General features: G+C 47.4%; 100 protein-coding genes, 1 tRNA gene, 5 pseudogenes and 1 CRISPR repeat array (1 of these 107 running past the window's edge). Of the genes and pseudogenes, 12 read left to right on the top strand and 94 right to left on the bottom strand.

From position 1 onward, the window contains the following. The 3 genes from ACLU9Q_RS05900 to ACLU9Q_RS05890 all read right to left on the bottom strand — a co-directional run. On the bottom strand, positions 1-635 hold the 5' portion of the coding sequence (locus tag ACLU9Q_RS05900) for a carbohydrate ABC transporter permease (protein WP_296839129.1). It extends 262 nt beyond the left edge of the window; 635 of the gene's 897 nt are visible here — the first part of the coding sequence; its start codon is at positions 633-635; its stop codon lies beyond the left edge, outside the window. A gap of 103 nt (positions 636-738) precedes the next feature. Then, positions 739-2025, bottom strand: coding sequence for an extracellular solute-binding protein (locus ACLU9Q_RS05895; protein WP_296839127.1), 1287 nt, complete (start codon positions 2023-2025; stop codon positions 739-741). Positions 2026-2222: 197 nt separating this feature from the next. After that, complete coding sequence (locus ACLU9Q_RS05890) at positions 2223-4226, bottom strand: right-handed parallel beta-helix repeat-containing protein (RefSeq protein ID WP_296839125.1); 2004 nt, start codon at positions 4224-4226, stop codon at positions 2223-2225. Between the two features lie 132 nt (positions 4227-4358). On the opposite strand from ACLU9Q_RS05890, the gene ACLU9Q_RS05885 reads away from it, so the two are divergent. Both ACLU9Q_RS05885 and ACLU9Q_RS05880 read left to right on the top strand, forming a co-directional pair. Continuing rightward, positions 4359-5141: an AraC family transcriptional regulator gene (locus tag ACLU9Q_RS05885; RefSeq protein ID WP_296839123.1), complete on the top strand. Its 783-nt coding sequence runs from the start codon at positions 4359-4361 to the stop codon at positions 5139-5141. A 469-nt stretch (positions 5142-5610) separates the two neighbouring features. Then, a complete protein-coding gene (locus ACLU9Q_RS05880) occupies positions 5611-6639 on the top strand; it encodes a PD-(D/E)XK nuclease family transposase (protein WP_296839566.1) in 1029 nt (342 codons plus the stop codon). Between the two features lie 77 nt (positions 6640-6716). Here the strand turns inward: ACLU9Q_RS05880 and ACLU9Q_RS05875 are convergent, their stop codons facing one another. The 17 genes from ACLU9Q_RS05875 to ACLU9Q_RS05795 all read right to left on the bottom strand — a co-directional run bounded on the left by ACLU9Q_RS05875 (position 6717) and on the right by ACLU9Q_RS05795 (position 24830). After that, on the bottom strand, positions 6717-7235 hold the full coding sequence (locus ACLU9Q_RS05875; protein ID WP_296839569.1) for a M48 family metallopeptidase: 519 nt from the start codon (positions 7233-7235) through the stop codon (positions 6717-6719). Positions 7236-7353: 118 nt separating this feature from the next. After that, positions 7354-8112 carry an exodeoxyribonuclease III gene (locus tag ACLU9Q_RS05870; RefSeq protein ID WP_296839563.1) on the bottom strand — a complete coding sequence of 253 codons (759 nt, stop codon included), beginning with the start codon at positions 8110-8112 and terminating at the stop codon, positions 7354-7356. A gap of 100 nt (positions 8113-8212) precedes the next feature. Beyond that, complete coding sequence (locus tag ACLU9Q_RS05865; protein WP_296839560.1) at positions 8213-9052, bottom strand: alpha/beta hydrolase; 840 nt, start codon at positions 9050-9052, stop codon at positions 8213-8215. A 25-nt stretch (positions 9053-9077) separates the two neighbouring features. After that, complete coding sequence (locus ACLU9Q_RS05860) at positions 9078-10670, bottom strand: response regulator (protein WP_296839558.1); 1593 nt, start codon at positions 10668-10670, stop codon at positions 9078-9080. Then, positions 10642-12165 (bottom strand): sensor histidine kinase, encoded by a 1524-nt coding sequence (locus ACLU9Q_RS05855; protein ID WP_412624731.1) that lies wholly within the window; start codon positions 12163-12165, stop codon positions 10642-10644. The genes ACLU9Q_RS05860 and ACLU9Q_RS05855 overlap by 29 nt, the downstream gene beginning before the upstream one ends. Positions 12166-12205: 40 nt before the next feature. Next, entirely contained in the window at positions 12206-13726 is a 1521-nt protein-coding gene (locus ACLU9Q_RS05850; RefSeq protein ID WP_296906244.1) for a sugar ABC transporter ATP-binding protein, read from the bottom strand. 5 nt (positions 13727-13731) lie between these two features. Continuing rightward, positions 13732-14700 carry an ABC transporter permease gene (locus tag ACLU9Q_RS05845; protein WP_296906241.1) on the bottom strand — a complete coding sequence of 323 codons (969 nt, stop codon included), beginning with the start codon at positions 14698-14700 and terminating at the stop codon, positions 13732-13734. 61 nt (positions 14701-14761) lie between these two features. Then, positions 14762-15721: a sugar-binding protein gene (locus ACLU9Q_RS05840; RefSeq protein WP_298515012.1), complete on the bottom strand. Its 960-nt coding sequence runs from the start codon at positions 15719-15721 to the stop codon at positions 14762-14764. A 290-nt stretch (positions 15722-16011) separates the two neighbouring features. After that, positions 16012-16084: transfer RNA gene (locus tag ACLU9Q_RS05835), tRNA-Lys, on the bottom strand. Positions 16085-16184: 100 nt separating this feature from the next. Next, positions 16185-17051, bottom strand: a complete 867-nt coding sequence (locus ACLU9Q_RS05830) for a CorA family divalent cation transporter (RefSeq protein WP_302225440.1) — start codon at positions 17049-17051, stop codon at positions 16185-16187. Next, positions 17048-19165 carry a polyphosphate kinase 1 gene (ppk1, locus tag ACLU9Q_RS05825; protein ID WP_298515282.1) on the bottom strand — a complete coding sequence of 706 codons (2118 nt, stop codon included), beginning with the start codon at positions 19163-19165 and terminating at the stop codon, positions 17048-17050. Before ppk1 ends, ACLU9Q_RS05830 begins: the two co-directional genes overlap by 4 nt. 186 nt (positions 19166-19351) lie before the next feature. Further along, a complete protein-coding gene (locus ACLU9Q_RS05820) occupies positions 19352-20152 on the bottom strand; it encodes a histidinol-phosphatase (RefSeq protein WP_296906230.1) in 801 nt (266 codons plus the stop codon). A 19-nt stretch (positions 20153-20171) separates the two neighbouring features. Further along, a complete protein-coding gene (locus tag ACLU9Q_RS05815; RefSeq protein ID WP_296906228.1) occupies positions 20172-20867 on the bottom strand; it encodes an MgtC/SapB family protein in 696 nt (231 codons plus the stop codon). Between the two features lie 36 nt (positions 20868-20903). Next, positions 20904-21632: an MBL fold metallo-hydrolase gene (locus ACLU9Q_RS05810; protein WP_296906225.1), complete on the bottom strand. Its 729-nt coding sequence runs from the start codon at positions 21630-21632 to the stop codon at positions 20904-20906. Positions 21633-21779: 147 nt separating this feature from the next. Continuing rightward, positions 21780-22628, bottom strand: coding sequence for a carbohydrate ABC transporter permease (locus ACLU9Q_RS05805; protein ID WP_296906222.1), 849 nt, complete (start codon positions 22626-22628; stop codon positions 21780-21782). Positions 22629-22631: 3 nt separating this feature from the next. Further along, positions 22632-23525 carry a carbohydrate ABC transporter permease gene (locus ACLU9Q_RS05800; protein WP_296906219.1) on the bottom strand — a complete coding sequence of 298 codons (894 nt, stop codon included), beginning with the start codon at positions 23523-23525 and terminating at the stop codon, positions 22632-22634. Positions 23526-23546: 21 nt separating this feature from the next. After that, positions 23547-24830, bottom strand: a complete 1284-nt coding sequence (locus ACLU9Q_RS05795; RefSeq protein ID WP_412624729.1) for an ABC transporter substrate-binding protein — start codon at positions 24828-24830, stop codon at positions 23547-23549. Between the two features lie 357 nt (positions 24831-25187). On the opposite strand from ACLU9Q_RS05795, the gene ACLU9Q_RS05790 reads away from it, so the two are divergent. Together ACLU9Q_RS05790 and ACLU9Q_RS05785 are read left to right on the top strand one after the other, a co-directional pair. Then, positions 25188-26093 carry an AraC family transcriptional regulator gene (locus ACLU9Q_RS05790; RefSeq protein ID WP_296906216.1) on the top strand — a complete coding sequence of 302 codons (906 nt, stop codon included), beginning with the start codon at positions 25188-25190 and terminating at the stop codon, positions 26091-26093. A 160-nt stretch (positions 26094-26253) separates the two neighbouring features. Next, positions 26254-27678: a deoxyguanosinetriphosphate triphosphohydrolase gene (locus ACLU9Q_RS05785; protein ID WP_296906213.1), complete on the top strand. Its 1425-nt coding sequence runs from the start codon at positions 26254-26256 to the stop codon at positions 27676-27678. A 49-nt stretch (positions 27679-27727) separates the two neighbouring features. On the opposite strand, the gene ACLU9Q_RS05780 is transcribed toward ACLU9Q_RS05785, so the two are convergent. After that, the gene (locus ACLU9Q_RS05780) at positions 27728-28315 is read right to left on the bottom strand and encodes a thymidine kinase (protein ID WP_296835274.1); all 588 of its coding nucleotides are present in this window, start codon (positions 28313-28315) and stop codon (positions 27728-27730) included. A gap of 217 nt (positions 28316-28532) precedes the next feature. Beyond that, on the bottom strand, positions 28533-30209 hold the full coding sequence (locus tag ACLU9Q_RS05775) for a M3 family oligoendopeptidase (protein ID WP_296906210.1): 1677 nt from the start codon (positions 30207-30209) through the stop codon (positions 28533-28535). 234 nt (positions 30210-30443) lie between these two features. On the opposite strand from ACLU9Q_RS05775, the gene ACLU9Q_RS05770 reads away from it, so the two are divergent. Continuing rightward, positions 30444-30944 (top strand): shikimate kinase, encoded by a 501-nt coding sequence (locus tag ACLU9Q_RS05770; protein WP_296835278.1) that lies wholly within the window; start codon positions 30444-30446, stop codon positions 30942-30944. A gap of 370 nt (positions 30945-31314) precedes the next feature. Further along, a complete protein-coding gene (locus ACLU9Q_RS05765; protein WP_296835280.1) occupies positions 31315-31872 on the top strand; it encodes a manganese efflux pump MntP family protein in 558 nt (185 codons plus the stop codon). Positions 31873-32136: 264 nt separating this feature from the next. Here ACLU9Q_RS05765 and ACLU9Q_RS05760 read toward each other — a convergent pair whose 3' ends face one another. From ACLU9Q_RS05760 to ACLU9Q_RS05660, 21 genes and pseudogenes are all read right to left on the bottom strand, one after another. Then, complete coding sequence (locus ACLU9Q_RS05760) at positions 32137-32739, bottom strand: TIGR04100 family radical SAM protein (RefSeq protein ID WP_296835282.1); 603 nt, start codon at positions 32737-32739, stop codon at positions 32137-32139. 94 nt (positions 32740-32833) lie between these two features. After that, complete coding sequence (locus ACLU9Q_RS05755; protein WP_296835284.1) at positions 32834-33664, bottom strand: pyridoxamine kinase; 831 nt, start codon at positions 33662-33664, stop codon at positions 32834-32836. A gap of 115 nt (positions 33665-33779) precedes the next feature. Next, positions 33780-34151, bottom strand: coding sequence for an RloB family protein (locus ACLU9Q_RS05750; RefSeq protein WP_296835286.1), 372 nt, complete (start codon positions 34149-34151; stop codon positions 33780-33782). Between the two features lie 92 nt (positions 34152-34243). After that, a pseudogene (locus ACLU9Q_RS05745) lies at positions 34244-34369 on the bottom strand (RloB domain-containing protein); the annotation flags it as partial. A 130-nt stretch (positions 34370-34499) separates the two neighbouring features. Beyond that, positions 34500-35726 carry an AAA family ATPase gene (locus ACLU9Q_RS05740; protein ID WP_296835288.1) on the bottom strand — a complete coding sequence of 409 codons (1227 nt, stop codon included), beginning with the start codon at positions 35724-35726 and terminating at the stop codon, positions 34500-34502. Positions 35727-36147: 421 nt separating this feature from the next. Further along, positions 36148-36531 (bottom strand): shikimate kinase, encoded by a 384-nt coding sequence (locus tag ACLU9Q_RS05735; RefSeq protein ID WP_296835290.1) that lies wholly within the window; start codon positions 36529-36531, stop codon positions 36148-36150. Positions 36532-36550: 19 nt separating this feature from the next. Continuing rightward, positions 36551-37060 carry a YkgJ family cysteine cluster protein gene (locus ACLU9Q_RS05730; RefSeq protein ID WP_296835292.1) on the bottom strand — a complete coding sequence of 170 codons (510 nt, stop codon included), beginning with the start codon at positions 37058-37060 and terminating at the stop codon, positions 36551-36553. 103 nt (positions 37061-37163) lie between these two features. Next, complete coding sequence (locus ACLU9Q_RS05725; protein WP_296835294.1) at positions 37164-38099, bottom strand: alpha/beta fold hydrolase; 936 nt, start codon at positions 38097-38099, stop codon at positions 37164-37166. A gap of 465 nt (positions 38100-38564) precedes the next feature. Further along, on the bottom strand, positions 38565-39890 hold the full coding sequence (locus ACLU9Q_RS05720; protein WP_296835296.1) for an ATP-binding protein: 1326 nt from the start codon (positions 39888-39890) through the stop codon (positions 38565-38567). After that, positions 39887-40558, bottom strand: a complete 672-nt coding sequence (locus ACLU9Q_RS05715) for a response regulator transcription factor (protein WP_296835298.1) — start codon at positions 40556-40558, stop codon at positions 39887-39889. Before ACLU9Q_RS05715 ends, ACLU9Q_RS05720 begins: the two co-directional genes overlap by 4 nt. An 83-nt stretch (positions 40559-40641) precedes the next feature. Continuing rightward, positions 40642-42405 (bottom strand): Na/Pi cotransporter family protein, encoded by a 1764-nt coding sequence (locus ACLU9Q_RS05710; protein ID WP_296835300.1) that lies wholly within the window; start codon positions 42403-42405, stop codon positions 40642-40644. Between the two features lie 103 nt (positions 42406-42508). Continuing rightward, positions 42509-42808, bottom strand: a complete 300-nt coding sequence (gene trxA, locus ACLU9Q_RS05705) for a thioredoxin (protein ID WP_296835302.1) — start codon at positions 42806-42808, stop codon at positions 42509-42511. A gap of 164 nt (positions 42809-42972) precedes the next feature. Then, positions 42973-43548, bottom strand: a complete 576-nt coding sequence (locus tag ACLU9Q_RS05700) for a PepSY domain-containing protein (protein ID WP_296835304.1) — start codon at positions 43546-43548, stop codon at positions 42973-42975. A gap of 85 nt (positions 43549-43633) precedes the next feature. After that, positions 43634-43834 (bottom strand): annotated as a pseudogene (locus ACLU9Q_RS05695) (nucleoside recognition protein); the annotation flags it as partial. A gap of 191 nt (positions 43835-44025) precedes the next feature. Next, positions 44026-44328 (bottom strand): hypothetical protein, encoded by a 303-nt coding sequence (locus ACLU9Q_RS05690; protein WP_296928017.1) that lies wholly within the window; start codon positions 44326-44328, stop codon positions 44026-44028. Beyond that, a complete protein-coding gene (locus ACLU9Q_RS05685) occupies positions 44318-45556 on the bottom strand; it encodes an IS110 family transposase (protein WP_412624635.1) in 1239 nt (412 codons plus the stop codon). Before ACLU9Q_RS05685 ends, ACLU9Q_RS05690 begins: the two co-directional genes overlap by 11 nt. Before the next feature lie 340 nt (positions 45557-45896). Then, on the bottom strand, positions 45897-47288 hold the full coding sequence (ltrA, locus tag ACLU9Q_RS05680) for a group II intron reverse transcriptase/maturase (protein WP_412624637.1): 1392 nt from the start codon (positions 47286-47288) through the stop codon (positions 45897-45899). Between the two features lie 503 nt (positions 47289-47791). Next, a complete protein-coding gene (locus ACLU9Q_RS05675; protein ID WP_296906206.1) occupies positions 47792-48733 on the bottom strand; it encodes an ABC transporter permease in 942 nt (313 codons plus the stop codon). 16 nt (positions 48734-48749) lie between these two features. Beyond that, positions 48750-50237, bottom strand: a complete 1488-nt coding sequence (locus ACLU9Q_RS05670) for a sugar ABC transporter ATP-binding protein (protein ID WP_296832056.1) — start codon at positions 50235-50237, stop codon at positions 48750-48752. A 43-nt stretch (positions 50238-50280) separates the two neighbouring features. Beyond that, the gene (locus ACLU9Q_RS05665; RefSeq protein WP_296832058.1) at positions 50281-51228 is read right to left on the bottom strand and encodes a sugar ABC transporter substrate-binding protein; all 948 of its coding nucleotides are present in this window, start codon (positions 51226-51228) and stop codon (positions 50281-50283) included. 15 nt (positions 51229-51243) lie between these two features. Next, positions 51244-52041 carry an alpha/beta hydrolase gene (locus ACLU9Q_RS05660; protein WP_296832060.1) on the bottom strand — a complete coding sequence of 266 codons (798 nt, stop codon included), beginning with the start codon at positions 52039-52041 and terminating at the stop codon, positions 51244-51246. Positions 52042-52346: 305 nt separating this feature from the next. Here ACLU9Q_RS05660 and ACLU9Q_RS05655 point away from each other — a divergent pair, with 305 nt between their 5' ends. After that, positions 52347-53465 (top strand): ROK family protein, encoded by a 1119-nt coding sequence (locus tag ACLU9Q_RS05655; RefSeq protein ID WP_296832062.1) that lies wholly within the window; start codon positions 52347-52349, stop codon positions 53463-53465. Between the two features lie 126 nt (positions 53466-53591). Here ACLU9Q_RS05655 and ACLU9Q_RS05650 read toward each other — a convergent pair whose 3' ends face one another. The 13 genes and pseudogenes from ACLU9Q_RS05650 to ACLU9Q_RS05590 form a co-directional block, all read right to left on the bottom strand. Then, positions 53592-54830, bottom strand: coding sequence for a helix-turn-helix domain-containing protein (locus ACLU9Q_RS05650; RefSeq protein WP_296832064.1), 1239 nt, complete (start codon positions 54828-54830; stop codon positions 53592-53594). Positions 54831-55062: 232 nt separating this feature from the next. Continuing rightward, positions 55063-56007, bottom strand: a complete 945-nt coding sequence (locus ACLU9Q_RS05645) for a carbohydrate ABC transporter permease (RefSeq protein ID WP_296832066.1) — start codon at positions 56005-56007, stop codon at positions 55063-55065. Between the two features lie 19 nt (positions 56008-56026). Then, complete coding sequence (locus ACLU9Q_RS05640) at positions 56027-56992, bottom strand: ABC transporter permease (protein WP_412624727.1); 966 nt, start codon at positions 56990-56992, stop codon at positions 56027-56029. Positions 56993-57094: 102 nt separating this feature from the next. Further along, positions 57095-60436 (bottom strand): hypothetical protein, encoded by a 3342-nt coding sequence (locus tag ACLU9Q_RS05635; RefSeq protein WP_296906203.1) that lies wholly within the window; start codon positions 60434-60436, stop codon positions 57095-57097. Positions 60437-60501: 65 nt separating this feature from the next. Then, entirely contained in the window at positions 60502-62514 is a 2013-nt protein-coding gene (locus ACLU9Q_RS05630; RefSeq protein WP_296832071.1) for a hypothetical protein, read from the bottom strand. Between the two features lie 326 nt (positions 62515-62840). After that, positions 62841-63929: direct repeats of the CRISPR family, unit length 32 nt; unit sequence ATTTCAATCCACGCTCCCGCGAGGGGAGCGAC. 177 nt (positions 63930-64106) lie between these two features. Then, positions 64107-64397 carry a CRISPR-associated endonuclease Cas2 gene (gene cas2, locus ACLU9Q_RS05625; protein WP_040781924.1) on the bottom strand — a complete coding sequence of 97 codons (291 nt, stop codon included), beginning with the start codon at positions 64395-64397 and terminating at the stop codon, positions 64107-64109. A gap of 11 nt (positions 64398-64408) precedes the next feature. Next, positions 64409-65440, bottom strand: a complete 1032-nt coding sequence (cas1c, locus tag ACLU9Q_RS05620) for a type I-C CRISPR-associated endonuclease Cas1c (RefSeq protein ID WP_296832076.1) — start codon at positions 65438-65440, stop codon at positions 64409-64411. Then, positions 65437-66099 (bottom strand): CRISPR-associated protein Cas4, encoded by a 663-nt coding sequence (gene cas4, locus ACLU9Q_RS05615; RefSeq protein WP_296832078.1) that lies wholly within the window; start codon positions 66097-66099, stop codon positions 65437-65439. Before cas4 ends, cas1c begins: the two co-directional genes overlap by 4 nt. After that, a complete protein-coding gene (gene cas7c, locus ACLU9Q_RS05610) occupies positions 66099-66989 on the bottom strand; it encodes a type I-C CRISPR-associated protein Cas7/Csd2 (protein ID WP_296832080.1) in 891 nt (296 codons plus the stop codon). The genes cas4 and cas7c overlap by 1 nt, the downstream gene beginning before the upstream one ends. Then, positions 66990-68720: a type I-C CRISPR-associated protein Cas8c/Csd1 gene (gene cas8c, locus ACLU9Q_RS05605; protein ID WP_296832082.1), complete on the bottom strand. Its 1731-nt coding sequence runs from the start codon at positions 68718-68720 to the stop codon at positions 66990-66992. Then, on the bottom strand, positions 68717-69379 hold the full coding sequence (gene cas5c, locus ACLU9Q_RS05600) for a type I-C CRISPR-associated protein Cas5c (RefSeq protein WP_296832084.1): 663 nt from the start codon (positions 69377-69379) through the stop codon (positions 68717-68719). The genes cas8c and cas5c overlap by 4 nt, the downstream gene beginning before the upstream one ends. A 19-nt stretch (positions 69380-69398) precedes the next feature. After that, the gene (locus ACLU9Q_RS05595) at positions 69399-69839 is read right to left on the bottom strand and encodes a hypothetical protein (RefSeq protein ID WP_296832086.1); all 441 of its coding nucleotides are present in this window, start codon (positions 69837-69839) and stop codon (positions 69399-69401) included. Next, positions 69823-70047 (bottom strand): annotated as a pseudogene (locus ACLU9Q_RS05590) (DUF3990 domain-containing protein); the annotation flags it as partial. The pseudogene ACLU9Q_RS05590 and the gene ACLU9Q_RS05595, both read right to left, overlap by 17 nt. Positions 70048-70290: 243 nt before the next feature. On the opposite strand from ACLU9Q_RS05590, the gene ACLU9Q_RS05585 reads away from it, so the two are divergent. The 4 genes from ACLU9Q_RS05585 (at position 70291) to ACLU9Q_RS05570 (ending at position 73752) form a co-directional block, all read left to right on the top strand. Continuing rightward, positions 70291-71529: an IS110 family transposase gene (locus tag ACLU9Q_RS05585; RefSeq protein ID WP_412624635.1), complete on the top strand. Its 1239-nt coding sequence runs from the start codon at positions 70291-70293 to the stop codon at positions 71527-71529. Beyond that, positions 71519-71821: a hypothetical protein gene (locus ACLU9Q_RS05580; protein WP_296928017.1), complete on the top strand. Its 303-nt coding sequence runs from the start codon at positions 71519-71521 to the stop codon at positions 71819-71821. The genes ACLU9Q_RS05585 and ACLU9Q_RS05580 overlap by 11 nt, the downstream gene beginning before the upstream one ends. A 400-nt stretch (positions 71822-72221) precedes the next feature. Then, complete coding sequence (locus ACLU9Q_RS05575; protein ID WP_412624635.1) at positions 72222-73460, top strand: IS110 family transposase; 1239 nt, start codon at positions 72222-72224, stop codon at positions 73458-73460. Then, entirely contained in the window at positions 73450-73752 is a 303-nt protein-coding gene (locus ACLU9Q_RS05570) for a hypothetical protein (RefSeq protein ID WP_296928017.1), read from the top strand. The genes ACLU9Q_RS05575 and ACLU9Q_RS05570 overlap by 11 nt, the downstream gene beginning before the upstream one ends. Positions 73753-73879: 127 nt before the next feature. Here ACLU9Q_RS05570 and ACLU9Q_RS05565 read toward each other — a convergent pair. From ACLU9Q_RS05565 to ACLU9Q_RS05450, 24 genes and pseudogenes are all read right to left on the bottom strand, one after another. Continuing rightward, a pseudogene (locus ACLU9Q_RS05565) lies at positions 73880-74155 on the bottom strand (DUF3990 domain-containing protein); the annotation flags it as partial. A gap of 229 nt (positions 74156-74384) precedes the next feature. After that, positions 74385-76532 carry a CRISPR-associated helicase Cas3' gene (gene cas3 / locus ACLU9Q_RS05560; protein WP_296832090.1) on the bottom strand — a complete coding sequence of 716 codons (2148 nt, stop codon included), beginning with the start codon at positions 76530-76532 and terminating at the stop codon, positions 74385-74387. Then, complete coding sequence (locus tag ACLU9Q_RS05555; RefSeq protein WP_296832092.1) at positions 76529-77233, bottom strand: hypothetical protein; 705 nt, start codon at positions 77231-77233, stop codon at positions 76529-76531. Before ACLU9Q_RS05555 ends, cas3 begins: the two co-directional genes overlap by 4 nt. A gap of 18 nt (positions 77234-77251) precedes the next feature. Further along, positions 77252-77563 (bottom strand): hypothetical protein, encoded by a 312-nt coding sequence (locus tag ACLU9Q_RS05550; protein WP_296832094.1) that lies wholly within the window; start codon positions 77561-77563, stop codon positions 77252-77254. Between the two features lie 144 nt (positions 77564-77707). Beyond that, positions 77708-77920, bottom strand: a pseudogene (locus ACLU9Q_RS05545) (hypothetical protein); the annotation flags it as partial. Between the two features lie 128 nt (positions 77921-78048). After that, positions 78049-78780 carry a hypothetical protein gene (locus tag ACLU9Q_RS05540; RefSeq protein ID WP_296832096.1) on the bottom strand — a complete coding sequence of 244 codons (732 nt, stop codon included), beginning with the start codon at positions 78778-78780 and terminating at the stop codon, positions 78049-78051. Position 78781: 1 nt separating this feature from the next. Continuing rightward, positions 78782-79966, bottom strand: a complete 1185-nt coding sequence (locus ACLU9Q_RS05535) for an ATP-binding protein (protein WP_296832098.1) — start codon at positions 79964-79966, stop codon at positions 78782-78784. 113 nt (positions 79967-80079) lie between these two features. Then, the gene (locus tag ACLU9Q_RS05530) at positions 80080-80829 is read right to left on the bottom strand and encodes a nucleoside recognition protein (protein WP_296832100.1); all 750 of its coding nucleotides are present in this window, start codon (positions 80827-80829) and stop codon (positions 80080-80082) included. Positions 80830-80932: 103 nt separating this feature from the next. Beyond that, complete coding sequence (locus ACLU9Q_RS05525; RefSeq protein ID WP_296832102.1) at positions 80933-82063, bottom strand: acyltransferase family protein; 1131 nt, start codon at positions 82061-82063, stop codon at positions 80933-80935. A gap of 12 nt (positions 82064-82075) precedes the next feature. Further along, positions 82076-82915, bottom strand: a complete 840-nt coding sequence (gene rsmI, locus ACLU9Q_RS05520) for a 16S rRNA (cytidine(1402)-2'-O)-methyltransferase (protein ID WP_296832104.1) — start codon at positions 82913-82915, stop codon at positions 82076-82078. A 10-nt stretch (positions 82916-82925) separates the two neighbouring features. Next, positions 82926-83663, bottom strand: a complete 738-nt coding sequence (locus ACLU9Q_RS05515) for a tRNA1(Val) (adenine(37)-N6)-methyltransferase (RefSeq protein WP_296832106.1) — start codon at positions 83661-83663, stop codon at positions 82926-82928. Beyond that, positions 83653-84612, bottom strand: coding sequence for a stage 0 sporulation family protein (locus ACLU9Q_RS05510; RefSeq protein WP_296832108.1), 960 nt, complete (start codon positions 84610-84612; stop codon positions 83653-83655). The genes ACLU9Q_RS05515 and ACLU9Q_RS05510 overlap by 11 nt, the downstream gene beginning before the upstream one ends. Before the next feature lies 1 nt (position 84613). Further along, the gene (gene holB, locus ACLU9Q_RS05505; RefSeq protein ID WP_296832110.1) at positions 84614-85609 is read right to left on the bottom strand and encodes a DNA polymerase III subunit delta'; all 996 of its coding nucleotides are present in this window, start codon (positions 85607-85609) and stop codon (positions 84614-84616) included. Next, on the bottom strand, positions 85606-86214 hold the full coding sequence (locus ACLU9Q_RS05500) for a guanylate kinase (protein WP_296832112.1): 609 nt from the start codon (positions 86212-86214) through the stop codon (positions 85606-85608). The genes holB and ACLU9Q_RS05500 overlap by 4 nt, the downstream gene beginning before the upstream one ends. A gap of 116 nt (positions 86215-86330) precedes the next feature. Then, complete coding sequence (locus ACLU9Q_RS05495) at positions 86331-87584, bottom strand: saccharopine dehydrogenase family protein (protein ID WP_296832114.1); 1254 nt, start codon at positions 87582-87584, stop codon at positions 86331-86333. Beyond that, positions 87581-87766: a hypothetical protein gene (locus ACLU9Q_RS05490; RefSeq protein ID WP_296832116.1), complete on the bottom strand. Its 186-nt coding sequence runs from the start codon at positions 87764-87766 to the stop codon at positions 87581-87583. Before ACLU9Q_RS05490 ends, ACLU9Q_RS05495 begins: the two co-directional genes overlap by 4 nt. Positions 87767-87777: 11 nt before the next feature. Then, positions 87778-89553 (bottom strand): ABC transporter substrate-binding protein, encoded by a 1776-nt coding sequence (locus tag ACLU9Q_RS05485; protein ID WP_296832119.1) that lies wholly within the window; start codon positions 89551-89553, stop codon positions 87778-87780. 5 nt (positions 89554-89558) lie between these two features. Continuing rightward, positions 89559-90362, bottom strand: coding sequence for an ABC transporter permease (locus ACLU9Q_RS05480; protein WP_330490449.1), 804 nt, complete (start codon positions 90360-90362; stop codon positions 89559-89561). Beyond that, positions 90359-91156 carry an ABC transporter permease gene (locus ACLU9Q_RS05475; RefSeq protein WP_296832124.1) on the bottom strand — a complete coding sequence of 266 codons (798 nt, stop codon included), beginning with the start codon at positions 91154-91156 and terminating at the stop codon, positions 90359-90361. The genes ACLU9Q_RS05480 and ACLU9Q_RS05475 overlap by 4 nt, the downstream gene beginning before the upstream one ends. An 11-nt stretch (positions 91157-91167) precedes the next feature. After that, positions 91168-92607 carry an ABC transporter ATP-binding protein gene (locus ACLU9Q_RS05470; protein WP_296832127.1) on the bottom strand — a complete coding sequence of 480 codons (1440 nt, stop codon included), beginning with the start codon at positions 92605-92607 and terminating at the stop codon, positions 91168-91170. A 42-nt stretch (positions 92608-92649) separates the two neighbouring features. Beyond that, positions 92650-93207, bottom strand: coding sequence for a helix-turn-helix domain-containing protein (locus ACLU9Q_RS05465; protein ID WP_296832130.1), 558 nt, complete (start codon positions 93205-93207; stop codon positions 92650-92652). Between the two features lie 276 nt (positions 93208-93483). Then, positions 93484-94824 carry a glycoside hydrolase family 30 protein gene (locus tag ACLU9Q_RS05460; RefSeq protein WP_296832133.1) on the bottom strand — a complete coding sequence of 447 codons (1341 nt, stop codon included), beginning with the start codon at positions 94822-94824 and terminating at the stop codon, positions 93484-93486. Between the two features lie 11 nt (positions 94825-94835). Next, a complete protein-coding gene (locus ACLU9Q_RS05455) occupies positions 94836-95564 on the bottom strand; it encodes a helix-turn-helix domain-containing protein (RefSeq protein WP_296832135.1) in 729 nt (242 codons plus the stop codon). A 15-nt stretch (positions 95565-95579) separates the two neighbouring features. Then, complete coding sequence (locus ACLU9Q_RS05450) at positions 95580-95822, bottom strand: sensor histidine kinase (protein ID WP_412624723.1); 243 nt, start codon at positions 95820-95822, stop codon at positions 95580-95582. Between the two features lie 209 nt (positions 95823-96031). Between ACLU9Q_RS05450 and ACLU9Q_RS05445 the strand changes: the two genes are divergently transcribed. Continuing rightward, a complete protein-coding gene (locus tag ACLU9Q_RS05445) occupies positions 96032-97342 on the top strand; it encodes an IS4 family transposase (protein WP_412624502.1) in 1311 nt (436 codons plus the stop codon). Between the two features lie 13 nt (positions 97343-97355). Here the strand turns inward: ACLU9Q_RS05445 and ACLU9Q_RS05440 are convergent, their stop codons facing one another. The 14 genes from ACLU9Q_RS05440 to ACLU9Q_RS05375 all read right to left on the bottom strand — a co-directional run. Continuing rightward, complete coding sequence (locus ACLU9Q_RS05440) at positions 97356-99137, bottom strand: sensor histidine kinase (RefSeq protein ID WP_412624722.1); 1782 nt, start codon at positions 99135-99137, stop codon at positions 97356-97358. A gap of 88 nt (positions 99138-99225) precedes the next feature. Continuing rightward, positions 99226-100071, bottom strand: coding sequence for a carbohydrate ABC transporter permease (locus ACLU9Q_RS05435; protein ID WP_296832142.1), 846 nt, complete (start codon positions 100069-100071; stop codon positions 99226-99228). Further along, a complete protein-coding gene (locus ACLU9Q_RS05430) occupies positions 100072-100953 on the bottom strand; it encodes a carbohydrate ABC transporter permease (RefSeq protein WP_296832145.1) in 882 nt (293 codons plus the stop codon). 132 nt (positions 100954-101085) lie between these two features. Then, entirely contained in the window at positions 101086-102369 is a 1284-nt protein-coding gene (locus ACLU9Q_RS05425) for an ABC transporter substrate-binding protein (protein ID WP_298513792.1), read from the bottom strand. Positions 102370-102507: 138 nt separating this feature from the next. Next, entirely contained in the window at positions 102508-104043 is a 1536-nt protein-coding gene (locus ACLU9Q_RS05420) for an aminotransferase class I/II-fold pyridoxal phosphate-dependent enzyme (protein WP_296832151.1), read from the bottom strand. 73 nt (positions 104044-104116) lie between these two features. Continuing rightward, positions 104117-104818: an RloB family protein gene (locus ACLU9Q_RS05415; RefSeq protein WP_296832153.1), complete on the bottom strand. Its 702-nt coding sequence runs from the start codon at positions 104816-104818 to the stop codon at positions 104117-104119. 2 nt (positions 104819-104820) lie between these two features. Beyond that, entirely contained in the window at positions 104821-106176 is a 1356-nt protein-coding gene (locus ACLU9Q_RS05410) for an AAA family ATPase (protein WP_296906194.1), read from the bottom strand. Between the two features lie 159 nt (positions 106177-106335). Beyond that, positions 106336-107196 carry an LPXTG cell wall anchor domain-containing protein gene (locus ACLU9Q_RS05405; protein WP_302227551.1) on the bottom strand — a complete coding sequence of 287 codons (861 nt, stop codon included), beginning with the start codon at positions 107194-107196 and terminating at the stop codon, positions 106336-106338. Next, the gene (locus ACLU9Q_RS05400) at positions 107193-107702 is read right to left on the bottom strand and encodes a hypothetical protein (RefSeq protein ID WP_412624720.1); all 510 of its coding nucleotides are present in this window, start codon (positions 107700-107702) and stop codon (positions 107193-107195) included. The genes ACLU9Q_RS05405 and ACLU9Q_RS05400 overlap by 4 nt, the downstream gene beginning before the upstream one ends. 68 nt (positions 107703-107770) lie before the next feature. Further along, positions 107771-108328: a hypothetical protein gene (locus ACLU9Q_RS05395; RefSeq protein WP_296831785.1), complete on the bottom strand. Its 558-nt coding sequence runs from the start codon at positions 108326-108328 to the stop codon at positions 107771-107773. 112 nt (positions 108329-108440) lie between these two features. Then, on the bottom strand, positions 108441-108977 hold the full coding sequence (locus ACLU9Q_RS05390) for a hypothetical protein (protein WP_412624718.1): 537 nt from the start codon (positions 108975-108977) through the stop codon (positions 108441-108443). A 103-nt stretch (positions 108978-109080) separates the two neighbouring features. After that, entirely contained in the window at positions 109081-109623 is a 543-nt protein-coding gene (locus tag ACLU9Q_RS05385) for a hypothetical protein (RefSeq protein WP_412624658.1), read from the bottom strand. After that, positions 109620-114941 carry a leucine-rich repeat protein gene (locus tag ACLU9Q_RS05380; RefSeq protein ID WP_412624717.1) on the bottom strand — a complete coding sequence of 1774 codons (5322 nt, stop codon included), beginning with the start codon at positions 114939-114941 and terminating at the stop codon, positions 109620-109622. The genes ACLU9Q_RS05385 and ACLU9Q_RS05380 overlap by 4 nt, the downstream gene beginning before the upstream one ends. A gap of 7 nt (positions 114942-114948) precedes the next feature. Beyond that, positions 114949-115343: hypothetical protein (locus ACLU9Q_RS05375; RefSeq protein ID WP_412624716.1), on the bottom strand; the 395-nt coding region annotated here is incomplete at its 5' end.

Here is a 115343-nt window from a genome sequence, read left to right as displayed (position 1 = left end):
GCGATCTTCCAGAAATATTCGCCGCGGGTAGCGCCGTCAATTCTGGCCGCCTCAAACACGTCCGTAGAGATGTTGGTAAAGCCCGCCATGGAATATACCATGTAAAACGGCGTAAACTGCCATGCGATAATTGCGATGATCGTGTACAAAGCCGTATCCGGATTTCCCAGAAGGTCAATATTTCCGCCTCCGAAGAAATTGGAGATCGCGCTCACAATGCCGCCCTTGGTTGCCAGTGCGTAAGTAAAAAGGAAACCGATCGCTACAGAAGAAATCAGCATCGGGATAAACCAGATTACTTTAAAAACATTTGCCTTTTTCCCTACAAAATCCAGGAAGGTTGCCATTGCAAGGCCGAGCGGTATCTGGATACAGATGGAAAGTACCATGATAATAATATTATTTTTAAATGCGTACCAGAAATTTTCATCCCTGATCAGCGTAGCCCAGTTAGATAAACCGATAAAGGTCTGATCCGAAGAAATACCGTTCCATTTATAAAGGCTGGTCTGGAAGGTGTTAATGATCGGATAAAACACATAAACTGCTAAAACGATCAGCACCGGAGCCAGAAAGATCGCCGCTACTTTGTTCGTCTCTCTCTGTCTCTGTGCAAGTAACGAATTTTTGTTCATAAGGAGCCTCCTTCATCGCTGACAAGCTGTGCCAGCTTCTTTAAAAAACAGGATACCCGCTGCCAGATATCCTGTTTTTCGTTAGAGAGTGATAATAGCTTTTTTATTTTTCTGCGTTGTAAGCCTCCATAGCTTCCTGCATCATCGCCTGTGCCTCTGCCGGAGTCTTTGTCAGGCCAAACACTTCCTGCAGACCGTCCAGATGCGCGTTTGCCACTGCGGGCGGCAGGTACTGGTCATACCAGAGCTGGATGGAAGAAGCATTGCTTACCGCTTCCATGATCGCCTGTGTTACCGGCTCTGTCGCATATTCTTCAACGCCGTTTACCGGTTTCATTCTGCCGCGCTCTGCTGCGAATTCTACCATTTCGTCGCCTACAAGAATAGACGCAAATTCGATTGCCGCATCAAGCTTTTCGCCTTCGCAGTTGAAGGAGATGAAGTTATCGCCAACGGTACCAACGATGATAGAATCATCTACATCCGGGGATCCCTCGTATGCCGGGAACTTAAACCAGCCAATGTTTTCGTCAAAGAATTCCTCGCTGTCGGATTTGATGGTCTGTGTATACCAGGAACCGATGCAGGTCATCGCTGCTTCGCCCGTGTACAGGAGCTGTCTTGCCTGTCCGTCGTCCTCGCTCAGTGCGTTTACGCCCTCCGGGAAGTAACCCTTCTGTACCCATTCCTGAATCTTTTCGCCTGCCCAGATAAAGCACTCATCCTCGAAGGAGCCCTCGCCTGCAGCAGCCTTTTCAAACGGCTCCAGTCCGCCGTAGCGTGTTGCAAGGTTCATGAAATACATGGAACCAGTCCACTTTGTAGAGTTTGCCAGCGCAAACGGAACGATACCGTTTTCTACCAGTGTGTCACAGACCGCTTCCAGTTCTCCGATCGTTGTCGGTACTTCCAGGCCAAGATCTGCAAAAATCGTCTTGTTGTAATAAATGCCGGAAATAGAAATATCATTATACGGAACCGCATAAATCTTGTCATTGTAGGTTGCCTGTGCGATGGAGCCCTGCATCAGTCTTTCCGGAAGCTCTGTGCTGTTGAACTGCTCCGTGATATCCTGTGCAAATCCCGATTCGATGTACTCGATCATCGGGCCGCCGGACCAGTGTGAATACATATCCGGGCATTCTCCTGAGCTCATAGCGATAACCAGCTTCTCTTTGTATGCATCGTTCTGCGTCGGTACATTGACAACGGTATAGCCGCTCTCTGTGGTGGAATTGAATTTCTCAACAGCCTCGTTGATAATCTCGAGGTCATATCCTTCTGCCTGTACATTCCAGAAGGTCAGCTCCTCCGCCGATGCGCTCATGCCGCATACTGTTGTCAGTGCAAGCGCCGTCCCAAACAACGCACTGATAAGTCTTTTTTTCATTTACTTATCCCTCCTATTTGTTTTTGATGTAAAAATTCTATCATTACATATGTGCAATTTCTATTGAGAAAACTATCCAAATTATATAAAAAAGTGGGTTTCGACGAATCCAAACCCACTTTATTAGATATTTTGCACATTTTTAAAGATTTTAGCAGTCATTTACCTTGCAGTATGACGAACGCCCTGCCTGTCCTTTAAAAAACCTGCTGCACTGCTTCTCTGCCCTCAAACGGACCTGCCAGCGGATGAAGCCTTCTGTGCGCTCCGTTATAGTCGCTGTCAAAGAAGATCGGCGTGCCGTCCGGGTTTTCGAATTTCTGCTCCGGCTCAAACGCCTCTCCCAGAACCTCCGTGGAGATAAACGGCGTCTCAAACTCCGGCAGGAACTCATAAAGGTTTGTCTCAAACAGTACCTTTCCGTCCTCTTCCGTGAGCTGCCAGCTTACCGTATGCTCACTGTCCTCCCGATAGTTTTCCTCCGTGTCGCAGGGCTGTGCGCCGTTGAAGTATACATTTCCGCCCGTGTAGACCGGCATATGGTCGTAGTAGAAGTCCTTATGTCCGTGGTCCACGATCGACTGCGGCGTAAACTGCGCGCGGTACGCTTCCTCCGTAGGATACCCGTCATACGGCTTTGTCCCGCACACAAAATTGAACTGCTTCTCCTCGCCCGTGCTCTTTGCATAAGCGAGCAGGTCCTCACGCACCGGCTGCTGCACAAAAATATTATTATAGAAGCGCGCGTCGCCATGCAGGATCGTCATAAAGCCCGCCACTTCCGTTCTGTGCGGCACATGGTACGGCGTGTAACGGTTAGACGGCAGTACGCCTGCGCCGTTATCCGTTCCGTCACCCACCCAGGTGAAGGAGCCGGCGATCAGATTATGCACCATCGCCGTCCCCTGCGTGCTGATGCGGCAGGAGCAGTTTGACAGCAGCAGATTGTTGTCCACCAGTGTCGGACCGTGCGAAACCTCAATAAAGATATCCTCCGCCAGGGACAGAGAGTTTGTAATGCGGGTGCCCTTCGGCGGCACATTGTCGTGGAACAGATTCTGCGTCACGCGGGTGCCCTGCGCCTGCCAGTCGAGCCACAGACCGCGTGTGCAGTGGTGAATGTGGTTTCTTCTATAAATAACGTCGATCGCCGCGTGCATCTTAATGCCGCCGATCTCCGCGCCAGCGAGATCCTGCTTATTATTAATATGATGAATGTGGTTGTCCTCGATGATGGAGAACACGCCGCCAAGATGTCCAACAATACCAGTCTGTCCGCAGTCGTGGATGTTGCAGCGGCGCACAATGTGATGACCAATGTTTTCCTTCGTCCAGCCCTCGATCTGCGCCTGGCAGATAGCGTCTCTCTCCGTCTGCGTGCCGTCCTTGTAGTATTTTGTCGTCCATTTATTTTCATTGTTCGGCTGCAGATATTTTCCGAGCGAAATGCCGGAGCATCTGGAATCGGAAATCTCGCAGTCCTCAATGATCCAGCCCTTCGACCAGTGCGGTCCGACCATGCCCTCCTGGTATGCGGTCGGCGGCGCCCACTGCGTAGCCGCCTGCTTTACAACGAAACCGGAAAGCGTGATGTAATTCACGCCGGTCTTGTCCGGGTAGAAGCAGTTTCTGCGCACGTTGATCTCCACATTTTCTTTCGTCGGATCCGCGCCCTGGAAATTTGCATAAATCACCGTATTGTCGCCGTCCTGCTCGGTGTACCAGGTGTAGACCGTTCCCGCCGGATCCCAGGAAGAATTGTCAACGACCGGGTTCAGCACCTCGCCCAGCGTTACTGCCTCGTACATTGCCTTGCCGTTCAAATAAACCTCTCCGGTATGTACCGGCTTGATATCTGTGTTGTACCAGTCGCCGCGCACCAGCACCGTGTACGGATTGTAGCTGCCAAAAATGCCGTTTGGAATGCGCGTCACCCATACGTCGCCCTCATAATTTGCCCAATCCTTCACTTCTTCTGCGCCGGTGATCACTGCTTTTCCGATCTCCTCGGAGCGGTACACGATCGGCGCGCCCTCTTCGCCTGCATTCACCGGATTCACGTACTCACGATATACGCCCGGCGCCACGATCACTTCGTCGCCTGCCACAGCAAGCTTTGCCGCCTGCGTGATGGTCTGAAACGGTTTTTCCATGGAACCGTCGCCATTTCTTGCCGCACTTGCGGAAACATAATATTTCATGTCTGTAAGTCCCCCTTTTCTTCCCATTATCTTCTTTGGTTTGTACTTGCATCTTAACATGCAGCCGCGTATAATGATAGTCAAAACAGCAATATTTTTAGCCAGATATTGCTATCAAAAAAGGAGGCCCCTATGAATCCGTTTTATGAACAGCAGAAGCGGAATCTGCGCACCGCAATCTTAGATACGCTCACTTTTCCGGAGCATCTTCACGCTCACACGGAATTTTTGTATGTGATGGAAGGGCAGACGCGGGTATCGGTCGGCAATACTTCCTATGACATGAAGCAGGGCGACTGCGCGCTTATCTTTCCCGGACTGGTGCACAGCTATCATGCCTCCGAGCCAAACCGCGTGTGGCTGCTGATCTTTGATACCGGCGTCACCGCCTCTTTTCAGTATCTGCTCCAGAAATTTCGTCCCACCTGTCCGTATCTGCCAGCGGACCAGGTCTCCCCGGATATCGCACTCGCCGTCAGCCGCCTGGATGATATGAACATGGAGGAAAATCCGGCGCTCGCCGCCGCATGGATCCAGATCATCCTCGGACATGTACTGCCGCACCTGGAGCTTGCCGAAAAAAAACAGCCAGAAAGTGAGGATCTCACTTACCAGCTGATTCATTATCTCGCAGAGCATTTCCAGGAGGAGCTTTCTCTCGACTCGCTTGCAAAAGCGCTGCATGTAAACAAATACTATCTCTCGCACATCTTCTCCGAAAAGCTTCACATCAGCTTTCCGCAATACCTGGCGCATCTGCGGGTGGACTATGCGTGCAATGCCATGCAGTTCTCCGAAAAATCCCTCACCGCGATCTGGGCGGAGGCAGGCTTTTCCAGCCAGCGGAGCTTCAACCGGATATTCCGGGAAATCAGAGGAATGAGTCCGCTGGCATACCGGAAAACGGTGAAATAGGATTTTTCGGTAATACAACTTACCGCGCGATGCGCATTACGCCGAAGAGCATCACACATCCGGCAGAGAACTCATGACCGGAGCGATCGATATCATGCTCGAAAGCGTCGCAAATCAAAAATAACTCTATTTTATGTCAAAACAAACCGGACCTTTTTACAGGCTCCGGTTTGTTTTTATTCATATTATATGTTGCTTTTATATTTATTATATATTTTATTTTGTAATCTTATTGACATTTAAATGTTTTTATGATACTATTTATTTACATTTCAAGATATCACTTTTTCAAATTAATCATCAGATGCATCTTGTGAACCAACAGAAAGCATATATGCCGGCCACTATAAACAATGCTGCAGCCCCACCCCTGCGGATTGCCTTATCTGCCCCATTGCGGCAGCCATCAATTTGCTGCAATCCTTCACAGAAACCTGGCCTTCATCGTAGATAAAAGGAGAATTTGCATATGAACAACAAATTAGCAATGTATTTTCCCATGCTGAGAACAAGAGAAGAGGCGTTGTCCGAAATAGCAGGCAGAAACGATCTGCAGAATCTCTTCGCATCATGGAAAAACGAACAGCAGGAGGAATTCCTGGACTTTATTACCGGCGCGCGCGGCGCAAAAATTCTGTACGATTTCATGTTCAAAGAAATTATGAATCCGGAAAGCACCCCGGAACGGCTTGAGGATCTTCTCTCCTGTCTTCTGGAACAGAAAATCAAAATCCTGCGCGTACTGCCGAATGATACCACACGCATAGCGGATGAATCATCCCTTCTGGTCACGGATATTGTGGCGGAGCTGGAAGACGGCAGTATCGCCAACATCGAAGTGCAGAAAATCGGCTATGCCTTCCCCGGCGAGCGCAGCGCCTGCTACTCGGCAGATCTGCTGCTGCGCCAGTACAAGCGCGTGCGCAGCCAGAAGCAGAAAACCTTCAGCTACCGGGATATCCGGGATGTTTTCACGATTGTCTTTTTTGAAAAAAGCCCGGCTGAATTTCACCGGTACCCCGATATTTTCCTGCATCGCTTTGCCCAGAGATCCGATACCGGATTAAAGCTCAACCTGCTGCAGCAATACTTGTTTATTCCGCTTGACATCTTCCGGAAAATCCATCAAAATAAAGATATACAAAGCAACCTGGAAGCATGGCTTGTATTTCTGAGCATGGATGATCCCGAAGAAATCAGCAGGCTCCTGGAAACCTGCCCGGAATTTAAGCCGCTGTATGAGCACATCTACGATATGTGCCGGAATATGGAGGATATTATGGGACTTTTTTCTGAAGAGCTTCGCGAGCTTGACCGCAACACCGTGCAGTATATGATCGACGAAATGCAGGAAGACATCGACCGGAAACAGGCGTTGCTTGAGCTGAAAAAAGTACAGCTTGAACAACAAAATCAGCAACTCGAGCAGAGTAAGCAGCAGATCGAAGAAAAAGACCGGCAGATTGCAGAACTTACAAAATTGCTGCAAAGCCAATAGTTTATTCTTTGAAGCACAACACCTCCGTCCATTTTCCAGACGGAGGTGTTTTCTGCGATTATTTTTATAATTATTTCTTATGATGGATTTCTCAGCATTTTCCTTCTCTCACGATAATCGGGCAGCTCCTTTTCCACGATCGCCCAGAACCGCTCAGAGTGATTCATTTCTTTTCGATGCGCAAGCTCATGTACGACAACATAATCCAGCGCTTCCGGCGGCATACGCATCAGTTTCCAGTTGAAATTTAAGTTTCCCTTGCTGCTGCAGCTTCCCCAGCGCGTTTTCTGTTCGCGGATGGTGATCCTCCCGTAGGTAACGTCCATGCGCTGTGCAAAGTATGCTACCCGCTGCGGGATATACCGTCTTGCCGCCTCCATCCCTTCCCGGCGCTCCTGATCCGTGATTACAGGACGCCGGCTGTTTTTCCACGCAAGGTCCTGCTTTTTCAAAATCCAGCTCTCATGCTTCTGCACGAACTCCTGTATCTGCTGTTTCGTCATCCGCAGCGGCGCCCGCACCACGACCTGTCCATCCGCTTTCACCTGGAGGCACATGGTTTTCCGGCGCGAGCGGATGATCGTATATTCTATCATTTTCAACAAACCCTTTCTAAGCAGGCAGTCACCTACAGAACCTGCCACCGGCAGCTTCCTCCGGATGCTTGGCAACTAAAAAACATCCACCGTACATTTTTGTCGTATGCCTGGCAACCTAAAGCTCGATCTGCAGTTCCACCGGGCAATGGTCAGAACCCATAATTTCCGTATGGATTTTGGCGTCGATCAGCTTATCCTTCAGGCACTCAGAAACACAGAAATAGTCGATCCGCCACCCCGCATTCTTCTCCCTCGCGCGGAACCGGTATGACCACCAGGAATAAATCCCCTCCTGTTCCGGATAAAAGTAACGGTAAGTGTCAATAAAGCCGCTCTCCACCACCTTACTGAATTTCTCACGCTCTTCATCCGTAAAGCCCGCATTCTTACGGTTTGTCTTTGGATTTTTCAAATCAATTTCCTTATGCGCTACATTCAGATCACCGCAGAAAATCACCGGCTTACTTTGCTCCAGCCCCTTCAGATACGCAAGAAACGCATCCTCCCACTCCATGCGGTAGGGCAGGCGCGCCAGCTCGTTCTGCGAGTTGGGCGTGTAAACTGTCACAAGATAATAAGTGGCAAACTCCAGCGTGATCACACGTCCCTCCTGGTCGTGCTCTTCGATGCCTATGCCGTATGTCACCGAAAGCGGCTCTTCCTTTGAGAATACCGCCGTGCCGGAATAGCCTTTTTTCTTCGCATAATTCCAGTACTGATGATACCCTTCCAGAGGAAGCTCAATCTGTCCTTCCTGCAGCTTGCTCTCCTGTATGCAGAAAATATCTGCATCTGCCTCTTTAAAATACTCTAAAAAACCCTTCTGCACGCAGGCGCGCAGCCCGTTGACATTCCAGGAAATCATTTTCTTCATATGCATTAACCTCTTCCTATCGTGATAGGTTCATTATACATGCATCACGACTTAAACGCAACGGAAAGCTGCCCGCACAATTTCCGCAGCATATATGCTGTCATTTCCACAAAAAGGCTTTCACTATCTCCATAACCTCCTTCTGGTAAAACAGGTCCGAGCCGTGCGGCGCGTCTTCTATGCGATAAAAGTCCGCCGCATGTCCCGTCTGAATCAGCTTTTCATAAAAGCCTTCACTCTGTTCAATCGGCACCAGGGTATCCGCCGTTCCATGAAAAATCAGAAATTCCGGCAGGGCTTTTCCCTCCTCTACGTAATTTACCGCACTTGCCAGTTTTCCCGTCCTTTCAAAATCCCAGTCCACGAAATCCTCAATAATCCTTGCATTCTCTCCGGTTTTATCTATGGGATCATGCAGCATATCGGTCAGTCCGTAAAAATCCACGACCTTCTGAACGGAACTGCTGTATTCCAGAAAGTCTCCCACCTCATACTCAGCAATCTCCCCGGTGACGCCGACCAGAGCGGAAAGAGTGCCGCCCGCCGACTCGCCCATCACCGCTACGCGCTCCGGATCGATACAGTACTGGTCACTATGAGAACGCAGATAGCGTATTGCCGCCTTGATGTCTGTCAGGGGTCCCGGAAACGGGCATTCATGGCTTGTCCGGTATTCTGCGCTGGCGATCACATATCCTGACATAGCAAGAGCAGTTAGCTGCGGAATCCAGACGTTTCGGTCCATAACGCGGAACGCGCCTCCACACAGCCATACGATCAGCGGCAGCTTTCTGTGCCCCTCCTTATGCTTCGGCAGAAGAATGCTCAGACGCAGCGGCCGCTGTGTCTCTCCATACCAAAACGGAACATGGGTATACGTAATGTCATCAATCAATGCATATGCTTCCTGCTCACATACAACTTTTATCATTTTCTCCATAGTTATCTCCCGGCTTTCGCCTTATTCATCTCTGCTCTTTAAATTCCCCTACGGTTACGCCCGTATATTGCTTAAACACCCGGCAGAAATATCCCACGCTCCGGAATCCGCATTTATCAGACAGAGTTTTCAGCGGATAATCGTATTTGCGGATCATCTCCTTTGCCGCCTCCATCCTTACCCGTGTCAGATAGGTGGAATAATTCTCTCCCATTTTTTCTTTAAACAGCCTGCTCATATAATAAATACTGACATTACAGTGTCTGCTGACGTCATTCAGGGATAAATCCTCCTGATAATTGTCATCAATATATTTTCGCGCCTGTTCGATTACAATACCGGTATGGCTGCCGACATTCATTTCCCGCGACAAATTCTGACAATACTCGGTCAGCCACCGCTTCAGGCTGTCCGTATCGCCTATGTTCATGCACTCCCGGCACAGGCGGCTGATGTGAAAACGGTGATCCTGATTTTCCGAAAAATAGGGATCCACACTATGCAGAATCTGCACCATCATCTCCAGAATATGGCTGCTGCATTCTTCCGGCGGTTTCTTATGCAGCACAAAGAAAATCTGATCAATCATTTTCTTCTGTTTTTCCATGTCCTCATCCCGGATAGCCGCAAGCAGTTGTTTCTGTTCCTTCTGCAAAATATGCCAGTCCTGCTCCTTCCTGTCAAACAGGTCATTATAATGGCGGATTGCCATGTTCGTCTTCGTATCATGCAGGGCGCTGATGCTTTCCCGGTAAGAAAGATGCATCTGTTCCAGCGACTCCTGTACGGATCCGATTCCCGCAATAACTTCCACCGTCTCAGGGAGCTGTATCCGGTCCAGAATAATATGAACAAGATTAATGCTGTCTACACGGTTCTGGTATTCCGCTCCCGGCCGTTCCACAGGAATAAACGCCGTAATTTTGTCCCGCTGAACCTGCGCCAGCGAATGTTCTACCAGCTCCGAAAGCCCGGTGCTCAGTTTTTTCGCCACCGATTTTTTTAATGCAAGCTGGTCCAGGGAATCCTCCGGGCTCATCTGGCCCTTTCTGCGGTCGCGTATGCGGAACGTTACAATATAACCAGTCTCTGTGGATATCTCCAGAGCATTCAGATATACCTTCAGCCTGGCAAAATCACCGCTGCCCGTACAAAAGCTATTAAGCAGCTCCTCATCCATCAGCGGTCGGATCTGCCCGATAATTTTCTTCAGCCTCTCACTGTTTACCGATTTCCTGCGCGCCGCTTCGATATCCTCCACGCACCGCTCTATGGTCGCCATCAGCTTATCCCGCCTTGTCGGCTTCAGAAGATAATCAAACGCATGATAGCGCAGCGACATCTGCGCATAATCAAAATTACTGTAAGCCGTAAAAATGATAACCCGGGTGTTTTCCAGTTCCTTTTGCGCCATCTGAAGCACCTCCAGCCCGGATAGTCCCGGCATCTCAATATCCACGACCGCAATATCGTACCGGTTCTTTTTTAGCATCTGGAGAAGCTGGACTCCATTTTCTGCCTCTCCGGTTACCTCTATAGATGCGATATTATTTTCCAGCATCATTTTCAGCGCGTTGCGCTCAATCGCTTCATCGTCCGCTATCAATACCTGATACATCTTCCATCGCCTCACTTCCCCAAAATGGAATTTCTATCTGAATTTTCGTAAACTGTCCCTGCTCCGAGTCGATATAAATATCTACGTCATTGTTAAAAAACAGGCGAAGACGTTTAAATACGTTCGAAAGCCCAATAGAACCATCATCCTGCTGCTGAGAGGATTCCGCTGCCTTACTTCTCACCTCCTTTAGCGTATCATCCGTCATGCCGATTCCATTATCCAATACCGTCATGCGAACCCGCCCCGTCTCTGTTTTCCTAACATCCACGCTGATGAACGCTCCCGTCGTGTACATACCTACCCCATGAATAATCGCATTCTCCACCAGCGGCTGCAAAATAAGGCATGGTATTTTCGTCCCGGTCACAGCCTGATCCGCAGTAATGCTAAAATCCATGCGGTCCCCAAAACGGATCTTCTGGATCGTCGTGTAATCCCGCACATTCTCCAACTCCTTCTGAATAGTGACAGTTTTTCCGAAATTATCCAGATTATAGCGAAGAAACTCGCCAAAGGATTCCAGCATTTCCGAGGTCTGCTCCGCATCCTCCATATATGCCATTTTCGAGATCAGGTTAATGGAATTAAACAGAAAATGCGGATTGATTCTCGCCTGAAGATTTTTCAGTTGGGCATCCTTCATCCATTTTTCATTTTCAACAGCCTTTAATTTTTCCATCGTAAGCTGTTTTTCCATCTCTGCCTTTTCTAATAATTGCCGGTACTGTTCCCCGATCCTCATTTGCATTCTGTAAATACTGTTATTGAGCAAGTCAATTTCATTTTTTTGTTTTACCGGAGATGTAGTCGGCTCGATCTGTCCCTCCTCCGTCAGGAATAATTCTGTTTTGCTGTACAAATTGTTTATTGGGCGGACGATTACCCTGTTCAGAAGCGCAAGAAGCAGCGCGGCCACAGAAATTATAATAACGGTTGTTGCCGCCTTGATCACGCTGCTGAGCAGCTCATATTTTTCAAGCTGCTCCCGGCTGATTACATAGCTCTCCTGAATATCGCGGTAAACCCAGTTCATTTTCTCCTGACTGAATTCATAGGTCTGCTCGCAGATTTTATAGTTTCTTGTCGTCTCGCTATAATTTCCGGTCTTCAGGGATTCCATCAGAGTCTCGCAGTCCTGTATATAAGTTTCAATCGTGCATTTCAGGTCTATGCTGCTGCGGTTATAGCTGCGCTCATTCATATAACCCGCAAGAATTTCCGAGGAACGGATAAGCCTTTCCCGGGAATCGGCGAATTCTGCTTCATCATCCAGCTTATTCTCCGTCGAAAACTTCACCCATTCTCTGACCTTCTGCATTTCAACGCTGATATCATTAAAGCAGGTGCTGATCGTCATCAGATTCTGATTTTCGCTGTCCGCATGATGGCGCAGCCCGTCCTGCACACAAAAAAGGAACAGAAGCCCCGCAAAAACGCTTCCAACCAGGCATGCCACCTGTCTGAATATAAAAACCCTCTGTCTTTTCCGCATACCTCTGCCCCCATTCTTCCATGCTCCTTTGGCGCCTGTTCTATTCCATGGACGCTGTCGCCAGCTTCATGATCTTCTCCTGCGTACACTCCTCCTGCTTCAGAATCCCACTGACTCTCCCTTCATTCAGTATCATCACGCGATCCGACATGGAAAGCAGCTCGGGAAGCTCTGACGATATCATCACAATGGCAATGCCCTGCCTTGCCAGATCCACCATTATTTTATATATCTCATACTTCGCGCCCACGTCAATACCACGTGTCGGCTCATCCATAATCAGAACCTTTGGTCGTCTCATCAGCCATTTACTCAATACCACCTTCTGCTGATTTCCGCCTGAAAGCTGCTGAAGCTTCGTATCCATATCCGGCGCTTTTATGGAAATCTCTTTAAAATATCTGCCTGCCTGCTCTTTTTCTTCCTTTCCCTTCATAAAACCATTTTTTGATAATTTTTGCAAAGAGGCAAGGGCAATATTTTCCCGGATGCTTAAACATCCCACGATCCCATCGGTTTTCCTGTCCTCGGTCACCAGCGCAATTCCCGCCCGGATGGCGTCTGAACAGGACCGGATCTTCAGCGGCTTTCCTTCCATCAGGATTTCTCCCGTCTCCGGGATAATCTTGCGGAAGATTGCATTTACCAGTTCGCTTCGTCCGGCTCCCACAAGACCGCCGATTCCCAGAATCTCGCCGCCGCGCACGGAAAACGAGACATCCTGAACGATTTTTTTATTCGCTGCATAGGGATGCGGCACCGTCATATGCTTCACTTCCAGAACAACCTTTCCTATTTCCGCCTTTTCCTTCGGATAGTAAGAGTCTATTTTCCGCCCCACCATATCGGTTACGATTTTCTCCTCCGTCGCATCCGCCATCATTGTGGTGGAAATTGTCTTTCCATCCCGCATAACCACAACCCGGTCCGCATTCGCAAATATCTCCGTCAGCTTATGCGTAATTAAAATACACGCAATTCCCTTTTCCTTCAGGCTGTGAAGAATTTTAAACAGCCGTTCCGACTCAGTCAGGGTCAGGGGCGATGTCGGCTCATCCAGTACAAGGATTTTAGGATTCTTGGTAAGCGCCCTGGCAATCGCCACAAGCTGCTGCTGGCTGGTACCCAGATTCCTCAGGTGCTCTTCCGGCGTCACATCCAGCCCTACCATCTCAATGTACCGGACAGCATTTTCATTCATTTTTTTCCAGTCAATAAGGCCCTTCTTTTTCGGCCATCTGCCAAGATAAATATTTTCCGCCACCGTCTCGTCAAGATGCATACTGATTTCCTGATAAATCATGGCGATGCCCGCTTTTTCCGATTTCTCCGTATCTGTAAAATGGCAGAGCTGACCATCCACCAGAATTTTCCCCTCATAGGTTGATTCCGGCCAGGAACCGCTGAGAACCTTCATCAGTGTCGACTTTCCTGCGCCATTCTCACCGCACAGCGCCAGAATCTCACCGGAATATGCCTGAAAACTTACGTCATCCAATGCCAGCACACCCGGGAAACGCTTTGTAATATGCTGCATTTCCAGAATTGCTCTTTTTTCCATGAAAATCACCCCTTATCCGCCGATGCTTTAGAGCGCCGGTAGGTATCGACGCCAACTGCAAAGATAATAATTGCCCCAACTACAATTTTCTGCCAGTAGGCATCTACGCGAAGCATAGTCATCGATACGGTCAGGGTTTCCATAATCGCCACGCCGATCAGGGTCCCCACGATCGAACCGGAGCCTCCATACATACTGGTTCCCCCGATTACTACGGCGGAAATAACCGTCATTTCCCAGCCGTTTCCGGCATTTGCCTGAGCGGACGAAAGACGGGACGCGGTCAGAATACCCGCCATGCCTGCCGTCACGGCAGAAATAATATAGGTAATAACAGTAATCTTATCAATATGGATACCCGAAAGACGCGCTGTCTCCGCATTTCCGCCCACCGCCATAATCGAGCGCCCGAACACGGTATATTTTAAAACCACCGATGCGATTACCATTGCCGCGAACGCTATATAGACAGAATAAGGAATAGAAAATAATGTGCCCTGTCCCAGTTGGTTAAAGCTATCCGGGAATCCGCCAAAGGGCACCCCTTTCGAAATAACGTTAATGGCTCCACGTCCAATATACATGGTACCAAGCGTTACAATCAATGCCGGAATTTTAAATTTGGATATAATTACGCCATTGACCACTCCGATCAGTGCCGCAACCAGCAGCCCCGCCAGAATGGAAACGACCACCGGAAGCTGATAACGATCCATGCACATACCGGTAATCAGGCTGGCAAGACCCATAGTAGAACCGATGGACATTTCCATCTGACCGCTGATCAGCACGAAGGTGACTCCAATAGCGCCCAGCAGCGTAATCGATATGGAACGCAGCAGATTAATTACATTATTCATGCTGAAGAACGCATGATTCACAACCCCTGTTACAATGCAGATGAGAAGCCACGGAATAAAAATACCCATTTCCTTGCTGGAAATGATTTTCCTGAAAATTGATTTCTGTTTCATAAAATCCTCCCTTCAAAAGTGCAACTGCCGCAGCTATTCTGCGGCAGTTATTTTGTCATCGTTATTCCTTGTAGCTGTCTACATTATCTGCTGTTACCATGGTAACGCCCGTATCGATAACCTGCTCTTCCGGTCCGTTTCCTTCGATCGTCTGTACCAACAGCTCGACACCAAGATAGCCCATCTCATACGGCTTCTGAACAGTCGTCGCGTCTACGACGCCCTCGCGGATATAATTCAGAGTATCCTCCATATCATCGAATCCGATAATGCAGTACTGATCTGTGATTCCCATTTCTTCTGCCACCTTGCCTGCCGCCTGTGCATCCGTAGAACTGGTTCCGAAAATAGCAGTCATTTCCGGATAGGTCTGCATCATCGCCTGGGCTTTCTGCGTTCCGATCAGCAGATCCGCGTTCGTATCTTCCGTCACAATTATTTCCATATCCTGATATTCTTCCAGCGCGGCTTTAAATCCTTCCACGCGCGATACCATATTGGATGCATTGATGCCGCCCATAAGAATGCCTACCTTTGCTTTGCCGTCTGTCATCTCCGCCATGGTCTGGCCTGCCTGGAATCCGGCGTCATAATTGGAGGTTCCCGCATAATAGGAACGCGCGGAATCCGGCGCATCCGTATCAATGCAGACAACCGGAATTCCCGCGTCAACGGCTCTCTGAATTGCCGGCCCTAATGCTGTCGGGTCAAGCGCCATTGTTATAATGCCATCTACCTGCGCCGCCACTGCCGCGTCAATCTGCTTTACCATTTCGTCCACGTTAATTTCTGTCGGTCCCACGGTCTGCGTATCCGTCCCATATTTCGCATCTGCAGCCGCCATGCCTTCTTCTGCAATAGACCAGTATTCCAATCCAACAATGGGGTTAACCCAGGTGAAGCGATAGCCTCTGGCTTCTTCCGTTTCCGCTTCCTCTGCAAATGCGCTCGTACATGTGCCCGCTGCAAGCCCTGCTGTCATTCCAAGAACCAGCATAGCATTTATTATCTTCTTATTCATACTGTACCTCCCGTCCTAAATAATATTTTATCGTACCCTGTAAAATCCTGTCGTTCATTCTGCGTTCAAAAGCTTTTGATATTTGTATTATACCACCACTGTCCCGCTCTTTTATATTAGAAGATTTTACTGTCCATTATAATATCTTGCCCTGGTTTTACATCTGTTTGACCGGTAAGCATAGCAAAAATTTGACGAAGTCATTACCATCCACAGCCGATATCCTGTCGTTTACACACAAAAAAAGCACCGCCCCCGCAGCTCCAAGTCTGCAAAAGCGATACTTTCAGTGCGCGATCAGGGGCTCGAACCCTGGACACCCTGATTAAGAGTCAGGTGCTCTACCAACTGAGCTAATCGCGCTTTTATTATTTTCTTCGGTACCCCACCGAACGAAAAGTATTATATTATATTTTTCTTGCAAATGCAAGCACTTTTTTATATTTTTTTAAGATTTTTTTATTTAAAAAATTTTCTTTATCTTAAAAATAATAATGCAGGCTATTACCACTATGACACTTAATATAATGACACCATGATATCCGTTTTCCAGCTCCGGCATGTTCTGGAAGTTCATTCCGTACCAGCCCGTAATCAGGGTAAGCGGGAAAAAAACGGTTGAAATAACGGTCAGAAACTGCATGTTGCTGTTCTGCCGGGCGTCCACCTTTGATTGATAGGCATCGTTCACCTGTCCCGCGTATTCCAGCAGATGAAAGGTTTTATTCATCAGCCGCTCCGCCCGGTCCGATATCGTGCCAAAATATTTTAGCTGCTTTTTGGCAAAATAGCGGTTTTCATTTTCCTCCAGCGCCTTTCCGACATCCATGATTTCATCATAATAGCCTCTTAATATAAGAAGCTCGCGGCGCAGCTTCATGATACCGGACTGAAAGTTTTCCGCGCGGTCCCGCTGGACAGCCTCCTCCAGCTCCATCAGCCTCTTTTCAAACAAAGCAAGCTGCTCCTGGTCCCGGTTCAGAAATTCCGCCATGAAATGAAACAGAAACATTTCCTTTGTCATGTTTTCGCTGCCTTTTCTCTGCCGGATTCTTTCTGTCATCCTCTCCGAAAAACCCTCATCATCCACCAGAACGATTTTATCCCGCGTGATAAAGAACAGAATGCAGTATCTGGCTCCCTGCACATCGAGAAACCGTGGAATGCAGAAGGAACCCGTCAGACAATTCTGCTGCGCCTCCAGCTTGCAAAAACCGATTTTCTTTAAATCTATCTCGCCCTCATACAGAATCCCGCTTTTTTCCAGCTCCCTGGGCGCGCCTGCGGAATCCGTAATGACCGGCTCAAACGACACATCCTTTTCTATCACTTTTTGATTTCCTTCTCCGTCTTTTCCGCATTGCTGTAAGCCATTGCATAAAACAGCTCCTGGGAATCCAGCTTCACATCGCCCAGGTTCCGGTTCACATAGATTCCTTTTGATGTGAGACATTTTCCCTTTTCATCGTCATGCATCATGGTCTCAAACATCCATCCGAGGTGGTCCTTCAGCTTCTCATCGAGCACCGGCGCGGCAACCTCCACCCTGCGGACAGTGTTGCGCGTCATAAAATCAGCGGAGGCAATATACACCTTCTCCCGTTCCTTTGTCCCGAACCGGTAAATTCTGGAGTGCTCCAGATAACGCCCTACAATGCTTACCACCTTTATGTTTTCCGTGTAGCCCTTCACGCCCGGTATCAGACAGCAGATTCCTCTGACTATCATTTCAATTTTTACACCCGCCTGGGACGCCTCCACCAATTTGTCAATAATCACCTTGTCTGTCAGAGAGTTGATTTTTATTCCGATGTAGCCGTCCTCCCCGTTTTTCACATGCGCGATTTCTTCCTCTATCATATCGAGCACCCTGTTCTGCAGGCACTTCGGCGCCACCAGAAGAAGCCGGGTCTCCTCCACCGTCTCTCCTCTCAGCAGAGCCGCGAAAACCTCCGCGGATTCCTTTCCTATATCCTGATTTCCCGTAATCAGCGAGAGGTCCGTATACAGCGCCGATGTTTTCTCGTTGTAGTTTCCAGTTCCCACCTGCGTGATGTAGGATACGCCCTCCTCTGTTTTTCTGGAAATCAGGCAGAGCTTGGAGTGCACCTTGTAGCCGTTCAATCCGTAAATCACCCGGCAGCCGGCCTCCTCCAGCCTTCTGGAATATTCAATATTGCTTTCTTCGTCAAACCGCGCCCTGAGCTCCACCAGAACGACCACTTCTTTGCCGTTTTCCGCAGCTTCCACCAGCGCGTCCACAACCTGGCTCTTGTCCGCCAGACGATATAACGTCATCTTTACAGATACCACAGTTTCATCCTTCGCCGCCTCATAAAGCAGCTTAATAAACGGTCTGATGCTTTCAAACGGATAGGATAACAACACATCCTTTTCCATAATCTGCGGAATCAGCGGCTCCTTGTCATCCAGCTGCTGCGTCATTCTCGGAGTGCGTCTCTGATAGAAGATATCCTCCTGCCCGGTATTTTTCAGATAGCTCTGAATCGCCGACACAAACGACATATCCAGCGGAACCTCCGATAAAAATACGTGCTCTTTGTCCACATGGATATCCCTGCATAAGGAGCTGATCATTTTTTTATTGAGCTCCCTGGAAAGCTCCATCCGCACCGGATTCATCCGCTTTCTCTGCTTGATGAGGTTTTCCATCGCCTTCCGGTATTCCATATCCTCGTCGTAAACGGTCTCCGTGTCGATATCTGCATTTCTGGTAACGCGGATCAATGATTTTTCTTTCACTTCATAATTTTTAAACAGCTTGGGCAGGAAATGAAGAATCAGCTCCTCCGAAAGCATAAAGGTCCCTTTTCTGGTCGGGATATCTATCAGACGCTTAAAAACGTTGTTGCTGCAGGGGATAATTGCCGTTCTTGACTTTCCTCCCTTCGTTACCAGCAGCGCCGCCGCATAAATATCTTTATTTTTTAAAAAGGGGAACGGCTGCTGCTTGCTTACGATATTCGCGGACAGATACGGCGCAATTTCATTGTCAAAATAAGCTTCCAGAAGCCTGCCCTCCTCCGCCGACAATTTATTAAAGTTTATCAGACGCACACCCTTTGGCTCCAGCTCTCCCATCAGCTGCTCGTAAATCACCGCTTTTTTGCGGTCCAGCTCTCTGGTGACTTTCAAAATTGCCTTCACCTGCTCCTCGCTGGTCATATTGGTCTTGTTTTCCCGCACGACCTCCGAGGATTCCATCTGGTCCATAAGCGTGCCAACTCTTACCCCATAAAATTCATCCAGATTTGACTGATAAATGGCTGCAAAGGTCAGACGTTCCGCCAGCGGCACCTCCGGATTTCCGGCTTCGTTCAATACTCTTTCATTAAATTTCAGCCACGATAATTCCCGGTTCATCATGTATGGTATGTTTGCCGTTTTTGCCTCTTTTTCCGTTTTTTTGTCTGTTTTCTTCATCTGAATTTTCCTCTCCTTATAAGCTTTTTCCGCTGTAGAACAGATTGCTTATAAGAATCATACTCATTTTATGTCAAATCCAGGAGAACTCTGTCTTAAATCTGTGTAAAAAATGATGGTATGTCAAAATATGCCCTACTCCTTCATCTGAACGGACAGGAGCCTTTTTTCACAGCCCCTTTATTTTTACATATAATCAGCGCGGTGGCAGGATTTTCTTCCCGGTCTGCGCAATGTCATTGTATCTGCCAGCTTCAGTCTATGCTCCGCTACCATTTTTTCCGCAACATCCAGAGCCTCCGGATTCCAGACTTTTTCCGGCTGATGCGCATCTGCGCCAAATATAACAGTATTACCCACTTCTCCGGCGATTTTCCAAAATTTAACGTTCGGATAATGACGTTTTTCCCAGATACCAAGAAAATTAATCTCGAGAGGGATCTCCAGCGCTTTCGCATGAATGCACAAATCACGTATGTATTTTTCGTACATTTCATTTTCGCCTGTAAAATTCAAAAAGTCCGGATGAGCAAAACAGGAAAAGTATCCCGTGTTCAATGCTTCTTTCGCCTGCGCGCAATAACGCTGCAGGCGCTGTGGATCCTTTGTAGGTTCTCCGCTGAATACATCATCAATCTCATTTCCAAGATAATGCTGAGCCAGCAAAAAATATTCAATAGGATACTGTCCTGTAATATTCAGCAGCTTTTCAAAATAGCGGGGATAATACTCTACCTCAAGCCCTAAATGAATTTCAATATCTTTTTTATATTCTTCTTTCAGCTGCAGAACCGTATCTACGTAATCCTCTAACTGATCCACATCCATTTTCACAGCACTGACATACCCGCCTTCATAAGGCATGGGTGTGTGATCAGAAAACCCCAGTATTCTCATCCCCCCTTTAATGGCATTCTCTATATAGTCGCGTTCAAGTCCCACAGCGTGCTTACACCGCCATGTATGGGTATGGTAATTAGCAATCATATTCTCCTCCTGCCGTTCCTTACAATTCTTCCACAAACCGCAGCCCTTCAATCTGCCGTATTTCAGCCAAAACGGTTCTGTGGCAATCTTTTTTCGGAAATCTAATAGCAATCATCGCACATACATCGTTTACATACCACTTATTTTCTGCTTTTCGCATTAAGTTCACTACACGGATCCCGCGAAAATTAAAATATTCCATTAATCGCAGCATAAATTCTTCATTTTCTCCATCCACATATATTGTCATGCTTCTGGAACGCTCCATAATTTTCCGGTCAACATAATTAAAAACAAAAGCAGTAATATGGATCACACACAGGCCCGCAAAAGCTCCAAAATAAAATCCTGTACCAATGGATAGACCAAGAGCTGCTGTTACCCACAAAGCCGCGGCTGTAGTCAATCCTCTCACCTGATTGTATCCAGTGACCATAATAGAACCTGCCCCCAGAAATCCGATTCCACTGACAACCTGCGCTGCCATTCTCGCCGGATCTCCGGTTCCATGCGTTAGGAATTGACAGATAAAATCATTCGTGATCATCACAAGCGTGGAGCCAAGACATACAAACGAAAATGTCTTCAATCCAGCCGGACAGCCTTTCTTCTCCCGTTCGAGTCCAATAGAGGCTCCACATGCAAAGGCAAGGATAATTTTCAGCAGGGCACCGCTCTCAAATTCTGTAAAATTCAATTTTAACAAAAAAACCATCAACGTCTCCATCTGATTGCCCCTTTCCCAGATGCGTTAAAACTCCACATCCATCCCGTCATACGCTGCCAAAAAACCCTTTTCTGCAAAAATCGGCGTGATCCGCTCATGAAGAGGATTAAATCGATGTACAAAATGAGTCAGGACAAATTTCGTCTCCTCTGTTGCCATTCCCTCTGCCAGCATCCGGTCCCGTACCCGGATATTGTCCGGCAACCCCATATGCCCGGCATAAACCCCCGTTTCTTCCACCATCGTACAGTCCAGGACAACACAATCGAACCGGTAATCTTTCAACTTCTGCCACGTTTCTCTGCAAAACATACTGCTATCATGCCCATAGAGAAGTGTTTTTTCCTGATCCCGGATTATATAGATCATGCAGTTTTCCTTTTTGTCATGGTTGGCCGGTAATGGCATCACATAATATTTTCCAAGAGAAAATCCCTGATAGTAACGCAGTTGGTGAAGTTTTAGATATTCCTCCGTCTTTCCGTGATCCTCCCCCAGATTTTCTATAGCCTCCACAACCTTCTGTATAATTTTTTCATTTCCGTATACGTCCAAAGACCGTTTTCTGTCATAAAATGCCCAGGGCGGCAGAATAGACGTCAGCGTAGCAGGAAAAAAATGGTCCTCATGAGAATGAGTTACAAGCAAATGCGAAATAACCGATAAATCCAGATTCCGAAATAAAGTCTGTGCATAGGTATCCATAGAAAAATCTATCAGCACATCCTCGTCCAGCTGTACACATGTCCGCATACGCAGATTTTTTCCTCCTGCCTTTCTTATTTTCTGACAATACCTGCATTCACAGAATGCGGCCGGAACACCTTCTGAAGCCGCAGTTCCATAAAAATGTAATTTCATTTTGTTCTCTCCATCTTATCTTTCTGTTCGGTTTGCAAGTTATCCTTTTACGCCTGATACGACGACACCCTGGATAAAATATTTCTGGAAAAACACAAAAATAATCAATATAGGAAGCGCTACCATAACGGCCCCTGCAAATACCAGATTCCATTCCGTTGCATTCATTCCGCTGAAAAAAGTCAAACCTACTGAAATAGTCTGCTTTGAATTGGAATTAATAAAAATAAGCGGTTCCAGATAATTGTTCCACTGATCCTGCATGGCCATGATAATCACCGCAAAGACAGTCGGTTTTACCTGCGGAAGAATAATATGCGTAAACCTTTGCCATACAGTACAGCCATCCACAATAGCTGACTCATCCATTTCAACAGGAATCCCCATCATACTCTGCCGAAGCATAAAAGTATAGAAAGGTTTTGCAAAAAAGAACGGCGCAATAACCGGAAACCAGGTATTAAGCAGCCCCAGCTTACTATAAATCAGATACAGTGGCGTCAGTACGATCTCCGTAGGAATAATCATGGTCAGAATCACCAGAACAAAAACCTGGTCCCTCCCTCTCCAGCGGATTCTTGAAAATCCAAAGGCCACCACGGAAGAAGATAAAACAGCGCCAATCACCGAAGTAATTGTAATAATTGCTGAATTTTTCATCATCTGTCCAAAATCAAAAGCCGGATACTTATAGGCCTCCAGATAATTGGCAAACCTGAAAGGCCATACCCAGAATTTGGGTGGATATTGAAACAGCTGTTCATAGCTTTTGAAGGAATTTAAGAAAAACCAATACAGTGGAAACACAAAGATCACAGCCAGGATTAATAGCGCTGCGTAACAACCAATTTTTCCGGCAGTCCTTCCATAGATACTTTTTCTATTCATACTTTATTCACTCCCATAATGAACCCATTTATTCGACGTCCGGAATACAAAAACAGTCAATATTCCCACAATTACAAAGAGCAGGATCGACATGGCATTAGCATATCCAAGCTTATAATTGGTAAATGCCGTCTTATAAATGTATAGCATATATACCAGACTGGCATTGTCAGGTCCTCCATCCGTCAAAATCTTGATCTGTGTAAAAGTCTTAAAAGCGCCTATTAAACCAATAAGAAGATTCATAAAGATTGTCGGGCTCATCAGCGGTAAAGTGATATAAAACGCCTGACGCCACCTTGTGCATCCGTCCAGATCCGCCGCCTCATAATAAACGGTAGGAATTGCCTGAAGTCCTGCCAAATTTATAATAATCATCTTTCCGGACTGCCACAAACTGATAAACACTACGCTGGCAATAATTGTTCCCGTCTGCCCAAGCCAGGATACTTTATCAATTCCGATCAGCCCCAGAAGGTAATTAATAATACCGAATTCCGTTTCCAGCATCTGTTTCCAGAGCAGAGTGGATGATACTACCGCCACAAGGCATGGCGCATAAAAGAGTGTCCGGAAAACCAAAATCCCTCTCAATTTCTGGTTCAGCAGATTCGCCAGGAGAAAGCCAAAGGCTAACTGAAGAGGCACGGAAATAACAGCATATAATAAAGTGATTCCAAGAGATTTCCAAATCAATGGATCCTTCGTAAACATGGTAATATAATTCTCCAGACCGACAAATTTGGGTTCTGTCAGAAAATTATAATCTGTCAGACTGATTCCAAAAGCCAGAAGCAGGGGGATAAGCGTAAAGCCTATCACCCCTATCAACCACGGAGAAATAAACAGTAAGCCCTGACAAATCGCTCTCTTCTCTTTTACTGTATATTTTTTCATGACATACTCCTTTTTGTGCAATTAACCCGCCTTGTTCTCCTCCACTACTGCTGTAATAGAAGCATCCAGATCCTGCAGTGCCTCTGCCATAGTCTTCTCACCTGTAATTCCCTGCTTCAGACCGTCTGCATATAACTGCGAAAACTGCTGATACGGAATGTACTGGGACAGCACGTTAGGGTGCACATAATCAAGAGCATCTTCAAATGCTTCAATCCTGTCTGCAACCTCTGTATCAAAATATCCTTCTCTTACCTCTTCCAATGCCGGAATCGCACTGTTAGAATCGGCATACAGCTTCTGGCTTTCCGGCTGTACCAGCTGCTCCATCAGGGCAACTGCCGCATCGAGATTTTCTGTTTTGGGATTTATGATAAGTCCACAGACATTGCTGGAACAATAACGTTCTCCCGTCTCCGGATTTACCGGGAGCTCCACAGAATCCCATTCAAAGCCTGTGATCCTGGAATATGTCGGCACCTTCCACACACCTGCCGCGATCATGGCAATTTTTCCGCTCATAAACATATCGTCACCGGAAGAAATGGTAGTAACATCGATAGAAGGAGACACACCGGACTGATACATGTCCGCCAGCGGCTGCAGCGCTTCTGCGATGCCAGGATCATCCAGCAGGCAATTTTCTCCTGTCTCATCAAAAATATCATATCCGGAAGTCCAGATAATCTCCCAGCTCGGAAGACGATCCGCCGGCACATAAAATCCGTACTGTGTAGTTTCTCCTTTTTCATCCTTTACAGTCAGCTGTTCCGCGATTTCCTGCAGATCAGCCCATGTCCAGGTATCTTCTATTGCTTCTAAATCAATACCTGCTGCTTCCATAATAGTCTTATTGTATACAATAGCGGAACATTCAATGGTCAGAGGTATCCCCATCTGTTTTCCTTCGAACTGATACGTTTCCACCAATACCGGATCCAGGCTGTCCAGATATTCCTGAAGCAGCGGTGAATTCACAATCACCTCCGTCAAATCCATCGCATTTCCTGCCGCTGCATAAGATTCAAAATCCGGTCTCGTCATTTGATAAACATCCGGTCCCGTACCTGCTGCAATCGCTACCGGAAGCTTCACCCAATAATCTGCGCTTGACGTCAGCTCCAGTTCTACATCAAGGTCTGCGTTTGCTTCTGCATATTCCGCCTGAGCATTCAGCGCTGTGGTTGCCTCGGTACTCCATGACCACCATGTTACAGTTTCCTTTGCATTTACGCTGCCCACCATTAATCCGGCAACCATAGTCCCACACATCAAAACACTACATCCCTTTTTCATTTTACGCATCTGATTCACCAATCCTTTCCTTCTTCTTGCATCTGCATAAAAGCGATTTAATTTTTGTAAAAATGTTGTCTCATTTGTTTCTTTTCGTCTACGCGTAGATTTTAAATTAATTTGTGAAATTTTCCCATTTTTTCACTCAATTTCTATTTCTTTCTAATATCTGTATAATATACTATCATGAAAAATGATAGCATTCTTCAATCTGATGTTGTTAATTTTTCTAATTATGTTGTATTTTTCTCTATGTAATGTTATAATTTCTTATCTTCATCATGAATGAAGTCCCTCCGGCAAATAGCTTTGCCTTTATCTGACAGCATACCATTTCGTTTGCAGACAGAAAGGAATCGTCATTTTATGAGCAAAAAAAAGCGCAATACCTACCTGTATGAAAATCTTTCCACCAGAAAAGCCATTGCACACATGCAGTTAAATGATTTTACCACCTCGCCGCCCACTAACACCAATATGGTAGTTTATGAAAGCGGACACAAGGCTCACTGTGAACCCGGCTGGTACACCTTTCTGCGGGTCTATGACCATTATCTCATTCATTATATTCTCAGCGGAAAAGGGACCTACTACACCCCGTATGGAACATATCAGATCCAAGAAGGCGATCTCTTCCTGATCCGGCCGGACGAAGCTATTTATTATATTGCGGACATGGAAAATCCCTGGACCTACTACTGGTTCGGTTTCAATGGCAATGATGCTTTCAAAATCATGCGCCTATGCGGTTTCACAGAAAACAATCCCGTTCTTTATCACGGAGAAGATGAAAAACTAAAAGAATTGCTGCACAAACTGGTCTATCCCCAGTTTTCTGATCTTTCCAGAGAATATGAACTGTTGGGATATCTGTATGAAGTATTCGCCCTGATCATCCAGCGCCAGCCTCATCCTGCCGTAAGCAATGCTGAGCAATATCTTGCCAGCGCTATTTCCTATATTGAACAGCACTTTATCCAAAGTGATCTGCGAGTCAGTGATATTGCTGTTTATGTTGGTATCGACAGAACGTATCTATATCGGATCTTCTCAGATTTACTCCATGTATCAGTTCAGGATTTTATCCAGCAGTTCCGCCTGGACAAAGCCAAAGGCCTTTTAAAATTTTCTAATACTCCTATTAACCAGATTGCATCTACGTGCGGTTTTGAGAGTCAGGCATATTTTTCAACGGTATTTAAAAAATATTACCAGATGACACCACTACAGTATCGCAAAAAAGAGGCTGCTGAAAAAGAAAATTCCATATAGTAAAACTACAATATTGAAAAATTCTCCGGTCAAAAAGAACCGGAGATTTCACTTCTAAGATTAATCCCAAAATCACCGTAGCTAATTATCTTTATCTATGTTAAACTATTTCCAAAACATTCAGAAAGGCTCTGCGGCATTCCCGCAGCGGGATCTTACTATGAACTGGAATACTCTGCTTTGTCCGGACCGTATCCGCAGCTATATGAGCGCTGCGACCTCAACGGACTTAAGAAGTGAATTTGAAAAGGATTACCACCGCATTATCGGCAGCGCGTCGTTCCGGCGCCTGCAGGATAAGACGCAGGTTTTTCCGCTGGATAAGAGCGATTTTATCCGCACCAGGCTGACACACTCGCTGGAAGTGTCCTCTATCGCGCGCTCGCTCGGACAGAACATTTCGCAATATATCATCCGCAATCAGCGGGATGGACATTTTGACCTCCAGATGCAGTCTGATGTGTGCAGCATCGTACAGTGCGCCGGGCTGATCCACGACATCGGAAATCCGCCGTTCGGACATTTCGGCGAGACGACGATCCGGGACTGGTTTCGGGAAAACCTGCCGCGGCTGACCTTCGAGGGCAAACCGCTTTCCGAAGTGCTCTCCCCGCAGATGCTCGCTGATTTCTATAATTTTGAAGGCAACGCCCAGGCTCTGCGCCTGGTGACGAAGCTTCATTTTCTGGTGGATGAAAACGGCATGAATCTCACCTATGCCCTGCTGAACACGATTATCAAATATCCGGTTTCTTCGCTTGAAATCAATACAAAGAGCGGAAACATCAAGGATAAAAAGCTGGGCTATTTTTACGCCGACCGCGATGTTTTTGGAAAGATCCAGGCTGCTACCGGCACGAACGGCTGCCGTCATCCGCTGTGCTATATTCTGGAGGCGGCGGACGACATCGCCTATCTGACCGCCGACATTGAGGACGCCTACCGGAAGGGTTTTATCAGCTACCGGCTGCTTCTGGAAGAGCTTCGCTCGGAGGATGTGCTGACGCGTATGCTGCCCCAGGAGCAGAACACCTATCTGGAGATGGTGAATCGTCTGGAACGAAAATACGACAGCGGCATAAAGCGCGGCGTTGCCGATCCCGAAGGCTACGCCGTGTCCAACTGGATCGTCAATGTGCAGGGCTTTCTGATCGCCTGCGCCACCTATGGCTTTACGAAAAACTACCGCGCTATCATGGAAGGAAGCTTTCCAACCGACCTGTTCAGCCGCAGCCACGGCAGTGCGCTGCATGACCGTCTCGGCGACATCGCCTACCGCTACGTGTTCGTGTCGCGTCCGATCTTCAAGACAGAGCTTGCGGCCGCCACTGTGCTGCAGTACCTGCTGGATAAATTCGTGTCGGCGGTGATCAACTACGACACCGGCCACCGACTGACGGACGTGCAGGAAAAGCTGATGACGCTGGTCTCCGAAAACTACAAATCCGTCTACCGCAGGCAGGCGGAGGGCAAATCTGCCCAGGAAAAGCTTTACCTGCGGCTGATGCTGATCACCGATCACATCTGCGGCATGACCGACAGCTATGCGAAGCGGCTTTATCAGGAATTAAACGGGATCGATTAGCGCTAAACGTTGCCGGTTCATTACGTGCAGGATAGCTGCACGTGCCGGCTTACGGGCGTACCTGTACGCGCTTATGCGGTCCGAGGTTTCCTTCTTTGTAGTGCTTACGGCAGAGCGCTGTGTAGCTGTCATTGCCTCCCATCACGACCTGCTCTCCGCTGCGGATGATCTTCCCGTCCTCATCAAAGCGGGTATTGCAGGTCGCGCCCTGGCCGCACCAGCAGACCGTTTTCAGCTCCTCGATCACATCCGCCCATGCCAGCAGCCACATACTGCCTTCAAACAGCTCGCGGCGAAAATCTGTCCGCAATCCATAGCAGATTACCGGAATGTTCAATTCATCTACGATATGCACGAAAAATTCAATATCCGATTTTTGGCAGAATTGCGCCTCATCCACGATCACACAGTCGTATCGGCTGATTTCCTCATCACTCATCGCAAGCAGATCTTCCACGTAAATACACTTCTGCTCCAGCCCCATGCGGCTGCGGACCACGCCGATATCTCTGGTGTCGATCTTAGGTTTCACCAGCAGCGCCTCTTTTCCACGCTCATAATAATTGTATGCTACCATCAACGCGTTTGCCGTCTTTGAGCTTCCCATCGCCCCGTGACGGAAATATAATTTTGCCATTGTCTTTCTCCCTTTATATTCGCAAGTTATCCCTTGGCTCACCTTCACCATATTGGGGTTGCCCCGCACACCTTCCACGCATCATCCCCCAACCGGCGAACAGGCACGCATATTTACGCCTCTGCATTCCTGATGTTTCCTCTGTATTCCTGGGATTTCCTCCGCCGTCCGCCTTCTGCTTCTTCGCGGCCCGCAAAATTTCACTGCAGGCTCCCTTCTACACCTCAAGCAGGACTTCCAGCTTCTCTGCCATCCGCTGGATGCAGCCTTCCTCATACGGCACTTCCAGTCCCACTTCTTTGAGCATCTCGTCATAAAATCTGCTTGCAGAAAGACGACAGAGCTTCAGGTAGCTCTCCCAGGCTGCCTCGCGGTTTTCGCTCATCCAGATCTTATACATGTACGCACAGGTCTGCGCCAGCACATAATCAATATAATAGAACGGATAGTTGAAAATGTGCTGCTGCTTCTGCCAGAAGCCGCCATTTCCGAAATATTTATTATCACCGTAATCAAGATGCGGCTTGTACACCTTTTCCAGTCTGCTCCATGCCTCTTTGCGCTCCTGCGGCGTCATATCCGGGTTCTCATAAACAATATGCTGAAATTCATCCACCATACAGCCGTACGGAATAAAGATCACACCGTCCTCCCCGTGCATTGTGCGATAGTCCTCCGCGCGATCCTGGAAAAACAGCTCCATCCATTTATCCGCAAAAAATTCCATCGACATAGAGTGGATCTCAGCCGTCTCCATTGTGATATCACGGTGCTCCTGGATCGGATCCTTACCGGAAATATACCCCTGAAAAGCATGTCCGCATTCATGTGTGATCACATCAAGGTCGCCGCTGGTCCCGTTGAAGTTTGCGAAAATAAACGGCGCATTGTAATCCGGCAGATACGTCATATAACCGCCCGCGCGCTTCGTCTTGCGTCCGAGCACATCAAACAGCTCGTTCTCCATCATGAAATCAAAAAATTCTTTCGTCTCCTTTGACATTTCCGCGTACATCTGCTGTCCTGCCTTTAAGATACCCTCCGGATCCATGTTCGGCGCCGGATTTCCGTCCGCAAAATAAACCTGCTCGTCAATATAGGAAAGCTTCTCCAGTCCCAGTCTCTGTCTGCGCCTGTCGTGCAGCTTCTCCGCCAGCGGCACAAAATATTTCTTGATCTGAGAGCGGAATTTTTCCACCTCCTCCTGGCCATAAGAGTTGCGCGTCATACGGTAATAGCCGAGTTCCACATAGTTTTTGTAACCCATCTGCCTTGCCTGCTCCGTGCGGTTTTTCACAAGCTGATCGTAGATGGTATCAAGCTGGTCCTCTACGCTCTCAAAATAAGCGCTGTATTTTTCCCAGGCTTTTTTACGCACCTCACGGTCAGCGTGAGAAAGATACGGGCGCATCAGAGAGAGGTTCAGCTCCTCACCCTCCCACTCAATCTTTGCCGTGGCAATCAATTTGTTGTATTTTGTTTTCAGCTCATTCTCTTCCTGCATCAGCGGAATCAGCTTTTCATCAAAAGCCTTCATGGACAGCTCCATATTTTTGAAAGCGACCTTGCCGATCTTCTCCTCCAGATAAGCGCGGTAGGGAGAACTGTACAGAAGCTTCTGATACTCCTGTGTCAGATTCTGCATTTCCGGTTCGATCTTATCATAATATTCGTGCTCCGCCGCATAGAATTCATCCGTCAGATCCACATCAAAGCGGATGTGCGCCAGCGTCATCTGCGTGGATACGCGGTTGCTCAGCGCGTAATATTTTTTATGCACCTCGAACTGCTCCTCGCCGCTTTTCGCCCGCTTCATCTCATCCATAAGCTGCTGATATTCTCGGCGTACTTCGTCCATTTCCACCCGTTTGTAGGGCATATCCTTAAATTTCATGCTTCATTTTAGCTCCTTTCTTTTCCATTGCGTCTATTATATCTCAAATCCGGTGTTTACGCATCAGTTTTTTATGTGGCATCTCAATCTGGCATATCAATATCCGCGACATTTTATTACTACACATTTGTCTTGTATTTTTTATTATCTTCTTTTATACTGAATGCATTCCACAAATGCACCACGCAACATATTTTTTCGTTGAATTATTTAAATCACATAAAGGAGAAACATATGGAAAATATCACATTAATCGGAATGCCCGGTGCCGGAAAAAGCACGGTCGGCATCGTCCTTGCCAAGGTGCTCGGCTATGATTTTATAGATTCCGATCTTCTGATCCAGAAGGAAGAAGGAAAGCTGCTCTGGCAGATCATGCGCGACGAAGGGATCGACGGCTTCAATGCGATCGAAGAACGCGTCAACAGCCAGATAGATGTCACACATTCTGTCATTGCTACCGGAGGAAGCGTGATCTATGGTCCGAAGGCAATGGAACATCTGCGCAGCATCAGCACCGTTGTTTATCTGAAGGTAAGCTATCGAACGCTCCAAAAGCGCCTCGGAGATTTAAACAAACGCGGCGTCGTCCTAAAATCCGGACAGACTCTGCTCGACCTTTACAAGGAGCGTGTGCCGCTCTATGAACAGTATGCCCACCGCACTGTCTATGTGGGCAGCCGAACCGTCCAGCAGGCGGTAGAGGAAATTGTAAATGCACTGAAAGAGCTCTGAAAAAGATCTGAAAAAAAGCTGAAAAAAAGCCTGAAAAAAAGCCTAAACTAACCGGAAAATAATGCTTGCCAAAGGTCTTTCCACATGATATACTTTGAGATAATCTCCACGAGGGAGTAGTCGGCATAGAGAATATGTGATAATCATCGACAGAATGGTGCTAAGCGCCCGGTGTTATCTTAAATGACGAGACTCATGGACAGCGTCTGCTGTCCGTGAGTCTTTTTTTATCGACAGCCGCTGCGCGCAAGCTATACTGTCACCCGGTCCGCTAAGTCCGGGCATCCTTCATCGCATGGCCCTCTTTGCAGCCCCAGTGCCTTTTCTGCTCGACTCGCGGAGTCATACACATTACCAGGGAGGAAATTTTATGAGTTTTGCAGAAATCTTTTTATTAGCGTTGGGACTTTCCATGGATGCATTCGCAGTCTCTATCTGTAAGGGTCTTAGTCTGAAAAATGTAACGCCGAAGCATATGTGTATCGCCGGAGCATGGTTCGGCGGATTCCAGGCATTGATGCCGCTGATCGGCTATTTTCTCGGCAGATCCTTCGCCGATATGATCACACAGTTTGACCACTGGATCGCTTTCGTCCTGCTGCTCTTTATTGGCGGAAAAATGATACGGGAAGCGTTCGGCGAGGAAGAAAGCATGGACTGCTCGATGGATGTAAAATCCATGTTTATACTGGCAATCGCTACCAGCATCGACGCACTTGCAGTCGGAGTAACCTTTGCGTTTCTCGAAGTTTCCATCCTTCCTGCGGTCTGTCTGATCGGCGCCACCACCTTCGTCTGTTCGGGTGCCGGTGTCAAAATCGGCAGCGTCTTCGGCGCAAAATACAAATCAAAAGCAGAAATTGCCGGCGGCGTCATTCTGGTGCTGATCGGTCTGAAAATATTGCTGGAGGGCGTGGGGATCTTATAGATCCTCACGTTTTTAGTCAAATACCCCGCAGCAAGCTTGCAGGGAAGCAGAGTTGCGGGGTATCTGGTCTACGCTTCGCTACGGTCGGCGCTAAACGTGTGCCACCGGCACACAGCGCTCCTCGCGGCAGGTCTGCGTTTCACTTCGGTCGGTGCTAAACGTGTGCCACCGGCACACAGCACCGCCAAATGCGTGTGCGAGCACCCGTGCTTGGCTCATTGCTCGCGGGAATGAATCTGATCATGCGGGCAAACAGGCTGCCTTTTAACCCTCCCAGGGACGGATGCGGTAAGTTGCACCGATTTCTTTACAGATTTGGGCACACTGCCGCTCTTCCTCTGGCGTCAGAGTGGTGGTGACGGTGGTCATTACAACATGCGGAACATATTTTGTACAGTCCCGTGCAAAATCCAGCATTGCCTGGTAGGAGATATCGCCGAATTTACTGCGCACAAGCTCATGATAGCGCTGCGGATTCGGTGTATTCAGGCTGATGGAAACAGTATCGATCAGCCCTTGCAGAAGCTGCGCGGTTTTTTCTCCATGAATCAGATCTGATAGCCCATTCGTGTTGATCCTCGTCGGAATCTGATATTTCTTTTTCGCGTATTCCGCTACCTTCAGTATCACATCAAGACGCTCTGTCGGCTCCCCGAAGCCGCAGAACACCAGCTCCCTGAAATCCTCCATCGGAAAATTATCAAAATCCGCGATAATTTCTTCGTAAGTCGGCTCCCGTTCCAGCCAGAGAGAACCGGATTCTCCCATCTGGTCGCGCGTCTGCCGCAGACAGAAGGTACACGCACACGGACAATTATTGGTTAAATTCACATATAGATTCTGATACACCTTATATAAAATCGTCATACTCCGTTCCGCCTTTCCTGTCTCCCCTTATTTATGTTACTTTCCATTTTCCTATCATTTCAGGCTTCTGCATAGCTCATCCCGTAAAAAATGTCTACCTCAACTTATCCAGTATCTCCTCAAACGCCACGCCGTCCGTCACCGGAATCTCCAGTTCCATTGATTTTTCAATACATTTCTTGACAAAATTGGATGCCTTTTTAACAGATACGGCAAAATCCACTCCGTTTACTGCATCCGCTGCGATAATGGATGCAAAAAGGTCGCCCGTTCCGCACCGCTGTGTGCCTACACGGATGGTTCGCAGAAAATGCTCACATTTTTTTTCATCACATACGTAATTTGCGATGTAGCTGCCCTGTACAATACCAGTGATGACAACCTTCGACGGTCCCATCTCCATCAGCTTTACCGCCAGCTCGCGGATTTCTTTTTTTCTCCATTTTTCTTTATAGGGCGTATCCGTTAAGATGCATGCCTCTGTGAGATTAGGTGTCAGAATGTCTGCATACTGCACCAGCCTTTTCATGCTTTTGCAAAGCGTGGGCGTAAATGTCGCATAAGCTTTTCCGTAATCTCCCATCACGGGATCAATAATGACAAGTGTCTGCTCTGTGCGAAAGTCCCTGATAAAGTTTTCCACAATATCAATCTGCGCATCCGAACCGAGAAACCCGGAATAAATTCCGGAAAATTCCAATCCCAGAAGCTTCCAGTTTCTGATATATTCGGGCATTTTTTCCGTATAGTCATCAAAAAAATAATGCTCATACCCTGTATGATTGGAGAAAATTGCCGTCGGAACCGGGCAGCACTGCACCTTCAGCTTTGAAATAACAGGAAGAGAGACTGCTATTGAGCATCTCCCATATCCAGACATATCATTAATTACAGCTATTTTTTTCTGTATCCCCTTCGAAACCATATCCCGCCTCCATCCAATTATGTATAGTATACCACTATCTGATATGGTTTAAAGAGCCAGTTTCCGCAAAATTAGCCAGTCCAATTTTTGCTGAACCCATCAGTTTGTAATTTTTTTACCTATCCAATAATACCCTTCCAAATGAATCTATAAAGTGCTTTTTCGTTGCTTCTGGCAAATATTTCACCAGTTCCTCCACCAACTCATACACCTTCGTTCCAGGAGCAATCTCTGTTGGTGTCCTACCTTGTCCATCTTTTATAATCCGTTTTGCATATCGTATCGCCAGCTTCGGATTGCCCTTATTCATCAGAATATCAAAAATATCCTTCATATTTTTCTGATACTTGCCAAGCCCCAATTCTCTGAACTTATCGCCCAAGAAAGATATATACTCTGTCCGATGATTATTGGATGTGTAGTATGCAAAATGGAGTAAGAACCAAAATTCGATACATTCATTACTCCATGCTGCATGGTACTGCAATTCCGGATTTTCTTTATTAACTGTTCTGCCCGCTGTGCCACACCATTAAAATCGTTAGGTGGAAAGCTGTCCTTATCATAAACGCACCAAATTTGTCCCTTCCTAATTTTGTTCCTTTTTACATATCTTTCCGCCATACCAATAACACGCATTGTTTCCGCCTGACATGGCTCAATCTCTATCAGCACCATATCCCGGTATACAGGGTTATCCTCAATCAGTCTTTTGAATCCTTCAAAATAAAGCGGTTCTGTCTGCTAACCTTCACAGAAGATATAATAGCGATATTCTTTCATCTCCAAATATTCTTGGCGACGCTTTTTCTTCCATGATTCCATTCCGGCTTTTTTAGGCATTAATCTTCCCCCAATCTATAATTTTTCTGAGGTATGGATCAGCGCCATACTTGCCTTCCAGATACTGTTTATCAAACTTTGCATCTTTACGGACAGATTCACCTTTATCATTTTTAAATTCTACCAGAGAATACAGTTTTGAATTCTGCCTGTTTCCCTTTGCCACAAACCAGATTTCATCTCTCCGGAAAACTTCGCTGTTCATGGTAGACAAGTCATGTGACGTAAAAATTAACTGCGCCCCCTTTTTATTGACCTCCATATTGTTAAACATCATAATAATGTAGCGAAGCAGCACCGGATGTATCTTTGCGTCTAATTCATCAATCACCAAAGATGTTCCTTCTAATAAACTTTTCGCAATAAATGGAAGTAAACCAAATAATTTCTTTGTTCCACTGGATTCATCAAATAAATTCAACTCTGTTTCATAATCATCAACGATATGTTTTGTAAATACTTCAATCCGCTCATGCTCTTTTTCTTCCACTCGGAAGTCTACTATGTCCAAATCCATCTCTTGAATCATTTCAAGCATAAGCTTTTTCACATCTTCGGAATTAGCCACTGCCATACGCAGTTCCTCTATCGGATTTCCATAATTCAAGAAATCAACTCCATTTTCAAACCAGCCCAATACATCCCTCACTACTTCATTTTTTCTATAAGTGATGCCAAGATAAGAAAGCAACGGCAATGTATCTGATAACTCATCACTGGTTTTTAACCTTGCAAAAGCCCCCTTTAATACTATTCCAACTTCATCCCTTTCAAAAAGTGCCGACCGGCGTCCGGTTTCTAACTTAACCCGGTCCAACCGCTCATACTCAATCACATCTTTTTTAATTGTCAATTCATAGCGATACTCCGCCAGCGAAGTTCTGAAAAACACTTCAAACTCTGTTGGCGTATCTACTGTTTCCTCAGAAAATGCAAATGGCTCTATCACTAACTTTTTCATTCGGATCGCAGCTTCTTCATTATCGCTGGTTGCATATAAAGGGCGCAGCACTTTCAATACTAAACTATGCAATGCTTCCAAAACATTAGATTTTCCTCCGCCATTTGGTCCGTAAACGGCAGATACCGGCAAATATAATTCTCCATCTTTATCTCTAATAACCCTATCTTCATGCTCAGAAATGGCGGCAGCCTGCATATCAAATGTTACCTCATCTCGTATGCTTTTAAAGTTCTTTACTGTAAATTGGCATAACATTTCATTTACCTCCGCTTACTATCTGTTCCGTTCTTTATTCTAGTATTTCACTTTCTATTATATCCGCTTTTAGTTTTTTTACAAGCAATATTTGAGATTTTATCTCATATTTTTATTTAAAAAATTCAAAAAGGACGTCCCGCGCTTTTCACGCAGGACACCCTTCGTCACGTTCCGGTTCATCAGGAAGTTACTCTGTCGCTGTATTAGATTTCCTCGCAATGCTATTTATCTTTTTGCAGGGCTTTCCCATTCTAAAATCCCGCTTTCCTCAACTCATCCATCATTGCAGATCTTCTGCGATAAATTAGTTTCCATTCTTCTACGATCTGATTTGCTATTTTCCTTCCGCCCGAATATTTTATAATCTTTTTCATATTCTGTGATTATCCTGTCCACCACTTTTTCCGGCGGATCGTTATTAACAAATAATCGATTGCGTATCCCAAGTTTGGCATAAACCATCCCATACCAATCCAAATCTGCCCGGATATCTTGTATAATACAATTCAATTAGCAGGACATCATCACCGATAATGCGTGTTTTGAAGTTTTCAGCAAAAGAGATCGGGGTAACCGCCAAAACCATATCGTCTTCCGTTTTAAGAACCTTCTTGATAATACACCCTCTTTTTTGATCTCTCCACCGTAAGTCTGCAGTATATACAAACTCTTCCAGAGACATTTCCAAATGTTTCTTTATTTCTTCATCCAGATCAGCGAAACCAAATCCAAGCCTTTCGGCTGGCAATCTCCCAACGGTTGATTTTCCAACATTTGAAACACCAAATAACAGTATCTTCATACTTAAATTTTCCCCATACTTAGTGTCTATATCTCCACCCGTATTCCTTTTTCAGCCTCTCATATATCTCAAACGCAACCGGACAGACCTCGATTACATCCAGCACGCCGTAAAGGCTTGACCATCTGTCCGGTTGATCCGTATACGGATATTTCTTACAATTTTCCGGTCGACAATCGCCTAACTGACAATTTCCATCTGGTTTCAGAAAATCACAGGGTATATTTTTTGTCTGATAGCCGTTTTCTCCGTCGTCTTCCCCCAGATATTTTTCAAGAAACTGCTCTTTCGTAAGCCCCATATACTCCGCGTCCCGGGAAAGGTCCGTTTCCGGGATACTTCCACGGTACATCTTGCAGCAGTTCCTGCATCTGCTGCAGTCATATCCGGCAAACAACTCTTTGTGCAGCCTGTGGAACCGTTCGTCCAATTCTTTTTCATCCGCATTCCCTTTCAGGTAAATGCGAAATTCATAGTTCTCATTTCTTTTTTTCTTCGCTTCAAATTTTATTTTTCTCGGTGCAATCATTTTTGTTTCCCTTTACATATACGGTTGAATCATAAACTTCGTCTACTCCCCCACTCTTTCACTTACCAGTTCAAAAAGATTCTCCTTTGTGGCAAACAGAATCTTAGGATTTCTCCCCTTTCTCCAAAACCCACTTCACCAGGATATCTTCCGTTTTCTTCGCCCCACCACTTTTTTCTTCGTGGAACAAATCGTGGCGGGCATTGGGGATGAGGTGGAACTCCACATCTTTAAGGCCGGCCCGGTCCATGCTGTTTTTTACTCTCTGTATCCCTTTTCCAAAGTCCCCTACCGGGTCCCTGTCTCCGGAGAGAAGCAGAATCGGGAGGGTTTTATCCCACTTTTCGTAGGCGTCCTTTTTTCCGGTCCTTCTCATGGCGTCCAGCAGCTGATAAAACAGGCCTGACGAAATATGCTCCCGGCACAGGGAATCCCCGCAGTATGCGGCGCGCTGTTCTTCGTCGGCACATAACCAGTCACATCTGGTCATATTCGGCAAAAATTTCCGGTTATAGCTTTCAAAGGACAGTTTATCTACCAGCGGTGTGGCGCTGTCAAATCCGTGTACCCGGATCTCCCGCTTCACAAGCTGCATCAATACTGTGAGGACGCCTCCGGGCTGGTGGCCGGTTCCGAGGATGGCGGCTCCGGCTATCTTATCCTCATAGCAGCTTAGGTAGTCCCTCAGCAAAAAGGAACTTAGGGAAAATCCCATCATAAAATGGGGAATTTCCGGAAAACAACGTTCCATTTCCCGGTAAAAAAGGTGCATATCCCGGATACTGGCTTTCCAGCCGCCTTTTCCGAAGGATGCGCACTTCGGATCACCGCCGTTTTGTCCATGTCCTCTTAAATCAAATCCGGCGACGGCAACACCCCTGGCTGTCATCGCCTCCGCCAGTTTTTCATACCGTCCGATGTGTTCTGTCATGCCATGGGAAATCTGCAGCAGCCTCTTAGGCGTTTCCTTTGGCATCCAGATTTTTCCCGTCAACGATACGCCGCCATCTCCCAAAAAAGTTATCTCCTCTGTCTTCATTCCAGCTCTCCTCTTCAAAGCAGTATTTTCCCTTCACAATGTCGTGACTGTTGTTTCTTTCAGTATAGCCCTTTTCCCGGAAAAGGACAATCCGCTTTTCCAAAACATGACTATCACTTTTCTTTCCCCAAAAAACTCTTTTTCCTGTAATAAAATGGTACTATTATGACTCTATCTGGAAATTTTCAGGGAAGTTCCCAGCATACGATGGAAAAAAGAAATTTGACTGGAAATATTTTCTGTTGCCTCCCACCGATGATCGGGTACGGCATCGCAGGAATAGGCCTTAAAGCCGACGGACCATATTGCCATACCTACAGGACCTGCCACCGGCAACTTCCTTCGGATGCATGGCAACAAAAAACAGGCAGTATACATACAATGTACACTACCTGTCTTTCTCATTCAAAATACAAAACAGACCTTTGTGGATACGTCTCCGACCAGTTTTCTAAAATACATCATTTACACATTTTCCGGGAACACCACCCGCATCCGCGTGCCCACTCCGGTTTTGCTCCACAGTCCGATCTCCGCGCCGTGCTTTGCCACGACATGTTTTACGATCGCAAGTCCCAGACCGGTGCCGCCCGTGGATTTGGAACGGCTTTTATCCACGCGGTAAAAGCGCTCGAAAATGCGCTTCTGATCCTCCTCCGGGATGCCGATGCCGGTGTCCTCCACCGTCAGTACGGCATGATTTCCCTCCATGCCGACGTGCATCACAACACTTCCATCCGGTACATTATAGCGAACCGCGTTACTGCAGAGATTATACATAACCTCCTCGATCATCTCCCGGTTTGCCTGGACGATGCAGGACTCCCCGGTAAGCGTCAATGTCACATGATGTTTTTCCGCATTTACCTGCATCATGTCCACGCATTTTTCTGCAAGCTCGTACAAATCTACCGTTTCTTTCACCAGCACGTCCTCGGAGCTGTCCAGCTCAGAAAGGCGCAGAATGTCGTTAATCAGCATCAGCAGGCGATTAGAGCTTTTATGAATTTCCGCAGAAAAGCGCACCGTATCCTCTTTTGTGGCGATTCCGCTCTCGATCAGCTCTGAGTAGCCGGAGATCGCCGTCAGCGGCGTCTTTAATTCATGTGAGACATTTGCAGTAAATTCCTGCCGCATCTGCGAGCTTTTTACAATATCAGAATGTTGCTTTTGAATGGTATCCAGAAACGGTTTCATTTCCTTGTAGGCGATCTCATAGTTTTCATCATCCATATGCAGCGCCATGTCCTCGATCGGCGCAATGATACTCTTTGTAAGAAAATGCGCCAGTACAAGGCAAATGAGAAACAGAGCCGCTCCCATAAAAAGAAGTACCGGGATCAGCGGCAGCAAAAAACTCCAGACGCTGCCCGCTTCCTTTGCAACACGCAGAACTCTGCCGTCGTCAAGCCGTATCGCATAATAATATGTGTTCTTATCAAGCGTATCAGACCTGCGGACGATCTCCGCCTCGCCGCTCTCCAGCGCGTTCTGGATCTCCGGACGATCACTGTGATTATCCATCTGCCCGATATCCGCGTTACTGTCGAAAGCTACCGTGCCATCCGTATTGATCAGCGTAATGCGCAGATCCTCCACCGATTCCACTTCGGACAATTCCTTCTGCCCATCGAAAATGCCGGCGCTTTTGATGACATGCGCATAGGTTTTCAGGCTGCCCACAACCTCCTCCTGGAACAGATTGTAGCAGACAAACACCGAGAGAAACACCGTCAGAAAAATCGCAACCGCCGTAATCAGCAGAAACTGCGCGTTAATCTTTTTTCTCATTCGATCCGGTACCCCACATTCCGCACAGTCTTAATATATTTTCCGGCACTTCCCAGCTTCTGACGCAGCGTTTTAATATGCATATCCAGCGTGCGCGATTCCCCCTCGAAATCCACGCCCCAGACGCGCTCCATAATGCTCTCGCGCGCCATCACAATACCCGCATTCTGCAGAAACAGCTTCAGCAGCTCAAACTCCTTGTAGGTCAGCTCACAGGGAACATCCGACACATAAACCATACGTTTCTCATTGTCCATGAAAATCTCATGCAGACGCATCAGCTTTTCCTCTTCCATTTGATTCACGCGGCGCAGCACCGCCTTCACCCTGGAGATCAGCTCCATGACACCAAATGGTTTTGTGATGTAATCATCCGCTCCGTTATCAAGCCCTTTTACCTTGTCAATCTCCGTGGATTTTGCCGTCACCATCACCACCGGAACCTTTTTTGTCTCCGGATTGCGGCGCAGCTTCTTTAAAACCTCCACGCCGTCGCTGTCAGGCAGCATAATATCCAGGAGCACCAGATCCGGCTTTCGCTCAGAAACCTTGTTCCAAAAAGGCTTCGCGTATTCAAACTCTTCTACTGAATATCCGCTGTTTTTGAGAGAATAGCTCTCAATTTCCCGTATATTTTTATCGTCCTCCAATATATAGATCAAGCTCATGCCTCCCACACCCTTTCTTGTAACTGTTTGAGACCTTATTCCCGCACAATTACCTTCCTTTTTAGTTTATCACATTTCTCTTTTTACGGCAAAACATATTTTCTGCGATATTTGTCACATTCCTGCTGAAATTCCTTATTATCCTCGCGGCGCAATACATCCGCATAGGCGTGCGGGTCATATTCGCTCTCGTGACGCTGGATCAGATACACTGCGATGTTCGAACAGTGATCCGCCACACGTTCAAAGTTCGTGCAGATATCGGAGAGGATAAAGCCCATCTCGATCGTACAGTTGCCCTTCTGTAAACGCTCCACGTGACGTTTCTTCACCTGCGAATTGATGTAATCCATCACTTCCTCCAGAGGCTCCACCTCCTGTGCAGTCGTCAGATCGTCGTTCACAAAGCTGTCAAAAGCAAGTCCGACAATCTCCATCACAGCTTTTTTGAAAACCTCCAGCTCCTGCTGCCCCATCTCAGAAAAATGGATTTTTTTCGTGTGCAGCTCCTCTGCCGCCGCCATCACACTGACAGAGTGGTCGGAAATCCGCTCAAAGTCTCCGATGCAGTGCAGCATCATGGAAAGTGCGCGGCTGTCTGAGTCCGAAAGATTGCGGCTGCTCAGCTTTACAAGATAGCTGCTCACACTGTCCTCGTACTTATCCACAATATCCTCCAGCTCCCGGATACGCGCCACTTTTTTCTCATCAAAATTATCAAACAGGGAAACCGACATAGAAAATCCCTCCCTTGTCAGTTCCGCCATCTGTTTGGTCGCCTCCATCGCCTGCTCGCAGGCAAAAGCCGGGCGTTCCAGGAAGCGCTCATCCAGCACCGGCACCTCCAGCTCCTGCAGCTCGCCGGATTTTTTGTGATTTCCGACAGTCGCATGCGCCAGCTTCACAAGCTGATCGCCAAACGGCAGCAAAAGCAACGTAGTGAATACGTTAAATATGCTGTGGATAACCGCAATATTGGCCGGTCCGACAGCCTCCGTCAGAAAATCAAAGTGTACAAACGCATTAACGCCATAGAACAGTGCCAGACAGACCACTGTACCAATCAGATTAAAATACAGATGGATTGCCGCCGCGCGTTTCGCGTTTTTATTTGCCCCCACAGACGACATGATCGCCGTGATACAGGTACCGATATTCTGTCCCATAATAATCGGGATCGCTAAACCATATGTGACACTCCCTGTCGTGCAGAGCGCCTGCAGAATACCGACAGACGCGGAAGAACTCTGGATAATTGCCGTAATCAGCGTACCCGCAAGCACTCCCATCAACGGATTTGAGAACGCCATCAATATGTTGCCAAACTCCGGCACATCCGCCAGCGGCTTCACTGCAGCGCTCATATTGTCCATCCCGTACATCAGAATCGCAAAGCCCACCATGATCGTGCCGATATTTTTCCGTTTTTCTTTTTTTGAAAAAAGAATAAATGCGGCGCCGATCAGCGCCAGTATCGGTGAAAATGAGGTCGGCTTTAAAAGCTTTAAAAAGAGATTATCTCCCTGGATACCGGTTAAGCTCAGAATCCACGATGTCGCCGTGGTACCGATATTAGCGCCCATGATCAGCCCGACCGCCTGGTTAAGCTTCATAATACCGGAATTTACAAATCCGACTACCATAACCGTCGTCGCGGAGGAAGACTGGATAACTGCCGTGACGCCCGCGCCAAGAAGCACCGCTTTCCAGCGACTGCTTGTAAGCTGCTCCAGAATGCGCTCCATCTTACCGCCGGATGCTCTGGAAAGTCCGTCTCCCATAAGTGACATTCCGTAAAGGAAAAATGCAAGACCTCCTAAAAACGCTAATACCGAAAAAATATCCATAAAAATACTCCTTTATCCTACATGTATGTTCTCCTTACGCTAACATACGTATGTAAAATACAGGAGTATTTAATGTAAAATCTGTGTAAATTGTTATGAATCTTTACAGCAGACTCATCACCTTTTCCTTTGTCACACACCCAACCGATGTCTCTTTTAATTGGCCGTCCTGAAACACCAGAAGCGTCGGAATGCCGCTCACGCGGTAGCTCTGCGCAAGCTCAAACTCCTTGTCAACATCCACTTTCACAAGCTTTACGTCCGGACGATCCGCCACAACCGCATCCAGGACCGGCGCAAACATTTTACAGGGTCCGCACCAATCTGCCCAGAAATCTACCAGCACGGTTCCTTTTGCATCCAATACCTCACTCTGAAACGTATCTTTTGTTGCATTTATCATATTATTTTCCACCTTTCTCTTGCCTTTGCATACCGCAGATGCCGGAAAAACTATACTGACAGCACCTGTCGCATAGTATGCTGCCAGTCTCTCACTGCAATATCTATATCATAGTCTATCGCAAAAATCTTTTTTTATGTAACATATAGCTCAAAACGTTCCGTTCAATCCCGCTCCATCTCGCGGATCTCACCGCTGTAGGCATCAATCTTGTAATCCATTTCCTGGCGCGCATAATAAAATTCTATCTCGTAAACCACCTGTCGGCTGTCTCTCTCAAATTTTATCTGTGAAAAGCTTGCCTCCGCCGAATCCACTCCCGCATCCGTAAGCGCAATCTCTTTTGCGCGCTCCATCCCGATCACAGTATCCTCATCGTCCTCTTCTATCTGCAGGCTCACTTCTGCCGTCGCCTCGCCGAGATCTCTTCCATTCAGCTCCCACTCCAGAATCACGCCGTCTGCTTCCCTGATAAGATATTCGTACTCCACGCCATCCGCAAAAAAGGACACCTCGTAAACCGGTTCTCCGTCCTCCCACTCTGCCTTTGTATGCAGGCGTTCCGCCATGTCGGACGTAATATCTGCATCCGCAAAAGCAATTTCTTCTGCCTGCGTTGCGTCTATTGAAACCGCCGCGCCGACATCTGCAGCCATCGCACTCTGCCCGCCAAAAATCATCATCATGCCAAGCACACCTGCTGCCGCCCGGCGTTTCGTATCCATGTTGCACTTTTTCATGTCGTTTTCCTCCTGCCCTTTTCTTTTATTATACACGATTCCGGAAATCTGTCGAGTATAAAAATATGCTACTGGAAGAATAAAATTATTTGTGATCCATCACCTTACAAAACATCACCGCCACACCCGAGCTCACCGCCGTTGTCAGTATTCCCGGCCCGACGATCGCCGTGGGATTCACACTTCCATACTGGCTCCGATAGGCTATAATATTCACTGGAATGAGCTGCAATGATGAGATATTCAGTATCAGAAACGTACACATTTCATTACTGGCAACTCCTGGCGGCATCCCTCCTCCGAAGAGAGCAGTGAATATATTCAGAATCTTATTTAGACGTAATCGAGTCTGCAAATAAAAAGTCAAGCAGAAATTGATGAACTTTGAAAATTTTATACAGGTTGAAATTAGGGCATAAACGTTAAGCCACCGGTTTACGCTGGCTTAAGAAAAAAGGAAGCCATATATTGTGCCACCTATAAGGGATGTTCACATTTTAATTTTTGAACATAGCCTACAGAACATCGGAATTCCCGGGCAATACGACGCATGGGAATTCCTTGTGCGATACATTCTCTGATAGCATCTTTCTCGCGGTCAGAGAATTTCGGTATCCTTCCGGCATTGCGTGGATTTTCGTTCGCTTTTATGACGGTTCCTCCAATGGACAGGGCATAATCCGCCGCGTCTTTCTCGGAGAAAAAACCAGCCACAACAGGCACGCCTTTGAGGACGAGATATCTGAAATTTACCTCGCAGGGATATGTTTTATATTCCATCCTTCTCCGCCTCCGTGTCGGATGTCTGGGGCAGTGAGGCAAGATATTCCTTTACCCGCCCGTAATAAATACGGAGAAATTTGTTCGCACCAGCGGTCATGTAGACGTAATAAGGTTTGCCCTGCGCCCGTTTTTTATCCATAAAGGCGTAAACGGGATCGTCAGCAGGGGAACGTTTGATGAGCCCGTCCATGATCTGGAACAGGGTTTTGCGCAGATACGGCGAGCCTTTCTTTGTGGTAGGCACACTTTTACGGATGCGCTGCCCGGAATCATCCTTTCCGGGGTCAACGCCGGCAAAAGCAGTCAGAGCCCCGCGGTGTGTAAACCGTGTCACATCCCCGATCTCAGACATGAGCTGGGGACCGAGGGTAGGCCCGACACCATCCATAGCCAGAACAACCGGATATTCCGGCAGCGCGGAAGCAGCCTTATCCATTTCCAGACGGAGGGATTCTACTGTCCGGGAAGCAGTATTAAGCATTGCCACAGCCTGCCAGATGAGCATTTTTGTGTTGTCATCTTTTGGAAATACGGCGATCAGGTCAGAAGAGGCATGGTAGATATTTTCCGCTTTCTGTGCGCTGAAATTATAACCTTTGCGTTTGCACCAGTTCTGGTAATGCTTTTTGAAGGCTTCCGGCGACCTGGAGCGGACACAGTCCACATGCCAGTAGGTATGGACAAAATCCACCCATTTCTGGCTGCCATCGCTGCGCGCAGGGCTGTCAAAGAAGTCATTAGCACCCGGATAAGTCTGGTCAAGCAGGGCAATAAGATTGTTTTTCATGGCAGTTTTCTGTGCCATATAGAAGCCGAACTGTCGGTTCATGGTTTTTAATTGGTTGCGTGTTTTATCCATGATTCCATATTGCTTCAGTTTTGCCCAGCGGTCAAGAGTATAGCGTGCGATTTTTTTGGAATCCGCTTTGTCGGTCTTTGGAGTGCGCAGGGAATCATCCCCGAAGTTCCTGATGAGAATGGGGTTTACGGCGCTAACAAAGATACCGGCGTCAGAAAGCCACATGGCGACCGGCTCGTAGTACCTTCCGGTGTGCTCCATGCAGACCTTCGTCTCCCCGTCAAGCTCCTTTATCTGCCCGATCAGTCCGTTGATAGCGGACTGTGTATGGGGAATGTCGCGGGGAGGCATCAGGACAACGTCGCCAGGCCTGCGGATGGTAACAGTGCTCTTGCCTTTGGAAACATCAATACCAACAGCGTTCATAATGGATACTCCTTTACAATGAATCAGCAATGGTCAATACCAGATTTACTCATTGCCTGTTCAATCTACTGGGTATCACACGAACGCCTGTGGGTTCAACCTGCGTAAAACGAATGCTGCGAATGAGGGCTGGTTGGCTGACTAAATTACGGACGTAAAGTCCTAGTAGAAGGTGGCCAGACCTATTGCCTTACTCATTCTAACAGCTTAAGCAACAAGATGGGTAATTCCTTACTGGCTGTAAGGGGTATTAACCATAAATACATTGTAGTAGTAGGAGGGAGTGATTAGCTCCCGTCCTCTCACAGCACCGGACATACGGTTCACGTATCCGGCGCATTCAATAGTTGACGTGCACAGACTGATAGGCTGTGGCTAAATCATAAAAGCCACTGCTTATCAGTCTTTCTTTTGTCATTGCCATATTTACGGCTACTGTATGTGTTGTGAACCAATAGCCCCGGCGGCTGTTTCCCGCCTTCCTCGCCAAATCTTCTGGTACTCCCATCTTTATTAGGTTTCGCACCTTTGTTTTCGGCTTTTTCCATTGTTTCCATATACACATTCGTATCCTGTGATAGAGCCATCCATTGATGTCATCTATGTTGTTCTTCATGCTTGCTATTCCGTAATAGTTCAGCCAACCTCTTGCATACACTTTGATTTTCTCAAGGCTTGGTTTGATACTCTGTACCGACCTACGGGAAGATAGGTCTTTCAGTTTTGACTTAAACTTTTTCCATGACTTTGGATGAACTCGGACATAAATTCCACTTCCGTTCCTTCCCAATGCAAAGCCAAGGAACTTAAAATTTCGGATTGCAAACACGCTGACCATACGGCTTTTCTCTCGGTTTACTGTTAATTTCAGCTTTTCCTCAAGATATTTCGTACTACTTTCCAGCAACCGCTCTGATGCACGCTTACTCTTTGCGAGAAGCACGATATCATCTGCGTATCTGATGCACGGAACACCTCTCTTTATGAATTCTTGGTCGAACTCATTGAGGTAGATATTCGCAAGCAATGGCGACAGATTTCCGCCTTGCGGCGAGCCTTCTTCTGTTTCTATGACCACTCCGTTTTCCATTACACCGCTTTTCAGACAACGCTTAATCAGCTGCACTACACGTTCATCCTTTACATTCCGTCTCAGCAGATTTATGAGAATCTCGTGATTTAAGGTATCAAAATACTTTGACAAATCAAGGGCTACCGCAAATGTGTAGCCTTGTTCCGCATACTCCTTAATCTTTATGATTGCATCCTTTGCGCTCCTGTTCGGACGGTATCCAAAACTGTTTTCTGCAAACAATGGTTCATAGATTGGCACTAACTTCTGCGTTATTGCCTGTTGGATTGTTCGGTCTATCACTGTTGGTATGCCAAGCTTTCGCACACCACCGTCTGATTTTGGAATCTCAACCCTTCTCACTGGTGATGGAGTATATTTTCCTCTAAGTATTCGGTTAATTAACTCCTGTTGATGTTCCTTTAGATATGGCAGGGCTTCTTCGATGCTCATTCCATCAATGCCTGCCGCCCCTTTGTTTGCTTTCACTCTTTTGTACGCTCTGTTAAGATTATCTTTGTACAGAATCATTTCCAAGAGCTTCGGCTGTGCACTGTCTCTTTCTTTCCATATCCGCTTGAACGACCTTGACGCTTTCGCATACCCTTCATGTTCCGCACTATCTCTTTGCGAACAGCCACTGTTTGTGTTTTCTGTCATGGGCGGTCATTCCTCCTTTCCCGGTCATACTTAAGACTCCTACTGATTCGGTCCTTCGCCTCCCGGCTACTATGACCTCTGCTGACTTCTGTGTGTTCAGCAACACTTTTCAGTGTTGGTTACTCTTTTCGGAGCGTATCACACAGACCTCCCCGGGTACCACACGTTTCCTTCTCTCCATCCATCTGCCACATTTATCATGCATGATTCCGTGTAGTTATTGGGCTTCGACTTGCATAGCAGCCTTACCCTCATGCATAACCTCATATGTGATTTCTGTTCGTCAGACCAGAGATTTGCCCGTGGGTTAGTATGTTCCCCACATCCAGCTTCCTTCAGATTCCACCTCTCGATGGACACCCTTGCCTTCGGCTATATCCTTCCCACTACCGGGCGGATTCAGGACTTGCACCTGTTGGAAACGTGCGCCGCCAGGCGCACTATGCAAAGAGATGTGAGCCCCAAAGCCCGCATCTCTTTTTCAAACACATTTGTTTCGTTTATTATTTACTTTTCTGCTTCTGCACTACCTTATCCAGTGTGACTGCCAGAATCAGTACCAGACCCTTTACTACCTTCTGCCAGTATTCGGAAACATTCATCAGAACCATGCCGTTTGACAGCGTTCCCATCAGCAGTACGCCCACAATAACGCCCATGATTCTTCCTTCGCCTCCGCTGATGCTGATTCCACCAAGCACGCATCCGGTTATTACATCCATTTCGTATCCTTCACCGGAATTTGCCTGCCCCGAATTCACACGGGCCATCAGCATCATGCCGGCCAGCGCATACAATGCTCCCGCCAATGTATATACCTTATAAAGAACCAGCTTTACATTTGTACCGGACAGGCGGGCTGCCTCCTGGTTGCTTCCGATGCCATAAACAAATCGCCCGAAAGGAAACTTATTCAGCAAAATATAACCGACGGCAAAAGCACCTGCCATAATGATAACCGGAACCGGCACTACCCCGACGTATCCCTGTCCAATTACGAGAAATCTCTTGTCGATTCCGTAAACAGGAAAGCCGCCGCACAACAAAAATGCCACACCCCGCAGAGCCGTCATGGTTCCCAGCGTCATAATAATGGGTGCAATACCAATTTCATTAATAAAAAACGCATTAAATAAGCCCGCAGCAGCACCCAGCAATAAAATCAGAATAATAACAATGGGAATCGGCCATCCCCTCGACAGAAGCTGTGCACCCGCCACTGCCGAAACCCCGATCACCGATCCTACCGACAGATCCATGCCGCCTGTCAGAATGACAAACGTCATTCCCACCGAGCACACGCCCACAATGGATACCTGCCTCAGTATATTGAATATATTTGATGTTTTTAAAAACGAAGGTTCACATATGGCAAAGATCAGCACAAGCACAATCCAGGCAAACACAATGCCGTATCTGGATAAATCAATTTTTTTCGCTTTCATAATATGTCCTCCCTGATTATTGCTGAATTCCTGCAGCCAATGCCATAATTTTTTCCTGCGAATATTCCGGTCTTTCCAGGCTGCCGCTGATTTTCCCTTCATGCAGAACCACAATCCGGTCAGCCATGCCGATCAGCTCCGGCAGCTCTGAACTGATCATGATTACAACCTTCCCCTGCTCCACCAGCTCCAGCATAAGCTTATATATTTCCTGCTTTGCCCCAACATCGATTCCCCTTGTCGGTTCATCAAAAATCAGAACCCTGCTATCTGTAAACAGCCACTTTGCCAGCACTACTTTCTGCTGATTGCCGCCGCTCAGATTACCTGCGAGCTGCCCGTCAGACGGTGTTTTTATCTCCAGCGCTTTAATATACTTCTCTGCCACATCATGATCCGTCTTCTCACTGATCATACCGCCCTTTAAGATTCCTTTCAGACGCGCAAAAGAAATATTATGACGGACGCTGTCTTTCAGAAAAATACCCTGCTGCTTTCTGTCTTCGGGGATCAGCCCTATTCCGGCTTTAATCGCATCCATCGGCTTTTTTATTTGCAGTTGCCTGCCTTCCAGCATAATTTTACCACTGACTATTTTATCTGCTCCAAATACAGCTCTTGCCACTTCTGTTCTGCCGGCTCCTACCAGCCCGGCAAGTCCGAGGATTTCTCCCTTATACGCCTCCAGATTAATATCTTTTAAAAGCTCCGTGTTTAATCCCCGGACCTCCAGGACCTTTTCTCCCTTTTTATAGTGCTTTTCCGGGTACTGTTCTCCAAGCTCCCGGTTCACCATCAGACGGATAATTTCCTCCGCGTTTGTCTCACCCGTCTCCATCGTCTGAATATAATGTCCATCCCGAAAAACGGATACCCGGTCACAAACCGCAAATATTTCCTCCAGCCGGTGTGAAATGTAAATAATGGTGATGCCTTTTTTCTTTAAGGTGTCTATGATGCGGAACAGATACGCTACTTCATTTTCTGTCAGCGGCGCTGATGGTTCGTCCATAATAATAAGCTTTGCATTGCAGGACACTGCTTTTGCAATCTCAACGATCTGCTGGTAGCCAACGCTTAAATCTCTTACCATTGCATCACCGGGAATCGAAATTCCAAGCTGAGCCATAATGTCCTGCGTCATCTCATGGAGCCGTTTATAATCCAGCATTTTGTTTTTCATCGGATATCTGCCATAGTAGATATTTTCCGCAACAGAAAGTGATGGAAACAGGTTAAATTCCTGATAAATTGCCGCAATGCCTAATTTCATTGATACGATCGGAGAATTATCCCTCACTTCCTGCCCATTGAAAAACATTTGTCCCCTGTCCGGTCTGACAGCGCCCGTGATAACTTTTATAAAAGTAGATTTACCGGCACCGTTTTCACCTGCGATCGCATGCACTTCTCCTGTTTTGAAAGACAATGTCACATCATCCAGAGCGCGCACACCGGGAAATTCCTTTGTTATGTTCTTCAACTCTAATATGTATTTACTCATACACGCCACTCCACTTCACGTTTCCCGCAAATGACAAGATTCTTTACTTTATAAAATCAGCAACGTTCTCGATCGTAACCGGCTTAAAGCTTACATAAATCGGATCTTCAACAGTGCCTTCCTTCAGCACCTGCTCTACCGCCTGACAAAGCAGCTCTCCCTGATCATACGAACCGATGTCCACCGTTCCGCGTAAAATGGTATCTTCTGAAATGTACTCCAGATTTTTCGCGTCTGCATCCTGCCCTGTGATGCAGATGTTGTCTTCGCCTTTACCTGCCGCAATCATCGCCTCATATGCGCCCAGTGCAACGGAATCGTTGGAGCATACGATAACATTCAGATCCGGGTATTTCGCCAGTGTTGTTTCGACTGCCTCCATACCTGCCTCTGTCGTGTTGCCCGACTGAATAGCTACCGTCTCTGCATCCGGCGCCAGAGATGCAACTCCATCCTTCATACCGTTTCCGCGCTCGATCAGCTGCTCGCTCTCCTGCACGTAAACATACATTACCTTGGCGTCTTCCTGGCTGTCCAGATTGTCTAAAATCCACTGACCTGCTATTTTCCCGTTTTCAAAGCCATAGTCATAATTATTTACGGCAACCCAGGCATTAGAGCCTTCAATATGCTCGGACCATGAAATAACCGGTATTCCTGCCGCCTGCGCTTCTGCGACAGCTGTTTCCGGTGCGACGGTATCTACCGGACAAATTACAATGCAGTCAACTCCCTGCGTAATCAGATTCTCGATTGCCGTTACCTGTGTTGTCGCGTCAGAATGTCCGTCAATCACCTGCACTTCCATATTATAATTATCCTGGAAATCCTCCACGCCCTGTACCACGCTGAGGAAATAGTTAATTGTCAGATCCTGTACGATAAATCCAACCTTTGTCTTCTCCTCTGCCGCTGCGCTCATGCCCGCCACTGAGGCGATTAATGCTGATGCCGTTCCGAAACATAAAACCTTCTTTAAATTCTTGTTCATAATAATCCTCCTTTTTTAATTATCCGTTCTTCCTTCTCCAAGATACAATTTCAACATTCTTTCGATTGCCTTATCCCATACATTCCATTCATGGATTCCCGGCCATTCTTCATAATAGAAGTCCTTTATTTTCTTTTCACACACGCTTCTTAAATTTGTAGTCTGATGATACAGGAAATCCTCTGTTCCGCATACCATGTAAACTTTTGGCAGATCACTTCCGTTCACGATGCAGCGCTGCAATATTTCCGGAATGGAAGCTTCTTTGGGAACCCTGTCCTTTCCTCCTGTGATCGGAGCGATCTCATTCTCAATGTCCTTCAGCAGTACCGGTGCATCTTTTTCCTTTGAGATTCTGACAATATCATTAAGGTCATACGCACCGGAAAAAGCTCCGCAGTATCCATAAATTCCCGGCGCCTCCAGCGCACAGCGCAGCGCACCATAGCCTCCCATTGACAATCCCGCGATCAGCATGTTCTCCCGTTCTACTGACAGGCAGAACAACTCCTCTGCTATTCTGGGCAGTTCCTCTGTTATGTACGAAAATGCTGATATTCCATTTACCATATCAAAATACCAGCTTCTTTGTACTTCCGGCATCAATACTGCCAGATTATAGCGCTCCGCGTATCGTTCTATCGCCGTTCGCCTGACCCAGGTTGCCGCGTTATCTGACAGACCATGAAGCAGGACCAGGGTCTTCGGCTTCTCCTGCCAGATATACCTCCGGCCATCCTGGGGCAGAATAACATGGAGCTGCGTATCCTGTTTCATATTTTCCGAATATATATTTCCAACAAAATATGCCACCTTTTCACCCCCTTCCTTTTTACCTCTTTTGTCCTTCGCCCATTCCACTTTTATATTTCAGATATATATTACAAAAATATAGTATCATCTAAGAAAATGTCTGTCAATGGTAAAAAGTACTAATTAAGAGCCTCTGTTTTATTGCATATTAGCCAAACATTTCTCCTTTTATCAATGCTTGACATCGTTTTACATAATAACTATAATAAAAATAAAGTGGTATATAAGGTGCCGTTATCTTTATCACTTTTAAATGAACCTTATATATTTCTAAAATTAAAGATACCACTCTGGAGGTCGCCCTCATGGCTAACAACATTGATTTAAAAAAAGAAAATCAGAATAAAGTGTACCGTTATATTTATTCCAGCAGTGAACCTGTATCCAAATATGACTTAATGGATAGTTTAAATCTCAGTCTTCCTACCGTAAATCTGATTATTAAATATTTGTGCGAAAACGGCTATATTTACGACTGCGGCACGCTTTCTTCCCGCGGCGGGCGCCCACCGAAGACATATCAGATTGTGCCCACGCTTTATTATTCTATCGGGCTGGATATCACCGGTCACCATATCCATGCTGTTATTATCGATTTACAGGGAAATATTATCGAACGCACGCGGGACAAAATCTGCTTTTCTCCCAGCGAAGAATACTATCAGACTCTTGCCGGCTTAGTGGAACAGATGCTTTCCCGTTCCGGTATAGACAGGAAGCATATTTTAGGCGTTGGGATTGCTTTTCCCGTCATGGTGGATATGCAGAAACAAAGCCTTCTCCATGTCGAGCTTACTTCTGTAAAAAACGTGGATATAGAAGCGATTTCAAGACATCTTGGATTTCCCTGCAGGATCTGCAACGATGCCAAGGCTGGCGGTCTTGCTGAGAGCTGGAATGTAAAGGATATGCAGAATTCCTTCTATCTTTCTCTGAACAATACAGTAGGAGGAGCTATTTTTCATAACAGGACCCTCTATTTTGGTGAAACTTACGAGAGCGGCGAAGTGGGGCATATGACACTTGTCAATAACGGCAGACTCTGTTATTGCGGAAAAAACGGCTGTGTGGATGCCTATATTTCCGCACTGAATCTGTCGAACAGTGCAAACGGTTCACTGGAGCAGTTTTTCCAGTATGTCGAAGAAGGAAGCAGTTATCATCTGAATATATGGAATGAATATCTTGAGAGCCTGGTTATTACTGTCAATAATCTGAAAATGCTTTTTGACTGTTCTATCATTGTGGGCGGATACGTAGGCTCCTATCTGGAAGCCTACTATGATACGATAAAAGAAATGTTAATTGAACGAAATACATACCATGAAAACGCAGATTATTTTAAAATCTGCAAATTTAAACGCTTTTCCACCGCAGTCGGTGCGGGGCTGATCAACGTTAACGAATTTCTCAAGACGGTCTGATGTCCTGCACCAGAGGGATCCCGGCGGCATCTGAAAAAGTTCTGGTACACTATATCGGCAAATCGGCAGAACCCGCATATTTTCTGGACTTCTGCCGATTTCACTTCCAAACCTGAGAGACCGCAATCACGGCTTCATACGCACCATACTGCGGTACTGCTTGGCAGTCTGCCCCTGGAATTTTTTAAAAAGACGGGCATAATAGTTTTCATCGTAAATTCCGACCTGCGCCGCCACCTCATGGATGGGCAGATCGGTCGTCGCCAGCAGGATGAGGGAGGACTGGATGCGCTTTTCGTTCATATAATGCGTCAGCGTCTTGCCCGTCTCCTTTTTAAACTGCGCGGACAGATAATTGAGACTGATATTGACCTCCTCCGCGATGGACTTCAGGGACAGCGGCTCCCTGATATGGAAGTCTATATAGTTCACGGCGTCGCGGATGACGCTGGAATAGCCGCGCATGGAATGATTTCTGACCAGCAGGCAGTATTTGCGCATCATAACATGGCTTAAATCCGCCAGCTCCGTGACGCGGGCGGCGTTCTCAATCTGCTTTGCAAAGGCTTCCGAGATCCGGTCTATATATACGGGATGCACCTCCGCCTGCTGCACCGCTTTCCTAAAAAGCGTATTCCACACCACCATCATGTTTTTTACATCGCGCAGGTTGTCATCGTTTCTCGGCTTCAGGCGGTAGTGCTTAAAGCCCTGCGTGACCTCCATGATTTTCTCCATATCCCCTATCTGGATGGCTTCCATCATCTGGTCTTCGTAGCGGTACCGCTCCTCCACTGCGGCTATCCGCAGCGATTCTTCCTCTCCCTGCTCTTCTCTGTGCGGTTTTTCATTAAATTCATTATAATTTTCCACCCGCGTGATGGATAGCCCTTCCCGGTCGCGGCAGAGATATCCAAGCTGCGTCAGGACAACGCCCTGCAACGCGTCCGAATCCGCCAGAATCGGAACACTGTAGTAATACTCCTTCAGCTCTTCCGAAAGATAAGGCGCAAGCCCCAGGCGTTCTATCACCCGCTCCACAATCTCCTCCGGATTGCTCATGATGTACGGTCCTATCTGGATAAACTCCTGCCTGCCATCGCTGCAATGCTCCTCTGGTATCCGGAAGCTCATGTAATGCTCCTCGAAAGAATCCCGGACCAGGTACAGTATCTTTTCTTTATAATGCTTCTCCATCATACGGAACCCGCGTTCGATCTCATAGGGATACCCCAGAAATCGCCTGAGCCCCTGGTCAAATTCCATAAGTGCTGTCTCTTCCGTCATCCGGTTGTCCATGCGCATCAGCTTCACCCCGAACGCTCTGACCAGTTCCTCTAATTGTCTGATAACATCTATTTCCATATTTTATCTCCATGTCCTATGATGCAGTGGGCAAAAATCCCTAATTTACATTTTATTATTGTATATTATAAATAAAATACCGTTTTCTGTAAAGAGCATAAAAAGACGGAACGCTGTGCCTGTGCACAGCATCCCGCCCCTTTTTTGTCTTCTGTCATATTTTCTGTCAGATAAATTTCCGCTCTGTCACAACCGCATCTACAGCCCGGTCCAGAGTCACATACTTTCGCGCTTATCCTTTTACGGCTCCGGCAACTGTATTTTTCTCCAGCACCCGGTAAAAGAACGGGAATGCGAAGAGAATCGGAACCGTCGATACGACGATTGCCGCAAACTGCACGAGATATTTCACAAGCTGCAGCTCGCCGCCGGATACCATCATGTAATTCTGGTTGCTCGTCTCCACGATTTCACGTATCCAGAGCTGCATCGGCCAGAGGTCCTTGCTGTTCGGCACGTAAATCGACGCCTGGAACCAGGAATTCCAGTGGAGAATCGCCGTATTGATCATGATTACCACAATCAGTCCCCGCGCCTGCGGAAGCATGACCTTAAACATGGTAGTCAGATGACCAGCCCCATCAATTTTCGCCGACTCGACGGTTTCCTCCGGCACCGACAGAAACGCATTCATCGCCAGCACCATAAACATACCGTTCGTGCAGGACGGAACCACCAGCGACCAGACCGTGCCGGTCAGACCGAGGTTGCGCAGCACGATATAGGTGGGAATCGTCCCGGCGGAAAATACCAGGGAAAGCATACAAAACAGCTTCATAAAGTTCTGCAGCTTTGTTTTCCTGCTCAGGCAGTACCCTGCGATCACGTTTAAGACCAGACCGAACACGACGTTGACCACCATATACAGAATGGTGTTAAACATTCCGCGCAGCACATTTCCGTCCGCAAAGCTTCCGCCCGTTTCCTGGAAGAGAATCCGGTACGCCTCCAGATTCACAGAATTTCCGAACCACCACGTAATTCCCTCGTTGGAAATCAACTGCTGCGGGTCGCTGTAGATGGAGCTCATCAGCACGTGCCACATCGGCACGATGCATATCAGGACTACCAGGCACAGAATCGCGATGATAACGATATCCACAATCGTTCCGCTCACGCTTTTTCCGTGCACCATTCCCTCCTTTGGCTTCTTTCTTGATAAATGCTTATTATCCATCTTCTCAATCTCCCTTCTGCTATGCGGCGTTCTTCTTCTGCAGTCCTGCCTGCAGATAATTCGAAATCAGCATCAGCACCGTGGCAATCACAGACTGGAACAGACCGGCTGCTGTCGACAGCGCGTAGTCCGGCTTCGCTCCGGTAAAGGAATACCGGTAGGTGAAGGTCTGCATACAGTCGGCAACGCTGTAGATATCGGAATTATACAGCAGAAGGATCTTATCAAAGCCCTGCATGAAAATCAGTCCGACGTTCAGGGTAAGCATGGTCAGCACAAAGGGCATAATAGCGGGCAGCTTGATTTTCACCAGCCGGTCCCAGCGGTTTGCCCCGTCAATTGCCGCCGCTTCCATAATAGAATTGTCGATGTTGGAAAGCACCGCGACAAACATAATCGAGCTGTAACCCGTTTTCTGCCACACTTCAATAAAGGAATTTATCAGCCAAAACACCGGGATATCTCCGTTTGTCAGAAGATTCTGCGGCGTTATGTGGAAAATCGATACCAGCAGCTCCGTGATGATGCCGTCCTTATCCAGGAACAGCTTAAACATCATACACACAACGACTGTGGAAATAAAATACGGCAGGAAGGAAATCGTCTGGACGCCGCGTCTGAACCATTTCACCCGCACCTCTGACAGCAGCAGCGCCAGCACCAGCGGGAAGAAAAAGCCGAATACCAGATTAATCAACGCCATGCACACGGTGTTCCGAAATGCTAGCCAGAACTGGTCCAGCGAAAACAGACGGGCAAAATTCGCAAATCCTACCCAATCGCTTCCCAGAATTCCCTTCCGGAAGCTGAAGTCCTCAAATGCCATCGCAAGCCATGCCATAGGCATATAGTTAAAAACGAACAGGAAGGTAAATGGCAGAAGGAACATGACGTATACGATCCAGTTTTTCCTCAGGTCCTCTTTCCATGTCTTTTTGTTGATTCCCGGTGACCGGGCTCCTTTTTTTGCAATCACTTTACTCATAATCCAGCTCCTGTTTTATATGACAAAAGAGACTGCCGCCTGTCTGCAGGTCCCTTTGGGGACCTGCTGCATAAATAGCGGACAGCCTCTTTCACCTGTTTACTACTTTGTTTCCTTTGTTTCCTTTGTTTCCTTTGTTTCCTTTGTTTCTTCTGTTTCTTTTTCGGCAGGCGCTTTTTCCGGCTCTGCTTTTGCCGCTTCTGTCACGGCTTCTGTTGCCGGCGCCTCAGTTGCCTTTACTTCTGCTTTTGTCTCAGCTTCTGTTGCCGGCGCTTCTGTTGCTGGTGCCTCAGTTGCCTTTACTTCTGCTTTTGTCTCAGCTTCTGTTGCCGGTGCCTCTGTTGTCTGTGCCTGTTCTGCCTCAGATACTGCCGTCTCAACCTTTGCTGCTTCTGTCACAGCCTCCGTTGCCTCAGCCTTTGCTGCTTCCGTCACAGCTTCTGTTGCTTCTGCTTTTGTCTCTGCTTCCGTCACGGTTTCTGTGGCTTTCGCTTCTGTGGCTTTTTCTGTTTCTGCTTTCTTTGCATCCGCCGCTTTCTTAGCATTTGATGCTTTCTTCGCAGCCGCCTGCTTCGTCACAGCAGTTGTTGCTGCTCCCGCCGTACCTTTTTTAAGGTCAACGCCCATATCTGCATTCTTAATGCAAACCGTGCCGTTTTCCTCTGTAATCGTCAGAGTAAGCTGACCATCCATCAGAGATACCTTATTTTCGCTCCAGCTTCCCGCAAAGTTCTGGGTTCCGCCGTAATTCGCCGGCATATTTACCGTATACTGCGCCGCTCCATTTTCAGAGAGCACCAGCGTTGCATCAAAATAGCCGCCATGTTTTCCGGTGTAGGTTCCTGCATAGCTTACCGGCGCTTCGCTTTCCGATTCGGTCTGTTTTTCTGATTCTGTCTCTGATTCTGTTTCAGATTCTGTCTCCGGCTCCGTTTCCGGTTCTGTTACCGGTTCCGACTCCGACGGCTTTTCTGATTCATCTGTCGAACCGCTGTCTTCTTTCGTCAGGCTGACGCCCATATCCACATTCGTTACGGTAACCGTACCGTCTGCTTCTGCAATCGTCAGAACAAGCTGACCATCCATCATTGATACCGTATTGCCGCTCCAGCTTCCCGTAAAGTTCTGGGTTCCGCCGTAATTCTCCGGCATATTTACTGTATACTGCGCTGTTCCGTCTTCAGAAAGTACAAGTGTTGCATCAAAATAGCCGCCGTGTTTTCCGGTGTAGGTTCCCGCATAGCTTACTGCCGGCTTTTCTGTCACCGGTTCTGTCTCTGTCTGCGGTTCTGATTCTGTCTCAGGTTCGCTGTCCGGCTGTTTCTCTGTCTCCTTCTCTGTTTCTGTCGGCGGGGTTTCCGGGGTTTCCGGTTTTTCCGGTTTTTCCGGTTTTGTCGGTTTTTCCGGTTTCGTTGTGCCGCCCTTATTTTCGTATGTAACTGTTCCCGGCTGTGTATACAGCGCCGGAGAGCTGGGGATTCCTACGGAAATCGATTTTACTGTCTTTCCGTCCGAAGCATAGGTAACGCTCATTTTCATCTTCGTTCCTGCCGGGAAGATAATGTTGTTCATCACATCCGTGCCGGACTTTGTCATCGTCAGAACTGCTCCGTTTGCAATACCGGTATAGGTACCTCTCTGTGCTTCGATTACCATAGTGCTGTAGGTAAGCTTCAGGATATATGTCTTGTCGCTGTACAGTGTCAGCTCGCAGGGCAGGTCCACCTGGGCATAAGAGCCGTTTACAACACCGTATCCCTTTACACTGCCGTTTAACACGTATGTTCCGTCGTCTGCTGTGTTCTGATTGTTATTGTTATCGGAGCTGCCGCCCTGATTGCCCTGATTGCCGTTTGTGCCGCTGCCCGGCTTATTGGAATTATTGTTGTCCGGATTCTTGTCAGATCCATTGTCCGGCTTTTTATCGCCATTATCCGAGCTGCTTCCGTCTGCAGGAGGCGCGCTGCTTCCGGTGAAGGTCGCGTCATTCCATACAAAGTAATAGTTTCCTTCGCTTCCGGAAATTGTCGCCGACAATCCCTGAATCGTAAGTGTCCTTCCGGACCAGCTTCCCGTAAAGTATGCGTTCTCCTGATGTCCGTGCATATCGCACTTGAAGGTTGCTGTTCCGCCGGGCAGAAGCTCGATAATTGCCTCAAAATAGCCCGCAATCTTTCCATAATATACATAGGAGGTAGAACCGCTCGCCGCTACCGCAACACCAGAGCTCGGCTTTCTGCCTGTGCCGTTATCCTCTGTGCCCTCTTCATTCTCGCCTGCGGAATCCGCTTTCGCCAGAGCACTTTCAGAAGCCTCGTTGTCCGTGGACATCAGCACACCGTCCAGTGTTATTTCAAAGCTCTCGCCGCTGCCTGTGATGTACGCAGTCTCGTTCATATCCGCAATGGTAACAGACCTTGGCGTGCCATCCGCGTTCTTCTCCCAGGTGCCCTCGCACTGTGCGCCGCTGAGTACGATGGAGCAGCTCATATCGTCATACAGAATCACGACATTTTCACCGGTCTCATCCGCGAATACATACACTTCGTTTCTCACGCGCGGTCCCAGCTCCATCGCACTGCCGCCCTCCGGCGTAAACACTGCTTTTGTCGCATCGTCCTTGTCGATTACCAGGGTGCCGCCTGTAGCGCCTTCGCCCGCCGTCAGTATGTAGGTATCGCCGTCCAGCTCCCAGGTACCCGTAACTTCACCCGTACCGGTCAGCATGTTGTCCAGGTAGGTTCCGTCATGATAGATGGTGATGGAAGCATTTCTGCCATCCTCCAGCCTGTAGTAGAAGGTATAAAGCTCTACGCCCCGCTCCTGCGGATCTTCGTCCACATGCAGGAAGCAGTAGTTTGTATACCATGAGGTTGCGCCGATTTCATTTTCCGTCGGGATTCCCAGAATCTTGTTTTCTTCGGTATCCCAGCCGCTGCGGAAATACTCTGTCTCTCCGTCCAGCGAATAGAACACGATCGTCTTATCCGCCGTCATCTCTTCCCAGTTTCCTTCGCCGCGCAGCTCTGCAGAAGGCGCGGTGTTCATCGTAATCTCCTCGTCCAGAACCTCATAGGTACCCAGAAGCGGGTCGATTACAGCAATCCACTGTTCGCCGCTGCCGGACATCGCCTGGAAGTAAAAGGTCTGCTTGTCTTCGATAATCTCTCCTTTTTCGTGGAAGCTTATGAAGCAGTCCTGCTCGAACGTGGTTCCGCCCGATGCACCGGAGTATCTTCCTTCGTAATACCCCTCTGTCGGAAGCTCCGTATCCTCTTCCCCGCTTTCCGCCGCGTCAGCCGCTTCTGTTTCTGCTTCGGCTGCCACTTCGGTCGCCACTTCGGTCGCTGCCTCTTCCGCCGCCATTCCGGTAACGGCTGTCGCCGCCAGGCCCGCGCTAAGCGCCGCGGTAAGGACCGTTTTCAGTAACCATTTTCTTTTCATATATCTTTTCCTCCCTTCAAAAAATACACCAGTATTTCAAAACCGCATTGTCTCCTAAAATTCTCTTACTCCGCAGCAGCGCTGTACAAATCGTATGCCGCCTGCGCATATTCCTGCAGAATGTCGCCCGCATCGCCAATTGCGTTTACCCAGTCCTCCCAGGCGTAGCCGAAGGTCGTCTCATCCGGAGCCTTGATCGGAGAAGCCAGACGGCTCTGCATCGCTTCTGTCATCTTGGCATAAGCGGTATTATAGGTATCGTCCGCTTCTATCTTTCCGGCGATATCTGTCAGGATGTCACCGGTGTTCGGATAGCGGTTCCAGTTGTCGATTGCCTGCTGTTCTACCGCTGAGTAACCGTGGTCCATTGCACCCATGTAGTGATAGCCCAGTGAGAGGCGGTTCAGTCTTGCCGCGCCGTTGAGGTCCTGGCTCTCCGGATTATTATCCGCCCACCGGTAGGTTTTTCCGGTCTCGGCGTTTTCCTCCTTCACGTATGCGCCCTCTGTCAGTCCGTATTCCGTATAGAAAGCATCCTGCGTTTCCTCATACTGCTCTTTGCTGAATCCGAAGCTTGCCAGCACTCCGCCCTCTTCGGTATAGAGGTAGTCGATGAGGCTCAGCAGGGCCGGAAGGTTTTTATCCTCCGCCGCCGTCGTAATCATGCTGCTTCCCGCCACTCTGCCCATCATGTAAATCGTATCCGGCTCTTTAAAGCGGTATTCATTCTCGCCAATCACATCGTTGATCGGAAGCGGAGCTCCTACTACCATGATACCTTTTGTCAGAGCGATCGAGCCGTTGTCCAGCACGCTGCCAAGCTGCGAGGTCTTATGTCCCAGATACACCGGAACCGCTCCTGAAAGCTGTCCCGCCGCGTCTATCTTATAGAAGATATCCGATGTTCTGGTCGTGAAGTCCCGGTCGATCCAGCCCTTCTGATACCATTCGTTCATATACTGCAGATAAAGTCTGGTGCTCTCTGAGGTCAGCCCCGATACAATCTTTCCGCTGTCCGCATCGTAGTAAATGGTCGGTGCGCCGCCGCCGAATGCGCTTGAGAAATCTCCTCTTGTCGAGGTTCCCCAGTAGTAAAGACTCATCATGTAGGTATTATCGCTGCTCAGCATCGCTCCGCTGTCATCCGTGTAATCCGGATTGTTCCAAACCTTTTCCTCATAGGTCTGCAGCATCCATTCCCAGTCGGAAAGGAATACCGGGTCCTGTGTGCCGCTGGGGAATACAAGATTGTCGGTGTAGGTGTTCATGGAATCATCGCCGTAGCTGCATGTAATTCCGTTTCCGCGCGTACCGCCGACGCCTACCTCCCAGGTATCTTCGGAATCCGCTGTGTAAAGAGGATTTTTCTGCCAGCCGCCTGCCGTCCAGGCACTTTCATCGGTTCCATAAGCTTCCTGCGCCTCATAATAATTGGTAATCTCCGGCGCAGCCCCCTGGCGTTCTTCCCATTCCATTTGCAGAATCTCATCCGCATTGACCGCCCATACGTATTCCGGCATTTCACCAAAGCGCACCAGCCAGTCTCTGCGGTACATCAATCCCTGATACTGGTCCTGCCCCATATCGTTAATGCACAGGATCTTCAGTATTTTCTGCTCGCCGTCCACAATCGACACCGCTTCCCGGTAAAGAGCCGGATCGGACCGGATCAGCTCCATGTAATTCGGCATGTATTCCTCTGCGAGTTCCGTTAAATCCATCGCAATTCCTTCGTCGTAAAGCTGTGTGACGGAGCTCTGCGAGTAGTTGAGGTCCATAACGTCCTGGAAATCGCCTCCGTAAATGAGTGTGGTAAAGGAATCCGCCGGATTCGTGGATGACGCCGCGTCAAATTCCAGCGTCAGCGTCGCCGCATTATCCCCTTCTCCCCACTCCTGCGCCATCAGATACTGGATGATCGGATTTTCTGCATAATCCATGTAGAATTCATCCTTTTCCCCGTTCGCCAGCCAGAAAGTGAATGTGTTTTCATCATTTTTTGCACCGGCTGTCAGCGACGGCACAAGCGCCGCAAGCGCAGCGCAAAAAAGAATTCTGCCTGCTCTTTTCCTTTTCATAGAGTTCCTCCTGTTCTTATTTAAGTTTTCCTTTCTGAATTACTGATGCTTCGTATTACTATTATAATGCCGGGAATCTTTTTTCTTTAGAATAATTTTAATTAGAATTAGCACAAAATACCCGTCTGTATCCTCCCATACCACTGTCAATAGTATCAGGATTTCACATTCTGCTGCTTATTTTTTCGACATCTATTATAATGAAGCAAAAGCAACGCCGCCTGAGTTTGGAAGTTTATAATTCATAAATGCTCCAGATTTCTGGTACACTATATAGGAAAATCGGCAGGGCCCGCATATATACCGGGCTTCTGCCGATTTCACTTATTTCAATCCATGCTCCCACGAGGGGAGCGGCTACAATCTCCGGGTACTCTAAACCGGTATTACAATTTCAATCCACGCTCCCGCGAGGGGAGCGACGGAAATAACATTGAGGCCCCGGAAAGTCTGATAAGATTTCAATCCACGCTCCCGCAAGGGGAGCGACTGAAAATGAATCATTAATTACTTTACTTTATATATTTCAATCCACGCTCCCGCGAGAGGAGCGACGGCAAGCGGTGCCGTATATGTTCTGTCTATCGGTAATTTCAATCCACGCTCCCGCGAGGGGAGCGACACGGTACGATCGACCTGACCTTTACGATCTCAGATTTCAATCCACGCTCCCGCGAGGGGAGCGACACGTAAGCGATTGAGCACACTCCATATCAAAGGATTTCAATCCACGCTCCCGCGAGGGGAGCGACCCGCGTCCGTCTGATAGCTAACGGAACCAGTACAGGATTTCAATCCACGCTCCCGCGAGGGGAGCGACGGTTGACTTCTCCTGTTCATACCCCTTTTACGATATATTTCAATCCACGCTCCCGCGAGGGGAGCGACTTTTCAGCAGCTAACATGTACGTTTGTAAACGCATTTCAATCCACGCTCCCGCGAGGGGAGCGACACGGCAGCGGGACAGAGCGCGGAAGCAGCAGCCGATTTCAATCCACGCTCCCGCGAGGGGAGCGACGGGAATTACACATTCAGCGTGGAGCGGGTTACTGATTTCAATCCACGCTCCCGCGAGGGGAGCGACTGGCTCCGAAAAACACGCCAACCGCGAACCCGATCAATTTCAATCCACGCTCCCGCGAGGGGAGCGACCGTCCGGCCAGCTGACGTTCATCGATTCCAAGCGATTTCAATCCACGCTCCCGCGAGGGGAGCGACGATCATGAACATGCCATATCTAACAGAAACAGGAATTTCAATCCACGCTCCCGCGAGGGGAGCGACAAACCTCCGCCGCCTCTCCTTCTCTGGTTATCAATTTCAATCCACGCTCCCGCGAGGGGAGCGACCGTACTGGCTCCGATAGGCTATAATATTCACTGATTTCAATCCACGCTCCCGCGAGGGGAGCGACAGCAAATTCGCACAATTTTTAATTATATCTTTAATATAATTTTAGCGAATTTGTCCATTTTTCTAAAATTAAATTTTATTCATGATGTATTCCAATACCAATCTACAGTTTTTATACTATTTTACAAGTGCGAATCTCCCTGCATTCTTGTGTGTGCTTCGCATTCGCACAAGCAGGTCATAGAATCAATGTTTCATCCACTTTTATTCCCCGCTCAACGCCAATGCTCTCTATTTTTGTCTTATACTGATTTCCAAGATAGTAAAATCTAAGGCTATCCACTTCTTTGTCAATAATGTCCTCAAGAGTTGCTTTCAGCATCAAACATTGCGCATTGTCAAGAATGCATTCAAATACTGAATTTTGCACACGCCTTCCATAATTCACACATTGTTTCGCTACTTTTCTCAGTCGTGCTTTTCCATCTGACGTTTCTGTATTTACGTCATATGTGATTAATACCAGCACAAATCCCCACCTCACTTCCAGAAAAACGGCGGGTATCCATCCAAGTCGCCTCTCAGATATCTGGCAAGCAGCATCGCCTGGACATATGGAACTATTCCCCATTCCACTTTTTCATTCAAAAAGGGATGCATAAGAGTTTCCTTTTTCTTATTTTGCCATTCAGTCAGCAATATTTTTCTTGTTTCGTCGTCCATTAAAACTGCGCCGTTTTCTTTAGCCTTAAAACCTTTTCCAGTGACCATCCTTTTATTTATCAATGATACAACAAATCGGTCTGCCAGGACAGGTCTCAACTCTTCCACCAGATCCAATGCCAGTGACACTCTACCCGGACGTTCCGTATGCAAACACCCTACATAAGGGTCTAATCCAACTGTTTCCAATGCAGAAGTAACCATATTTGTCAGCAGCGTATATACGAATGACAGCAATGCATTCACATTATCCATAGGCGGGCGCCTGCTCCGGCCATGAAATGAGAAATCCTTTTTCTGCTGAAGAATCAATTCATCAAACACACCGAAATAAACTTTTGCCGCTTCTCCTTCAAATCCCCGTAATTGCTCAGTCGACTGACAGTCACGCACCAGACTTAACGAATTTTTTAAATTCTCCGATGCTGCTTTCAATTTTTCAACATCCACCTGCATACTGTGATCTCTGGTTGCCCGCTCCAGCACCCATCTGGCATTATAAATTTTTCCTGTAATACAGTTTTTCGCAACCTCCAGGCTTTTCTTTTCATCCAGAAAGCTTCTGTACTGCTGTTCTCTCAGAATCACATTACCCTTTATTTTTCCGCTTACTCTCGCCAGAAACTTCCCCTGCGGCGTCAGATAACACAGCGAAATATTTCGCTCTGCACAGGCTCCCATCAGCGCAGGACTTGTCCCTCGATATCCGAACGAGACAATTCCTTCCAGATTATGCAATGGAAGCCTGCCTATCTCACGTTCCTTATCCAATACAACAACATTCTCTCCATCCAAAGACAGATAACTATCTTCTGATGTCACATATAATGTATTCATCAATTTTTTCATTCCATGTCTCCCAATGCCTGCATAAGATATTTCTCAACAGAAACCGCCTTTCCCATTCCAGGCATACATATATCTTTTAAAGAACATGCGCTGCAGCGTTTATTATATTTCACCTGCGGAGTATATTTTCTGTCATAATATTGATGCATCTCCGTCGTTATATCTGCCACCTGTTTCCTTAGTTCTGCCGTTATCTTAACCGGTTCACGCCTCTTCGTTTCTCCGTAAAAAAGCGCACCTTCTGGAATATCAGCAGAAAACATTTCCTCCAGGCACATGGCCTGTGCTGTCAGTTGCAAAACATCTTCTTCCGACTGCTTTGGTTTTCCTTTTTTATATTCTATCGGATAAATCTCATAAAAGCCTCTGTGTCCATGCAGCTTCACGCCATCACTGCTTTTATGGAATTCTATCACATCACATTCCCCGCTGATTCCAAGCGTCCGCGAAGCAACCGGAAGCGCCCTGGTAATCAATACATCCCTTCGCTTTTCTGCCAGATACGGGTCATGCACCTTCTTATGCATCAGTTCTCCTGCAACAGTATGTACATTTTCCGCCCATTGCTGTTCAATATGAATCAATGCCCACTGACGTCTGCAAAACTGAAAATGCTGGATTCCGGAAAGCATCAGATATTCGTCTTCCTTATATTCCATTATATTTTCCTTTGCATTTCAACGGTATCCGGTATCATTTCTTCATTGATATCCACCACATAATCCTGGTATTTTCTCGGATATACCACCTCATCTTTTCTTCTTACTTCAATCGCATCAAATAACCGGTATGCAGGGCAATCCCCTAATTCTTTGCTGTGCTTAAATACAATCAGCTCCCGTACAGCCATCTTTCCTCTTGCTGCCGAATGGTCATGTTCAAACATATTAATAATCGCTTCCCACAACAGCTCCAGGTCATCCTCCGAAAATCCAGTGACCTTTCTCGCCAGATTTGCCGAAACATAGCCTTCCGCCCGGTACAGCGCATACGGAACAATATTTTTCCGTCCCATCTCCGTACTCTTATTTTCTGCATCTTTCTCCGTGGTAATCGCAACTCTGGTGATTGTCACCTCCTGGCTGATAATCGGGTCAATACTTCTGGCAAAGCCCAACTGCACCGGTCCTCTCACCTGCCCGCAATTTAAGGAAGCTTTCACAAAAGTAGTCATAACAGCTCCAAAGGTCCGGATATCATAAAAATTCCGGCACATAAAATCTCTGATTTTTATATCTGCTTCCGGGTCCTTCTTTTTCAGCTCCTTCACCGTCTTGTCGTCGACGCCAAGATATTCATATGCCTTATTATCACTTCTGTTAAGCGGAACATCTTCTCTGATATAAATGCCATATCCCGCTTCATCTTCTTTTACCGTTTCCACATAATTTCTGATTTTACGCTTCAGGCATACGTCCGTAACCAGTCCAAAACCAGTCTCTGGATCAATTCTTGGCATGTTGCCCGCATCCGGATCTCCATTCGGATTTCCGTTCTCCACATCAAATAAAACTACAAACTCATATCTGTTTTTAATTACTTCTCTCATTTATGCTTCCTCCTTTTTTTCGTACCTTTTCTGAACCTGATGATAATATCCAAGGATAAAATGTCCCTGCTCCTCCAGCGTAAGCCTCTTGGGAAAATCTTCTATTTTCCCCATCAACTGTGTCAACAGGTTTTCCAGGTACACTTTTTTTCCAATTTTCTGTCTTTCAATTTTCCGGATATGACTGTTTTTCAGCTTCATCAGAATTGGAAATACCGCCCCCGGAGTTGCGCAGGCAGAATTAAAGTACCGGTCTCTTATTGTAGCATTAACTCCCGGATTCGCCTCCTCCTGCACTGCTTCAAGCACCGCAAACAGCCTTCCCAGCACATACGCCGTGTCGTTTGTTTCCTCATTTAATCCCACAAATTTTTCCCCCTTCTCCAGTTGATGATTTTTTATCAGATACGCCTTAATGATAGCCGCTCTTCCCCATGTAATCTTTCCCTGCTCCGCACGAATCCGTATCAAAGTGCTGCTGTACAGATTTTCCGGATACCTGCTGTCAGATAAAATCGCTCTGAGCAACGCTCCCGGCAGATTCGGAACCGTTTTTTTGTCCTTCGATTTCTGATTAACAGTCTCATAAAGCATTGCCCCGGTTCCCAGATACTCCCGTTCTTCCCAGGAGGGCTTCACCAGCTCCATTCTCTGATAATGTTTCTGCATATTTTCCAGAAGATTTCCAAAACTGTCTTCGTAATAGAATCGGACAGACAGTCTCGCAGCATTCGGCGCCAGCCCCAGTATATAAAACCTCTGATTTTTATTCAGCTCTATTCCTTCAATATTAATCGCTTTCTGCAATCTGAGGTTTTTAAAAATATTCTTTATTTCTTCCTGATTATCCTTCGGCGGTTCCAGCGACCACCCGAAAACCTCCTGGTAAGCCTCCTCTCCGTCCTCCGCCCAGAATACAACGGTCGTATCTCCAAAACGGAACACGTAATCTCTCTGTGCCAGCAGATAATTCAAAGCTGTCGTATAAGCAAAAGCTGCATACTTCCCCACCGGCGCGTTGTAGCTCTGCTCCTTTCCGTAGGATTCAAATGCCGGACCGTTAAAAGATACCAGCGCCGCACCGCTTGACTGCGCTCCCTGCACCCCTTTAATCGTAGAATGAATCCGGGCAATCTCTGTCTTTTTTCCAGTTACCATACAGATTCCTTCCCGTCCACTGCTTTCACTGTCAAGAAATTCCTTCCACGCCCGGCGTATTTCTTCATCATCCTGCGCATCTTCGTCGTCCATCACAAAAATAAGATTGCCTCCTCCGGTAATCTCTTCCCACATTTCCTGCAAGGCAGGATACTCCTTTGCACGCTGCGGCTCCCACGTCGAAAAGAAGGCTTTTACAGCCGACGCAAATTTCCCCTCCGCCGACTTTAAAATTTCCAGGTGCCTGTTTTTCGCTGCCTCAAAACATTCCAGGACTCTTTTTCCAGTTCCCTGCGCATCTATTCCAAGCAGATATTTCGAATTATCACATAAAAAATTAGCCGATATACCTGAGGACCTCGTTACCATTTCGGGTACCATCTTAACCGCTGGAAGCACTACTTTTTTCTTTCCCACAGTATTTTCTGTTTTCAGAGAGATAATTCCCTTCAGTCTACCCTCTGCATCCAGATTCAGTGCAAAGGAAACCTTAGCCTGACACCAGCCCTGCTGCGCTATTTTTCCCGCGTTTTGCAATGTCTCATAATAATTTACCAAAGCCTGTAAAATCATCGAACCACCTCGCAATTTTGTACATCAATGATTCCCTTTTTCATAATTGCCCGGAAAAACATCGGCTGAATATTGTTCCTGTCAGAATAATCCATATCATATAACATAAAACCCAGGTCCCGCTCATCTTCATTCTCATAGGCGGTCAAAACCTCTTCTTCTTCGCACAGGCAGAACTTTACCGGAAATTCCCGGCACCCAAAATATGGCGTATGAAAGCATTCCCCTTTTCTAAGCCTTCGCATAATGATGTCCTTAAATTTCCCTGGATTATCGCTTTCATTTGCCTTTTCTGTCATTTCAAAATGCGCTTCTATGACATATTCCACATTTCTGAGCAGCAGAGAAGCTCTCTGTACAATTTCTGCTTTACTGCTGATGCAGAGCTGGTCTTGCTTGCCATTGTACACTGGAAGTATATTACTTGCCAGAATTTTACTCTTTACTTCATTTCTGCGCACACTGGTAAACTGGATCGGCTTTTTTACATAAATCCGGTCTATGACCCACCGCATCCCCGGATGCCAGTAGATTGCTTCCAGAATCCCCCGCGCCGCAGACGGCGTGATAACATCGTAGGAACACCTCTCCACCTTCATCTCCGGTCTGGTAAATAGCGCGTAATCTCCCCAGACCCTAACCTTAACTCCCTTTGCCATACTTCACCTTCTCCCTGTCTTATAATACAACGCCCTCTTTATAACATGCCGCTATATAATCCCGCGGCTGAAAATAAAAATCTGTATTGTAATCGGAAATACTGTCGTCAATCCACGAATGGTAAACTTCCCACATTCCTTTTACGACGTCATTATCAGAATAGCTGTCTTCAATCAGCCTTTCATATACTTCTCCTATCGTCCAGTAGTCCGGAACACGATACCGGCACTCCCTCTCGTTATCAAATGTCCCTTCTCCAATCTGTGCTTCTTCAATAAATTCCGCCGCAACCTTTTCTATCGGCTCGCAATGAAAAACATCTGCATATTCGTAAATACGCTCCAGTGTATCCCTTCCAAGAAGGTCTGCCACTTCTTTTCTTCTTCTCTTTGTTTTTCTCCCGATAAATTCAATCAAGCTGCAGGCGAAAAATAATTTATTATTATTTTTGCTTCCCATATACTTCCTCACTTCCTTCAAATACTAATGTATTTAGCGCTGAAATTGTGTGAAAACTAATCTGATGCGTAGGGTGGTTAAACTTTGCCAGCTCCCAAAAAGCGGCTCTCGAAATTTTTTTATCTATAAAGTTCTGTACATAATTAAATATTGCATCATCCGCCATAGGACCTTCTACTACTACAATGTATTTATGGTTAATACCCCTTACAGCCAGTAAGGAATTACCCATCTTGTTGCTTAAGCTGTTAGAATGAGTAAGGCAATAGGTCTGGCCACCTTCTACTAGGACTTTACGTCCGTAATTTAGTCAGCCAACCAGCCCTCATTCGCAGCATTCGTTTTACGCAGGTTGAACCCACAGGCGTTCGTGTGATACCCAGTAGATTGAACAGGCAATGAGTAAATCTGGTATTGACCATTGCTGATTCATTGTAAAGGAGTATCCATTATGAACGCTGTTGGTATTGATGTTTCCAAAGGCAAGAGCACTGTTACCATCCGCAGGCCTGGCGACGTTGTCCTGATGCCTCCCCGCGACATTCCCCATACACAGTCCGCTATCAACGGACTGATCGGGCAGATAAAGGAGCTTGACGGGGAGACGAAGGTCTGCATGGAGCACACCGGAAGGTACTACGAGCCGGTCGCCATGTGGCTTTCTGACGCCGGTATCTTTGTTAGCGCCGTAAACCCCATTCTCATCAGGAACTTCGGGGATGATTCCCTGCGCACTCCAAAGACCGACAAAGCGGATTCCAAAAAAATCGCACGCTATACTCTTGACCGCTGGGCAAAACTGAAGCAATATGGAATCATGGATAAAACACGCAACCAATTAAAAACCATGAACCGACAGTTCGGCTTCTATATGGCACAGAAAACTGCCATGAAAAACAATCTTATTGCCCTGCTTGACCAGACTTATCCGGGTGCTAATGACTTCTTTGACAGCCCTGCGCGCAGCGATGGCAGCCAGAAATGGGTGGATTTTGTCCATACCTACTGGCATGTGGACTGTGTCCGCTCCAGGTCGCCGGAAGCCTTCAAAAAGCATTACCAGAACTGGTGCAAACGCAAAGGTTATAATTTCAGCGCACAGAAAGCGGAAAATATCTACCATGCCTCTTCTGACCTGATCGCCGTATTTCCAAAAGATGACAACACAAAAATGCTCATCTGGCAGGCTGTGGCAATGCTTAATACTGCTTCCCGGACAGTAGAATCCCTCCGTCTGGAAATGGATAAGGCTGCTTCCGCGCTGCCGGAATATCCGGTTGTTCTGGCTATGGATGGTGTCGGGCCTACCCTCGGTCCCCAGCTCATGTCTGAGATCGGGGATGTGACACGGTTTACACACCGCGGGGCTCTGACTGCTTTTGCCGGCGTTGACCCCGGAAAGGATGATTCCGGGCAGCGCATCCGTAAAAGTGTGCCTACCACAAAGAAAGGCTCGCCGTATCTGCGCAAAACCCTGTTCCAGATCATGGACGGGCTCATCAAACGTTCCCCTGCTGACGATCCCGTTTACGCCTTTATGGATAAAAAACGGGCGCAGGGCAAACCTTATTACGTCTACATGACCGCTGGTGCGAACAAATTTCTCCGTATTTATTACGGGCGGGTAAAGGAATATCTTGCCTCACTGCCCCAGACATCCGACACGGAGGCGGAGAAGGATGGAATATAAAACATATCCCTGCGAGGTAAATTTCAGATATCTCGTCCTCAAAGGCGTGCCTGTTGTGGCTGGTTTTTTCTCCGAGAAAGACGCGGCGGATTATGCCCTGTCCATTGGAGGAACCGTCATAAAAGCGAACGAAAATCCACGCAATGCCGGAAGGATACCGAAATTCTCTGACCGCGAGAAAGATGCTATCAGAGAATGTATCGCACAAGGAATTCCCATGCGTCGTATTGCCCGGGAATTCCGATGTTCTGTAGGCTATGTTCAAAAATTAAAATGTGAACATCCCTTATAGGTGGCACAATATATGGCTTCCTTTTTTCTTAAGCCAGCGTAAACCGGTGGCTTAACGTTTATGCCCTAATTTCAACCTGTATAAAATTTTCAAAGTTCATCAATTTCTGCTTGACTTTTTATTTGCAGACTACAATGTATTTATGGTTAATACCCCTTACAGCCAGTAAGGAATTACCCATCTTGTTGCTTAAGCTGTTAGAATGAGTAAGGCAATAGGTCTGGCCACCTTCTACTAGGACTTTACGTCCGTAATTTAGTCAGCCAACCAGCCCTCATTCGCAGCATTCGTTTTACGCAGGTTGAACCCACAGGCGTTCGTGTGATACCCAGTAGATTGAACAGGCAATGAGTAAATCTGGTATTGACCATTGCTGATTCATTGTAAAGGAGTATCCATTATGAACGCTGTTGGTATTGATGTTTCCAAAGGCAAGAGCACTGTTACCATCCGCAGGCCTGGCGACGTTGTCCTGATGCCTCCCCGCGACATTCCCCATACACAGTCCGCTATCAACGGACTGATCGGGCAGATAAAGGAGCTTGACGGGGAGACGAAGGTCTGCATGGAGCACACCGGAAGGTACTACGAGCCGGTCGCCATGTGGCTTTCTGACGCCGGTATCTTTGTTAGCGCCGTAAACCCCATTCTCATCAGGAACTTCGGGGATGATTCCCTGCGCACTCCAAAGACCGACAAAGCGGATTCCAAAAAAATCGCACGCTATACTCTTGACCGCTGGGCAAAACTGAAGCAATATGGAATCATGGATAAAACACGCAACCAATTAAAAACCATGAACCGACAGTTCGGCTTCTATATGGCACAGAAAACTGCCATGAAAAACAATCTTATTGCCCTGCTTGACCAGACTTATCCGGGTGCTAATGACTTCTTTGACAGCCCTGCGCGCAGCGATGGCAGCCAGAAATGGGTGGATTTTGTCCATACCTACTGGCATGTGGACTGTGTCCGCTCCAGGTCGCCGGAAGCCTTCAAAAAGCATTACCAGAACTGGTGCAAACGCAAAGGTTATAATTTCAGCGCACAGAAAGCGGAAAATATCTACCATGCCTCTTCTGACCTGATCGCCGTATTTCCAAAAGATGACAACACAAAAATGCTCATCTGGCAGGCTGTGGCAATGCTTAATACTGCTTCCCGGACAGTAGAATCCCTCCGTCTGGAAATGGATAAGGCTGCTTCCGCGCTGCCGGAATATCCGGTTGTTCTGGCTATGGATGGTGTCGGGCCTACCCTCGGTCCCCAGCTCATGTCTGAGATCGGGGATGTGACACGGTTTACACACCGCGGGGCTCTGACTGCTTTTGCCGGCGTTGACCCCGGAAAGGATGATTCCGGGCAGCGCATCCGTAAAAGTGTGCCTACCACAAAGAAAGGCTCGCCGTATCTGCGCAAAACCCTGTTCCAGATCATGGACGGGCTCATCAAACGTTCCCCTGCTGACGATCCCGTTTACGCCTTTATGGATAAAAAACGGGCGCAGGGCAAACCTTATTACGTCTACATGACCGCTGGTGCGAACAAATTTCTCCGTATTTATTACGGGCGGGTAAAGGAATATCTTGCCTCACTGCCCCAGACATCCGACACGGAGGCGGAGAAGGATGGAATATAAAACATATCCCTGCGAGGTAAATTTCAGATATCTCGTCCTCAAAGGCGTGCCTGTTGTGGCTGGTTTTTTCTCCGAGAAAGACGCGGCGGATTATGCCCTGTCCATTGGAGGAACCGTCATAAAAGCGAACGAAAATCCACGCAATGCCGGAAGGATACCGAAATTCTCTGACCGCGAGAAAGATGCTATCAGAGAATGTATCGCACAAGGAATTCCCATGCGTCGTATTGCCCGGGAATTCCGATGTTCTGTAGGCTATGTTCAAAAATTAAAATGTGAACATCCCTTATAGGTGGCACAATATATGGCTTCCTTTTTTCTTAAGCCAGCGTAAACCGGTGGCTTAACGTTTATGCCCTAATTTCAACCTGTATAAAATTTTCAAAGTTCATCAATTTCTGCTTGACTTTTTATTTGCAGACTATATCGAATGTATGAGGTTGTCCTAATCTGCATGCCACAACAAAATCCAGCCATTCTTCCGTCATTTCTTCAAATTTCAAGTATTTCAGACTTTCATCCGGCGTATATTCATAACTATTAATATACCCCTTTTTTCCATATCTGGTCGCCCAGCGCTCTGCCTGTGTTTTATACTGTGTACAATAAAATCCAAAATAGAAGTCTTTATTAAACTTTGCTTTTCGTATTTCCGGATATTCTACGATCTGTCTGCTTCCATGATATAATATCATAATTTCTCCTTCAAATTATTTTTCATTTACGGTTATTATAAATACATCATAGCATCTATCATAAAAATGTCAATTAGAACTTTTACTTTTTTCAAACTTTATGGTATAGTGAAAACGTCTTTTGGCTATTTTTTTCACAAAATAGTCACTTGCGGATTGAAATATTTACGGTTATTATGTTATGTCAATGCGAGAGGGGATGCACACACCATGCATCCCCTCTCCTGTTTTACCATATTACAGCCTGTCCATATTCCACACCCAGAGTCAGCCCCATATCCTCCGTATAGGCTTCATTATCTCTTAGTACAAAATAGTCCTGCTTCATATCTTCTGATATTTCTTCCAAAATCCCTGCCGCATACATTTTCTGAAAATCATTTTCATGCAGGTTCACGCAATATTGCCCCATCTTTCTCACCAAGCCTTTCGTAAACCCTTTCTGTCTTAATTCTTCGTAAACCTCCGCCGCCTCTCCTTCTCTGGTTATCAGAATCGTTTTTGTATTTTCTTCAATAATGGTAAATTCTTTGCTCACTGTAGCAAATTGAAAATTACTCTTTTTGAATTTATCCATAATTCTCTTTTTGTCGAGATTATCTCCTTTAAAATGATACAGCATTTTAAAGTATCGGTTAATTGTATCCAGACTGTCCGGATTCCTTTTATCATAAAGAAGACTTTCTGTTATTTCCGTCTGCTGTCTCTGTCCCGGTACATCCTCACGCCCTTCCAGACTGAAAATATATGTGAAGCATGTATCCGCATTCCGTTTTCCTTCCCGATTGCATCTTCCTGCTGCCTGGATAATGGAATCCACTCCCGCCATCTGCCGGTAAACAGTCTGAAAATCCAGGTCCACTCCGGCTTCAACAAGACTGGTAGATACCACAATGCATCTTTCCTGTTTCTTTAAACGCTCCCTTATTTTATCAAGTATAGCTTTTCTGTGGACAGGATACATCGTTGTGGAAAGGTGATACACGCCTTCCCCTTTTACCTGTTGATAAATCTTCTGCGCACGCTTTCTGGTATTTAAAATACACAGTGCCTGATGCTCCGTCTCAAGCCTATGCACCAGCTCGTCTTCCGAAATCCGCTCCAGATTATGGATGGATACGCGTTTGAAAAAACGGAACTGTTCTTCCATCCGCGGGCATAATTCTACCGATGCGATATCGATATTCTCTGATAATATATTTTTCAGTGCCGGCTGCGTTGCCGTGCACAACACAATACTGCTGCGATAATAACGCAGTAATTGCTCCATCGCCGCTATACAGGGTTTCAGATAATCGTTCGGAAGCATCTGTGCCTCATCAAAAATAATCACACTGTTCGCCATATTATGCAGCTTTCTGCATCTGGATGACTTGTTTGAAAAGAGCGATTCAAAAAACTGCACATTGGTTGTAACAATAACCGGCTTATCCCAATTCTCAGCCGCAAGCTGCATAGGTCTTAATTCTTCATCCGATTCATAATCTATATTGCAATGATTTTCCAGTACATTTTCACTTCCCAGGATTTCAGTAAATACCTTTGCATTCTGCTCGATAATACTTGTATATGGGATCACATAAATGACCCGGTCCATATGATGCTTTTCTGCGTGCTTCAGAGCAAATGCAAGGGACGCAATCGTTTTTCCTCCCCCGGTAGGAACCGTTAATCTGAAAAGCCCCTTATTTGCTTCCCCCATTTTCATACAATGCTTCAGAATTTCTGTTCTTCTTCCATTGACAGTGCTTAAATCTTCCTGTTTAAGCCAGTCCGAAATATGCTTCTCAAGCCTGTCACACAATACTGCAATCGTCTCTCCCTGCTCTCTGACACGCTCTTTGCGATTCATAAAGGATTCGGTATCAAGATAATCTGCATCGACAAGACACGAATACAGCATCCGGATAAACATACTGAAGAAAAAATCTATATTCTCTGATTTAACCGGCTGAAACGGAGGATTTCCCAGCATTGGTATCTTAATTTCTTCTGCATACGCTTCAAAATCTTCCAGCTTTTTCCTCATTCTGCCTGTCATTGTCCCGTCTGTACTGATATCTCCGGAACCTCCGGTATCCGGCAGACCGGCATGATGTCCAGCTATGCAGTAGCTTAAAAACTGGTACATTCCCTTCTTCTCCCAGCAGACTTTTGCTCCCGCTGTTGCATGGTCTACCCTTTGTTCACTTCCACGAATTCTTTGCTGAAACTTCAGCGAATACTTTCCAATATCATGCAGAAGCCCACAGCAGTACCCGGCATCATAAGCGCCAAAGCTCTCCGCGAATTTCCCGCAAAGGACTGCCGTATTTTCCAGATGTTCTTTTACCGTCTGCTCATCGCCATATTTATTAATGTGAGCCAGATATCTCATATGTTTTCACCCGGACCTTTCTCATCTGCCGCAGCATTTTCCTCTGTTTCCCCAGTCATTTTGTTTTTCCTTTTCTCATAGGATTTTATCAAACCCTCCCGCGGTCTGATTTTTTTACTGATTCCATATTCATATACTTTTATCCACAGCTCTTCTTCCTCCATCCAGTCCATTAGCTGCAGCGCACAGTACAATGTAATCTCCCTGTTTGAATTCTGCGCATGCTTAAAGTAAAATTTTATTCCTTCCTCCGGCTCCGCCAGCTCAACAGAAATCATCAGAATTACTGCGCAAAGCTCGTTTATTTCCTCCTCCAGCTCATACCACCGGTTATTATTTTTACTCGTTTCCTTCCATTTTTTCTCCCGGTCGTCTGTCAGCTTTTTTGCTTCTTCTATCGCTATCTGCTTTACATCGCTCGTCTTTAATTCTGAAAGCAGAACCATTTCCTGCATAGTATACAGAGCTTCCCGGCTGAGACCTCCCGAAACGGCAAGTGAAATCAGACTGGAAATGTTTTCTCTGGTATAGCCCGCCGCAAACGTCTTTTTTACCAGAAGTGCAAATAAATCCGGCTGTCTCCATCCAATAGAGCGGAATGCATCATCCGTCGAAAACAGATAATAATTGCATGCTTCGCAAATCAGCTTGTACAGCTCCGTGAGAAGCTTCACCGCTCTGTCGTAATTTTCACTTTCCACCGGAATCTTTTCCAGCTCTTATATAAAGTTTTTTACCATAAAGCGCCATTTGGGACGCTGGCTTTTCGGAATCACGCGATTCGGCGCAAAATAATTCTGTGCATAGGCATTCTCAAAAAAGATCTCCATCTCCCGTTCCAATTCTTCAAAGCTGACTGCACTTCCTTTTTTCTTTTTTTCCGCTTCTCTTCCTTCCAGGATGTCAATAATAACCGGATCTATTTCTTCCTTCTGGCTTTTCGTCAGCTGCTTATAGCTTTCTGCAAATGCCTTTTCTACATAGCTTCTGTCTGCTTTTTCCAGCAGGCTGCGCAATTCCTGTACTTTCATTCTCTGTTTTCCTCTCCTCCTGCGCGTCTTATTGTTCCTGTTCCCGTCATCTATAACGCAGTTTTTCGCGTACAGTCCTTATTTATATTAAATATGCCGTCCTTTTCTTTGTTTCGTAAGCACGCCTTTCAACTACTATTTTTATTATATTCTTTCAGAATCTATTTGTACACGATAATATTGTAATTTATTGCCCGCCACACCCGTACTCACCGCCGTTGCCAATATCCCCGGCCCAACGATCGTGGGACTCACGCTTCCGTACTGGCTCCGATAGGCTATAATATTCACTGGAATAAGCTGCAGCGACGAGATATTCAATATCAGAAACGTACACATCTCATTGCTGACAACTCCTGGCGGCATCCCTCCTCTTTCCCACCTGTGGCGGACACTCATCGTTCTGTAGAAACTTGCGAAGCCTACAGGCAAAGGAGGGCTTGTGAGTCCCTCCTTTTAAATTTTTGAATCGTTAATCATTTGAATTACATGATTTTAGGCTGATGAATAATAATGTGTACTTTCTTGTCCTTTATTTTCTCCTCATAGCATTTCTTAAAAACCATCGGATTTTCTATAATTTTTTCTTTATCATATAAAAAGAAATAAATATTTCCAGCGCTGTAATGTATCATATCCGCTTCTATTTCTTCGGTCAGTTTCTTTAATTTCATATTTTCTCTGGTACACTTTACTTCTATCACATGGTCGGCATCAAGAAAAATGTCTGTCCTGACCGTGCCATATCCAGTGTCTTCACTAACCTCAGCCCTTGCCATAGGATACAGTAGCTTGATACATGCATATAATAAATGCTGCACATCATATTCATTTTTTATTTTCAAAGCATCCAGTTGCTCCTGCTGAATTCCTCCACGTTTATGCGGCTTTCGTTCTATTAAATTTTCCAGAAACAGATAAAAATTATTTAAAATCTCGAGAATCTGTCCGTCTTTTTCATTATCGCATAACATATCTTCAATATACGAAATCACCCTGTGCTTTGCAACTTCCATATTTTCTTTTGTCTCTCTGTCAGAATATATATTTTGAGGATAATACGCGATTCTTTCCAATACAAGAAGTTCCTGCGCCCCTACCCCAAGTCTTTTCATATATTCTCGCAAAGCCTCTACCGCATTTTGAAATGTCTGAGAATCATTGGCAGCCTGTATACGCTCCTTTGCCTTTCCCAAACTTCTGATACCATTCATCATATTATTTATTACCGCCTCCCCACCGCAAATAGAATAAAAACAACGGATCTAAAATATATAAAACGCCTTCCTTCCAGTCGAGTACCTTAAAAATGTCCTCTCTTCCATGTAATAATTCCTGCAATTTAGCAAGACTTTCTTTAATAGCCTGTGGGGTTGGTTTTTTACAATCATCTGAAATCATACCGTATATTCGTTTTTTTACATCCTCAAACTCTAATTTCATTATTGGCGGATTTTCCGCGATTGATCTTACAATCAATTCATAAAGGTCACAGGGCTGCCCGCTTTTTACCAGAAAAGTATTCCTGCTTTTTCCCCGTGTATTCGGGCCTTTCTTCATCAATGATACGACATCGCCATATTCAAAATTTGCTGTTGTATAACGATATGCTGTTTCTAAAATTTCCTGACCAATCTGAACATCCTGATCCCCCGACATTTCCAGTATTGTACAAATGTTGAGACAAATATACTGCATTAACTGCGGAGAGGACAAACTTTCCACTGCAATCTGTTCTGCAATTTCATCTTCCATTTTTATCTCTAATCTGGAAAAACCCAGTTTTGCAATTTCCTTTAAGTCTGCCACTTCCCATGGTTCCATGTTAATCAAACTTAACCTTCCGGATAAGTCTGCATTCTGTCGAATCGCTTCATCTGCCCGATGCGGAAGCGATACAACGATTGCTTTAAAACCTCTGCGTATTGCATCCTTTAACTGCTGTGCAACCTGCATCCTCTTATCTTTCGGTGCATAGTGAAAGTCGTCTATTACTAGCACAAGATTTTTCTTTTTATAATACTCAATAATTTTATCTTTCGTCAAAGAAAATGTTTCTTTCTTTGTATACTTGTCACTAGTTTCGGCAATTTTCTTTTCTGACGCAAACTGCCCTTCATAAGCAAGTCCCGCCTTTGCCGCAACCAGCTTCCAAAAATCTGTATTTTCCTCAAAATCCGCTCCTGAAATTTCTACTATATTTTCAAAGCCAATTACTTTTTCGCAGAGAATTGTTTTCCCCATCTTAGAAGGTCCAACCAGCGAAGTTAAAAATCCGGAAACCTTAATTGCCTGCATCAGGCGAAATTCATATGATAAATCAGAAATTGAGGATTTTCTTGATATATAAGTATATTCCGGAAATGCCCCCGGTCGAAATACATCTTCTGCACGTAACTTCATATATTTTCCTCCATTCCTTTTTTATTTATTATAACACATTTTAAATATATTTAAACCATTTTTATTCGTTTTAATTCGTTTTATTAATTTTAGTAGCAATAAAAACAGAGGGTCTACGCCCTCTGCCTCCTATTATCCATCACCTTACAAAAAACCACCGCCACACCCGTACTTACTGCCGTTGCCAATATCCCCGGCCCGACAATCGCCGTGGGGTTCACGCTCCCATACTGCGCCCGATAAGCTATAATATTCACCGGAATGAGCTGCAGCGATGAAATATTCAGTATCAGAAACGTACACATCTCATTGCTGGCAACTCCTGGCGGCATCCCTCCTCTTTCCCACCTGTGGCGACCATTCTTTTTATGTGCTGCACTGCCTTGTGCCACTCCACTTTGTACCACACTGCTTTGTGCCATATCAGCCGACTTTTTCTCCCATCCGTTATGTATTATATCCGCCTCTGTCTTTCCGGCAACGTCCCTCCTTCTCTCCTCCTCCAGTTCCGCCAGACTCTCCATCGCCTTCAATCCCGCCGGCGTCGCCGCCCAGCCAAGCCCCAGCACATTCGCAATGATGTTCATGCTGATATGCTGATTCGCCGGGTGCTCCTTTGGAATTTGTGGAAACATAAAGCGGATAAAAGGGAAGAGCGCCCGGGTAAGACCCGCTACCATCCCGCTTTCCTCCGCTATTTTCATAAGTCCCACCCAGAGCGACATCACACCTGCCATCGTAATGCAGAGCGTTACCGCTTCCTTTGACGAGACCAGCGCCGCATCCGCCACCTCCTGCATAGTGCCGTTTACCGCACCATATAAAATGCCAATAACGATCATTCCACCCCATAAAAAATTCATGGTATTCCCCGCACGTCCACACTTTTGTATATTTTATGCGCTTGCGCAGAATATAGAAGCGCGGATCACACTTAGCCCATCATATTATCCCTGTAATTTGCTTTTATGCTTTTCCTAATCTCACAACCCGGTTAAATGCCGCCGTGACAAAGCGCAGTGACAACAGCGCCGCAAGCCCCGCGCTCACAGCCAAAATAAATATCACGCATACCCACGTCGGCAGCAATGCCTGCATTTTTTCTACAACAGGAACTATTTTCAGCGGATAGAGGAAAATATAATGCAGAAAGTACACCTGCAAAGTCCGCGAGCCAAATACAGAGGTCGGCAGCTTTTTCCTTGGAATGACTGCAAGCAGACAGTAGATCATAAATGCTGCCGCCGCATAATACGCCAGGCGCCAGAATGCGCCAAATGCCGGATCGACAAAGTGTGCGAATATGCCGGTAAAATTTTCCGCCGCCAGAGCGTAGGCATTTCCCCTTCCATTCAGGATCGGGCGCAGCGCATACAAAAAATCCGGCTGCAAAACTGCCGTCAGCAAAAGCAGCAGAAGCCCTGCCATGCCCACAATCCTGTGAACCGGTTTCTGAACGCCCGCGATCAGCTTTTTCGCATCCAGACAATAGCCTGCCAGAAAAAACGGATAAAACACGACCATCTTGGAAAGGCAGAGAAAATCGCCGACAATATTTGTATAGCCAAGTATACACGCCAAAGCAACATTCCCCGCAAACAGGATTCCTGTATTGCGCTTCTTTATCTGCGGAGGATTTTGCACTGTCTGCGCCCCCGCATAATTCTCTGTCCGCAGATCATCCGAAAGAATAAACCTCTTTAAAATCCATGTCGCCAGAAACCACCACGCCATACAGAGCATAAACCACGGGATCCCGCTTTCTGAAAACAAATTAAAATCCAAAGTGCGGCGCAAAATCATGGACGGAAGCCCCAGAAATACTTTGCACAAAACATACAAAAGCAGAAATTCACCGACCTTTTTCAGCGCACGCGACCTGTCCGACAAAGCACTTTTCGCAAACAAACCGCTCACAAACACAAACGCCGGCATAACAAAAATGCAGATCGCTCCGTACATTCCGCGCGCAGCAGCTGTAAGCTCCAAAAAACCGTCACCCTCCAGTCCTGTGTAAAAATCTGAAAAATGCGCGGCAATCACAAAAATAATCAATAAAAATTTTAAATTATCGTATGCATACTCACGCTGTTTCACACAGCCACCTCCTCACTGCAGCAGCTCCTGGTAAATGTCTCTCTTTGAAACGCCGCGGTCTTTTGCAACCAGCTTCATCGCCTCTTTTTTCTCAATTCCCTGTGAAAGATAATGTTCCATGTGCTCCTCCACGGACAGCTCTTCCCATCGCTGCTGCTCCTTTGCCCGAATAGCATCGCGGCTTTTTCCCTCGATCACCAGCACACACTCGCCCTTCGGTGCATTCTCCCGGTAATACTCCAAAGCCTCGGCCACAGTCGCCTGAAACACCGTTTCATGCTTTTTTGTCAGCTCACGGCAGACAGAAATTCTGCGCTCTCCCAAAAATTCCGCCAGCTCTTCCAGCGTGCGCACCAGGCGATGCGGCGCCTCGTAGAGAATGATCGTCCGCGTCTCCTCCTCCAGCTCCTTCAAAATTTCCCGGCGCTCCTTTTTTTCCGTCGGCAAAAACGCTTCAAAACAAAATCTGCGCGTGGGCAGCCCGGAAAGCGTCAGCGCCGTCACGCAGGCGCACGCACCCGGAAGGGACGTCACCTCCACGCCGGCATCATAGCACATGCGCACCAGCTCCTCACCGGGATCGGAAATGCCCGGTGTCCCCGCATCCGTAATCAGGGCGACATTCTTTCCCTCCTGCATCTGACGGATCAGATCCTTCGCCTTCTCAATTTTATTGTATTCATGATAGCTCGTCATCGGTGTCTTAATCTCAAAATGGTTCAGCAGCTTAATGCTGTTGCGTGTGTCTTCCGCCGCGATCAGATCCACCTCCTGCAGGGTATGCAGCACGCGCAGCGTCATATCCTCCAGATTCCCTATCGGCGTCGCACACAAATATAATTTCCCCGCCATGTCATCCTCCTCAATACCCATACACATCATAAATCTCGTCGGTATACACACCCGGTTCTTTATATACGATCAGCGGTTTTTCCACCGTAATGCGGCTTTTTCCGCCCTTCAGCCCCTCGATCAGGACCATGTTCGGTTCCTTATCAATATAGGGGTAAACCAGCTTCATCCGTTTTGGCTCCAGATGATATTTCACCATCATCGTCATGATCTCCGCCAGCCGGAACGGACGATGCACCATATAGAACCTGCCGTTCTCACGCAAAAGTCCGGACGCCTGTCCGATCACATCCTCCAGCGTGCAGAGAACTTCATGACGCGCGATCGCTTTCGGCAGCTCCGGATTTACAAGTCCATGGTTCCCTGTCATGTACGGGGGATTGGATGTCACCACATCAAAAGAGGCTCTTCCAAACATGGACACAGCCTCTTTAATATCTCCTTCTACTATGGAAATCCTGTCCGACAATTCGTTCAGCTCCACGCTCCGCCGCGCCATATCCGCACTTTTTTTCTGAATCTCCAGCCCGGTAAAATGCTCCCCAGGCGTCTTCGCCTCAAGCAGGATCGGGATGATTCCCGTACCAGTGCCGAGATCCAGAACATGCTCGCGCTCCCGCACCCTGGCAAAACCAGAGAGAAGTACCGCATCCATCCCAAAGCAAAACCCGTCTCTGCTCTGGATAATGCGGTAGCCATTGCGCTGCAGATCGTCTATCCTCTCGCCCTCATAAAGCTCAATCTTCATTTAGCCTGGATTTTCCTTCCCTTTTTTCCTTCTTTTCCATCGCTTCCAGCTCGGCAAGCTCCCAATCTTTTTCCTGCCGATTATCTTTCTCCCGATCCTTGTCCTGTCGGTTATCTTTCCTGCGTTCCTTCTTTCTGCGCGGCTTAAATTTCAGCTCCTGTACCGGATATTCGCGCAGTTCCTTTTCATCGTCCGCATCTACCAGTACCTTCACTGTCTGGCGCAGCACATTAACGCTCTGCACCTCGCCCTTCAGTCCGTCCACAGTCGTCACATAATCGCCGTTGTTCGGCAGGCGGCTGTTCAGATATTCATACGTCTCTTCTTCATTTTTCAGACAGCACATCAGTCTGCCGCAGACGCCCGAAATTTTTGTCGGATTTAAAGAAAGGTTCTGCTCCTTTGCCATCTTGATAGAGACCGGCGCAAACTCCGACAGATACGAATGACAGCAGAGCGGCCGCCCGCAGGAGCCGACGCCGCCCAGAATTTTCGTCTCATCGCGCACGCCAATCTGGCGAAGTTCAATTCTCGTCTTAAAAACAGACGCCAGATCCTTCACCAGCTCACGGAAATCAATACGTCCGTCCGCTGTAAAGTAGAATAACACTTTATTGTTATCAAAAGTGTATTCCGCATCAATCAGTTTCATTTCCAGCTTATGCTTGCGGATTTTTTCCTGACATATTTTATATGCTTCCTTTTCTTTTATGTGATTTCTGCGCACCCGCTCGTCGTCCTCCGCCGTAGAGATGCGCAGAACCGGCTTGAGCGGCTGGACCACGGTATTCTCCGGCACATCGCGCGTTCCGGTGACCACCCGCCCGTACTCAATTCCGCGCGCAGTCTCAACGATCACATGCTCGCCGCGTTTTATCATCATATTCTTCGGATCAAAATAATAAATTTTTCCGGCGGTGCGAAATCTGACTCCAACTATCTTTGTCATGCTATTCTCCATTCTCTTTTATCAAAAGGAACAACAGTTCCATCGTCAATTCAAAATTTACATTTGCCGTCAAACGTGTCCTGGCTTTCTGAATGCCCTCCAGGATCCGCTCGATCCCCTCATAAGAGATGCACCGCGTCTGTTCCTGGATAGCGCGCAGATTTTCGCGGAAAATAATACCATTCGCATCGTTTGTCGCCTTAAAATACAGCACGTCACGGTACCAGACCGCAAGGATATCCAGATAATCGCGGACATCCACCTTAAACTCAGATACCGCCTTCACCGCCGCCGTGATCTCCCCGATATCCATGTCCTTCAGATGTGTCAGCAGATGGATAGCCGCTCCCTTAATCTCATTAAAATTTTCCGACGTCGCAAGCTGCACGGCTTTTCCAATATTTCCCTGCGCAAATGCAACACAAATATCCGCCTGATAATCCGGAACCTTCACATGTTCCATAAGATATGTGCGTACCTGAGAATCCGGTACCGGCTTGGTATTCAGCATCACGCAGCGCGACAAAATCGTCGGCAGGAGCGACGCTGCATTTGTGGTAAGAAGCAGCACCACCACATAAGAGGGCGGCTCCTCAATCGTTTTTAAGAGTGCATTCTGCGCCTGCATCGTCATCTTTTCCGCATCGCTCACAATATATACCTTATATGGGCTGCTGTACGGGCGGACCTGCACATCTTCCACGATCTGCTCACGGATATCATCCACACTGATGCTGTTCGGTTTTTCATGTGTGACCTCCATGATATCCGGGTGATTTCCGCTGTTCGCCTGGCGGCATGAGTGACATGTATCACATGGTTTTTCTTCATCACTCTCACAGTTCAGCGCTTTTGCAAACACGCGTGCGATCGTCTTTTTTCCGGAACCCTTTTCCCCGTTTAAAATATAGGCATGAGATACCTTATTTGTCGCAATCGCATTCTGCAGATGCCCGATCACATCCTTATGCCCGATAATCTGACGAAATCCTTTCATGCCCTGCTCCCTTCTTTCTGGCACTGACGAATATAATCCGCAATCTCCTGCATACATTCCTCACGCTCGTTATCATTGCAGAAGCGTTTTGTAATCCCCGCCTTCTGTAAATTCTCCTCAGAAAAATCTTCTGCATCCGCCAGAAATCTTCTGCACATTTCCTCAAATTTGCGATTCTGCGGTTTGCGCTCCCGCTTCAGCGCGCGCTCCAGGCGATTGCCGTCGTCTACCTCTATATAAATGGGAATGACCTTCCCATCACCATAATATTCCTTTAATTTCACATACGATTCCAGCGTCCCGATCGCAATATAATCGTAATGCTCCAGGTCCGTATGCTCATCGTCCACAGTAAAATATTTCCAGATACCATGAACCGTATGATACGCGCGCAGCTCTATGATTTTTCCCTGGCGCTGCAGCTCATCCGCTTCATCCTCCGTGACAAAATGATACTCCACGCCGTCGGTTTCCTTCTCACGAATGGGTCTGGTCGTATACATCACAAGATTTCTGAGACCAAGCTCTTCTCTTTCTGATACGTCTTTAAAAATAGTATCTTTTCCGGTAGAGCTTTTCCCCATGATATAAAATAATTTCCCCATTTCGGCCCTCTTTACTGCTATGTTCTCGCATCTTTAATCATACTATAAAAAGGTTATCCGTGTCAAATAATATCGGGATTTCGTTCTCCTCACCGTTTCCGTTTAATATATTGTATTTACAACATTTCCTTTATTTCATAGCGATATCCGCTTTCTTCCATCAGCTTCAGATACGGCTTCGGATCAAAGTATTCCGGTGAGAATACCCCGGCGTCCTTCCAGATACCACGCCCGATCAGCTCCAACGCCAGCGCCGCCCCAAAACCGGTCTGAGCCGTCACCGCCTGGCTGCCCCAGCGTTTCATAGATTCCTGGTTATCGAAGGGCTGATACAGGAAGTATTCCTTCCTCTTCCCGTCCTTCTTTCCAATACAATGAACACCTACCAGCATCATACCGGTCATCTCATCGCCAATATCCTTCGGCTGCGGCGCGCACGCCGCCACCACGTCGCGCGGTACGACCTGCACATCTCCCACCTGCACCGGATGGATGCCGCGCAGCCCCAGCTTATCCAGCACCTTTAAGGCTGTGATAAGATTTTCGTCGAGACTGATCTTGAAGGTTGCTTTCTTCAGACCGTACTGCTTCAGATAGCGCGGCAATGTCACAACCTCCTCATGCTCCACCTTCACCAGTGTGTTGCATCCGACGCCCTCCGGCATCTCAAAGGTCTCCTGCCCGGCAAACGCTTTTTCCACAAGAAATCCGCCTTTATCCTCATCATATTCCACATTTGGGTTCATCACCTCATCCAGCACAGTCCACACATTAAAACCAAACATGATGTCGTCAGGATCTGCTCCGGGGACAGACAGATTGCCTCCATCCTTCACATGCGCCTCATAAATTTCATCCAGCAGCTCTGTGGCTGCATATTTTGCAAATACATTTACAACACCCGGATCGATCCCAAGACAGATCACCGCCATCTGCCCCTTCGCGTGCCATGCCTCATGACGGTCAAAATTGTATTTCGTCATTGGCTCCAGATAGCTGTTTTCGATGCCCAGGCCGTAAGCCGGCTCATCCATCGGCACCGACCAGGTGCCCATGCTGGCATAATTGCAGCCTGTCTCAAATGCCGCGTCAAATATCATGTTGCTTGCAAAGGGAGGCGCTGCATCCATCACAAAATCAATATGATGTGTGCGGATGAGCTGCTTCATTTCCTCCCGATCTGTCGCATTCACCTTCGACACTGCAAAGCGCGTATCATCTCCAAGCATCGCCGCCACTTCCCGCGCTCTTTTCGCATCATAATCGCAGATCAGCACATAGGGAAGCCATGTGCCTTCCGGATCCCTCCACTGCATGATCTTCAGAATGCTCTCCCCGACAGCACCCGCTCCTACCAGCATCATCCTCATGATAACGTTTCCTCTCTTTCACTCTCTTCCAAAGCGGCACAGACGCGTCCCGGATCCCATCGATCCCTGCGCTCATCGCTCCCTGACTCATCGATCCCTGCGCTCATTGATCCCTGGTTCATCGATCCCTGGCTCATTGATTCCTGGCTCATCGATCCCTGGTTCATCGATCCTTGACTCATCAATTCCTGGCTCATCGTCTGCGTCTTTTCACTGCCAGCGCTGTAACTCCCGCGACAACTGCCAGCGCGATCAGCACCCACGCCCACACTGGCATATCGTTGATATTAAAGCAGCGCACACTGATCCACATTTTGTTAATCGCTTCATTTTGCGCATCATCAAAATAGATCATGATCGACGACCTTGCAATCGCATCCTGCGACGGATACTGCGCAGAAAGCTGTCGTCCCACCTGGTCCGCCGGAGCCGTGATCACATAATCCTCACTGTTTTCATCCTCTGTAAAGAAATAGCTGATATCATAATCAACAACCTCTTCCTCATCCTCTTCGGCGCCATAGCACCAGTCGGCATACTCAAAAATCCGCTCATCCTCTCCGCCGGAAATCACAGAGGTGTAACCGATATAATACATATTGCGGATAACATTATCCGCTCTGGAGTTAAAATTAATGAACGCCTCGGCAGCGTGCTGCTTTGCTGCGTCGCCTCTGATACCGTTTTTCAGCATCACCCAGCCGTCAAAATAAATATTGGTGGATTCCTTCGGCACCGCAAACGCCAGCGTAAACTCATCCTCATCCGCCTGATCCATGGTATACACTGCATCGCCGGACCACTGGTAGTTTGCCGCCACCTTTCCCGTCACCATATCTGCTTTTCCGGAATCTGTCTCAAAAGAATATGCGTTATTTTTCACATCCTGTAAATAATCCTGCACCAATGCGATCGTCTCGGAAGATGTATCGTTCATCTCCTCTTCGAGGTTTTTCTGATAATCCGCATCCTGCAGAAATTCCTCAGACGTAAGTAAATCTGATTTCAGTGCGCCCACTGCCGCAAAATAAGAATCACGCACATTGTCCTTGATCGTCACCTGCCGGTAATACGCCGGATCGTCTAAAATCTTCCAGCTCGATGCATCCTCCTCCGACACAAGATCGGGATTGTACACGATCCCGGTGATGCCCCACATATAGCCTGCTGCGTACTTCGCCCATGCCTCTCCGTTAATCTCTTTTGTCTCAAAAATCGAACGGATATAGGGAGATACTCCATTTATATAATAATTATTTTCATCCGATGTGTCAAAAAATTCCTCCGACAGCGGCACAAGCTGCCCCTGCGCCATCAGCTTCATGATCATGTACTCGGAAGGGCAGACGAGGTCGTATTCATCACCCAAAGTCAGCATATTGTAGAGATCCTCGTTTGTTCCAAAGGTAGAATACTCCACATTTACCTTAATCCCATAGGTTTCCAGATACCACTCCTCGAAATCCTCCACCATGGAATTTATGCCGATAACGTCCCCGCTCTCCAGATCGATCGTCTCTTCCTCATCCCAGTCGCCAAGGTCAATATATTCCTCCCAGTTGCACACCCGCAGCGTAACCTCCGGGATGTTTCCCGGCTGTTCCGCCTGCATATCTCCTGTTGTTTCCGTTGCATCTGCCTGCGCGTCTCCTGTTGTTTCCGTTGCATCCGCCTGTGCGTCTCCTGCTGCCTGTGTTGCATCTGCCTGCGCGTCTCCTGCTGTTTCCGTTGTATCCGCCTGTGCGTCTCCTGCCACCTGTGTTGCATCCGCCTGCGCATCTCCTGCTGTCTGTGTTGTATTTTCCTGCGCGTCACTGGCTGCAAATGTGATCACAGGCATCGCATCACACAGTAAGACGCTGCAGAGAACCGCCGCAGCAATTCTTTTTTTCCATTCGCTCCCCGTACCTCCCGGAAGTATCGCGCGGGCGAACGGACGGCGTTCGAAAAAATGCTTTTTCTTTTTCATCCTTATCACACCTCCGCCCTTTCCGATGGCTCTTTCTGAGCCCGCAGGTTCATCAGAACAACGATCAGAATAACGACCGCAAAGATTACCGTAGACAATGCCCACAGCGCCGTTTTGATCGTTGTCTGAGAACCTTTCGTTGCATTTACCACGTAGGTACTGATGGTGTCAAAGGTAGCCGGCTTTGTATAAGTTGCAACAAAATAATCGTCCAGAGACAGTGTAACCGCCAGCGCAAAGCCGGACACGATTCCCGGAAGGATCTGCGGAATCACGACCTTCCAGAGCGCTTCCGCCGGCGTTGCCCCCAGATCCAGCGCTGCCTCATAAATGCTCGGATCCATCTGCTTCAGCTTCGGGACAACCGACAGGAAAACAAACGGTGCGCATAATGTCACGTGGCCTGCGAGCAGCGGCACAAAGGTATCCTTGCTCACCCCCAGAACCACTACAAGCAGGATGCAGATAGAAAATCCGGTCACAACATCCGCATTCACGACCGGCACCTGGTTCACTGTGGAAAGTGCAGATGATACGCGCTTTCCGCTGTAAAAAGAACCAATTGCCCCCATCGTACCGAGCAGCGTTGCAATCGCTGCCGCCGAAAATGCCAGTGCGATCGTTCCAACGATCATATCCCGCAGCTCAGGCGTCGTAAATAATGTCACATAATTTTTCAGAGAAAATCCACGGATCGCGCCAATCTGTGTGGCATCCGTAAAGCTGTACACTGCCAGAACAAGAATCGGCAGATATAAAAACAACAGGACAAATGCAATTATCACGCCTTTCCAGACTTTCTTCATCATAGCAGTGCACCCCCTCTCGGATTTTCTTCCTCTTCCATACCCTTCGTCAGCAGCGTAAACAGACAGATAATCGCCAGAAGGATCAGTGCGATCATCGAACCGCCGTTCCAGTTATAAGCCGCAAAATAACTGCTGATCAGACTTCCCATAATGTATGTGCTGTTATACAGCATATCCAGCACCACATAGTTTGTCATTGCCGGCAGAAATACCATAGCAATACCGCTTACGATTCCCGGCACCGAGAGCGGCAATGTCACTTTTAAAAATGCTTCGCGGTCATTCGCCCCCAGATCCCGCGCCGCCTCCAGCAGCGATTCATCCAGCTTCACGATCGTATTGTAGATCGGCAGGATCATAAACGGAAGAAAATCATAGGTCATGCCAATTACCGCGTTAAGAAACGGATAATATGCCAGGTTATTTTCAATTAATGTAAGAATTTCCTTCAGCGCCGTAATGCGCAGAGAAAAATTTATCCACATCGGCATAATAAAAATCATCACGATCACCGACTTTGCTTTCAGTTTACTCTTTGCAAGAATATACGCCGTTGGGTATGCAAGCAGCAGACAGACTGCTGTCGTCGTGAGCGAGATTGCAAAGCTGTAGCAAAGCGTTCCCAGCGTGTTCGGGTTCGTGAAAAACCCGGTCAGATTTGACAGCGTAAACTGCCCCTGCCCGTTTGTGAACGCGTAATAGATCAGCACCAGAAGCGGCGCAACCACAAAAAGCGCCAGAAAAAGCGCATAGGGGATTCCCAGACTTTTTCTGGAAAATGATATTTTTCCCATCGCTCCCCCTCCTATCTTTTCACCGAAAATTTCATTTTTTCTACCGGCATGATCAGCCCCACCTGGTCGTCCATATTCCACAGATACTCATCATTCACTACAAAATCCTGCCCCATATCCGTGTGTATGACATAGCTGTAGTGGTCGCCCTTGTAGATTAAGTTGCTGATGTAGCCCTGCACAAGCCCTTCATCCTGATGATCCGTCATTTTTATATCATTCGGACCGATCGCCGCCATCACGCGGATCTTGCGCGGATCGATCTCTTCACCCGATGCATCCAGAAGCGTCCCGTCCTCCGCGCGCTTACTTCCCTTGATGATTTTTGTCAGACTGGTATCCAGAACCTCGCCGTTATACTCCAGCCTGTGATTCTTATTAATTTCCACTGCAAAAATATTTGTGTGATCTTCTGCGATCATAATATGAATATTATCCGGTTCTACGCGCATTCCCACCGGATCCCCCGGTTTCGCGGATTTCACCGACTGGATCACCATCTCATTTTTACCGGATGCCACCGTGATCTCATAATGCATCCCTTTAAATATCACAGAGGTTACCACGCCGCGGATCGTGCCGTCCTGCGGAGCCGTCAATATCACATCCTCCGGACGAACAACCGCTGTGATATGCGTACCCTCTTCCACATCATCCACACATTCAAACTCACCGCCGCAGAAACGTGCCCGCAGGTGCCCTGTCATAATGCCGTTGAAAATATTACTGTCTCCAATAAAGTCCGCAACAAAAGCATTTTTCGGTTCATTATAAATATCCTCCGGCGTACCGATCTGCTGCGTCTTTCCCTCGGACATTACCACGATCTTATCCGACATGGTAAGCGCCTCTTCCTGATCGTGCGTCACATAAATAAATGTGATGCCAAGCTCCTTGTGCATCGCCTTCAGCTCCAGCTGCATCTCCTTGCGCATCTTCAGATCCAACGCGCCCAGCGGCTCATCCAAAAGCAGGATTTCCGGTTCATTTACTACCGCGCGCGCGATTGCAACACGCTGCTGCTGCCCGCCGGAAAGCGTGGAAACGCGGCGATTCTCAAAGCCCTCCAGATCCACCAGCTCCAGAACCTTTTTGACCTTCTTTTCGATCACGTTGTTCGGCGTCTTTTTCTGCTTCAGACCAAATGCGATATTGTCAAAAATATTCATATGCGGAAACAGAGCGTAGCGCTGAAACACCGTGTTGATCGGACGCTTATGCGGCGGCAGATTCGTGATCGGCTTTCCGTTCAGCAGAATTTCCCCCTCCGTCGGAATATCAAAGCCTGCGATCATGCGCAGCGTTGTCGTCTTTCCGCACCCGGATGGTCCCAAAAATGTCACAAATTCTCCACGCTTCACCTCCAGGTTGAAATCTTCTACAGCGTGAAAACCGTCCTCAAATGTTTTTGTGATATGTTTTAATTCAATAATATTTTCTCTCTGCTCCATCGCAACTCCCTCATAATTTCTGTATATTTTTTATTGCCCGCCTTAAAACATCGGCGGCGTGCTTACCCAGATAAATTTTGCCGGCCGGTTGCCGGGGTTTTCTATCCTATGCTTACGCTTGGCGGGATAATAAAAGCTTTCTCCCGACTTTACATGATAAACCTGATCTCCCAGATAAAGATTTAGCTTCCCGGAAATCACATATCCAAATTCCTCTCCGTCGTGCGGTTTATCCTCATCCAGGCTCTGATGCGGCTGCATCACCACCAGAAGCGGCTCCATCTGATACTTCTGCGCCGTCGGCACGATCCACTGAATACTGTTTCCGCCCTCGTCTACCTTTTCAAAAAAGCCTTCCTCCGTGAACACGATCTGTTCCTCCACCGCTTCCTTGAAAAAATCGGACGCTGTCGTTCCAAGGCACTCGATCAGATCCAGCAGCGTCACGATGGACGGCGATACCTGCCCGCGCTCAAGCTGCGAAATAAATCCCTTCGTCAGCTCCGCCCGGTCTGCAAGATCCTGCTGTGTCAACCCGTTGCGATTGCGCAGATCTCTTATCTTTTTGCCGATCTGGGCATTCACATAGTCCTGTTCCATTTGCCCTCGCTCTCCTTTTTCTGTCCTTGCCGTTCTAAACTAAAAATCACTTTTTACTAAACTTTTCGCCCTGAATTCGATTATACTATTAATAAACTTTTCGTCAACTATTAATGCTATTTCGAATTGTATTTTTTTATATACAATCAGCGTACACACCTACAGGACCTTCCACCGGCAGCTTCCTTCGGATACATGGCAGCTAAAAACATCCACCGGACATTTTTGTCGTATGCATGGCAACAAAAAAGGGGACCAACGGTCCCCCATACTGTTTTAAATGGTTACTGTCGTGATAGATTCCGCCGGAAGGCAGATCTTCGCGACCATACCTTCTATACGCAGCTTCACGTTTTTTTCTTCTTTTTCACGGTTAAGAAGCACTGCCTGGATCACCCCGTCCGGTTTTTCAAATGCCGTCGCATCAATTTCATCCGTGTACCGGCTTGTGCCGATCCAAGTTGCTCCCGGCTGGATAAAATGACTGAAATGACGGATATAGGAAAGCGTGTTGCGTTCCAGAAGCTTTTTCTCTTTTGTATCATAAAGATACGGTGCATCACAGAAATTCCCCACATGATTGGGGCCTCCTGTCTCGTCCAAAAGAAGATTCCAGTCATAAAAAGCTGTCATGCCCTGGTTCAGATTGCCGATGATATCATGGGCATACTTCTGTGCATTTGCCAGATAATCATCCGCGCTGTATTTGCTGTACTCAATACATGCCTCTGACAGAATAAGCTTTTTGCCGGGGAACCGGTCTCTTACATAAGAAAGCGCTTCAAAATGATCTCCGCTGTACCAGTGGAAAGCAAGCCCTGTTATCATATGATCGGTCGTCTCATCAATGATCTTGCAGGCACGCTCAAATACCCGTTCCTTATTGTGGTCCCAGATAAAAATTTCAATATCATCAAGTCCATGCTCCTGCAGAGCCGGATACAGGAAATCCCGCAGAAATTCTTTTTCCTGTTCTGCAGTATAAACACAGGAATCCCAGGTCTGCACCGCCGCCGGTTCGTTCTGCAGAGACATTCTTGTGATGCGGCAGCCTGCCTCGCGAAGCTTCCGGATGTACCGGCATATATACTGCGCCCACCATCCGCGGTATTCTTCCTTCAGTGAGCCTCCGTGAACCCGCTCCCCATTTGTTTTCATGAATGCAGGCGGAGACCACGGTGAGATCATCAGCTCCACCTTCCGCCCGGAAACAGCTTCCACATCTCTGAGCAGCGGCATCACATACTGAAAGGCGCGTTCCAGAGAAAAGCTCTCCATCTCTTTATCTTCCGGGTCACTCATTGCCTCATACTGTTCCATGGAAAAATCGCAGCTATCCAGATGGATCCTGCCAAGGCGGTAATTCATTTCATCCGTATCAAAATAAGTATGGATCAGCTTCCTGCGGTCCTCATCATCCATCTGGGCGTATACATATCCGGCAGAATCTGTAAAAGCTCCGCCGAATCCCTCAAATTTTTGTCCCCTTACAGACGGATAAATATTTATCACATTATTTTCCACATCCACATCCGGTACAAACAAAACCTCTCCCTTACTTACACACTTCTGATCTCGCTTAAATACCGTTGTCTCATAAAATAATCGTTCTCTCATAAGCTGTCCTCTCAATGATTTTTCTTATACTCGCTGGGTGTCATTCCGGTTACCTTTTTAAACACCCGCGTAAAATACTTCTCATCGTGGAATCCCACTTTATATGCGATCTCATACGTTTTAAAATAATTTTGTTTCAGATAAGCACATGCATGTTCTATTCTCACACGATTAAGATAATCAACGAATCCGACACCAAGGAACTGGGAAAACAGGGTCGAGAGATACCCAGGGGAAATTCCCACCACTTCCGCTACCTTCTGCAGAGTCAGGTCTTTGCAGTAATATTCCTCCATATACTCTCTTGCCCGCTCTACAAGCCCGGAATTATTGCCTTCTTCCACCGTTTCCTTCCTGTCCGGACCCTCTATATCATCTGCAATCTTCAGGATCTGCGCGAGGATATCCGAGGAACGGCTGGGCTTCAGCATATAATTTTTTGCGCCGTAATTCAGCGCCTGCTGCGCATACCGGAATTCCTCGAATCCGCTGAGTATAATCGTCGCCGGCAGAATATCCGCCCCCTTTGCCTCCTTCATAACCTCGATCCCATCCTTCAGCGGCATCTGTACGTCCAGAAGCATAATATCCGGCCGGCTTTGAAAAATAATGTCCAGTGCCTCCTGCCCGTTTTGGGCTGTATAAATCTGAGCGAACCGATCCGTATGAAGCCGGATATACTTCTCAATTCCATTGCGGATCATGTCCTCATCTTCTGCTATTAATAATCTTAGTGTCATTTCATCCCTCTCTGCTTACTGCTGAACCATATCCTCTTTCTGCCCGGCCGTATCCTCTTCTGACTGCAAAGCAGGAATGCGGATCGTTATCAGCGTGCCCTCGCCCACACGGCTCTCAATATTCAAATAAGCTTTCTCTCCATACTCCAATTCCAGACGTTCTTTTACATTACGGATGCCATAACGTCCTATTTTCTGTCCGGTAAATGCTTTTTCATAATCTTTTTCCCAGATATTCCGAAGCTGGGTTTCGTTCATCCCCACTCCCAATGTCATTTAGTTAAGGCAATTGAAAAAGATCAATCTGAAGGTCTAACTTAAATTTTTTAATAAATTTAAGAAAAAGGGTTGACACAGAATCCAAAATGTGCGGCCGCTCTCGCTACTGATTATATTTTAAGAAGTAGCGAGAGCGGCCCTTGAAATTGAAGCTAAAATTATCATTTCAATTTCAAGGAGGTACCCGTATGTCATTCCCGCAAAAAGTTAAATCTACCCTCTGGGCAATCGTCAACTCCATGACCAGCAGCATGGACAAATTTGTCAAAAATCCCGAAAAGGATTTTACTCGTGACCGGAAACTGGGCTTTCTACAACTGGTCCGTTTCTTCCTTTGCATGGAAAGTGGATGCATCAGCCATGAGTTGCTGAAATATTTCTATTTTCTGCCCGATGAAGTTCCGACGGCTTCCGCTTTCATCCAGCAGCGCGCAAAGCTCCGCCCTGATACCTTCCTGCACATCCTCAGACAGCTTAACCTCCGCTTTCCTACACAAAAGCTTTGGGGAAAGTATTCCCTTATTGCCGCAGACGGCTGTGAATTTAACATTGCGCGGAATCCGCAGGACCCTTCCACCTTCCATCCCACAAGCGGCAGGTCAAAGAAGGGGTTCAACTCCATCCATACCATTTCCCTGTATGACCTGCTTTCCAAGCGGTATCTGGATGCCATCATACAGCCGGGCAGACGCAAAAACGAATTTGCTGCCCTCTGCCAGCTTATAGACCGCTATATTTATGGCGGCTCCCCTGTCTTCGTTGCAGACAGGGGCTTTGCCAGCTATAACGTCTTCGCACATGCGCTTGAGAAAGGCTGTTTCTTTGCCATCCGCGCCAAGGATGTCAATATAAAGCGTCTCCTTGCGATTGGCAGCCTCCCCAGCCAGATGGACCGGTGGGCAGAGGTGATACTTACCCGGTCAATGGCCAAAAAGAAAAGGCAGCATCCCGAATTGGAAAGCCTTTACCGCTATATATGCAAGACGGTTTCCTTTGACTTTATCACAGAAAGCAGTCCCGAATACCGCATGCGTCTGCGCGTAGTCCGTTTCCAGATAGCGGAAGGGGTTTATGAAAATGTCATCACGAACCTTCCGGAAGATGAATTCTCATCAGAACAGATCAGGCACATTTATCATCTCCGGTGGAACCAGGAAACTTCCTTCCGTGACTTAAAACATACGATCGGAACCGCAAACTTCCACGCCAAATCCCAGGAATACATTGAGTTTGAGATTCTCTGCCGGATGACGCTGTATAATTTTTGTACCATCATAATCATGGATACCGCTATAAAAAAGGAAACGGGGAAATGGGCGTATCAGGTCAATCTGTCTATGGCGATAAAAATATGTTTTGCATTCCTTTCAGACCATATGGGTCCCGGAAATATAAATGACCTGATCAGCCGTTATATACTGCCGATCAGGCCAGACCGAACCTATGCCCGCCAGCTAAGGTTCCAGGTACCGGCCAGTTTCGCTTACCGTTTCGTGTAAAGCGGAACTGCCATTAGCAGTATACCATTTTTAAGGCAGATATGCAATCTGTCTGTTTGCCATACCCAAAAACTTCCCATTGTACTACATATCCGGTTATAGAGCTTCGTACAGCTGGTAAAATCCCCATATCATTCCAATATAGGGCTGTTTTATGGCAGGGATTCTCTAACATGTCTTGTTTAACTAAATGACATTGCCCCACTCCTGTATCCTGTATGAGAAACTCAAGATACTCACCATCCGTTTTTGCCGTTACTGTCAGTATAAACTCTGCCGTACTGCTCTGCATTCCATGGATCACAGAATTCTCTACAAAAGGCTCCAGGATCAGCTTCGGGATCATTTCATGCCGGACCGCCGGTTCCATATTTATGTGATATTCCAACTGTTTCTGAAAACGCAGCTTCTGAATCTCCAGATACCGCTCCAGCAGCGCCATCTCCATCTCTACCGTCACCCGGCGCTTTCCCTGCCCCAGCACCAGGCGGAAAAGCTGTGCCAGCTCGTAAATACTCTCAGCCGTTGCCTCATCGCCCTCGCCTGTTGCCTGCCAGTAAATACTGTCCAGGGCATTATACAAAAAATGCGGATTGATCTGAGCCTGCAGGATCGCCAGCTCACTCTCCCGCTCCTTCAGGACCAGGATGTAATTCTTATTGATCAGCTCCCGGATATCCGTTACCATCTGATTGAAGCAGGCAGCCACCTGCCCCACTTCATCATTCGTCTGAATCTCTACCTGCTGTTCAAAATCCCCCTGCCGGAACTGCACCATAGCTTCACAGACCGTCTGCAGGGGTTGGCTGATCCGTTTGGACAGTGCATGTACGATCGGCCACATGGCAAATACCATGCCGAGCAAAAGCAGAAGCGGTATATAAACTACCTCCCGCAAAAGATCGAAAAGTCCCTGTTTCGGCATAATTTTGCAGACATGCCATCCGGCATCCGAAATAGGACCGGTATAAATCTCCCATTTCCCCTTTGTGCCATGATACTCTGCAGCAGTTGTCAGCCGTTCCTCCTGCAGATACTGCCTCATTTCATCCTCTACATACCCATAGCTGATGATCTCATTGCCGCCTTTATCTAACAGAATAATTCCGTCCTCGTCAGATCCCAGAACGCTGCGGCACAATTTTTCCACCGTTTCCTGCGAGATTCCGATCGTCAGATAGCCAAGAAGTCTGCTGCGGGACTGGTTAAAAATTGCCCGGCACAAAACCAGCTTTTCCGAACGATTTGCCTGATAGATCTCTCCGCTGCCCTTCGCCGCGCTCACCCACAGGCCTTTTCCCTGCAGCTCCACAGCTTTCCGGTACGCGTGCGTCGCCTTCAGCTCATCTAAATCTGAAATATAAGAGCTGCTTGAATCAATACAGCGCAGATAAGGAAAAACGCCATTTTCCGGATAGATAGACAGTGTTTTGATATATCCCTTCAGCGCCATGGTATCTTCTATCGTCTGTACCGGCGTCCGGTGCTGCCAGAGCTGCGCATCGTTATTCAGTGTCTGTGCATTCTCCGAGGTCAGTACATCCTGTATCTCCTGGTTGATCGCCAGATTCAGCGACAGATACCGGACATCCTCCTCGACAATATTGAGAGAAAGCGCCAGATTATTCATTCCCGCTTTCTGTTGAACCAGATATTCCTGCTGATTTATGTAATACCGGTATCCGGTCACCGCAATGCAGATCAGAACCAAGATAGGTATAATTACAATATACGTATAAAAAATAATTTTCTTCCCGATCGACAGATTCCGGATGTCTTCCTTAATCCTTCTCATCGCGATTCCTCCTGCGTTTACTGTATAATCATATTTTATCACACATCACAGGAGCTGTCAGATATTTTCAGGATTCTGTCCGTCGGCATCAGCCTTTTACAGCACCCATCGCCACACCTTTGGTAATGTGTTTATTCAGCGCCATATAGACGATAACCGCCGGTGCTGCTGTCAGCGCCATGACCGCGAACTGCACCGCATAGTTGGAAGAATACTGGCCGGTAAATTCCAGCACGGAAAATGGCAGCGTCTTCCACGTAGGTGTGCTCAGATAGGTACTCGCCATCATAAATTCATTCCAGTTATTCAAAAACGTCATAATGGAAACTGTTGCAATAGATGCCTTCAGCATCGGTGTTATGATCTGGAAAATAATGCGGTAGATTCCACATCCGTCCATGACAGCCGCCTCTTCCAGCTCCACAGGCACAGACTCCATAAAGCTGGTCATCAAAAACAGCCCCTGCGGAAGTGAAAATGCCACATAAGGGATCAGCAGCGCCCAGATCGTGTCCGTCATATGCAACATACTGTAAATCTTATAGTTCGGAAGCAGCGTGGCATGGATCGGTATCATCATCCCCATGAGAAGCAGCGTTTTCACAAATCCGCTTAATTTCCACTGCATTCTGCGGCAGGCAAATGCCGACATGATAGAAATGAGAATGACCAGCACGACTGCAAGACCATTGATCAGTACACTGTTGCGCAGATAATGAAGAAAATTACCATCTACAAATGCCTTTACATAGTTGCCCCACTGAATTTTCTCCGGAATAATCAAAAGACCGCTTGTAAACATTTCCGTACTGCTCGCCAGAGAAAAGTCAAGCAGCCAGATCAGAGGAAAGATCTGAATCACAGCCACGCAGATCAGGATCACCCACAAGATCACATTTCCTACCGTAAGCTTTTTCTTACCTGCTGTATTCATTTACCGCACCTCCTTTGGCTGACGTTCTTCAAACACCTTATTTAAAATAACAGTTGCAAGAAGACAGATAATAACAAACACTACGCTGATCGCATTACCATATCCATATTTGAAAGATTTAAATGCCTGCTGATAAAGGTAGGTTGCCGTGAATTGTGTGGCATTGCCCGGTCCGCCGTTCGTCAGCAGATATACGGTCTCCATCTGCTTCAGCGCAGAGATCACTGCCATCGTCACATTTACCTGAATAACCGGCTTCATCAGAGGAAGCGTCACGCGCAGAAAGGTCTGCGTCTGCGTCGCACCGTCAATGGCTGCCGCCTCATACAGCGTCGGGTCTATATTTTTGATGCCGGAATAATAGATCAGCATTCCCCAGCCAAATCCGTGCCAGATCAGCACCACAAGCACGGACCAGATAGCGTTCTCCGCACTAAGCCAGTTGACAGGCTTCTGACCAAAGATCTTCAGGATGTTATTCAACAGGCCAAAATTGGGATCGTAGATAAATTTCCACAGGTAAGCGATGACCGCTACCGAAATTACATTGGGGATAAAGTACACGCAGCGGAAAAATCCTTCTCCCCTTCCGCCCTTTTTATCAAGCACCGCTGCCGTAATAATCGCAAGCGGATGCTGGATGCAGATAAATCCGATCGCAAGCAAAAGTGAATTGCGAAGTGCCGTGAAAAATGCGGTATCCTTCATCAATGCCGCATAATTGTCCAGCCCTATAAAGTCATAGGAACCCATGCCGGAATAATTCGTAACAGAATAGTAAACACTCAGGCAGATCGGCGCCAGAATCGCAAATACAAAAAGCACAACTCCCGGAATGACCAGCGTCGCGATCACCAGCTTATTGCTGTACATTTTTTTCATAATATCCAATTCCTTTCTACTGTTCATACAGAAAACGCGTCATCGGTGCATTTCCTTACAAACGATGGTATAGAAAGCGGCTGCCCAAAGGACAACCGCTTTGCCATTTACCCTCTTGCAATCAATACCAGCTTATTTGCAGGCTGTTCCAATGTTTGCCAGGAAAGTATCAATATCTGTTGTTCCGTTAGAAACGCTCTGGATCTCGCTCTCAATACTTGTCTTGAATGCGGACGGACCACAGTCATTAACCGGTGTTCCGGATACGCTTGTTGCAGCAGACACGATATCAACGATCTGTTTCATCAGCTCTGTCTCTTCTCCGGTCATGTACTCTGACTGATCCTGTGCTGACATACCAACGCCATTCTCCCATCCATACTTGGAAAGCTTATCCGGCTGATACATGAAGTTCAGGAACTTCACTGCTTCATCTTTTACTTCGGAGGATGCAGAAACTGCATATCCGCCGCCGTTCCATGCTTCAATATCTGTTGCTGTTGCTGCTCCGCCCTCTACTGTCGGCATTGTGAACACGCGGATATTCGTGCGGATCTCCTCCGGAATATCTTCGTTCGTTGCCATCGAGGTTTCCCAGCTTCCCATGTAGAACATAGCAGCCTGTCCGTTTGTAAACAGGTTCATAGCTGTTCCGTAATCCTGGGAATCATAACCTACCTGGAACAGACCTGCATCTGCAGCATCCTTCAGAAGCTGTGTTGCCTGTGTGAATGCCGGATCAGAGAAATCGCCGTTTGCGATAGCGCCGGATACCGTCTCTCTGTAATCACCGGTAATCTTGTAAAGCAGATCTGAGAGATATACTGCCATCGGCCAGCCGTCTCCTCCGTCCATTGCTACCGGAATGATACCTGCTTCTGTAATCGTAGAAGCCAGTCCTAAAAGCTCATCATATGTTTCCGGAACGCTCCATCCGTTGTCCTCGAACATTTTCTGATTGTAGTAGAAAACAGCTACGTCTGTGTTTCTCGGAAGCCCGTACAGCTTGCCGTCTTTCTTGAAGCCCTCAAGAGATCCTTCAATAAATTTGTAGTCTGCGTAATCTGCTTCATTCAGCTCTGCCAGAACGCCGGCATCCAGTACTTCATCCAGGAAGGAAGGCTGTCCCCAGATATTTACAACATCCGGCATACCTTCCATTGCGTATGCTTTGAATTTTGTCTTGTAAGCTTCCTCATCCAATGCTTCCACTTCGATCTTTACGTTCGGATTTGCCTCCATGTACTCATCGATCAGCATCTGCTCCACAAGTCCCTGTCCGTTCTTTCTGTCCGGCAGATTGGAGAACACTCTCAGTGTAATCTCCTCCTCTGCGCTTACGGTCAGTGCAGATCCGGCTGCCATACTTACCACCATTGCTGCTGTCAGTGCGATTGAACACCATCTCTTTTTCATTTTGTTACCCTCCTTAAAAATTTGGTATCTCGTTGCTGTTGCAAAAAGTATAGCATTCAAAACAGGCAAAATACAGACAGCATTCTTTCAAAATAGTGGATTATTTTCATATCATATATTCTACTTTTTTCACCTTTTTTATCTCTCACCGAATATAACAGAAATCGTTTTTCCGGAATAGTCACGCAGCCCCTGCAGCGATAAGCCTGCATCCCGGCAGTCTGACAAGTATCGTATCAATTCCCGGCTGATTTCCTCTCCCGGCACGATCAAAGGGATTCCCGGCGGATATAAATAAATATACTCTGCGCTGATCCTGCCTGCGGCATCCTCAAGCAGTATCCTCTGCTGCGGCCGCTCATCCGTTTCTGCTATTGTAAGTATCTGCTCATTTTGTAAAAACGCATTGCCGTATCGCCCGGCAGGAGCCGGAAAAATATCTTTCTTTTCCAGTTCTTCATCCAGTTCCTTTAATGCTGCCGCCAGCCGGTCAAAGCCCTCCTGCGTATCCGCAATGGATGTGAGCGCTATTGCATAGCTGCCTGCTTCCATCTCCAGTTCCAGATGAAACCGCTCACGCAGCCGGTCGCTTAACCACTTTCCGCTCTTTCCTTCCGCCCAAAGTACCAGCTTGGACGGATCCATCGCAAAAACACCTTCCGCCTGCGAAATTCCATGCCCTGTCAGAAAATTGCCGCTCCCCTCTGTTTTATACATATGAATATGCTTTAACCGGCAGAGCTCCTGCGCAAATCCCTCCAGCCTTTTGGCGAAATCCTCAAATAATGTGTGAGAATATGTTTCCAAAAGCCCGACACATGCATCCATAGATGCCATAAAGACATACGACGGGCTGCTCGTCTGGTACATTCCCAGATACTTCCGTATTCTTTCACTTTTTACGAGCGCTCCGTTTCGATGCAGAAGCGCCGTCTGCGTCATGGAAGGCAGTGTTTTATGCAGGCTATGTATTACAATATCGGCGCCCTTTTTTACAGAGCTTTCCGGGAAATACGGATGAAAGCCAAAATGTGCTCCGTGCGCCTCATCGACGATCAGCGGAATACCAAAAGAATGTGTGATCTCTGCGATACGGCCTACGTCCGAGACAATTCCTTCATACGTTGGAGATGTGATAAATACCGCCTGGATCCCACGATCTTCTCTCAGTGCTGCCTGAATATCCTCCGGGCGGATACTGCCGCCGATCATCGGCTGCCTCTGCAGAGTCTCATAAACATTATCTGACCTGTCTGCATCGTCCGCATCCTCTGCCGACGGATTTTTTGTAACACTGGCACATTGCGGATATACATAAACCGTATGTAACCCGCGAAGCTCTGCGGCATGATAGGCTGCCTTATGGCAGTTTCGCGCCATCAGAAGTCTCCCGCCATATGATGTACAGGCGGAGATCGCCGCCAGAATACCGGCCGTGCTCCCGTTGACCAGATAAAATGTCTCCTCACTCCCATACAGTTTTGCCGCGCGCTCCTGCGCATCCTTCAAGATCCCTTCGGCGTGATGAAGATTGTCAAATCCGTCTATCTCTGTTATATCAATATCCAGGCACTCTCCCGGTACACCCAGTCTGCGCTTATGCCCCGGCATATGAAACGGATAGGCATCCGATCCTCCGTATTCTTTCAACTTCTCGTAAAGCTTCTGTGACATATATTCTCCCATTCTATTTCCAGAATTTTATCCAGGTCTGCAAAAATACCAAAATCAGTTATTACGTTATTTGTTATTCTCCATCATCATTACGGATAGTTTCAATTACTTTTCCAATATTACAAGTAATCTTCCCTTTGCAATCATGAATATCCTCATTAAGTTTTTTCTCCTGTATAATTGCTGTCTCAACTCTCCTTGCCAGTTCGCCAATCTGAGGATTCTTCTTGGAATTAACTCTCGTCTTACCTAACAATAACTGATAGATAAATGTTTGATTTCCGTCCTTTTCATTCCTGATGATTGCTTTCTCATTTGGAAAAATATCACTTTCATACGCACCATCAAAATGAAGAAGCAGAAACAATTCGAATGACGGATTACTTACTGCAAGGATATTGTTTTTCTCTCCTAACGCAATTACTTCATCATAATCCTGTACTTTGTTTTCGAAAATGTCCGCATCAAATACGATAATCATTTTGTCCCGTTCCTTATCAAAAGATATTTCCGGATTGTCTTTTTGCGATTCCGCAAAGCGAATCAGCCTTCTCGGATAGCTAATATCTCTGTCATCTTCCGTTTTCTCCAGTAATCTTATATCAATAAGGGGATGAATATTTAAGGATTTTCTAATGTCAATCAATTTCCTAAAATACCATGTCTCTGTATTTGCCCCCTCGCAGATAAAAAAATATTTCCGGTAAGGTTCTCGCTGCATCTCCTGATCTGTTGCTCTGCTATTCCAATTTGTATAACTTCTGACAGGCGCCATGTTTACTCCTCCTCTCTGAAATGAAAAGATGAAAACACTGGAATAGCACCATATCTGCCTTCCAGATATGCCTTACTCAACACCTTATCATAGCGTTCTTTAAAACGGTCTAATGAATAAAGCGTACTCGCATTTTCCGCATCACGCTCCACAAACCAAATCTCATCCCTTCGGAAAATAGACTGATCCATAATCGCAGACTCATGTGTTGTAAACAATAGCTGCATCCTATCCTCTTTATGAAGTTCCATAAACAATTCCAAAAATCTTGCTGTTAGTTTTGGATGCAGGCTTCTTTCCAGTTCATCCACAACATAAAGCACATCATCCCGCTTATTTAACAGCATATCCATTAAATCAAACAAGCGTCTCGTACCATCAGATTCTTCTTCAAATCCAAAATCGAAAAATGATCTGCTATGATGCAAACGGATCGTTGTCACTTTTGGCTCATTATGCCCTTCCACCTGAATGTTGAAAAAGCTTTCATTTGACCGCATAGTCATACGGAAAAACGGTTCATCCTGTTCAGAAAGTTTTCCTTTTACATGACTCATTACCCTGTCAAAAACAGGTTTCGGCAAAGCATTTTCCAACTCATCCAATGTAATTTCTTCAATCTTAACCTGATTGATTCCGGTATCAAATGTTTCAATCAACTGATTAATCAACTTCAAAGAATCATCATCATAGTAATATTCTAAATCGATCAACGGTATATTTGGTGTGATGACGGAAATATGATTCTGTATCCAATCAAATACATCTCTAAAAAACATAAGTTTTGTACGACTGGTATATTTCTTACCTCTGTTCATTTCTGTTAAGAACAAGGAATTTTCATTACCCTCGAAATCATCTGCGTAAATCTCAAACTTATTTCTTTCCGTATTGGTAAGTGTAATGGATGGATCTAATATCGGACGTTTATTTCCTTCTCTTTCAAACAGGCAACGTGCCGTTCCATTTTGATATAACTCATAAAGCCATTCTTCGGTAATCTTCCTTTTACTTAAAATTGCGGAAAACCCATATGCGTAAAACTTATCACCTACGGTCATCTGAATTTCAAAGCTACTTTTCCTGTCCTTATTTTCTTCACGATTCTTGCAAAACATCTGAACCGCGTCCATAGGTATCCCAGTCCGCACACACTCTTTAAAAAAGCGAAAAAATTCTGTCAGATTTGTTTTTCCTGACGCATTAGCGCCATAAACAACGCCATATTTCAATAACTGTGTACTCTTAATCTTTAAGCGATGTCCTGCATTTGTGCGTATTTTATTAGACGAAATCATTGTCAATTCCGTTGCCTGATCAAACGATTTGAAATTTTCTATATTAATTTTTATTAACATGGCAATGCACCTCCATGTATATTATATAGAATATCCGCCATAACGTCAACCAAAGCTTCTTTATTTGGAGATTTTTTCTCCAATACCTGATGTCAAATACCCCGCAGCAAGCTGCGGGGTATGATCTGGCTTATTCTTTCCGCCCCAAGTGGCGGGTATTCAGGCTCTCCGTTTGCGCCTTGTCAGTATTACGGCGATGCCAGCGCCGGAAATACACATTAGGGCGATCCACATCCATATATCGGAGTCGTCGCCGGTCTTTGGGCTGGCCTTCCCTGTGCTGCCATTCTTTCCGGGACGGGTGCTATTGCCTGCCGCCGGGCCGGATGTCCGCTCCGTTTCGCTGCCGGGTGTTTCGGTTTCCTCCGTCTCGCTGGCTGGCGTTTCGGTTTCCTCCGTTTCGCTGGCTGGCGTTTCCGTTTCCTCCGTTTCGCTGCCGGTAGTCTCCGTTTCCTCCGTCTCACTGCCGGGCTCCTCTTTCTTCTCCGCCAGCACATAATAACTGTTATGGTCCGTCCGGAATGTGATCCGTTTTCCGTCCACGCTGCTGTCCATCACAGTCACATTGCCTTCCGTGGAAAGGTGGCAGATGACCGGGGACGCATACGTTTCCAGCGTCTCCACTGTGACCGTGACTGTCCGGCTGACCTCCACACGGTTCCCATCCTGATCGACGAAATAAATATCCATCGGATAAATATTGGTCCCATAGGCTGCCATGCAGCTTTCAAACCAGCTCCATCCCTGCGCGTCCGTTTTCGGGATGGGGTATACCACCAGCCAAAGCCCGTTTCCCGTGACGCCGCTGACCGCCACGCTGCTTCCATCAGCCAGCGCCGCCGCTGCCTCCCCGTTTTCCACAGGGGCAGTATACCTGTCTGACTCCTGGATATACCGCGCACGTACCTCGATCCTGGTCTCCCGGCTTTCCGTCGGTGCTGCCGCAGAACAGGGGAACGCCATAAGCAGGCACAAAAGCAGGGCGACGCCCAAAGCCCCGGTCCGTTTCCTCTTCATCATTTCCCACCTCCCATCATGACTGTCGTTTTCAGGGATACGCTTCCCCCTGAGTAATAGGTCTCCGGCTCATATGCCATCAGCTTCAGTGTGACGGCGTCTCCGTCCTCTGGCAGCGCATCAAGGGTGACGGACTGCACATATTCTCCGGGTCTTATCAGCCCGGTCTCTCCGAGCGTATCTCCCTGCGCATCCAGCACCCGCAGCTTTAACCAGACCGTATTTTCCGCCGGGTTCGTCAGCCAGATATCCGCCGTGTCCCCGTCCAGGATGACAGCACCGCAGACGGAGACCTGAAAAGCCTGCGCATCCAGTTCCTCCCATCCCAGACCATCCGGTACATCAGGCGTCCCCTGAACAGCAGAAGGGTCAAAAGGAGGAGGGGTAAACTCTGTCTGTCCGGTCCCTTTGCCGGCGCCGAAGGCAAGGACTGCGGTCATCACCGCCAGGGCAGCCGCACAAAGGACTGCCGCCAGCAGCAACAGATTTTTCTGTTTTTTCTGATTCAAGACGTTCTGCCCCTCCTCTCATGTTTCTTTCGGCCACTATTTTTAGAGCCGTCCTGTCAGTTCGCTGCCTATTCGGACGCTGAGATCGTAACCGTGATCGTGCCGATGGTATCCCCATTCGTATTTTCCGGGAGCGTACCGGTTGGTGTGACGGTCAGGGTCCCTCCTGTCTCCTTCCCTGCGCCATTCTCACCGTTCCCGTTGTCAGCGGTGCCAAGCTGCAGGGAAATCCCCGTAAATGCCATCCCGGCACTCTCATAACCTGTTTTCGCCTCATAAGCGGGCGTTGCCGTGATCCCGGCATTGGAATGGTTGGTAACGGTAATGGTTCCTGACTGGCTGCCCCAGCCGCCCTCTGTAGCTCCGTTGTAAGTATGAGTGTCCGGATCCCACGTGCCTTCGGAGCCGGACGTATAAGTAAAGCTCAGGTCCGTCCATGCGATATCTACCTTATATCTTGCAGCGCCGGACTGTCCTTCTTTATAAGTACCCGTGACATTCGCCACAGCGCTGCCGCCGATCTGGTCAACTGTCTTGGGGCTTTCATCCGCTGCAAAAGCGGTGATGTTCACGCTGCAGGCCAGCGCAAGGGAAAGAAACAATGCTGCTGTCTTCTTATTTCTCATAGTAATAAATCATCCTCTCTTTCTTCAAAAAATATCTTTCGCGTCTCTGCGGTCCGGGAATGCTTCCGGAAGGTCAGAAACAGTCCCGTGCCATTCTGCGCAAAACGGCTGTTTACTGTGCGGCGGAGACCGTCACAGTGATCGTACCGACCGTCACGCCCTCAGCGCTGACCGACGCGTTCGGCGTACCGCTGATGGTAAATGTAGACTTTTTGCTGTCTGCGGAAGCATAGCCGTTTTCTGTGCCGGCGTTCAGGGTATATGCCGGTTCATCCAGCGCGCCGCTTATGCCGTTCCCGGTAACCGGAATGTATTCCAGGGCAACGGCAACCTCCGCATTGGAATGGTTCGTCACGGTAACGCCTGCCGTGGTCTTATCCCATCCGGCGGAGGTGTTATCCGTGTAGGTGTGGTCGGACGGGTTCCATGTACGGGTACCGCTCTCGTGATAGGTAAAAGTCATATCGTCCCATACGATATCCACGCTGTAGACCGTATCCGTGGCGGTGCCTCCCGTATACTTTGCCGTGACGTCAATGGGCTGGCTCCCATTCTCCCCGACAGTCCCGCTGCCTCCCGCTGCCAGAGCGGCGGTTCCCATGCCTGCCATCAAAGACAGTGCCAAAAACGCTGTGATCATTTTTTTCATGATATATTCCTCCATTCAGTTTTGATCGTCCGGGCATTTTAAGGGCGCCCGTTTCCCTGTTTATCTACACCTCCAGCTGATGCTTTGAGGCTGTAAACCACTTTCATTCGCTGACGGTGATGGTGACAGGTATTTCTGTGTTCACCACTGCCTTCTCCCCGGTGTCCGGGTCATAGTACAGCACTGCAAATTTCCCTTCGTAGCCTCCCGCCGACAGCTTCCCCGCCGCGCCGTCCAGCAGCTCCAGCGCTGTCACCTGGTTTCCGGGCTTCAGCAGGCCGGACTGGACGATGATCTCATCCTGTACCACGATCTGCAGCACCATGTCCTGCGTGGATTTCGTCGGGTTGGCGAAGAAAAGCTTTGCCGTCCCCGCTGACAGGGAGATATCTACTTCGTTGGAATAGCTTAAAGATACGGCTCCGCCGCCCTCCTCTGCTTCCAGCTTTTCATCATCCTCATCCCCAATAGGTTCTGCGTTCGTTTCTTCCTGCTGGGGCGCATAGTCCGGCGTAAGTGCCGGAGCCGTATCCCGGAAGAACAGCGCCCATATGGTCACACCGACAGCGATGACCGTGATGAGCAGGAGAAGCAGGATCAGAATCTTGCTCCTGTTCCCGTTTTCCCGGTTTGCATTCTGCATCATTCCTCACCTCCTATCGTGACTGTGACCGTGCCGAGCATCCCGGCCGTAAAATCAGAAGACGGTCTGCCCGCCAGCGCCAGGTACGCTTTCTTTTCTTCTCCCCTGGGCAGAGCTACAGGCGCATCGATAAAGTTCCCGTCATCGCCGGAAAATCTGCCGGATACCGTCGTAACAGACGGGCTGTACAGATAAGAAACCGTGGTATCCACGCTGCCTGTGTTTTTGACTGTGATGGAGTCTCCTCCATTGTCCGCCGTCCACTTACCTTCCTCATGGGTGTAGGTGTCCGGATTCCATGCGCCGTCTGTATAGGTGTATTCCAGCGCATCCCAGGAAACCTCCACGGAGATGACCTCCTCCACCGGCCTTATCTTAAAAGTGACAGTCTGGGAGCCCTCGTAACTGCCGTTCTCCACTGCCGTGATGGTCACAGAGGCAGTGCCGACATCCACATTATTCTCATAAGTCACGGTATAATCCGTGTCCTTTTCAAGCGTTCTCCCGTTCTTGACCACGGTAACGCCGGGAGTCCTGGCGGTACCGTCGTAGGTGAAACTGGTTTGCTCCAGCGTCACGGTGGCGGTGGACAGATCGGACTTGGTGATCTCAAACGTAGTAGAACCGCTGACCTCATAGTTGCCGCCTTCCTCGTCTGTGATGGTCACAATAGCAGTACCGACATCCGTGTTATTGGCATAGGTAACGGTGTACTCCTTGGCGTCAATTATCATATCGCCGTACATGACTGTGACTTCGGGTTTCTTCTCCGTGCCATCGTATTCATAGCTGTCCTTCTCCAACGTGATGGTGGGATCGTACACAGTTCTAGTCAATATATATACTTGTATGCTATTCGTGGCTTCCGCTGTGTTATCTGTTTCTGCAATCGTAGCAATTATAGTATAGGTTCCTGCATCAACGGGAGCAGAATCAAGAAGGTTACCCGCAGAATCCTTCCATGAGAAATCAATATCTTCAATCGACGCACCATCCACGGTTATGCGGTCTTTAAACTGATAGTTCAATGCTTCGCCCGAATAGGTTTTCGTAATGGAAGAATCCCAGAAAGTAATAACGGGGGTAGCCTTCGTGATTGTTCCATCTATGGTGACAGAACCCTCCGGCAGCTTATAGTTACTAGCATCGTCCCCGCTCAGGGTCACACCATTGGCAGTGATAGTTTTCGCTTCCTTCACATTGGCGCTGTTATAGGTGTAAGACTCCGCCGCTACAGTCACATCATCCCCGGAAACAATGTTCCTAATTTCAATAGAAAGACCTGCCGGAGCATTCGTCGTTTCGTCATAGGTTTTTGTAGTTTCTCCGATGATGGCCAACTCCAGTTCTCTCTGCTCCACTTTTACCGTGGTTGCTGTGCTAGTAAGGAAATACCCGTCTACAGTGGCGGTGCATGTGTATGTGTATGCGTACTCGCCTGCATCCAGCTTATCAGGAGTGTAGGTCTCCCCTGTTGCCTCGTCAATCTTCACCCCATCAAGATACCACTGATAAGTAACGTCATTGGTGCTGTCATCCGGCTGTGTTACAGTAGCTGTCAGGGTGGGTGCCATATCACCGTAGGTCATCGTAGTCGTGGTCGGTGAAATGCTCACGCTCTGGATTGGGGCTTTTTCTACGGTGACAGTACCGGTCAGTTCGGTAACTGTTGTGTCATTTACCCATGTGCCACCTTGTTTATAAGCATAGCCATTCGCCAGATAATTTCCAACTGAACCGCTGCCTCCCACAGCGTAATTACCTCCATTACCTCCGATATAGGTTCCGCCGCTTAGTGTGACAGTCACCGGAGCATCCTTATACACCATCAACCCATAACCAATGCCAGCGTTGATGATTCCTCCATCAATCGTTACCGATCCAGCCTCTGCAACCAACGCCCAATAAGTACCGACGATGGAGCCGTCTTTCATGATAAAACTGCCTCCATTGACAGCAATCACCCCCTGGTAATACAACATGTCGCTGGAAAGCGTATGAACAGCACCATCCGCGCTTTTGCCTGTAAAAATAATCTCCTCGTTATCCTCCACAGTTAGCGAACTTGTAACCACTGCATCTGCCAACAGGGTAACAGTCGCTGTCCCAGTCATATTTTTCGCCGCCTTCCATGCCTCTTCGATGGTGAGATAATATGCCGGTTCCCCATCATTCACAGTTACGCTGGCTTCCGCCTGTGCAGTACAGCCTTCTGCTTTACAGCTTCCGTCTGTATCCCAGTCATGGGGTTTTGTTTCTTCATGCCCACATACCACGCATGTTCCGATGTGGTTTTCTCCATCTTCTTTATCTGTCCAGGTTTTGTAACTGTGTCCGCATTTTTCTACAGTCAGCGGACCAGTCAGTGCTTTACCGTCCAGACCTTCCGTAACCAGCACCCCATTGGAATAATAAGCATACTTCAGGTCCCCGCCTACATTTAAAAGCTCTTTCAGCGTAATAGAGTTTCCGCTATCAATCAGGATGCCATATGCACCGCTGTAACTTCCTCCGGAAAGGAGCGCACTACCAGAACTCTGGATTCTGAGTGCCGCGCCGTCTGCACCGTTTTCCCCTTTTGTATTGGAAGCGCTGATGCTGCCTCCTGTGATCGTGATCTTTGCCCCGGAACCGCTGACATACACGCCGCTTGCCCTGCCGCTGATATTTCCGTCCGAAATAGTGATGGTACTTCCATCGGAAGCCGCCGCCACGCCGATATCCCCGCTGACGTTCCCCGTCTGGATCTGTGCCGTCCCGCTGTTGTACACGCAGACGCCGGAATGTCCGTCCGCCGTTGCCGCAGCAGTTCCGCCCTTCAGGACAAAGTGCCCGCCATTTACTGCAATGGCATTGTTTCCGCCCGCTCCATTTTCAACGGTTCCGCTCTCCAGCGTAAGGGTTCCCCCGGAAGCAATATTGATCAATCCGCTTGATGCATTAAAGACATTTCCGGAGATGGTATAGTTGCTATCCTTTTCGCTCTTTAAGGTAATATTACTGCCAGACGTTACTGTAAGCGTTTCACTGACTTCCACATCTGCCAGCAGTGTTACCTCAGCCGTCTTTCCCTGCGCCGCTTTCCATGCGTCCTCAAAAGTAGGATACTTCTTTGTACTCCCATCCGCCGTTACGCTTGCTTCTGCCTCCGCACTGATCTGGAATGTAGTTTCCATTGTTCCCACATAACCGCCTCCGGCAATTCCCGTTATGGTTACCGTTACTGTTTTTGCAAGGGAACCGGTATCTGTTTCCACCCAGTCTGTGGAACCTGTCATTTTCTGTGTGTAATGCGTCCCCTCTGTCAGTATTTCCCCTGTTTCCTTATCTTTCACCACCAGCGTATAGGAATCCCCGGATTCTCCCGCTGCCTCTGCCTCCACCGTCGTATCATCAAATGCCTTCGCATAATAGAAGGTCGGTGTATTCTGGAAGCTGGTTCCTGATGTAACTTTTTCATAGGTATCGCCGTTTTTCACATACCAGGCGGTATTCCCCTCACCGGAAGAGTAATAGCAAGAAGCGTCATATTTCGTACCTGCATATCGGCTTCCCGCTACACAGTCTGCAGGGAGCACGCGCTGCTCACTGGATTTCCCGTTCTCCACAAGCGTGATCTTGTCACAGTTCACCTTCTTAGAAATATTGCTGCCGGTTACGGCACAGTCAGACAGGTTATAAACCGCCTTTGCCTTAGAAAAAGCATCGTTTCCGATTGTCTGGACGCCCTCCGGAACGATAATAGTCAGATTGGAGTCATGATAGAATGCATCCTCTCCAATGCTTATCAGTGTATCCGGCAAAATTACGCTCTGTAAGGAATCGCACTCGCAAAATGTTCTATAATCTATCGTTTCCACACCTTCCGGTATTTCAATCTCCACCAGCCCGCAACAGTAAAATGCATACTCCCCGATATTTTTTAACGTATCCGGAAGCGTAATAGATTTCAGACTGCTGCAGTTTCCAAAAGAATTTTCTCCTATTTCGGTGAGACCGTAAGGAATGACCAATGTATCCAAACTTGTACAACTATAGAAAGCACTGGTTCCAATCTTCCCCAGCGTGGAGGGAAGTGCTGCCTCTTCCAGATTGGAACAAGATCTAAATGCGGAATTCCCTAAAGCTGTTATCCCTTCTTCTACAACTACTTTTTTTATGTTTTTCCAGTAGTCGTTCCAGGGTCTATCTGCCAAAGAAGAGTAATCCGGCATCGCTCCGGTTCCCCCGATTACCAGCAGGTCTTCTGTACTATCCCCGTCTGTATCGTACAGCGTCCATGTACAGTCTCCGGTTGTACCTTCATAAATCACTGTTCCATATCCGTCTGTTTTTTCTGCAACCGTAACCGTAATCTTCGGCAGTTGTACGCTTTCTCCAAGCTCCAGCGTGTAATCTATATCATCTATCGTTACCGTTCCTGGCAGTTCCGGAACATAAACGTATTCAGCCGCCTTTTCGGACTGGAAGGTTCCACTGCTGCTCTGGTTTTCATCTATCTTCCATGTAATGCCTGTCAAAGTAACCGTCTGGCTGTTCTGCTGCTCCGCCGCATGAACAGTCATGGACGGGAATACCGCATCCAGCAAAGACATCAGGATACCGTCCTCTTCTTCCGCCTGTGTGTTTTCCGTTTCCTGGGTTTTCTCTTCCGGCACAGTTTGCGGCGCCGTCGCATCCGGCATGTTGCCTGCCGACTGTTCCTGTATTGCCTCTTCCGGCTCCGAAATAACTTCCGGATATGTTTCCGGCTGGTTCTGCACTTCGGCGGCCGGCTCTTTGCTTTGGCTCTCTCCCTGTGTCTCCACCTGTTCCGGCACTGTCTCCGGCGGTATTTCTTCTGTCGTATCAGCCTGCACAGATTCCTGCGTTTCCGTCACTGTAACGCCGGTATCCGTCTGTTCCTCTCCCCCTACTTCATCCGGGGTCTGATTCGTCGGCTGCCCATTGCTCTGCGGCTCTGTCTGTTCCGGTTCCGGCTCTGTTTGTTCCGACTGTGTCTCTGGCTCTGTTTTCTGCTGCGTCTCCGGCTCTGCGGCGTTGGTATCCGTTTCGTCCTCTCCTCCAGAGTTTCCTGCATCCGGAAGCTCCACCGTAACCCCAAGCTCATCCGGCAGACGGATTTCCGATTCTGCCGCCCCTGTTTTTAACGTCTGCTCTTTTACATCCTCCGAAAGTTCAGAAAATGAAAGAATTGCAGCATTATTTTCACTGGCTGCCGCCGCTTCCGCCGACAGGAAGCCGTCAAAGCTGCTCCCCAGCAGGGCTGCAGCAAGCACCCACGCAGATAATTTCTGTAATTTCTGTTTTATCGTTCTCATCCCTGTATCACTCCTGTTCCAGAAGGGGTCTGCGCCCCGATTTCCATTCCCACTGCATCGCCGCGTTCCTCACCGTCTCCAAAAACCTTTCCTCCGAAAGCGGTCGGGGAATAAAGTCAAAGATGTGGCGGCGGATCGCCATTCTTGCAAAATATTCATCGTCTGTCACCCACACAATCATTGCCTGCGGATAGCGGCTGCTGCACTCCAGTACGGTTTCCATCCCCCGTGCACCGTCCAGTGCAACCACGATCATATCACTGTCCCAAAAGTGGAAATACCCATCCTGTTCCATATAATAAAGCTCTGCATCCGGTATCTCCTCCAGCAGCTTTCCCGACAGCATCTGGTATTCTTCCATGGATTCCGTGTAAAACACTGCCCGCATATGTGCGCTCCTCC

This window comes from Marvinbryantia sp., from assembly GCF_047017445.1.
GTDB lineage: Bacteria > Bacillota > Clostridia > Lachnospirales > Lachnospiraceae > Marvinbryantia.
Note: the sequence above shows the minus strand (reverse complement) of the source record. Positions and strands in the feature narration are given on the sequence as shown.

Coding starts and splice junctions, on each gene's coding strand:
- ACLU9Q_RS05895 (WP_296839127.1), bottom strand. CDS start 2,025: ATGAAAAAAAGACTTATCAGTGCGTTGTTTGGGACGGCGCTTGCACTG.
- ACLU9Q_RS05890 (WP_296839125.1), bottom strand. CDS start 4,226: ATGAAATATTATGTTTCCGCAAGTGCGGCAAGAAATGGCGACGGTTCC.
- ACLU9Q_RS05885 (WP_296839123.1), top strand. CDS start 4,359: ATGAATCCGTTTTATGAACAGCAGAAGCGGAATCTGCGCACCGCAATC.
- ACLU9Q_RS05880 (WP_296839566.1), top strand. CDS start 5,611: ATGAACAACAAATTAGCAATGTATTTTCCCATGCTGAGAACAAGAGAA.
- ACLU9Q_RS05875 (WP_296839569.1), bottom strand. CDS start 7,235: ATGATAGAATATACGATCATCCGCTCGCGCCGGAAAACCATGTGCCTC.
- ACLU9Q_RS05870 (WP_296839563.1), bottom strand. CDS start 8,112: ATGAAGAAAATGATTTCCTGGAATGTCAACGGGCTGCGCGCCTGCGTG.
- ACLU9Q_RS05865 (WP_296839560.1), bottom strand. CDS start 9,052: ATGGAGAAAATGATAAAAGTTGTATGTGAGCAGGAAGCATATGCATTG.
- ACLU9Q_RS05860 (WP_296839558.1), bottom strand. CDS start 10,670: ATGTATCAGGTATTGATAGCGGACGATGAAGCGATTGAGCGCAACGCG.
- ACLU9Q_RS05855 (WP_412624731.1), bottom strand. CDS start 12,165: ATGCGGAAAAGACAGAGGGTTTTTATATTCAGACAGGTGGCATGCCTG.
- ACLU9Q_RS05850 (WP_296906244.1), bottom strand. CDS start 13,726: ATGGAAAAAAGAGCAATTCTGGAAATGCAGCATATTACAAAGCGTTTC.
- ACLU9Q_RS05845 (WP_296906241.1), bottom strand. CDS start 14,700: ATGAAACAGAAATCAATTTTCAGGAAAATCATTTCCAGCAAGGAAATG.
- ACLU9Q_RS05840 (WP_298515012.1), bottom strand. CDS start 15,721: ATGAATAAGAAGATAATAAATGCTATGCTGGTTCTTGGAATGACAGCA.
- ppk1 (WP_298515282.1), bottom strand. CDS start 19,165: ATGAAGAAAACAGACAAAAAAACGGAAAAAGAGGCAAAAACGGCAAAC.
- ACLU9Q_RS05820 (WP_296906230.1), bottom strand. CDS start 20,152: ATGATTGCTAATTACCATACCCATACATGGCGGTGTAAGCACGCTGTG.
- ACLU9Q_RS05815 (WP_296906228.1), bottom strand. CDS start 20,867: ATGGTTTTTTTGTTAAAATTGAATTTTACAGAATTTGAGAGCGGTGCC.
- ACLU9Q_RS05810 (WP_296906225.1), bottom strand. CDS start 21,632: ATGCGGACATGTGTACAGCTGGACGAGGATGTGCTGATAGATTTTTCT.
- ACLU9Q_RS05805 (WP_296906222.1), bottom strand. CDS start 22,628: ATGAATAGAAAAAGTATCTATGGAAGGACTGCCGGAAAAATTGGTTGT.
- ACLU9Q_RS05800 (WP_296906219.1), bottom strand. CDS start 23,525: ATGAAAAAATATACAGTAAAAGAGAAGAGAGCGATTTGTCAGGGCTTA.
- ACLU9Q_RS05795 (WP_412624729.1), bottom strand. CDS start 24,830: ATGCGTAAAATGAAAAAGGGATGTAGTGTTTTGATGTGTGGGACTATG.
- ACLU9Q_RS05790 (WP_296906216.1), top strand. CDS start 25,188: ATGAGCAAAAAAAAGCGCAATACCTACCTGTATGAAAATCTTTCCACC.
- ACLU9Q_RS05785 (WP_296906213.1), top strand. CDS start 26,254: ATGAACTGGAATACTCTGCTTTGTCCGGACCGTATCCGCAGCTATATG.
- ACLU9Q_RS05780 (WP_296835274.1), bottom strand. CDS start 28,315: ATGGCAAAATTATATTTCCGTCACGGGGCGATGGGAAGCTCAAAGACG.
- ACLU9Q_RS05775 (WP_296906210.1), bottom strand. CDS start 30,209: ATGAAATTTAAGGATATGCCCTACAAACGGGTGGAAATGGACGAAGTA.
- ACLU9Q_RS05770 (WP_296835278.1), top strand. CDS start 30,444: ATGGAAAATATCACATTAATCGGAATGCCCGGTGCCGGAAAAAGCACG.
- ACLU9Q_RS05765 (WP_296835280.1), top strand. CDS start 31,315: ATGAGTTTTGCAGAAATCTTTTTATTAGCGTTGGGACTTTCCATGGAT.
- ACLU9Q_RS05760 (WP_296835282.1), bottom strand. CDS start 32,739: ATGACGATTTTATATAAGGTGTATCAGAATCTATATGTGAATTTAACC.
- ACLU9Q_RS05755 (WP_296835284.1), bottom strand. CDS start 33,664: ATGGTTTCGAAGGGGATACAGAAAAAAATAGCTGTAATTAATGATATG.
- ACLU9Q_RS05740 (WP_296835288.1), bottom strand. CDS start 35,726: ATGTTATGCCAATTTACAGTAAAGAACTTTAAAAGCATACGAGATGAG.
- ACLU9Q_RS05735 (WP_296835290.1), bottom strand. CDS start 36,531: ATGAAGATACTGTTATTTGGTGTTTCAAATGTTGGAAAATCAACCGTT.
- ACLU9Q_RS05730 (WP_296835292.1), bottom strand. CDS start 37,060: ATGATTGCACCGAGAAAAATAAAATTTGAAGCGAAGAAAAAAAGAAAT.
- ACLU9Q_RS05725 (WP_296835294.1), bottom strand. CDS start 38,099: ATGAAGACAGAGGAGATAACTTTTTTGGGAGATGGCGGCGTATCGTTG.
- ACLU9Q_RS05720 (WP_296835296.1), bottom strand. CDS start 39,890: ATGAGAAAAAAGATTAACGCGCAGTTTCTGCTGATTACGGCGGTTGCG.
- ACLU9Q_RS05715 (WP_296835298.1), bottom strand. CDS start 40,558: ATGAGCTTGATCTATATATTGGAGGACGATAAAAATATACGGGAAATT.
- ACLU9Q_RS05710 (WP_296835300.1), bottom strand. CDS start 42,405: ATGGATATTTTTTCGGTATTAGCGTTTTTAGGAGGTCTTGCATTTTTC.
- trxA (WP_296835302.1), bottom strand. CDS start 42,808: ATGATAAATGCAACAAAAGATACGTTTCAGAGTGAGGTATTGGATGCA.
- ACLU9Q_RS05700 (WP_296835304.1), bottom strand. CDS start 43,548: ATGAAAAAGTGCAACATGGATACGAAACGCCGGGCGGCAGCAGGTGTG.
- ACLU9Q_RS05690 (WP_296928017.1), bottom strand. CDS start 44,328: ATGGAATATAAAACATATCCCTGCGAGGTAAATTTCAGATATCTCGTC.
- ACLU9Q_RS05685 (WP_412624635.1), bottom strand. CDS start 45,556: ATGAACGCTGTTGGTATTGATGTTTCCAAAGGCAAGAGCACTGTTACC.
- ltrA (WP_412624637.1), bottom strand. CDS start 47,288: ATGACAGAAAACACAAACAGTGGCTGTTCGCAAAGAGATAGTGCGGAA.
- ACLU9Q_RS05675 (WP_296906206.1), bottom strand. CDS start 48,733: ATGAAAGCGAAAAAAATTGATTTATCCAGATACGGCATTGTGTTTGCC.
- ACLU9Q_RS05670 (WP_296832056.1), bottom strand. CDS start 50,237: ATGAGTAAATACATATTAGAGTTGAAGAACATAACAAAGGAATTTCCC.
- ACLU9Q_RS05665 (WP_296832058.1), bottom strand. CDS start 51,228: ATGAACAAGAATTTAAAGAAGGTTTTATGTTTCGGAACGGCATCAGCA.
- ACLU9Q_RS05655 (WP_296832062.1), top strand. CDS start 52,347: ATGGCTAACAACATTGATTTAAAAAAAGAAAATCAGAATAAAGTGTAC.
- ACLU9Q_RS05650 (WP_296832064.1), bottom strand. CDS start 54,830: ATGGAAATAGATGTTATCAGACAATTAGAGGAACTGGTCAGAGCGTTC.
- ACLU9Q_RS05645 (WP_296832066.1), bottom strand. CDS start 56,007: ATGGATAATAAGCATTTATCAAGAAAGAAGCCAAAGGAGGGAATGGTG.
- ACLU9Q_RS05640 (WP_412624727.1), bottom strand. CDS start 56,992: ATGAGTAAAGTGATTGCAAAAAAAGGAGCCCGGTCACCGGGAATCAAC.
- ACLU9Q_RS05635 (WP_296906203.1), bottom strand. CDS start 60,436: ATGAAAAGAAAATGGTTACTGAAAACGGTCCTTACCGCGGCGCTTAGC.
- ACLU9Q_RS05630 (WP_296832071.1), bottom strand. CDS start 62,514: ATGAAAAGGAAAAGAGCAGGCAGAATTCTTTTTTGCGCTGCGCTTGCG.
- cas1c (WP_296832076.1), bottom strand. CDS start 65,440: ATGAAAAAATTGATGAATACATTATATGTGACATCAGAAGATAGTTAT.
- cas4 (WP_296832078.1), bottom strand. CDS start 66,099: ATGGAATATAAGGAAGACGAATATCTGATGCTTTCCGGAATCCAGCAT.
- cas7c (WP_296832080.1), bottom strand. CDS start 66,989: ATGAGAGAAGTAATTAAAAACAGATATGAGTTTGTAGTTTTATTTGAT.
- cas8c (WP_296832082.1), bottom strand. CDS start 68,720: ATGATTTTACAGGCTTTGGTAAATTATTATGAGACATTGCAAAACGCG.
- cas5c (WP_296832084.1), bottom strand. CDS start 69,379: ATGGCAAAGGGAGTTAAGGTTAGGGTCTGGGGAGATTACGCGCTATTT.
- ACLU9Q_RS05595 (WP_296832086.1), bottom strand. CDS start 69,839: ATGGGAAGCAAAAATAATAATAAATTATTTTTCGCCTGCAGCTTGATT.
- ACLU9Q_RS05585 (WP_412624635.1), top strand. CDS start 70,291: ATGAACGCTGTTGGTATTGATGTTTCCAAAGGCAAGAGCACTGTTACC.
- ACLU9Q_RS05580 (WP_296928017.1), top strand. CDS start 71,519: ATGGAATATAAAACATATCCCTGCGAGGTAAATTTCAGATATCTCGTC.
- ACLU9Q_RS05575 (WP_412624635.1), top strand. CDS start 72,222: ATGAACGCTGTTGGTATTGATGTTTCCAAAGGCAAGAGCACTGTTACC.
- ACLU9Q_RS05570 (WP_296928017.1), top strand. CDS start 73,450: ATGGAATATAAAACATATCCCTGCGAGGTAAATTTCAGATATCTCGTC.
- cas3 (WP_296832090.1), bottom strand. CDS start 76,532: ATGAGATATCTGGCTCACATTAATAAATATGGCGATGAGCAGACGGTA.
- ACLU9Q_RS05550 (WP_296832094.1), bottom strand. CDS start 77,563: ATGAAAGTACAGGAATTGCGCAGCCTGCTGGAAAAAGCAGACAGAAGC.
- ACLU9Q_RS05540 (WP_296832096.1), bottom strand. CDS start 78,780: ATGATGAATGGTATCAGAAGTTTGGGAAAGGCAAAGGAGCGTATACAG.
- ACLU9Q_RS05535 (WP_296832098.1), bottom strand. CDS start 79,966: ATGAAGTTACGTGCAGAAGATGTATTTCGACCGGGGGCATTTCCGGAA.
- ACLU9Q_RS05530 (WP_296832100.1), bottom strand. CDS start 80,829: ATGAATTTTTTATGGGGTGGAATGATCGTTATTGGCATTTTATATGGT.
- rsmI (WP_296832104.1), bottom strand. CDS start 82,915: ATGGCGGGGAAATTATATTTGTGTGCGACGCCGATAGGGAATCTGGAG.
- ACLU9Q_RS05515 (WP_296832106.1), bottom strand. CDS start 83,663: ATGAAGATTGAGCTTTATGAGGGCGAGAGGATAGACGATCTGCAGCGC.
- ACLU9Q_RS05510 (WP_296832108.1), bottom strand. CDS start 84,612: ATGACAAAGATAGTTGGAGTCAGATTTCGCACCGCCGGAAAAATTTAT.
- holB (WP_296832110.1), bottom strand. CDS start 85,609: ATGAAAGGATTTCGTCAGATTATCGGGCATAAGGATGTGATCGGGCAT.
- ACLU9Q_RS05500 (WP_296832112.1), bottom strand. CDS start 86,214: ATGGGGAAATTATTTTATATCATGGGGAAAAGCTCTACCGGAAAAGAT.
- ACLU9Q_RS05495 (WP_296832114.1), bottom strand. CDS start 87,584: ATGAGGATGATGCTGGTAGGAGCGGGTGCTGTCGGGGAGAGCATTCTG.
- ACLU9Q_RS05490 (WP_296832116.1), bottom strand. CDS start 87,766: ATGAGTCAAGGATCGATGAACCAGGGATCGATGAGCCAGGAATCAATG.
- ACLU9Q_RS05485 (WP_296832119.1), bottom strand. CDS start 89,553: ATGAAAAAGAAAAAGCATTTTTTCGAACGCCGTCCGTTCGCCCGCGCG.
- ACLU9Q_RS05480 (WP_330490449.1), bottom strand. CDS start 90,362: ATGATGAAGAAAGTCTGGAAAGGCGTGATAATTGCATTTGTCCTGTTG.
- ACLU9Q_RS05475 (WP_296832124.1), bottom strand. CDS start 91,156: ATGGGAAAAATATCATTTTCCAGAAAAAGTCTGGGAATCCCCTATGCG.
- ACLU9Q_RS05470 (WP_296832127.1), bottom strand. CDS start 92,607: ATGGAGCAGAGAGAAAATATTATTGAATTAAAACATATCACAAAAACA.
- ACLU9Q_RS05465 (WP_296832130.1), bottom strand. CDS start 93,207: ATGGAACAGGACTATGTGAATGCCCAGATCGGCAAAAAGATAAGAGAT.
- ACLU9Q_RS05460 (WP_296832133.1), bottom strand. CDS start 94,824: ATGAGAGAACGATTATTTTATGAGACAACGGTATTTAAGCGAGATCAG.
- ACLU9Q_RS05455 (WP_296832135.1), bottom strand. CDS start 95,564: ATGACACTAAGATTATTAATAGCAGAAGATGAGGACATGATCCGCAAT.
- ACLU9Q_RS05450 (WP_412624723.1), bottom strand. CDS start 95,822: ATGAACGAAACCCAGCTTCGGAATATCTGGGAAAAAGATTATGAAAAA.
- ACLU9Q_RS05445 (WP_412624502.1), top strand. CDS start 96,032: ATGTCATTCCCGCAAAAAGTTAAATCTACCCTCTGGGCAATCGTCAAC.
- ACLU9Q_RS05440 (WP_412624722.1), bottom strand. CDS start 99,137: ATGAGAAGGATTAAGGAAGACATCCGGAATCTGTCGATCGGGAAGAAA.
- ACLU9Q_RS05435 (WP_296832142.1), bottom strand. CDS start 100,071: ATGAATACAGCAGGTAAGAAAAAGCTTACGGTAGGAAATGTGATCTTG.
- ACLU9Q_RS05430 (WP_296832145.1), bottom strand. CDS start 100,953: ATGAAAAAAATGTACAGCAATAAGCTGGTGATCGCGACGCTGGTCATT.
- ACLU9Q_RS05425 (WP_298513792.1), bottom strand. CDS start 102,369: ATGAAAAAGAGATGGTGTTCAATCGCACTGACAGCAGCAATGGTGGTA.
- ACLU9Q_RS05420 (WP_296832151.1), bottom strand. CDS start 104,043: ATGTCACAGAAGCTTTACGAGAAGTTGAAAGAATACGGAGGATCGGAT.
- ACLU9Q_RS05415 (WP_296832153.1), bottom strand. CDS start 104,818: ATGGCGCCTGTCAGAAGTTATACAAATTGGAATAGCAGAGCAACAGAT.
- ACLU9Q_RS05410 (WP_296906194.1), bottom strand. CDS start 106,176: ATGTTAATAAAAATTAATATAGAAAATTTCAAATCGTTTGATCAGGCA.
- ACLU9Q_RS05405 (WP_302227551.1), bottom strand. CDS start 107,196: ATGATGAAGAGGAAACGGACCGGGGCTTTGGGCGTCGCCCTGCTTTTG.
- ACLU9Q_RS05395 (WP_296831785.1), bottom strand. CDS start 108,328: ATGAGAAATAAGAAGACAGCAGCATTGTTTCTTTCCCTTGCGCTGGCC.
- ACLU9Q_RS05390 (WP_412624718.1), bottom strand. CDS start 108,977: ATGAAAAAAATGATCACAGCGTTTTTGGCACTGTCTTTGATGGCAGGC.
- ACLU9Q_RS05385 (WP_412624658.1), bottom strand. CDS start 109,623: ATGATGCAGAATGCAAACCGGGAAAACGGGAACAGGAGCAAGATTCTG.
- ACLU9Q_RS05380 (WP_412624717.1), bottom strand. CDS start 114,941: ATGAGAACGATAAAACAGAAATTACAGAAATTATCTGCGTGGGTGCTT.